This window comes from Pseudomonas sp. 09C 129 (assembly GCF_002843625.1).
Classification (GTDB): domain Bacteria; phylum Pseudomonadota; class Gammaproteobacteria; order Pseudomonadales; family Pseudomonadaceae; genus Aquipseudomonas; species Aquipseudomonas chlororaphis.
The window spans coordinates 3015502-3127720 of sequence record NZ_CP025261.1 but is presented as its reverse complement, the minus strand read 5'-3'; the positions used below and the strand labels follow the sequence as shown (position 1 = coordinate 3127720).

The window sequence follows — 112219 nt, the reverse complement described above, 5'->3', positions numbered from 1 at the left end:
TGAAGCCACCACCTTCGCCGGACGCGGAGTGGGTTGCGGCATCGCCTCGCTGCGGGTGGACGGCAACGATTTCATCGCGGTCTACGCCGCGTCCCGCTGGGCCGCCGAACGCGCCCGGCGCAACCTCGGCCCGACCCTGATCGAATGGGTCACCTACCGCGCCGGCCCGCACTCCACCTCCGACGACCCGTCCAAGTACCGCCCGGCCGACGACTGGAGCCACTTCCCCCTCGGCGACCCGATCGCCCGCCTCAAGCAGCACCTGATCAAGATCGGCCAATGGTCCGAAGAGGAACACGCCGCGGTCAGCGCCGAACTGGAAGCCGAAGTCATCGCCGCGCAGAAACAGGCCGAGCAGTACGGCACCCTCGCCGGCGGGCAGATCCCCAGCGCCGCGACCATGTTCGAGGACGTGTACAAGGAAATGCCCGAGCACCTCAAGCGCCAACGCCAGCAACTGGGAATCTGACATGAACGACCACAACAACAATATCCAGTTGGACACCGCCATGACCACGACCACCATGACCATGATCCAGGCCCTGCGCTCGGCCATGGATGTGATGCTAGAGCGTGACGACAACGTGGTGGTGTTCGGCCAGGACGTCGGTTATTTCGGCGGCGTGTTCCGTTGCACCGAGGGCCTGCAGACCAAGTACGGCACCTCGCGAGTGTTCGACGCACCGATCTCGGAAAGCGGCATCGTCGGCGTCGCCGTCGGCATGGGCGCCTACGGCCTGCGCCCGGTGGCGGAAATCCAGTTCGCCGACTACGTCTACCCGGCCTCGGACCAGATCATCTCCGAAGCCGCGCGCCTGCGGTATCGCTCCGCCGGCCAGTTCACCGCCCCCATGACCCTGCGCATGCCCTGCGGCGGCGGCATCTACGGCGGCCAGACCCACAGCCAGAGCATCGAGGCGATGTTCACCCAGGTTTGCGGCCTGCGCACCGTGATGCCATCCAACCCCTACGACGCCAAGGGCCTGCTGATCGCCTCCATCGAAAACGATGACCCGGTGATCTTCCTCGAGCCCAAGCGCCTGTACAACGGCCCGTTCGACGGCCACCACGACCGCCCGGTAACCCCCTGGTCGAAACACCCCTCGGCCCAGGTGCCGGACGGCTACTACAAGGTGCCGCTGGACGTCGCCGCCATCGCCCGCCCGGGCAAGGACGTCACCGTGCTGACCTACGGCACCACGGTGTATGTCTCGCAAGTGGCCGCCGAGGAAACCGGGATCGACGCCGAGGTCATCGACCTGCGCAGCCTGTGGCCGCTGGACCTGGAAACCATCGTCAAGTCGGTGAAAAAGACCGGCCGCTGCGTGGTGGTCCACGAAGCCACCCGCACCTGCGGGTTCGGCGCCGAGCTGGTGTCGCTGGTGCAAGAACACTGCTTCCACCACCTGGAAGCGCCTATCGAACGCGTGACCGGTTGGGACACCCCCTACCCGCACGCGCAGGAATGGGCGTATTTCCCTGGCCCGTCCCGAGTGGGCGCGGCTTTGCAACGGGTCATGGAGGTCTGAATGGGCACGCACGTAATCAAGATGCCGGACATCGGCGAAGGCATCGCAGAAGTAGAACTGGCGCAGTGGCACGTCAAGGTCGGCGACCTGGTGGTCGAGGACCAGGTGCTGGCCGACGTCATGACCGACAAGGCCATGGTCGATATCCCCTCCCCGGTGCACGGCAAGGTCCTATCCCTGGGCGGCCAGCCCGGCGAAGTGATGGCGGTGGGCAGTGTGTTGATCAGCATCGAGGTCGAAGGCGCCGGCAACCTCAAGGCATCCGATCAGCTGGTCAAGGAACCCGCGGCTATTAAAGAAGCAGCACCCGCGGTAGCAGCGCCCAAGGTCGAGGCCGCGCCAGTGGTCGAAAGCAAACCCGCCGCCGCTTGCCGCCCCGCGCCACAGGCGCCCCAAATGCCGGTAGCCCGCGACGCCGACGAGCGCCCGCTGGCCTCCCCGGCCGTGCGCAAGCATGCGCTGGACCTGGGCATCCAGCTGCGCCTGGTGCAGGGCAGCGGTCCGGCCGGCCGCATCCTCCACGAAGATCTGGACGCCTACCTGGCCCAGGGCAATCAGCGCGCCCAGAGCGGCTCGGCGCCGTCCGGCTATGCCCAGCGTCATGACGAGGAACAGATCCCGGTGATCGGCATGCGCCGCAAGATCGCCCAGCGCATGCAGGAAGCCACCCAGCGCGCCGCCCACTTCAGTTATGTCGAGGAAATCGACGTCACCGCCGTGGAAGAACTGCGCGCGCACCTCAATGAAAAACACGGCGCCACCCGCGGCAAGCTGACCCTGTTGCCATTCCTGGTGCGGGCCCTGGTCGTGGCCCTGCGCGACTTCCCACAGATCAACGCGCGTTACGACGACGAAGCCCAGGTCATCACCCGCCACGGCGCGGTGCATGTCGGGGTGGCCACGCAAAGCGACGTCGGCCTGATGGTGCCGGTGGTGCGCCACGCCGAAGCCCGCAGCCTGTGGGACAGCGCCGCGGAGATCGCGCGCCTGGCTACAGCCGCGCGCAGCGGCAAGGCGGCCCGCGACGAACTGTCCGGCTCGACCATCACCCTCACCAGCCTCGGCGCCCTGGGCGGCATCGTCAGCACGCCGGTGCTGAACCTGCCGGAAGTGGCGATCGTCGGGGTGAACAAGATCGTCGAACGGCCAATGGTGATCAAAGGCCAGATCGTGGTCCGCAAGATGATGAACCTCTCCAGCTCCTTCGATCACCGGGTGGTCGACGGCATGGACGCGGCGCTCTTCATCCAGGCCATTCGCGGCCTGCTCGAACAACCCGCCAGCCTGTTTCTGGAGTAACTCATGCAACAGACTCTGAACACTACCTTGCTGATCATCGGCGGTGGCCCTGGCGGCTATGTGGCGGCGATCCGCGCCGGCCAGCTGGGCATCTCGACCATCCTGGTGGAAGGCCAGGCGCTGGGTGGCACCTGCCTGAACATCGGCTGCATCCCGTCCAAGGCGCTGATCCATGTCGCCGAGCAGTTCCAGCAGACCCGCCATCACAGCCAGGGCTCGGCCCTGGGCATCAACGTCTCGGCGCCGACCCTGGACATCGGCAAGAGCGTGGAATGGAAGGACGGCATCGTCGACCGCCTGACCACCGGCGTCGCCGCACTGCTGAAAAAGCACAAGGTCCAGGTGATCCATGGCTGGGCCAAGGTCGTCGATGGCAAGACCGTGGACATCGAAGGCGCCGACACCCGCATCCAGTGCGAGCACCTGCTGCTGGCCACCGGTTCGAAAAGCGTCAACCTGCCGATGCTGCCGCTTGGCGGGCCGATCATCTCCTCCACCGAAGCCCTGGCGCCCAGGGCCCTGCCCAAGCGCTTGATCGTGGTCGGCGGCGGCTATATCGGCCTGGAGCTGGGCATCGCCTACCGCAAGCTCGGCGCCGAGGTCAGCGTGGTCGAGGCCCAGGAACGCATCCTGCCGGCCTATGACAGCGAACTGACCCAGCCGGTGCTCGAATCGGTGAAGCAACTGGGGATCAAGCTCTACCTCAAGCACAGCGTCGAAGGCTTCGATGCCGGGACCCACACCTTGCAGGTGCGCGACCCCAACGGCGACAGCCTGCAGCTGGAAACCGACCAGGTGCTGGTGGCGGTCGGGCGCAAGCCGAACACCCAGGGCTGGAACCTCGAAGCGCTGAACCTGGAGATGAACGGCTCGGCCCTGCGCATCGACAAGCGCTGCCAGACCAGCATGCGCAATGTCTGGGCGATCGGCGACCTCGCCGGCGAACCGATGCTCGCGCACCGGGCCATGGCCCAGGGCGAGATGGTCGCCGAGCTGATCGCCGGCCAGCATCGGGAATTCAACCCGACGGCCATTGCCGCGGTGTGCTTCACCGACCCGGAACTGGTGGTGGTCGGCAAGACCCCGGACGAGGCCAAGGCCGCCGGCCTGGACTGCATCGTGTCGAGCTTCCCGTTCGCCGCCAACGGCCGCGCCATGACCCTGGAATCGAAAAGCGGTTTCGTGCGGGTGGTGGCACGCCGTGACAATCACCTGATTGTCGGCTGGCAGGCGGTGGGCGTCGGCGTGTCCGAGCTGTCCACGGCCTTCGGCCAGTCCCTGGAAATGGGCGCGCGCCTGGAAGATATCGCCGGCACCATCCACGCCCACCCGACCCTGGGCGAGGCGGTGCAGGAAGCGGCATTGCGGGCCCTGGGCCACGCCTTGCATCTGTAAACGCCACACCGGGAGGCAACACCCTGTAGCCGCTGCCGCAGGCTGCGATAAGGCCCGCAGGGCCTTCAAGGATCTCAAGAGCACGTCCTCTTCGAGGCCGATCGCAGCCTTCGGCAGCGGCTACAGGGCGCTCCACAGGACGACAGGAGGGTTCATGAGCAGCTGGTTTTTTTGCTGCCCCTCCCATCGCCCGGGATGCGGTTCCCCCCCGGAATGCAGTATTGTTGTGCCCATCCAAAAAACGTCAGAAGCCTTGAGCCGTTGCGACGGTTGTTAAGCGATAGAGGGTGTCATGGGTAACGAAAGCATCAATTGGGACAAGCTGGGTTTTGACTACATCAAGACAGACAAGCGCTATCTGTCGCACTGGCGGAACGGCGAGTGGGACACAGGCACCCTGACCGAAGATAACGTGCTGCACATCAGCGAAGGCTCCACCGCCCTTCACTATGGCCAGCAGTGCTTCGAAGGCCTGAAGGCCTACCGCTGCAAGGACGGTTCGATCAACCTGTTCCGCCCGGACCAGAACGCCGCCCGCATGCAGCGCAGCTGCGCGCGCCTGCTGATGCCACAGGTGTCCACCGAGCAGTTTGTCGAAGCGTGCAAGCAAGTGGTACGCGCCAACGAACGCTTCATCCCGCCTTACGGCACCGGCGGCGCGCTGTACCTGCGCCCGTTCGTGATCGGCGTGGGTGACAACATCGGCGTGCGCACCGCCCCCGAGTTCATCTTCTCGATCTTCGCCATTCCGGTCGGCGCCTACTTCAAGGGCGGCCTGACCCCGCACAACTTCCTGATCTCCACCTACGATCGCGCGGCGCCACAGGGCACCGGCGCGGCCAAGGTCGGTGGCAACTACGCCGCCAGCCTGATGCCAGGTTCGGAAGCCAAGAAGAAGCACTTCGCCGACTGCATCTACCTGGACCCGCTGACGCACTCGAAGATCGAGGAAGTCGGTTCGGCCAACTTCTTCGGCATCACCTTTGATAACAAATTCGTCACGCCGAAGTCGCCGTCGGTACTGCCGGGCATCACTCGCCTGTCGCTGATCGAACTGGCCAAGACCCGCCTGGGCCTGGAAGTGATCGAAGGCGACGTGCTGATCGACAAGCTGTCGGACTTCAAGGAAGCCGGCGCCTGCGGTACCGCCGCGGTGATCACGCCGATCGGCGGCATCGAGTACCAGGACAAGCTGCACGTGTTCTACAGCGAAAAAGAAGTCGGTCCGATCACCCAGAAGCTCTACAAAGAGCTGACCGGGGTACAGACCGGCGACGTCGAAGCGCCAGCCGGCTGGATCGTCAAGGTCTGACCTGACGCCCCCGGCAGCAAAAAGCCCGCCTTTCACTTGCGTGATCGGCGGGCTTTTTCATGGTGGCCACACGGTTCTGAAAACCTGTGCCCCTAGCCGAGAGCCGCCACTTCCGGCGGCAGCAGAATGGCGCTCGCCTTGTCCTTGCCGTGATATTTGTCGATCAGGGAAAACAAGATGGCCGCTGTGCGGATATCCACGATCCCGCTGACATTCTCCTGGTTGAAGCGCATCTGGAAGGCTTCCACCACCCTTTCCGGTTGTTGGTCCAGATAGCCATAACCATAGGTTTGCAGCGCCTTCGTGACTTGGACCATGCTCGGCGGCGACACGCTGAAGCGAGTCAGGTAGTCGTCGAGGGTGCGCTCGTCGGGCCAGGCGCCAATGCCGGCTTCGGCAAGCCGTTTCCAGGGAAAGAACGGCCCCGGATCGATCTTGCGCCCGGGGGCGATATCCGAGTGCCCGACGATGTCCGTCGGCTGTATGTCGTACTTCCTGACCAGGTCCCGGGTCAGGCTGATCAGCAGTTCTATCTGGCGCTCGTTGTAGGGCTCGCCCAGCAACTGACCGGTGTCCTGGTCCCAGCCCGCGTTGACGATCTCGATCCCGAGCGAGGTGTCATTCAGGTTGCTGCGGTTCTTCCACTGGCTCACTCCCGCATGCCAGGACCGGTCGTGGTCATCGACCAACTGGTCGGCCACCGGCAGGCCCTTGTAGGTCTTCGGCCGGTCGGGAATCAGGTAGTTGGCGCTGACGTGTTCCGATCGCGTCAGCGTTTCGAAGGACTGCGCCTGATCGAGCGCGGTGTAGTGCAGGACCAGGAAACGGATCCGATGGTTCTTCGCCACCGCCCTTTCGCCTTTCGAAAGGACGTAACCGTCTTTCTCCGTGAGCCTGGCCTCGGAGGTGTCTTGGTGGCTGCTGGTACAACCGGTCATCGCCAGCAAGAGGCTTAAGACCGTGGTGTATTTCTTCATGACTTGCCCTTGAACGTTGCTTTCCTTTCCCCGCCTGGCTTGCTGCGTTGCAGGCCTGCGGAGCGGCGCATGCTAGGGACCGAGAGGAAAGACTGTCTTTAGGAAAAGTCCGAAAGTCGCTGAGAAAGTCCGACGACAGAGAGCACAGATGATGGGCCGCGCAGGGCTACTGCGCCCCAAGGGGTGGGCATGCCGGGGCCGGCATGCCCGATAGTGCGGGAAAGGTCGCGGCTACTGGTGCTGGACCTGGAACATCGAGTTCACCTGGACCCGCGCCAGCATGTGTTCGGCGCCACCGCCGCGACGCATGCCGCGCACCGGGCAGGCGTCGAGGTAGTCGAGGCCGACCGCCAGCTTCAGGTGCCGTTCCGGCCGCGCCAGGCGGTTGGTCACGTCGAAGCTGTACCAGCCGCCGTCGATCCAGGCCTCCGCCCAGGCGTGGCTGGCCAGGTGGCTTTCGTCTTCGGTGCACAGGTAACCGGAGACATAACGCGCGGGAATCCCCAGGCCGCGGGCGCAGGCCAGGAACGCATGGGTGTGGTCCTGGCAGACCCCGACCCGGCCGGCGAAAGCCTCGGCCGCGGTGGTGTCCACCGTGGTCGCGCCCGGGCTGTAGACCATGTGCGCAGCCAGGGCATGCATCAGCTCGATCAGCGCCGCGCGGTCGCGCCGGGTGCCGCAGTGCTGCGCGGCAAAGGCGCCGAGGGCCGCGTCGGCCTTGGTCAACGGGCTGCTGCGCAGGAACGGCAGCGGCGACTGGCTGTCGTGTTCCACCTCCCGGGCCTGGTCGATTTCCACCTGGCCATAGGCGCTCAGGACCAGGGCGCCATGGGGTTCGTCCATGGTCAGCACATGCAGGATATTGCCGTAGGGATCGAGCTGGCTGCGCACCAGGCGCGGCAGTTCCAGGTGCCACTCGAGGATGTGCTGGCGCTCGCTGTTCTGCGGGGTCAGGCGCAGGAACTGGATGCTGGTGCAGACTTCGTCGGCGTAGCTGTAGGTGGTGTCGTGGCGTATGGAAAGTTTCATACAACCTCCAGATAGGATTCGTGGACGGTCTGCCCCAGGTGACGGATCTGCGCGATGAAATCGCTCAGCCACAGGTGCAGGCCCGACGCGAGGATCTCGTCGATCCCGGTGTAACGCAGGCGCGCATTCAGCTCGGCGGCCAGGCGCTGAGCCGGACGGCCGTTGTTGCCCGGCAGGCTGGCGAGGATCTGGTCCAGTTCCTCGACGCAGGCATGCAGCGAGCGTGGTACGTCGGCGCGCAACAGCAGCATCTCGGACACCTGCTCGGCCCCCGGCGCGTTGCGGTAGATCTCGTTGAACGCCTCGAACGAGGACAAGGCGCGAAGCAAGGCGCTCCACTGGTAGTAGCCGCGGGCCGAGTTGTCGCTGACCTCCTCCGACTCCTCGCCGAACATTTCGTAGCGCGCATCCAGCAGGCGCAGGGTGTTGTCGGCCCGCTCGATAAAGGTGCCCAGGCGAATGAAGCAATAGGCGTCGTTGCGCATGATGGTGCCCGAGGTCGCGCCACGGAACAGGTGCGAACGCTCCTTGACCCACTCGCAGAAATGGCTGATGCCGTAGCGCCCCAGGCCGCTCTTGGCGATGTTGCGCATCTCCAGCCAGGTGGCGTTGATGTTTTCCCACATGTCGGCGGTGATGCGCCCGCGCACCGCGTGGGCGTTGGTCCGCGCCGCCCGCAGGCAGCAATAGATACTGCCGGGATTGGTCTCGTCGAGGGCGAAGAAATGCAGCATGCGTTCGGTGTTCAGCTCGCCGTAACGCTGGTTGTAGTCGTCCAGGGTGCCGGCGGCCAGCAGCGACATCGCCAGCTCGGCATGGCCGTCGCTACGCCCCGCCTGGGGCATCAGCGACAGCGAGTAACTGACTTCGAGCATGCGCGCCAGGTTCTCGGCGCGCTCCAGGTAACGGGACATCCAGTAGAGGTCTGCAGCGGTTCTTGAAAGCATCGGTCAATCCTCCACGACCCAGGTGTCTTTGGTGCCGCCGCCCTGCGACGAGTTCACCACCAGCGAGCCTTCGCGCAAGGCCACGCGGGTCAGGCCGCCCGGCACCAGGCGGGTTTCGCTGCCCGACAGGACGAACGGACGCAGGTCGATATGCCGCGGGGCGATGCCGTTCTCGACAAAGGTCGGGCACGTCGACAGGCACAGGGTGGGTTGGGCGATATAGGCCTCGGGGCGGGCCTTGAGCCGGGCGCGGAAGTCTTCGATCTCCGCCGCGGTGGCCGCCGGCCCCACCAGCATGCCGTAGCCGCCGGAGCCCTGGGTTTCCTTGACCACCAGGTCCGGCAGGTTGGCCAGTACGTGGGACAGTTCCTCGGGTTTGCGACATTGCCAGGTCGGCACGTTCTTCAGGATCGGTTCCTCGCTCAGGTAGAAGCGGATCATCTCGTCGACATAGGGGTAGATCGACTTGTCGTCCGCCACCCCGGTGCCCACCGCGTTGGCCAGCACCACGTTGCCGGAACGGTAGGCGGCGATCAGCCCGGGCACGCCGAGCATGGAATCGGGGTTGAACGACAAGGGGTCGAGGAAGGCGTCGTCGAGGCGCCGGTAGATCACGTCCACCGCCTGGGCACCGGAGGTGGTGCGCATGAATACGCGGTCGTCGCGCACGAACAGGTCGGCGCCTTCCACCAGTTCCACGCCCATCTCCCGGGCCAGGAACGCATGCTCGAAATAGGCGCTGTTGAACCGTCCCGGGGTCAGCACCACCACCGTCGGGTTGTCCAGCGGGCTGGAGCTTTTCAGGGTATCGAGCAGCAGGTTCGGGTAGTGGTCGATGGGCGCCACGCGCTGCGCGGCGAAGAGTTCGGGGAACAGGCGCATCATCATCTTGCGGTCTTCGAGCATGTAGCTCACGCCGCTGGGGGTGCGCAGGTTGTCTTCCAGCACGTAGTAGCTGCCGTCGCCGTCGCGCACCAGGTCGACGCCGGAGATGTGCGAATAGATATTGCGGTGCAAATCCAGGCCGCGCATCGCCACCTGGTAACCCTCGTTGGCCAGCACCTGCTCGGCCGGGATGATGCCCTCCTTGAGAATGCGTTGCCCGTGGTAGATATCGGCCAGGAACAGGTTCAGGGCCTGGACCCGCTGGATGCAGCCGCGCTCGACGTTCCGCCATTCGCTGGCCTTGATGCTGCGCGGGATGATGTCGAAGGGAATCAGCCGTTCAGTGCCTTGCTCGTCACCGTACAACGTGAAGGTGATGCCAGCGCGGTGGAACAGCAGGTCGGCTTCGCGCCGACGCTGGTCCAGCAGCTCCACGGGGGTGTCCGCCAGCCAGCGGGCGAACTCCTGGTAATGTGGGCGGCAGCCACCACTCGCATCATACATTTCGTTAAAAAAAGCACGGGACATACCCCAACTCCTCGCCGTGGTTTAAACGGCTTTTTTATTTAAACTCTCTGTTTCAATAAATCGGGCCTTACGCTGTGCGATAGAAACTGTTCTGTTGAGCACCTCATTGTGCGGCTTGAATATTCCGCTCGATGCTGGCGGAAATACCCCCACTTATTGACGCCAGTTGTCTGGCGAAACTTCCCGTATGGATTTTCGGCAATGGAGCGCCCGCGATGACGTCCATTGGTTGTGGAACTCGTCACCTCCTTTTTCGTTTTAATGTGAACTTTCAATCTGAAAGTTTTCCGAAACTTCGACAGCACCCTTCACTGGAATCCGAAGGCTGTTTATCTGCTGTAGCAATCGCTGTGCCCAAACCCCGCCTCCTTGCGAATAAAGTCCCCAAGGGTGAAAAAACACCCGCTTGACGGCATTTTTCACTCAACCACGGGGCCCCACCCCCGGTTGACGCTGAAACGTTTTATCCGGAAAGCCGCCTGAACGGCTTTGCACAACACTGGCGCGAACGAAAAAAGTGCAGAAACTGTCGAGGAAGGTTTTTTTGCCCTGACACGGGGATTTTTGGCAAAGCAGCTGTTATCACTTTGCACAAAGCAAGAGTTGACGCGGCCTGCCGAGAGAAAGAACAGCGCACCATTAGCGGTCCGGAAAACGCACCAACGGCGAACGAAACACCCAATAGCGCCAACTATTGGCGCAATTTCAGCTTTTCGCCAGCGCTAGTTTGTAAAAGTGTCGGACAGGATTGAACCGGTCATTTCCGACTGTGCACGGTTCGCGCCCGAAGGAATAACGTTCGCCGACGTTATCCGCCAAAGTCTTCATTCCACTTTTTATTGATTCAGTACAATCAGCCAGGATTTATCGCCGCCCTACCCCCACCACCGAACCTGTAGGAGCGCAGCTTGCTCGCGATGCAGGCACCACGGTGAATCAGGCACGCCGCCATCGCGAGCAAGCTCGCTCCTACAGGGATTCGCGGATAAATAGCTACTCGCACACAGCGTAAAATGTGTAGGAGCCAGCTTGCTGGCGATCCAGGCGCCGCGGTGGGTCAGGTACTACAAGGTTTCCAGGTGTTCGACGATGATCCGCACCGCCTCCGCCGGCGACGACAGCGAACTGTCCAGCATCAAGCGCTCGCCGCTCCAGGCCTGGTAATCGTGATCGAGCACCGACTGCCAGCTGGGTGAGCGCAACCCGGGCACATCCGCCTCACGGTTTTCCACCCGCCGCCGATGCTCGGCGATATCGGTGCAGACCACCTCGATGTTGAGCAGCGGGCTCTGCTCGGCCTTGGCGATGCCCTGCCAGGCCTGGCGGCTCTCGGCGACCGGATTGACGCAATCGGCCACCACCCGGTTGCCCAGGGCCAGGTTGCTGCGGGCCAGGGCATTGGCGATGTCGTACCCGGCCTTGCCGACTTCCGCCAGCCCGCCGTTGCGCAGTGCCTGCTCGATGTTGTCGATGCGCAGGTAGGTGGCCCGCAGATGGCTGGCCAGGGCCCGGGCGATGGTGGTCTTGCCGCTGCCGGGCAGGCCACTGAAGACGATGAGCATAGGCAGAACTCCAGGCAAAGCGATGCATTCGGAGGCTGACGACAACGCCAGCCATGGGTTTGTGGACCGGCCTATGAAGCCTGGGTAACGGCCGGCCGCCCCGGTTTGGCAGTGTTCCCGACACGCCGGGCCGGGCTGTCCGGTTCTTCGAGCTGGACGTCGAACCGACTGGCGATCTCCTTGCGCCCCAGGGCGGTCAAGCCCAGCGCCCGGCTGTCCAGGTCCTGGGTCAGCCATTTGCGCCGGATCGCCTCCTGCAACAACGCCGCCCCCAGCGCCCCGCCCAGGTGCGGGCGGCGCATGCTCCAGTCCAGGCACGGGCAGGCAAAGCGCCGGCGCAGGCTGGCCAGAGCTTGCACATCGATGCCCAGCCCAACAAAAAACCCTTCGCCGGCCGGGCTCAGAACGTACTCCTGGGCGCCCTCCTGCGGCGCCTGCAACCAGCCGGCCTCGAGCAGGCGGTCATGCAGCTGCACCGCCAGGGTGCCGGCCATATGGTCGTAGCAGGTGCGGGCGAACTGCAGGCGGTCCGGAGTGCGTGGGCTGAACGCGGGTGTGGCGTTGCGGCCGATCACCATCAGCGCTTCCAGGGCCTGGGCCACGCGCTTGTCGGCGAGGCTGTAGTAACGATGGCGGCCCTGCACATGCAGGCGCACCAGGGCCAGTTCCTTGAGCTTGCCCAGGTGCGCGCTGGCGGTGGAGGCGCTGACATCGGCGATCGCCGCCAGCTCGGTGCTGGTGCGCGCGTGGCCGTCCATCAGCGCGCAGAGCATTTTCGTCCGCGCCGGCTCGGCAATGGCCGCGGCGACCTGGGATACGGCGTTGTCGTGCTGCTGTGCATTCATATTTCGCTCCCGAACGAATCGTGCCCCTCGCAGGTTGCCGATAGTAGCAACACTTCTCCCCCGCGAATAAGGCCGCCCATCATGGACCCGATCACCGCCGTCACCCACGTCGATCCCTACCCTTACTACGCCAGCCTGCGGGCCCGGGGCGGGCTGGCCTTCGACCCCGGACTGGGGATGTGGCTGGCCAGCAGCGCCGCAGCGGTGGCCGCGGTGCTGGCCCATCCCGAGTGTCGGGTACGTCCTGCGCACGAGCCAGTGCCGCGGGCGATAGTCGACGGCGCCGCCGGTCAAGTATTCGGCCACCTGATGCGGATGAACGACGGTGAGCGCCAGCGTTGCCCCCGGGCCGCCATCGAGCCGGGCCTGCAACAGGTGCATGCCGAGGAAGTCAGCCAGCGGGTCGCCGCCCTGCTGCTGGGCCTGCCAAGCGATACCGCGGCCAGGCTGCATGACTGCCAGTTCCACCTGCCGGTGGCGGTGGTCGCCGGGCTGCTGGGCTTTGCCGCGCATCAGTTGCCTGCAATTGCCGGGCTGACCCGGGACTTTGTCGCCTGCCTGTCGCCAGCCAGCGACCGGGCACAACGGGATACCGCCCACCGGGCAGCCGGACAGCTGACTCGACGCTTTGAGGTTCTGCTCGATCAGCCGCCCGTCAGCCCGCTATTGCAACGGATCGTCGCAGGCTTCGACGCTCAAGATCGCGACAGCCTGATCGCCAACCTGATCGGCCTGTTGTCCCAGACCTTCGAAGCCAGCGCCGGGCTGATCGGCAATACCCTCTGCGCCCTGCTGGGCGATCGCCGGTTGCTCGCGGACCTGCGGGCGGCCCCTGAGCGGGTCGCCGACCTGTTGGCCGAAGTGCAGCGCCACGATCCGCCGGTGCAGAACACCCGGCGCTTCGTCGCCGCCCCTTGCAGCGTCGCCGGGGTGACGCTGGAGCCCGGCGCAGTGGTGCTGTTGCTGCTGGCCTCGGCCAATCGCGACCCGCAGTTGAACCCGCAGCCGGATCGCCTGCTGCTCGAACGCGAGGCGCGGCGCAGTTTCAGCTTTGGCAGCGGTCGCCACCAATGCCCCGGCCAAGAGTTGGCCCTGGCCATCGCCAGCGCGGTGGTCGGTGCGCTGCTGCGGCAATCGACCCTCGACCAGCCCATAACCTGGACTTACAAACCCTCGCTCAACGGGCGCATCCCCTTGTTCACTAGCCTGCCGGAGTCGCACTGATGATCGCCGTGATATTCGAAGCCCTGCCCCGCCCGGAACATCGCCAGCGTTACCTGGACATCGCCGCCGCGCTAAAACCGCTGCTGCTGGAGATCGACGGCTTCATTTCCATCGAACGTTTCCAGAGCCTGAGCGAGCCGGACAAGCTGCTGTCCCTGTCGTTCTGGCGCGACGAGCAAGCGGTGGAAGCCTGGCGCACCCTGGAACGCCATCGCACGGCCCAGGCCCTGGGGCGGACCGAGGTGTTCGCCGACTACCGGCTGCGGGTCGCCGAGGTGGCGCGCGACTACGGGCTGACCCGGCGCGAGCAGGCGCCGGCGGACAGCCGCCGGGCCCATGCCGGGTAACACTGCTGGGCGCCTATTCGAACAATGAATGGTGCTCAGAGGGTCATCGGGCTTCTGCTAGGGTCTGTACGAAAAGTCGGCGAGCGAAGGTCAGGCAAGGCAAAAACAGGCGAGGAAGCGGAGTGTAGGGGCCTACATGAGCATTCCGAGCCTGTTTTTAACGCAGCATGGCCGAGCGCAGCCACTTTTCGTACAGAGCCCAGGGTCAGGCCTGGACCTCGGAGGACAAGCTCATGAGCCAGATCACCCAACATGCCCTGAAGCTCAATGGCATCGAATTGCACCTGCATGCCGCCGGCCCGCTGGACGGCCCGCCGGTGTGGCTGCTGCATGGGTTTCCCGAGTGCTGGTATTCGTGGCGCCGGCAGGTCGCGCCGCTGACGGCCGCCGGCTACCGGGTGCTGATCCCGCAGATGCGCGGCTACGGCGACAGCAGCGCCCCCGAGGAGGTGGCGGCCTATGACGTGCTGACCCTGTGCGCCGATATCCAGCAGGCGATGGATGCCCTGGGCCAGGAGCAGGCCTGCATCGTCGGTCACGACTGGGGCGCGGTGGTGGCCTGGCACCTGGCGCTGCTGGAGCCGCAGCGGGTCAAGGCCCTGGTGACCCTGTCGGTGCCGTTCGCCGGCCGCCCGAAACGCCCGGCCGTGGAGATCATGCGCGAGCTGTTCGCCGAGCGTTTCAACTACATCCTGTACTTCCAGGAACCCGGCATCGCCGAGCGGGAACTGGACGCCGACATCGACCGCAGCCTGCTGCATTTCATGCACGACTGCGAACACCTGCTGGATGAAAAAAGCCCGTCGGCCCAGCTGTTCGAGGGCATGCCTGCGCGTCACGCACCGCCCGCCTGGTGCACGCCGGAGGATTTTGCGGTGTACCGGCGCACCTTTGCAGGGCGAGGTTTTCGCGGCGCCTTGAACTGGTACCGCAACTTCGAGCGCAACTGGCAACGGACCGAACACCTGGGCGAATGCCAGGTGAGCCAACCCACCCTGTTCATGATCGGCGACCGCGACCCGGTGGGCCAGCTGGAAGCCCGCACGATGGAGCGCATGCCCGGCAAGGTGCCGCGCCTGGAACAGCATCGACTGGCGGATTGCGGGCACTGGATCCAGAGTGAAAAGGCCGCAGAGGTCAATCTGCGGCTGCTGGACTTTCTTGGGAGAAACTACCCCTGCCCGCCTACGGTGCAGACAGGGGCCTAGCGTTACAGGCTGCGATATTCGAGGGTGAGGTGCGACAGTTCGTGGACCGGCGCCAGGCGCTGGCGGATGGTTTCGGCGCTGACACCAGCGGCCGCCACCACACTGACAATCGCCGCCCGCGCCTGCGGGCCGACCTGCCACACATGCAGGTCGGTGATACGCGCATCGCCGGCGGCTTCCACCGACTGGCGAATCTCGCCGGCCAGTTGTTCGTCCGTGGTGTCGAGCAGCACCGCCGCGCTGGACTTCATCAGGCTATACGCCCAACGGGCGATCACCACCGCGCCAACGATGCCCATCACCGGGTCGAGCCAGACCCACCCCAGGTAACGCCCCGCCAGCAACGCGGCGATGGCCAGGACCGAGGTCAGGGCATCGGCCAGCACATGGACGTAGGCCGAGCGCAGGTTGTTGTCGTGGTGATGGCCGTGCCCGTGTGAATGCTCGTGCGGATGCTCATGAGCCTGCTGATGAACGTGGCCGTGATGGGCGTGACCGCCGGAAAGCAGCAAGGCACTGACGATGTTCACCAGCAGCCCGGCCACGGCGATCACGGTCGCCTCGGTGAAGGCCACCTGGGTCGGCTGCAACAGCCGCAGCAACGACTCGCCGGCAATGCCGATGGCCACCAGGCCGAGGATCAGCGCCGAGGCGAACCCCGCCAGGTCGCCGACCTTGCCGGTGCCGAAGCTGAAACGCGCATTGTCGGCATTGCGCCGGGCAAAACCGTAGGCCGCCGCCGCGATGCCCAGGGCCCCGGCGTGGGTCGCCATATGGAAACCATCGGCGAGCAAGGCCATGGAACCGGTGAGATAACCGGCGGCGATTTCGCCAATCATCATGACGAAGGCCAGCGCCACCACCCACAGCGTGCGACGGGCGTTTTCATCGTGGGCGGCACCGAGGAAGTGGTGGTCGTGGGTCAAGCCTGCCGCGGGCAAGGTCGGGCGCATGGTGTGGCCTCCGGTCAGGAATAACGGCGAATGGCTGCGAGCAGTTCGTTCACGCCCTTGGCCCGTTCGGCATCGCTGAGTTCAGGATGGGCCACATGCTCCAGGGCATGGGCCTCGATGATTTCCCCCATCAGGCCGTTGATCGCGCCCCGGGTGGCCGCCACCAGGTGCAGGGTCTTGGCGCACTCCGCGCCGGACTCCAGGGCCCGCTCCACGGCCTGCATCTGGCCCTGGATGCGCCGGACCCGTTTGAGCAGATCGTCTTTCTGTGCGTGCGTGTGCGACATACCCATACCCCCTATACCTATATGACGCTTATCCTGGCCAATGCCACGGGCCCACGCAAGGGCTTGATGACACCGGTCGTCCGCCACTGCATGTCGATCACCCACGGCCCAGCCCCGCCAGGCGAAGCACGGAGACACGATTTCAAGGAGGGATTTACCGAAGAGGACCGTGAAGGCAGCCAGATCAGACAGCGCCTCGACCTGGCCAGTACGCGGGATCAATCGTCGCGGGTCAGGACTTCCAGCAGCTCGATCTCGAACACCAGATTGGCGTTCGGCGGGATCTTGCCCATCGACCGCTCGCCATAACCCAGGTGCGCCGGCACCAGCAGCTTGCGCTTGCCGCCGACCTGCATGCCCATCAGGCCCTGGTCCCAGCCACCATTTTTCAGATTGTCCCTACAGACCTCCATAACCGAATCCACTAGCGTCCCTAAGCCAACTGCAAATGCTCTTCGCTCCCCTCTGACGGGGGCTTTCTTTATGGACAATGTGGACGCGAACACGGATGAGTGGCTACGTACCGAACGCCCCGAAGGGCTATCGCAACAAGGGTGTGGAACCCGTCGATCTTGGCGCCCAACGCTGGGCGCAATACCCGGACCTGCCACCGAAGACACAAGACAAGCCTGCCACCATGGGTTGTGTCTTTGCCAAAAGTTGCAACCTGCCTGACGGTGTGATCGATCACAAGAACCCGGCCGGATTTGTGCCTGTTGAGAAGCTGGCTGATTACGGGCTATGGGCTGTATTAGCTACCGGGACTGCAATCACAGCGCAAGGCGCCTCTCTTCAATTGGTGGGCGGGTCTGCCGCTGGCAGCGCCATTGCCAAACGTCTTGGCGGATCACTTTTACTCACACTGCTAGAAAGTGCCGGAACCGTCGCGGCTGGCGCTGTTGGGGGCACAATTGCCCTGTTGATACCAAACACCAACATTTCACCTGACAGTGCTTTCTATAAGAAGGAGCAATACGCCACGCTTGATGCTGGCCGCACTCGTGTGCGAGTCAATGTAAAGACCTTGCCGGACGGCTCCGTTAGCGCTTATGGGTTCTACACAGGCGGTAAAACGGACTGGGAAAATGTTCCAGTCATCGAAGCTAAGAAGGACGGCGAAAACTACGTCGCAGACATCGGTAACGGGATTGGACTCACTTGGACGCCAGCGGCGAGCCCTGACAGTGCCCTAGGTATTCCTGCTCTGGAAGGTGCCCCGCAACTACCACCTGTGTGGGTTTACCCTCCCAATGAGCAGGCCGATAAGATACTGCTCAACCCAGTGCATCCGCCCGACTACCAAGACGCGATTATCTGGTTTCCCAGCACCGATGTTCAGCCGATTTATATTTCGCTGAGCGTTCCGGGAGACCATAGCTATTATCCACCACCTAAAAACCTGACAGCTTTTCCTGACGCGGTAAGAGCGGATTCTAAAACCAGGGTTCAGGGCGGGGGGGCAATGCGTAAACGCTGGAAGGATCGTAAAGGCCGTATTTATGAGTGGGACAGCCAGCATGGCGCGGTCGAAATATACGATAAACAAGGGAAGCATCTTGGCGAATTCGCCCCTGAAACGGGTGAGCAGACCAAGCCTGCCAAACCCGGTCGAACAGTAGAAAGATAGAGGTACTTATGTACTTGTGTATTACCGGCTTTTTGCTCAACAGCACAGAAGATGACTCGCTCAAATATGAGCTTGATGTAGACAGCATCTATAACAAGCAAATTGTAGAAACTCTCGGCCATACCAGCCTTAACGCCATGGCGGAAGGCGAATGGCTGCTAACCAATGAGCAAATAACAGCACTATCAGAAATCATAGGGCAAACACTCCCAACTGATTTGAAACTGTACATTGGCGTTGAAACATAGGGACATATTTTCTAGCCCCACCCGCGCGCCAGAGAATCGATACACGTTTACAAGAGCGTGAGTTTTCAGACCAGAAAGCGTAACGCGCCCAGGTCAGGCAGAGCCCCGGCCTGGGCGATGGGCGAAATCAGTCGTCGCGGGTCAGGACTTCCAGCAGCTCGATCTCGAACACCAGATTGGAGCTCGGCGGGATCTTGCCCATCGACCGCTCGCCATAACCCAGGTGCGCCGGCACCAAGAGCTTGCGCTTACCGCCGACCTGCATGCCCATCAGGCCCTGGTCCCAGCCTTTAATTACCCGTCCGGTGCCAATCACGCACTGGAACGGCTTGCCGCGCTCCCAGGACGAATCGAAGGGCGTGCCGTCTTCCAGGAAACCGCGGTACTGGGTGGTGATCAAAGCGCCCTTGACCACCGCCTTGCCCTCGCCCACTTCGATATCGATCACCTGCAACGAATCGCTCATCCACTCACTCTCTATTGACGGCAGCCGGCAGTGGCTACCGAAGGTGCGGAAAATAGCAAATTTTCGCCCTCGCGACCTGTAAGGCATGCTCCTGGAGGGGGCTGAGGCAGAGCACATTATCGATGCCTCCTGGCCCAGCCACCATCTTTCAGATTGTCCCTACAGACCCTCCATAGCCAAATCCAATAGCGTCCCTAAGCCAACTGCGAATGCTCTTCGCTCCCCCTCCGACGGGGGCTTCTTTATGGACAATGTGGACGCAAACGCGGATGGGTGGCTACGCACCGAACGCCCCGAAGGGCTATCGCAACAAGGGGGTAGAGCCCGTCGATCTGGGCGCCCAACGCTGGGCGCAATACCCGGACCTGCCACCGAAGGCAGAAGCCAAGCCCCAGACAGCTGGGTGCACTTTTACCAAACCCTGCAAGCTCCCTGATGGGGTCATCAACTACGCCAGCTCCGCCATTCCCACCGATGCCATCAGCGAATACGGGCAGCTCGTTTTGCTGGGCGGACGCGAAGCGGATGCAACAGGGAAAATCCCTCTCCAGCAAATCAGTGGTCACGCGTTACCTGCTGCACTTGGAACACTTCTATTAGGTGGAGTGGCTGCTACTGCTGGTACTGCTACAGGGGTTGGCACTGGAGCCGGTGCTGGAATCAGCACGGGTACTGCGGCAACAGGCGCGAGTGCGGGTACCACGTTTTTTACCACGGGTGTTATTGCAGGTGGATTGGCGGGCATAGCCGCATTGCTCTGGCCATCGAGCTTGGGCGACAGCAGCCTGTACACACCCGAACAGCTCAAAGCGCTCAAGGAAGGCCGCACACGTGTCCGGTTGCACATAGAACAGCAGGCTGACGGCACGCTGAAAGGCTATGGATACAACACTGAGAAGCGCAGCGACTGGGAAATGATCCCTGTTGCCCGGTTCGAGGCTGGCGAAATCTCATGTGTTGAATGCAAATCTTCTGAAATCGCACCATTGACCAAAAACCAGAAAAAGGCTTTCCCGGAAATTGAGAAAACCGGTGCGACCGTTGTAGGCAAAGGTAAACCCGGCTTCCCCGGAGGCACCACTATTCCACCCACCAGAGTCGAAATCATCCGACCTGACCCGGCCCTCTGAGGGAACAGACATGTCCATCGTAGACACGAAAGTCGTAGATATTATTGCAGTGCCAGAGTGGGAACCCGATAACGTGATTCTGGTTATCACGGACCACCTTGAATGGGGTGATAAAACCCAACAAGGTGAACACCTATTATTGCTGCAAGAGAAGATCAACACTTACATCGCGTTCATCGAAAGCGGTGAAATCCTAGAGAGCTATCCACCATCCAAAGACAAAGCCCCCATCATTCGTATCAACGGTCTGTACGAACTACCAGAACAAGGCGAACTCTTCATTGACCGCGTTACCGAGGTGCTGAAAGACGTTGGTATCGGGCTAGAGTTCATCCTTAAAGCGGATGAAAAAATACGCAACATGTGAACAAGGGCCACGCCCAAATGAAAGACAGCGGCACCAATGTCGATCGGTTGAAAGAGTGCCAATGGGATCTGGCAAAGCCCTGATCCCCCACTCCCCCCTCAAGACCGCTTGAACAAACTCCAGACAAACGCCACCACCCCACCCACAGTCGCCACTACCGCCAGCCAGCCCACCACCGACAACCCCTGCCAGGCCGGGCCGGCCGCGGCGATCTGCGGGCCGAAGGCGATCAGCAGCGCGCTGATCAGCAGGGCCAGGGACAAGCGGGTGGAGGCCAGGCGCAGGGATTTTTCCAGGCGCTCGATGCCCGGCATGTCGAGGCGCAGGTCGACCACGCCATGTTTCAGGCGGTTGATCAGCAGGCGGGTCAGTTGCGGCAGTTCGACGGCGACGCCGCGGCCCAGTTCCAGGCCGTCGAGGCCCAGGCGGCGGGCGAGTTTCCAGCTGAACTGCTGCTTGAGCATCTTGCTGATGGCCGGGCGCGCGGTGGCTATCAGGTCCAGTTGCGGGTCGAGCCGGGTGAGTACGCCATCGGCGGTGATCAGCGCCTTGAACAGCACCAGCAGGTCGGCCGGCAACAACAGTTGGTATTCGCGCATCAGGCCGAGGAAGTCCTCGATCATCGCACTCATGTTCAGCGCCTTGCCGCCGTGTCGGCCCATGAACTCCCGGGCGGCCTGTTCGATGGCGGACAGGTCGCGCACCTGCTCGCCGCTCCAGTCGATCAGCACCGCCACCAGCGCTTCGGTACTGCCTTCGGTCATGGCCCGCATAAAGCTCATGACCTCCAGGCGCCGGCGTTCGTCGAGGCGCCCGACCATGCCGAAGTCGATGAAGCCGACCCGATTGTCATCCATGGCCCGCAGGTTGCCGGGGTGCGGGTCGCCGTGGAACAGGCCGTCCTCCAGCAGCATCTTGATGAACGCCTGGGCCCCGCGCTGCGCCAGCAGGCTCGGGTCCAGGCCCTGCTCGATCAGGGCCTGGCGTTCCAGCGGCGTGTGACTGGGTAAAAATTCCTGGACCAGCAGACGCTCGCTGCTGTGCAGCCAGTGGATACGCGCAATGGCGATCTGCGGATGCTCGGCGAAATTCGCCGCCACTGCGTCGCAGTGCTGCCCCTCCTGGGTGAAGTCCAGTTCTTCGAGCATCGCCCGGGCCAGTTGCCGGACCATCTGCCGTGGCTGGTAATGGGCCAGGGCGGTGTTCTCTTCCACCAGCATCGCCACGCCTTCCAGCAATTGCAGGTCGGCGCTCATCTTGCGCCGCAGGCCGGGGCGCTGGACCTTGACCACCACCGCCTCGCCACTGAGCAGGCGCGCGCGATAAACCTGGGCGATGGAGGCCGCGGCCAGGGGCTCGCTGTCGAACTCGGCGAACACCTGGTCCAGCTCGCAGCCCAGGTCGTCGCGCACCTGATCTTCCAGCTCGCTCCAGGGCAAGGTCGCGGCACTGCTGTGCAACGCCTCCAGCTCGCTGATCCAGTGCGGCGGCAGGATGTCGCTGCGGCTGGCGAGGATCTGCCCGAGCTTGATAAAGGTCGGCCCGAGCTTTTCCAGGGCCAGGCGCACCCGCTGCGGCGTCGAGTCCTGCGGCAGCGCTTCACCAGCGGCTGGCGACTCGCCCAGCAGGCGCCCCAGGCCCAGGCGCAGCAAAACGTCCTGGGCACCGAAGGCCGCCAGCACGGCGACAATCTGATGCACCCGCTTATGGTGTTTGAGTGCCGTCCAGGTGGGTTCGAGCATGGTCGGGATGATCCTTCACAAGGTGACGCCCGCGGCGTGGCTGGCGGGCCCAGGGTTGGGTGGCGCGCCTGCCGCGGACTCCGGGATCGACGACACGCCATGCAAGGTCCGACCACAGCAGCCGGCAATCATTCACAACGCGCTGGCGCCGATTGCGCCTGCGCGTGCGAGGCGCTGCCGAAGAGCGCAGGCCGACAGTTCCCCATGGCTGCGCCCGCCATGAATTCGGTTACCATGGCGCCCCCCTGAAATCCGCACGCCGATAAGGACATCCGTATGGCTGTTTCAACTATTGTGATTCTGCTCGTTCTGGCCCTGCTGGTGATCTACGTCATCACCGTCTACAACGGCCTGGTGGCCCGCCGGAACCGCTTCAAGAACGCCTTCGCGCAGATCGAAGTCCAGCTCAAGCGCCGTTACGACCTGATCCCCAACCTGGTGGAAACCGCCAAGGCCTACCTCAAGCACGAGCGCGACACCCTCGAAGCCGTGACCGCGGCGCGCAATGCCGCGCTGGCGGGTCTCAAGGCCGTCGCGGCCGAGCCCGGCAACCCGCAGCACATGGCGCAACTGGGCCAGGCCGAAGGCGTACTGTCCAGCGCCATGGGCCGGCTGAACCTGAGCATGGAGGCCTACCCGGACCTCAAGGCGTCGCAGAACATGCAACAGCTGAGCGAAGAGCTGACCAGCACCGAAAACAAAGTGTCCTTTGCCCGCCAGGCCTTCAACGACACGGTGATGGATTACAACAGCTACAAGCAGAGTTTCCCACCGGTGATCCTGGCCGGTCTGTTCGGCCATGGCGCCGATGCCAGCCTGCTGCAATTCGCCGACAGCGCCCTGATCCAGGAAGCCCCCAAGGTCGCGTTCTAACCTTCTGTCACCCTGGATGGTCCGATGAATTTTTTTGAACACCAGGCCCGGGCCAAACGGCGTACCGGCACCCTGGTGCTGCTGATGATCCTGGCCGTGCTGTGTCTGGTGGCCGTCACCAGCCTGGCGCTGAATCTGCTCTGGCTGCAATTTCTCAAGGAGATGAAGCAGTCGCCGAGCTTCGACTGGCACCTGAGCGCGATGATCGCCGCGGTGGTGTTCCTGGTGGTGATCGGCAGCAGCATGGGCAAGCACGCCGAACTCAAGGCCGGCGGCAAGGTGGTCGCCAAGCGCCTGGGTGGTCGACTGATCAACCTGCACCCGGACGGCCTGGAAGAACAACGGCTGCTCAATGTGGTCGAGGAAATGGCCCTGGCCTCGGGCACGCCGGTGCCACAGGTGTACGTGCTGCCCGATGCCGGGATCAATGCGTTCGCCGCCGGCTTCACGCCACAGGAGGCGGTGATCGGAGTCACCCGCGGCGCCATCATGGTGCTCAACCGCGAGGAGCTGCAGGCGGTGATCGCCCATGAGTTCAGCCACATCTACAACGGCGACATGCGCCTCAACACCCGGCTGGTGGCGATTGTCCACGGCATCCTGGTCATCGGCCTGACCGGCGAGGCGATGGCCGAAGGGGTCAACCAGGCTGGCCGGCTGGCGCAAAACCGGGTCGGCGGGCTGGCGATGTGGAGTGGCCTGGCGCTGATCCTGCTGGGCTCGGTCGGGACTTTTTTCGGCAACCTGATCAAGGGCGCCATCAGCCGCGAGCGCGAGTTCCTCGCCGATGCCTCGGCGGTGCAGTTCACCCGCAACCCGGCCGGCCTGGTCGGCGCGCTGAAAAAGATCGGCGGTTACGCCGCCAGCTCGAAACTCGACAGCGCCTTCAGCGCTGAATACAGCCACCTGTATTTCAGTGAAGGGGCCACCCTCTCCGTCTACGGCCAGTCTGCGACCCATCCGCCCCTCTCGGCGCGGATCCGGCGCCTGGAACCCGGCTGGGACGGCCGCTTGCCCACCATCGAAGCCATCGAACTGCCGGCCGAACCCGCTCGCTCCGGCCTGGACAGCTCCGGGGTGTTCAGCCGCCAGTCGCAAGCGACCAGCGCCCTGGTGTTCGACCTGAATGCGATCAAGCAGTCGATTGCCAGCATCGGCAGCCCGAACGCGCAACATCTGCTGGCGGCCCAGGCAACGCTGGTCAGCCTCGACCCGGCGCTCCAGCGCAGCGCCCACAGCACCACCGGTGCCCAGGCGCTGGTCTATGGCCTGCTGCTGTCCGCCAACGACTCGATGCGCCGCCGGCAACTCGCGCAGCTGGACACCAACAGCCCCGCCGAGGTCTTCGGTTGCCTGCAAGCCCTGCAAAAACAACTGGCGGCCCTCGACCCGAACCTGCGCCTGCCGCTGCTGGACCTGTCGATACCGGCCCTGCAGCAGCTGGACAAGCAAGCCTGCAAGTCATTCATGGACAACCTGCGGCAACTGATCGACGCCGACGATCAGGTCGAGCTGCTGGAGTGGACGCTGCTGCGCATCGTGCAACGCAATGTCGAGGGCCTGCCGGCGCCCGAGTACAAATGGGGGCTGTTCCAGCGCAGCGAAGAACTGGCGGTCCTGCTCGGCGCCCTGGCCAGTGCCGGGCAAAAGACCGCGCAGCAGGCCCAACTGGCCCTGGCCCATGCCTGGAGCGGCCTGCCCTTCGCCCAGCCGCAACCGGCGGAGGTCGACCTCGAACACCTGGATGCCGCCCTGGTGCGGTTGCGCCAGTTGATGCCCGAGGAACGGCCGACGCTGCTGCAGGCCATGGCCCGCTGCGTCTGCTACGACGGCCAGGTCACCGTGGCCGAAGCCGAGCTGATACGCGCCGTGGCCGATGTGCTGGATTGCCCGATGCCGCCGCTGCTGCCCCCGGCAGTCGCCGAGCCCGCGCCTTCCCAGGCATCGGCCAGCGCCCCCCAGGCCGCCACGCTCTGAGCCACGACCCCTGCCCAGCGGCTGACGCCAGCCCGGGCAGGTGTCGCCATCCTTACCAGAGCGCGACCTCGTAGGTGAAATAGAGGCGATTGCTGTCGCGCCCCCGGGCGAAGTCGGAGCGGTACACATAGTTGCGCAGCTTCACCCCCAGCCCCTTGAAGTGGCCTTGCTGCACCACATAGGCCAGTTCGGCATCGCGTTCCCATTCCTTGATCGCCGAGTTTGACCGGCCATCGCTGCCGCTCAGGTAGCGGGTGGAAAACGCCAGCCCCGGCACCCCGAGGGCGGCGAAGTTATAGCCGTAGCCGAGCATCCAGGTTTTCTCGTCCTCCTCGATGAACTTGCCAATGCCCACGTTGCTGAACGAGTACACCGTGGCGCCGCTGATATAAGGCAAGCCGGCATCCCCATTGAGCACCTGATAGCCGCCACTCAGGGTATGGCCGGCCACGGCATAGGACAGCAGGCCGCTGAGCATATCGTTGTCGATGTTGCCGCCGTAGGCCGAACCGCTGTCGCTGCTGTGGAAGTAACGCAGGTCACTGGTCAGCACGCCGGCGCCCAGTTTCAGGTCGTGCTGGAGACCGGCGAAGTGCTGCCGGTAGAAGTGCTCGAGCTCGCCGTAGAAGTAACTCAGGCGCAGGTTCTTGCCGAGCTTGTAGTCGGCCCCGGCATAGGTGAAGTCCCCGGACTTGTCGCCGGCATAACCGTCCGCAACGATCGGCACACTGTCGCTGGAATCGCGCAGCTTGAAGCGATCCAGCCGGCCGGCGGTGAGCGTCAGGTTGTCGATGTCGCTGCTGGTGAGCTGCGTGCCCTGGTAGGTCTGCGGCAACAGTCGTGCGTCGTTGTAGATCAGCACCGGGTTCCTCGGCAGCAAGGTGCCATGCTTGAGCGTGGTCCCGGCCAGCCTGGCCTTGGCCGTGACACCGGCACTGGCGAACGCGTCGGCGGCACGACCGTCGTCATGCACCGGCAGCAGGCCAGTACCGCTGCGGCCCCGCCCCGAGTCGAGTTTGACCCCGACCAGGGCCAGCCCGTCGATACCCAGGCCGAGGGTGCCGGGGGTGAAACCCGACTGGAAATCCAGCAGCAGGCCCTGGGCCCACTCCGTGCGCTCGCTCTTGGCCGTGCGTGCCGCCCGGGCGCTCAGGCCATGCTCGTCACGGAAGTTCTCGTTGAAATAGACATTGCGCAGTTGCAGCTTGAGCGTGCTGTCGTCGCTGAAGCCTGCCGCGCCGACAGTCGTCAGCGGCAACAGGGCGACCAGAGGAAACCACGCCCCAGGGATGATCGAACGGGTCATATCGGACTACTCATTGTTGTTATTCGAGTTGTTGTTTTTTTAAGGTGCCGTTATTCAAGGTGCAGGTGTCGCGCGCCATGAACCCGGCGCGCCAGGGAACACCCGATGGTTCAGGGGGATGACTCAGGAGAACAGGCTCAGGAAAACAGGGTCAGCGCGCCGGTCAGCAGGGCCAGGGCGGTAATTACCAGGGAGGTCAGGACCGCCCATTTGACGGTGGCTTTCTGGAAGTCGCCGATGTCGCGGTCGACCATCCCCACCAACAGCAGGGTCGAGGCCACCAGCGGGCTCATCAGGTGCACCGGCTGGCCGAGGATCGAGGCCCGGGCGATCTCCAGCGGATCGATGCCATAGGCTGCCGCGGCATTGGCGAGGATCGGCACCACTCCGAAGTAGTAGGCATCGTTGGACAGCACGAAGGTCAGCGGCATGCTGGTGATGGCCACCACCAGCGGGAACAAATGCCCCCACGACGGCGGAATCCAGTCCACCAGGGTCTGCGCCAGGGCATCGACCATCTTGGTACCGGAGAAGATCCCGGCAAAAATGCCGGCGGCGAACACCAGCAGCACCACCGTCATGGCATTGCCCGAATGGGCGAGGATCCGCTCTTTCTGCATCTCCAGTTGCGGGTAGTTGATCATCAGCGCCAGCACGAAGCCGATCAGGAACAGGATCGCCGAATGCATCAGGCCCATCACCAGCGCCACCATCACCGCCACCACCAGCAACAGGTTGACGTAGGCCAGCTTCGGTCGCTTGCAGGGCGTGTCTTCGACAATGGCCTTGATGTAGCAGTTGCCGCCGCCGCTCTGCAGCTGGGTGTTACCGATGCGCTTGCGCTCGGCGCGGCCCAGCAGGAAAGCGCTGAACACCACCCAGGCCGCACCGCCGATCATGGTCGGCAGCAACGGCACGAAGTACTCGCCGGCATCCAGCCCCAGGGCGGCGATGGCCCGGGTGGCCGGACCGCCCCAGGGGGTCATGCCGCTCATGATGCTCAGGGACAGCATGGCGATGGTGGCGAGGATCATCGGGTTCATGCCGATGCGCTTGTACAGCGGCAGCATCGCCGCGCAGGTGATCATGTAGGTGGTGGTGCCGTCGCCGTCCAGGGCCACCAGCAGCGACAGCAACGCGGTGCCGACGGCGATCTTCACCGGGTCGCCGTTGACCCGCTTGAGGATCTTGCGGATCAACGGGTCGAACAGGCCCGCGTCGATCATCAGGCCGAAGAACAGAATCGCGAACAGCAGCAGCGCCGCGGAGGGGGCGACCATTTTCAGGCCGTCGAGCATCATTTTTCCGGTGCTGCCGGCAAACCCGCCGATCACCGCGAAGACAATCGGCACCAGGGTCAGGGCAACGATCGGGGACAAGCGTTTGGTCATGATCAGGAAGGTGAACACGACCACCATGGCCAGGCCGAGTAATGCAAGCATGAGGGATTCTCTTGTTGTTATGGACAAGCATGGCCGACGCCCAGGCGCACGGCCCCCTACCCGCCAGGCGGGGCCTGGCGAGGGTTGCAACCGGGGTCAGAAACGGAAGGTGGAGGGAGCCGCAAGCGGCTAGAGGTGTTTGCCGGCCTGCACCGGCTCCCAGGCTGGGTCACTGGCCTGGGCGTTGGGCGTCGCCTTGCCATCCAGGGTCTGTAGCAGCACCTGGCGATCGCAGGCGTTTTCCGACAGCGAGATCACGACTGTGGCCACGGCATTGCTGGCCAGGCTGGTGAGCGCCCGGGCCTCGGACATGAAGCGGTCGATGCCGATCAACAGCGCCAGGCCCGCCAAGGGGATGTCGTGGATCACCGTCAGGGTCGAGGCCAGGGCGACGAAGCCGCTGCCAGTCACCCCCGCCGCGCCCTTGGACGACAGCAGCATGATCGCCAGCATCGTCATCACCTGCCCCAGGCTCAAGTCGATGTTGCAGGCCTGGGCAATGAAAATCGCCGCCAGCGACAGGTAGATGGCCGTGCCATCGAGGTTGAACGAATAGCCGGTGGGCAGCACCAGGCCCACCACGCCTTTCTTGCAACCCAGGGCCTGGAGCTTTTCCAGCATGCGCGGCAGCACCGGCTCGGTGGATGAGGTGCCCAGCACCACCAGGAACTCTTCACGCAGGTAGCGCAACAGCTTCCACAGGCTGAACCCATGGGCGCGACAAATACCCCCCAGCACCACGAAGACGAAGAATCCGCAGGCGATGTACAGGGTCATGATCAGCTTGGCCAGGGCGCCCAGGGAGGTGATGCCGTACTGGCCGACCGTGAAGGCCAGCGCGCCGAACGCCCCGATCGGGGCAAAGCGCATCAGGTAGGAAAAGATCTTGAACACCATGTGCGAGGCGGCTTCCAGCACATCCAGCACGGGCTTGCCGCGCTCGCCCAGGGACGACAGGGCAAAACCGCAGAGCACCGCGATGAACAGCACCGGCAGCACTTCGCCCTTGTTGAAGGCGCCGATAAAGGTCTCGGGAATGATGTGCATGAAGAACTCCACCACCCCCAGCTTCGCCGCCGATTCGGTGTACTGCGACAAGCCCTGGGTACTCAGGTGAGTGGGGTCGATGTTCATGCCCGCGCCGGGCTTGAACAGGTAGACCGCCACCAGGCCGATGATCAGGCTGACCACCGTCAGCGCCAGGAACAACAGCAGGGTCTTGCTCAGGAGGCGACCCAGGGAACGCTTGTCGTTCATCCCGGCGATCCCGGTGACGATGGTGCAGAACACCACCGGCGCGATCATCATCTTGACCAGCTTGATGAAGGCATCGCCCAGGGGCTTGAGGGCAATGGCCTGCTGGGCCCAGAAGTGCCCGACCACCACGCCCAGCAGCACGGCACAGATGATCTGGAAGTAGAGCGATTTAACGACTTTCATGGCATCACCCATTTTTAGAATTGTTCTGATGCGAACGACTGTCACTGCAGTGCAGGACTATCCGGCCAGGCGTTGTGACGCCGGGGCGTAGACGAAACCGGAGAACAGCCTTCGCGCGGTGCGTACCACCGAGGCGCGAATGGTCTCTCCCTGGTTGCCGGTGTAGGACAATACGACATCGATCGCGCCACTGGGATGTTCCAGGCGCACTTGCTGCAAACGCGCGGGCCCCATGTCGCCCAGCAGTTGCGCGGCGACACTGCCCGCGCTGACACAGGCGGTGGCCAGGCCGATGGACCCGGTGATAGCCAGCGCGCGATGGCAGCTGTGGGGCATGAAATAGCGCACCTGCAAGGTTCCGCCCGCCTTGGCCGGGGAAATTAACACCGGCTTGGGAATCACCTTGTCGCTGACATCGCCCAGTCCCATGGCCAGGCCGGCCTGCAAGCGCAAGGCCTCCAGCCGCCGCAGGAAGTCCTTGTCGGCGTCCAGCTCGGCCGGGGTTTCATCCCCGCGCTTGCCCAATTGACCGGCCTCGACGATCAGCAGCGGCATGGCCATGTCGATGCAGGTCACCGGTACGCCATCGATCAGGTCCAGGGTGTTCCCGGTGGGAAAGAGTTTGCCGGTCTTGCTGCCCGCGGCGTCGAGGAACGTCAGTTGCACGGGGGCGGCGGTGCCGGGCACGCCATCGATGGCGGTATCGCCTTCGTAGCTGACCTTGCCCGCCGGCGTCTGCACCAGGGAATGGATGAAGGTGCCGGTATTGAGATTGCGGATCCGCACCCGGGTCTGCTCGCCCGTGGCCTTGACCAGGCCTTGCTCGACGGCGAAGGGGCCGACCGCGCACAGCATGTTGCCGCAGTTGGGCGCCGTATCGACCCGGCGCTGGGACACCATCACCTGCACGAACAGGTAGTCGACATCGGCCTCGGGATGCAGCGACGGGCTGACGATCGCGACCTTGCTGGTCTGCGGGCTGCCACCGCCAATGCCGTCGATCTCCAGTTCATGTCCCGAGCCCATCAGGTCGAGCAGCAGCTCATCGCGCTGTTCGATGGACACCGGCAGATCCCAGGCGAGAAACACCGGCCCCTTGGAGGTACCGCCGCGCATGAGCACACAAGGAATTCGTTGCATGGACACAGACTCTTGTTAATCAATCGGGTTAATTGATGTTCTGGGCACAAGAGTGTCAGGGAATAAATCATGTTTCCAATGCAAAGATCGTAGCGATTATTGCGTTTCACACATGAAAAATTTAAGGTGGACAGCGCCTGCCTTCCCGCCCTCGCTCGAGACGAAAAACATGGAATATGAGCTCCAGGACATAAGATCCTTCGTGAAAATCGCCGAACTCGGGAGTTTCCACGAGGCGGCCGATGCCCTGCACTTGTCCCAGCCGGCCCTGAGCCGCCGGATCAAGAAGCTGGAGGAAGGCCTGGGCACCGCCCTGCTCGACCGCACCACGCGCAAGGTCAGCCTGACCAGCGTCGGCCGGGACTTCCTGCCCAAGGCCCGGCGCCTGCTGGATGACTTCGACGACTCGATCCTCAATATCCGCGAACTGGCGGAACGGCAGATCGGCCAGGTGACCCTGGCCTGCATTCCCACCGCGGCCTTCTACTTCCTGCCGTCGGTGATCCGTCTCTACAACGAGCGCTATCCGAAAATCCGCATCCGCCTGCTCGACCTCAGCGCCAATGAAGGGCTGGAAGCCGTGCTGCGCGGCGAAGCGGACTTCGGCATCAACATGATGAGCGGGCAGCACCCGGACATCGAGTTCGTGCCCCTGGTCAACGAACCTTTCGTACTGGCGTGCCGGCGTGACCATGAACTGGCGAAAAAGGCCTCGGTCACCTGGTCGGAACTCAGCGATTACCGACTGATCGGCGTCGGCCGCCTGAGCGGCAACCGGATGCTGCTGGACCACGCCCTGTCCGGCCTGAGCTGGCGTCCCCAGTGGTTCTACGAGGTGCAGCACCTGTCCACCTCACTGGGCATGGTCGAGGCCGGGCTCGGGGTGTCGGCCATGCCCAGCCTGGCCATGCCCGCGGCCGACCATCCGACCCTGGTGAGCATTCCGCTGAGCGAACCGGTGGTCAACCGCACCCTGGGCCTGGTCTACCGCCGCGGCGCGTCGCTGTCGCCGGCGGCGGAAAAGTTCGTGTCGATCCTGCTCGAGCAATGGCCGCATTGACGGTCGATGGTGCAGGCACGCCAGTCTCGAAGAGCACGAATGCCTGCAACCTGCGCCTGACAACCTGCGGCGTATCGGCCATTAACGGCTGACTGCGCCGGCCCCAGACTTTATGCTGCACAGCCATCCCCCCATGGAACCTGCGGGCCAAACGGTTGCCTGAGGCGCAGCCGTTGTTTTCCGCGCACCACCCAATACCCGTTTTCCCAGGAGTAAGCCCATGCCCCATGAAGGCAACCTGTTGCAAGCCGCTGTCGTGTTCCTGTTCGCGGCGGTGCTGACCGTTCCCCTGGCCAAGCGCCTGCAACTGGGGGCCGTGCTTGGCTACCTGCTGGCCGGGGTGATCATCGGCCCAGCGGTGCTGGGGCTGGTGGGCAACCCGCAGAGCATCAGCCATGTGTCGGAGCTGGGCGTGGTGTTGCTGCTGTTCATCATCGGCCTGGAGCTATCGCCCCGGCGCTTGTGGGTGATGCGCAAAGCGGTGTTCGGCGTCGGTTTGGCCCAGGTGCTGCTGACCGGGGTGGTAATCGGCTGCGTCGCCCTGTTCCTGTTTGGCCAGCCGCTCAACAGCGCGATCGTGCTGGGCCTGGGCCTGGCGTTGTCGTCCACCGCCTTCGGCCTGCAAAGCCTGGCCGAACGCAAGGAGCTGACCAGCCCCCACGGGCGCCTGGCCTTCGCCATCCTGCTGTTCCAGGACATCGCGGCGATTCCGTTGATCGCCATGGTTCCGGTATTGGCCGGGGTCGACCACAACACCAGCAGCGCCGAAGACCTGCGCCATGGCCTGCAAGTGCTGGGCAGCATCGCCGTGGTGGTGATCGGCGGCCGCTACCTGTTGCGTCCGGTGTTCCGGGTGGTGGCGCGCACCGGCCTGCCGGAAGTGTCCACCGCCACCGCCTTGCTGGTGGTGATCGGCACCGCCTGGCTGATGGACATGGTTGGCGTGTCCATGGCCCTCGGCGCCTTTCTCGCCGGCCTGCTGCTGGCGGACTCGGAATATCGCCACGAACTGGAAGCGCAGATCGAACCCTTCAAGGGCCTGCTGCTGGGGCTGTTTTTCATCAGCGTCGGCATGGGCGCCAATATCGGCCTGCTGTTCAGCGCGCCGATCGCGGTGCTGGGCCTGACCCTGCTGCTGATCGCCATCAAGCTGCCGCTGTTGTTCGTGGTCGGGCGCCTGGCCGGTGGCCTGGGGCGCTTGAGCGCGGTGCGCCTGGGCGTGGTGCTGGCGGCCGGCGGCGAATTCGCCTTCGTGGTGTTCAAGATCGGCCGCGACCAGGGCCTGTTCGAGGCGCGCCTGTATGACCTGCTGGTGCTGACCATCACCCTGTCCATGGCCGTGACCCCGCTGCTGCTCCTGGCCTGCGCGCGCTTCTTGCAGCCCAAGGCCAAGCCCGTGGAGATGCCCGCCGAATACCGTGAGATCGAAACCGACGCGCCACGGGTGGTGATCGCCGGCATGGGCCGGATGGGCCAGATCGTCGCGCGGATCCTGCGGGCGCAGAACATCCCCTTCGTGGCCCTCGACACCTCGGTCGACACCATCGAGCTGACCCGCAGCTTCGGTGGCATGCCAGTGTTCTACGGCGACCCGATGCGCGCGGAAATCCTCAAGGCGGCCAAGGTCGGCGAGGCGGAGTACTTCGTGATCGCCACCGACGACCCGCAGACCAACATCAACACCGCGGCGGTGGTGCGCAAGCTCTACCCGCACATCAAGATCATCGCCCGCGCCCGTAACCGCCAGCACGTGCACAAGCTGGTGGACCTGGGGGCCGAGGCGGTGCGGGAAACCTACTACTCCAGCCTGGAAATGAGCCGCAAGGCGCTGATCGGCCTGGGCCTGACCCACGCCCAGGCCGACTCGCGGATCAAGCGCTTCACCGCCCACGACGAACAGGTGCTCGAAGCCCAGCACGCGATCTACGACGACCACGCGAAGATCCTGCAGTCGGCCCAGGAAGCCCGGGCCGAGCTGGCGCGGCTGTTCGAGGCGGACGCCGAGGACGAGCAGGCCGAAGGCGTGTTGCCGGCGCCACGCTGAACCTCGAGCCGCGCGCTGCAGCCTTTCGCGGGCAAGCCTCGCTCCTACAGAAGCGGGGCTTGCCGGGGCGCCCCTGACACAATCTGTCAGCCCACTGCGCTACAGTGCCCGGCGCCCCGTCCCGAATGGATACGCCGATGACCGCCACCAACAACACCCCCGCCCTCAAGGAAATCTTCAACGCCGAACGCCTGGAACACATCGCCGAAGAAATGCTCGCGGTGTACCCGGCGTTCGACCACCGCGGCTTTCTCGCCCACGCGAACAAGGGCCTCGCCGAGTTGTCGGTGATGCAGCGCCTGGCGCGGGTCAGCGAGAGCCTGCACGCGGTGCTGCCGGCGGACTACGACGCCAACCTCGCACGGCTGTACGATCTCGCGCCGCGCCTGGACAGCCGCTTCGTCTGCATGTTCCTGCCGCACTACGTGGCCAGTTACGGCGGCCATGCCTTCGAGCGCTCGATGGCGGCGCTCAAGTATTTCACCGCCTTCGGCTCCTCGGAATTCGCCATCCGCCCGTTTCTCGCCAGCGACCTGTCGCGCACCCTGGCGGTGCTGCAGGGCTGGGCCCGGGACGACAACGCGCATGTGCGCCGCCTGGCCAGCGAAGGCAGCCGCCCGCGCCTGCCCTGGTCGTTCCGCCTGGAACGGATCCAGGCCGACCCGACCCTGGCGGCGCCGATCCTCGAATGCCTCAAGGCCGACCCCAGCCTGTACGTGCGCAAGTCGGTGGCCAACCACCTCAACGACATCAGCAAGGATCATCCCGACTGGCTGCTGGGGTTGCTCGAAGGCTGGCCGCTGGACCACCCGCACACCGCCTGGATCGCCCGCCACGCCCTGCGCAGCCTGATCAAGCTGGGCCATCGCCGGGCGCTGGCGATTGTCGGCGCCGGGCATGCGCCGCAGGTGACGCTGCATGGCCTGCGGGTCGAGCCGGCGGTGATTCGCCTGGGCGAACGGATCAACCTGTCCTTTGCCCTGGAGTCCACCGCCGACGCCAGCCAGCGCCTGGTGGTGGATTACGCCATCGACTACGTCAAGGCCTCGGGCGGCACCCGCGCCAAGGTGTTCAAGCTCAAGGCTTTCACCCTGCCGGCCAAGGCCCGGGAGCAACTTGGCCGCGCCCAGCACATCCGCGAACTGAGCACCCGCCGTCACTATCCCGGGCGCCATGAGCTGCATATCCTGGTCAACGGCGAACGCCTGGGCAGCACGGCGTTCGATATCCACAACTGAAACCGCAAGGAGCGAACATGCCGGCCCATCCGCTGAAAACCCTGATCGAAGCCGCCGACCGTGCCATCACCGCCGAAGACTTCGACAGCCTGATGGATTTCTACGCCGAGGACGCCACGCTGGTGGTCAAGCCGGGCCTGGAAGCCCGGGGCAAGGAACAGATCCGCCGGGCCTTCGTGGCCATCGCCGAGCACTTCAACCACAGCATGGTGGTCCGGCAGGGCGAGATGCAGGTCATCGAAGGCGCCGGCACCGCGCTGGTGATCATGCACACCCTGCTCGACACCCTGGATCGGGACGGCATCGCCAGCACCCTCGAGCGACGCGCCACTTATGTTTTTCGCCATGAGCCGGCGGATGGCTGGCGCTGTGTGATCGACAATTCCTACGGCACCGACCTGCTCGACGGCTGAGCCAGCGGGCGCCGATCTCGTAACAAATTGTTTCGAAAAGTCAGCCAAGCCACTTCTTGCAGAAACAACGGAAAACCGCCTGGAACTGTTCAGCCCGCAGATATGGCTTTGCGCCATATCTGCGGGGGCAAAAACGGTATTTCGAGGAAAAATTCCAGCATTGCAGACACCCTTCCCAGCCGCCCAACAATCTCGACCGGCTCAAATAAACCGCTCTATCTCGGGCCTTTCAGCCAAGACAAATTGTCAGACAATGCTGTAAATCCGTATTGCGATAAATTATCATTTGGCGCCTCCCCCGCCAGCCACGCCTCTGGCACAGGTGATTCGACCGGTGCGACGTGGCTGATTTCAATGATTCACCCGAGGCGCTCATGTACCGTTTTCCGCTTTACCGTCCCCTGATCTGCGCCGGTCTCGGACTGCTCTCCTGGCAAGCCTTTGCTGCCTATCAACCGCAATCGGAAGCCGCCCTGGCCGCCGACTCCGAAATGGAATGCCAGTTCAACGCCGACCACAGCAGCGACTGCACCACCACCCAGCACTACACCATCCTCACCCCGGCGGGCCGGGACATGCTTTCGCGCATCGACTTCAGCTATGCCGAAACCGATGGCTTCGAACTGCGCAAGGCCGAATTCACCCAGCCGGGCGGCAAGCCCGTGGCGCTGGCGCCGGCGCAGATCGATACGCGCACCGCACCGAATCCGGAACAGGGTTTCCTGCGCGAGAAACAGACGTCCCTGGCCTTCCCCAACCTGCGGGTCGGCACCCGGCTCAGCTACACCGTGCAGCAGCACTACGCGGCCAAACCGCTGCTGGGGCAGTTCCACTCGGTGCTGCAGTTCGGTCCCAAGCCGGTGCGCCAGGACAGCTTCAAGATCACCTACCGCGCCACGCGCCCGATCGTCTGGCGCAGCGAGCAGATGGACGACTACCGTTTTACCGCCACCAGCGACCGCAAAAAGCTGACCATCGAGCAGAAGGCGCCGGTCTTCCTCAACTACATCAATGAACCCTCGATCGGCTTTATCCAGCGGGTGCCGCGGGTCGAGCTGGGCAGCAGCACCGAGGTGCAGGACTATTTCGGCCCCCTGGCCCAGCACTACCAGCAGATCCTCGCCGCGCCCCTGCCGCCAGCCAGCTCCAAGGCCGTGGCCGGCCTGCGCGACCTGCCGCCAGCGCAGAAAGTGGCCGGGCTGATGCAGCACCTCAACGACAACTACCGCTACCTGGGCGACTGGCGCGCCACCGAGCGCGGTTACCTGCCCTTCGAGCTGAAGCAGATCGAGCAGCGCGGCTATGGCGACTGCAAGGACCTGGCAGTGCTCCTGGCCGCCATGCTCAAGGCCAGCGGAATCAAGGCCGAGACGGCCTGGGTCAGCCGCGAGAACGTCGTCGCGCCGCTGTTGATCCCCGGCACCCATGCGCCGAACCACGCCATCGTGCGGGCCGAAGTCGATGGCAAAGTGTGGTGGCTGGACCCGACCAACCCGGTGTTCGACCCGGGCCGCAGCATGCCCGACATCCAGGAGCGCTGGGCCTTTGTCAGCGACGCCAAGGGCCAGGTGCGCGAGGACTACATCCCCCTGGGAACCCCGGACACCAGCCTCGTGCTGGACAAGCAGGAGCACTTCGACAGCAACGGCCAGGCCCGGGTCAACGCGCGTATCGAGTTCAGCCATATGGAGCTGATGCGGCTGATGGTCTCCGACAACCAGAACGGTATCGCCAGCAACGACCAGGGCCTGTGCGAGCGTTTCACCCGGGAACTGCGCGACTGCCAGATCAGCCGCGAGCCGACCGCCTTCGTCGCACCCGCGACCTACCGGATCAAGGCCTCCCTGACCGACCTCAAGCCCCTGGAAAACATCTCCGGCAACTACTTCTACAAGGCTCCGGCCCTGGAGGGCGACTGGGACTTCCTGGTCAACTACCGCCGCAACGGCCAGTTGGCGGACCTGTACATCGGCGACGCCAACACCCTGCGCTACACCTTCACCCTCTCCGGTGCCCGGCTGGACAAGGACATCAAGGCCTGCAACGTGCGCTCGCCCTGGTTCGACATGGACCTGAGCAGCGAACGGGTCAAGGGCGAGTACCGCTATCACTACCGCCTGAGCCAGAAAAAACGCTGGCTGAGCCATGACGAAATCGTCAGCGCGCCGTTCGACGCCATGGTCAGCCAGGCCAAGGCGTGCGCCGAGCAAACGCGGCAACTGGTCCAGCTCAAGGGCACAGCGAAAAAAACCTGAATCAGGCCAGGGAGTTCGGTTCGGCGAGCAGCAAGCCCTGCTCGGCCGCGCACAGCTCGACCACGTAATCCCACACCACCCGCAGGCGCACGGACTTGTGCAGCTCGCGGCGGGTGCTGATCCAATAGGCGCGCTGGATGCTCTCGCTGGGCAGCAAGGGCACCAGCTGCGGATCGCCGGCGGCCATGTAGCACGGCAGCACGGCGATCCCCAGGCCGGAGCGCGCGGCCTGTTGCTGGGCGATCACGCTGGTGCTGTGGAACACCACCTGAGGGTTGCGGCAGAAGCTGGTGAGGAAGATCAGCTCCTGGCTGAACAGCAGGTCGTCGACATAGCCGATCCAGGCATGCCGCCCCAGGTCCTCGCGGCTGCGCAAGGGCGGTGCGCGGTCCAGGTAATCCTGGCTGGCGTACAGGGCCAGGCGGTAGTCGGTGAGCTTGCGGGTCACCAGCATGTCGGCGTTGGGCCGCTCCAGGTGGATGCTGATTTCCGCCTCGCGGTTGAGGATGCTGACAAAACGCGGCACCGCCACCAGCTCCACCTCCAGCCCCGGATAACGCTCGAACAGGCCACGCATGCGGCTGGCGAGAAACATGATGCCCAGGCCCTCGGTGACGCCCACGCGGATCTTGCCCAGGGGCGCCGTGGACTGGGTGATTTCCTCCTGGGCCAGCAAGGCCACGTTCTCCATGGCTTCGGCGTGCTTGAGCAAGGCCTCCCCGGCCGGCGTCAGTTCATAGCCCTGGGCATGCTGGACGAACAGCGCGGTGCCCAGGCTTTTCTCGATCGCCTCGATATGCCGGGCCACCGTGGCATGGGTGGTCTTCAACCGCTGGGCCGCGGTCAGCAGGCGGCCGCTGCGTTGCAGCTCGAGAAAAAACCGCAGGTCGTTCCAGTCGAACATGACTCTTCCTTGCAGATGCCGGGGGGAAGCCGCTGTTTAAAAACGCACAGCGGCTGAGCAAAAACTAACATTCTTTTAACGAAAGCTAACAACTAGGATGAGCCGCAACAAGAACGATAAAACGAGGTCATGGATGCTGCCTGCCTTTGATCCCTACGACTACATAGTGGTCGGCGCCGGCCCCGCCGGTTGCCTGTTGGCCAATCGGCTGTCCGCCAACCCGGCCCACCGCGTCCTGCTGCTGGAAGCCGGTGGCCGCGACAACTATCCCTGGATCCACATCCCCGTCGGCTACCTGTTCTGCATCGGCAACCCGCGCACCGACTGGTGCTTCAAGACCGAAGCCGAACCCGGCCTGCAAGGCCGCAGCCTGAGCTACCCGCGCGGCAAGGTGCTGGGCGGCTGCTCGTCGATCAACGGCATGATCTACATGCGCGGCCAGGCCGGCGACTATCAGCGCTGGGCCGCCGATGGCAACCCTGGCTGGAACTGGCAGGACGTGCTGCCGCTGTTTCGCAAAAGCGAAAACCACTTTGCCGGCGACTCGCAATTCCATGGCGCCGCCGGCGAATGGCGGGTCGAACGCCAGCGCCTGTCGTGGCCGATCCTCGATGCCTTCCGCAGCGCCGCCGAACAGAGCGGCATCGCCAGCGTCGACGACTTCAACGGCGGCGACAACGAAGGCTGCGGTTACTTCCAGGTCAACCAGAAAGCCGGGGTGCGCTGGAATGCCGCCAAGGCCTTCCTCAAACCGATCCGCCAGCGGCCCAATCTCACGGTGCTGACCGGGGTCGAGGTCGATCGGGTGCTCCTGGAAAACGGCCGCGCGGCGGCGCTCAGCGCCCGTTACCAGGGCCAGCCGCAGACCTTCAAGGCGCGTCGCGAAATCATCCTCAGCGCCGGTTCCATCGGCTCGCCGAGCATCCTGCAGCGTTCGGGAATCGGCCCCGCCGCCCTGCTGCAACGCTTGGGCATCGGCGTCGCCCACGAACTGCCGGGGGTCGGCGGCAACCTGCAGGACCACCTGCAACTGCGGCTGATCTACAAACTGGAAAACGCCCGCACCCTGAACCAGATCGCCGGCAGTCTGTGGGGCAAGCTGGGCATGGGCCTGCGCTACCTGTACGACCGCAGCGGCCCGCTGTCCATGGCGCCGAGCCAGCTGGGGGCGTTTGCCCGCTCCGGGCCGGAACAGACTTCGGCCAACCTCGAATACCACGTCCAGCCGCTGTCGCTGGAGCGTTTCGGCGAACCGCTGCATGCGTTCCCGGCCTTTACCGCGTCGGTCTGCGACCTGCGCCCGCAAAGCCGCGGCCGGGTGCAAATCCGCTCCGCCGACCCGCAGGCGGCGCCGCTGATCCAGCCCAACTACCTGAGCCACCCGGAGGACCTGCGGGTCGCCGCCGACGCCATTCGCCTGACCCGGCGCATCGTCGCCGCCCCAGCCCTGCAAGCCTTCAAGCCGATCGAATACCTGCCGGGGGCCGAGTTGCGCAGCGAAGAACAACTGCACGAAGCCGCCGCGCGCATCGGCACCACCATCTTCCACCCGGTGGGCACCTGCCGCATGGGCCACGGGCCGGAGGCGGTGGTCGATGCCGAGCTGCGGGTGCATGGCATCCCCGGCCTGCGCATCGCCGATGCCTCGATCATGCCGTACATCACCTCCGGCAATACCTGTTCGCCGACGCTGATGATCGCCGAGAAGGCCGCCGAGCTGATTCTCGCCACCTCGACCAGGAGCCCTGCCGCCGAAAAACCAAGCGTTACCCCGGCCTGAATGAGGTAGGAGCAAGGGGGACGCCCAGTTCTTGCTCGCGAGAGCCCCTTGAGCCTTGCAGCGCTCTATAGGCCGCCATCGCGAGCAAGCTTCGCTCCTACGACACAAAGGCGCGGTGCAGAAGACAGCGACAAGATGCAGATAGCGACGCCACGTTGGCGCCGACAGTGGAACAACAAAAACAATCACTGTGAGGGATATCGATATGTCGGAACATGCTCAATCGATGGACGCGGCGGTCGCCGCACCCACCAGCCAGGAAAGCCAGAAAGTCATCTTCGCCTCGTCCCTGGGGACGGTGTTCGAGTGGTACGACTTTTTCCTCTACGGCGCCCTCGCGGCGGTCATCAGCAAGCAGTTCTTCGCCGGGGTCAACGACACCACCGCCTTTATCTTCGCCCTGATGGCATTCGCCGCCGGCTTCGTGGTGCGGCCCTTCGGCGCGCTGGTGTTCGGGCGCCTGGGGGACATGATCGGGCGCAAGTACACCTTCCTCGCCACCATCATTCTCATGGGCCTGGCGACCTTCGCCGTGGGCCTGCTGCCGACCTACTCGAGCATCGGCATCGCCGCGCCGATCATCCTGGTCGCCCTGCGCATGCTCCAGGGCCTGGCCCTGGGCGGTGAATACGGCGGCGCCGCGACCTACGTCGCCGAGCACGCCCCCCAGGGCAAGCGCGGTTTCCATACCAGCTGGATCCAGTCCACCGCGACCCTCGGCCTGCTGCTGTCGCTGCTGGTGGTGCTGGGCTGCCGCTACTTCACCGGCGATCAGTTCGAAGTCTGGGGCTGGCGCCTGCCGTTCCTGCTGTCGATCGTGCTGCTGGGCATTTCCACCTGGATTCGCCTGAGCCTGCATGAGTCGCCGGCCTTCCTGAAGATGAAAGAAGAAGGCCGCGCCAGCAAGGCGCCGATCCGCGAGTCCTTCGGCAAATGGGAAAACCTCAAGGTGGTGCTGATCGCCCTGTTCAGCATCAACGCCGGGCAGGCGGTGACCTTCTACGCCGCGCAGTTCTACGTGCTGTTTTTCCTCACCCAGTTCCTCAAGATGGACCCGGCCCTGGCCAATATGCTGCTGATCATCAGCGTGGTGATCGGCGCGCCGTTCTTCATCTTCTTCGGCTGGCTGTCGGACAAGATCGGCCGCAAGCCGGTGCTGATGGTCGGCCTGCTCCTGGCCACCGCGCTGTACTTCCCGATCTTCAAGTCCCTGGCCCACTATGCCAACCCGGCCATCGACCAGGCCAGCCGCCAGGCGCCGATCAGCGTGCTGGCCGACCCCGCCACCTGCACCTTCCAGTTCGACCCGGTGGGCAAGGCGCGTTTCGACAGCCCGTGCGACAAGGTCAAGACCTTCCTGGTCAAGCAGGGCCTGCCCTACACCAGCGTCGCCGCGCCCGCCGGCAGCCCGGTGCAGGTCAGCGTCGGCGACGTGCAGATCGACGGTTTCGACGAGGCGGCCCTGCGCGGCGCCGTGACCCTGGCCGGCTACCCGCAACAGGCCGACACCCAGAACGTCAACAAAACCATGGTGGTGGTGCTGATCGTCGCCCTGATCCTGATCGCCGCCATGTGCTACGGCCCGCTGGCGGCGCTGATGGTCGAGCTGTTCCCGACCCGTATCCGCTACACCTCCATGTCCCTGCCCTACCACATCGGCAACGGCTGGTTCGGCGGCTTCCTGCCCACCGTGTCCTTCGCCCTGGTGGTGTACACCGGCGATATCTTCTACGGCCTGTGGTACCCGGTGGTGATCACCGGGGTCAGCCTGCTCGTCGGCCTGATCTGCCTGCGCGAGACCCGCAACGTCGATATCGACAAGAACTGAAAAGCCCGGCTGACGGTAGCGCCCCAAGCAGGGTTGCAGGCCTTGGGGCGCTCAGCGTCAGCCAAGGGCATCTGGCAAAAAAAACGGCGCGCCATGGCGCGCCGCTTCCGTTGCTGTCGATCAGGCCACGATATCGGTGGTCGCCGCCTGGCCAACGGTGCCCACGGCGAAGTCCACCGCGCCCAGACCGGTGAGGTCGACCAGCAGGCTGGTCTGGTCGGTCTCGGCGTAGTAGGTCAGGATCGCGTCGCCGGCATGGCCGGTGAAGCCGCTGACGAAGTTCAGGGTCGCCTGCCCCGAGGCGAACGGCGCCAGGCCGCTGAGGTCGATCTTGTCCTGGCCGCTGGTGAAATCCATGATCCAGTCGGGCTCGTCGAAGGTCGAATCGGATGCCGCGCCGAACACGAAAGTGTCCGCTCCCTCCCCGCCCCACAGCGTGTCGCGACCGCCGCCACCGTAGAGGATGTCGTTGCCGGCACCGCCTTCGAGAATGTTGGCCGCGGCGTTGCCGATCAGCAGGTCGTTGCCCGAGCCGCCGATGGCATTTTCCAGGGTCACGCCATGGGCCACGGACACGTTGCCCACCAGGCCGCCGACGTCGGAGAACGAGCCCTCGTTGAGGTTGATCTTCTGGTTCTGGGTGAAGCCGGAGAAGTCCAGGGTGTCGTTGCCACCGCCGTCCCACACCGAGAACACCAGCTTGGAGGCAGATGAGCTGGCGCTGTAGAAATCACGCCCGGTGTTGGAGTTGAAGCCGTACACGGTGTCGTCGGCGCGGGTCTCGTGGTTGGCGCCGTAGAGTTTCTGCACCGCGACGATATCGTCCATCAGCGGCGCCGAGGCGTAGGCGCCACCGCCGTCCTTACTGAAGTCCTGCCCGGTGTTGCTCTCGCTCCAGTAGCTCATCAGGCTGTAGCCGCGCGTGTCCTGGGCGTAGGTGGCATCGTTGTAGGTCGGATTGCCGTTGCCGGCGTTGTAGGTGCCCGGATGGGACAGGCCCAGGCTGTGGCCGATTTCGTGGGTCAGGGTCTGGCGACCGTAGTTGCCGTTGCCCGGGGTTTCGTTGACCCGGTACTGATCGTTGATCAGGTACCAGGACTGGCCGTCATAGCTGCCGCCCGAAGGCAGGTAGGCGAAGGCCGCGCCACCGGTGCTGACGCTGTAGTTGCCGAAACTCAGGTGCCCGTCGCCGCCGCTCGCGGCTTCGTTGAAGCACACATTGGCCACGTCCGACCAGGATTGCAGGGCCAGGAACGCCTGGGCTTTCTGCAAGGCGCTGAACTCGCTGAAGCTGCCCAGGTTCGGGTTGTAGTTGGCTGGCTTGCTGGTGAGGAAGCTGTAGCTGAGCTCGACCTTGCCGTCGCCGTTCTGGTCGTGCCAGGACAGGCCCTTGCGCAGGATCTGCTCGGCGGCCTGGTCCGCGGTGTACGACGGCTTGCCATTCACCAGCTCCGCGCCACCACGGTCATAGGCATGGCTGAAGGCAGTGATCAGTTGGTAGGCATCGCTGCCGGGAGCTGCCGAAAAACCGGCATTTTCTTTGGCTTTTGACATCATTTACATCCTTGTTCAACGCTGAAAATTTCCGATAGACCACGGCGACCTGTTAGCGAGATCGTCCTATCACTCGCCCTATTCAAGGCGGGGAAAAACTGACACAGACCCTGGCGTGGCGTCCACGATTTTTATTGTCGGACAATATGCCCGGGCGACTTTGCGCCTCATTAAAATCGCTACCCACCCCTGCCCCGGCGTGCCATACGCTAAGCTTCAGCGCTAATGGAACCACTGCCACACTCGTGCTTCTGCCTGTTTCCCGAAGGAGTCCACAATGAAAAAAATCCTCCTGAGCTGCGCCCTGTCGATCGTTGCCAGTGCCGCCCACGCCGAAGGCATCCCGCTGTTCAACGTCGACTGCCCGGGCAATATTCCGGTCAGCGCGGAGGAAGGGGGACCGGTGTTCATCAACGGCAAAGAGGCCCAGACCAAGACCGTCAACGAGCGTTATTTCGAGGCCAAGGGCTCGGGCATCACGGTGGACATCAGCGTGGAGGACGACGACTCGGTGGTCGTGACCTACAGCGGCAAACAGGGTGCCAGCGGCATTTGCACCTCGGTCGACGACTGAGCCAACTCACTCACGTGTAGCCGCTGCCGAGCCTGCGAGGCTGCGATCGGCAGCGCAGCGGCCGCAGCAGGGGCATCGCGGTTACCCTGACTCAATGCATTCTCAGGTTTTGCGCCTGCTGCGTCGGAATGCCGCCCAAGTCGTTCGCAGCCTCGCAGGCTCGGCAGCGGCTACGACGAGACGCCTCCTAGAACAACCCCATCTGCCCACCCACCAGGGTGCTGAAGTCGTCCTGCACGAACGGCAGGATGGCGTCCGCCACCGGCTGCAATTGGCGGGTCACGTAGTGATCGTAATCGATGGCCGCGGTGCGGTTTTCCAGGGGTTCGGGACCGGCCAGGGTGATCACGTAGCTGATCCAGCCACCGTTCTGATAACGCTGGGGCCGGCCCTGCCGCTGGTTGTATTCGTCGGCCAGGCGCGCGGCGCGCACATGGGGCGGCACGTTGCGTTCGTAATCGTCCAGTTGGCGACGCAGGCGCTTGCGGTACACCAGTTGCTCGTCCAGTTCGCCGGCCAGGGTGCGCCGCACGTAGTCGCGCACATAGTCCTGGTACGGCTGGCGGTGGAAGATCCGCTGGTACAGCTCCTGCTGGAACTGCTGGGCCAGCGGCGACCAGTCGGTGCGCACCGCTTCCAGGCCCTTGTAGACCATCTCCTGGGTGCCGTCGGCTCGAGTCACCAGGCCGGCGTAGCGCTTCTTGCTGCCCTCCTCCGCGCCACGAATGGTCGGCATCAGGAAGCGGCAGAAGTGGGTTTCGAATTGCAGCTCCAGGGCGCTTTCCAGGCCGTACTCATCGTGCAGGTGATCGCGCCACCACTGGTTGACGTGCGCCACCAGCGCGCGGCCGATGCGCGTGGCGTCCGCCTCGGCGTGGGCGCTGCCGAGCCAGACGAAGGTCGAGTCGGTGTCGCCGTAGATCACCTTGTGCCCCTGCGCCTCGATCAGTTGGCGGGTGCGGCGCATGATTTCGTGGCCGCGCATAGTGATCGACGACGCCAGGCGCGGATCGAAGAAGCGGCAGCCGCTGGAACCGAGCACACCGTAGAAGGCGTTCATGATGATCTTCAGCGCCTGGGACAGCGGCGCGTTGTGTTCGCGTTTCGCCACTTCGCGGCTCTCGGCGACCCGGGCGACGATCGAGGGCAGGCAATGCCGGGTGCGGGAAAACCGCGCGCCGCGAAAGCCCGGCACCGATTGCTCGTCCGTTGGGTGGCGCAAGCCTTCCACCAGCCCCACAGGATCGATCAGGAAGCTGCGGATGATCGACGGGTACAGGCTCTTGTAGTCCAGCACCAGCACCGACTCGTACAGACCGGGCCGCGAGTCCATGACAAAGCCGCCGGGGCTGGCTTGCGGCGGCTTCTCGCCCAGGTTCGGCGCGACGAAACCCTGGCGGTGCATCAGCGGCATGTACAGGTGGGTGAAGGCCGCCACCGAGCCGCCGTTGCGGTCGGCCGGCAGGCCGGTGACGGTGGCCCGTTCGAGGAGAAAGGTGAGCAGCTCGGTCTTGGCGAAAATCCGCGTCACCAGCTCGCAATCCTTGAGGTTGTAGCGCGCCAGGGCGGGCTTGTCCTCGGCGAACATGCGGTTGATTTCGTCCATGCGCTGGTAAGGGTTGTCGATCGACTTGCCTTCGCCGAGCAGGGTCTGGGCGACGTTTTCCAGGCTGAACGACGGGAAGCTCCAGGTCGCCGAGCGCAGGGCCTCGATGCCGTCGATGATCAGGCGCCCGGCGGCCGCAGCGAAATAATGGGTACGGCTGCCGTGTTCGCGCCACTGCATCTCTTCGCCGCCGCGCCCCAGGCGCAAGGGCACCGCCAGGCGACGTGCGTGTTCGTGCAGCACCCGCAGATCGAACTGCACCAGGTTCCAGCCGATGATCGCATCCGGATCGTGCCGCGCCAGCCACTGGTTGAGCCGTTCGAGCAACTGCTCGCGGCTGGCGCAGAACTCCAGGTCGAAATCCACCGCGCTGTCGTCCTCGCGAGCGCGGCCGAGCATGTACACCTGGCGCTGGCCGCAGCCTTCCAGGGCGATGGAATACAGCTCGCCGGTCTCGCTGGTCTCGATATCCAGCGACACCAGCTTCAACGCCGGCCGGTAGTCCGGTGCCGGTTTCATCTGCGCCTCCAGCAGTATCCCGCCCTCGCCCGGGGTGCCGCCGAACCACACCGGCGCGGTGATGAAACGCTCCATCAGGTAGCGCTCGGGCGGCCGCACATCGGCCTCGAGCACCTCGACCCCGGCGCGGCGCAGGGTCTTGTCGAGGCGGATCAATTGATTGTGCTGCGGGCAGTACAGGCCGAGCACCGGGCGGTGCTGGAAGTCGCACAGGCCCAGGGGCCGCAATTGCACATCGCGGTCGTCGGCCAGCAGGCGCCGGGCCTGTTCCTGCTGTTCGGCGGGAATGAAGGCCACGGAGGTCTGCACCGGCAAGCGGATCTGGCGCGGCCCGGCATCGGTCGCCAACCAGAACTCGACTTCCGTGCCTGCCGGCGTGTCACGCCAATGCCGGGTCAGGACGAAGCCCTGCTGTAAATCCACCACTGCAACCTCAAGCACCTGTTTCAAGGCCTCGATTCTACCTGTCCTCGGTCGCGATAGCCCGTTCCGCTCATGTGCCGAAAGGTTTTGTCGGACAATATGTAGTGCTTGAAAATTTTCACTACAAAACCGTTGACGAGGCGAATTTGCCCTTGCATGATGCAGGCGTCTCCCCGATCGGGAGACTTGGCAAAGGTGTTATGAGCAAGCTCGTCTGACCGCCGAGCTGTTAACCCGGATGTGTACTGCCCACAAGGCAGATTGATGAAACTGACCTGGCATGAACGTCCAGTACAAAGGGCGGGAAGCTGGCGAAAACTCCTCAAGATGCTTGTGGCCGAAACTGAAAACTTCGGCAGCTTGATCCAGGTTTACGCTGCTTCTCTTCGTTGTGACGCTATTGCGTAGCAGTTAATCAAGACGACTACACGCATCAGGCTCTGGGCCTTATCTGTATCCGACAGACACCCTCTGTCGCCCTGTTTCCGGTATCAGGGTTCAACTTACCGATGTAGCGATATCAATTAGCGACTCAACTAGATAGATCGAAATGGTCAAGGGGCTTACAAATGAATCTGAACAATCAACCTACTATTGATGAACTGTCTCATCTGTTCGCGGCACAGAAAGACAGCCATGACAGCCATATCCTGTGGATTGCCAAGTCTGGCCAGGTCCATATCGACTGCCTGTCGCCCCACGCCCATGAAGAAGAGTTCGACAAGAACAACCAGGACCTGCTGGCCCGCCTGAAAATGTACCGCCGTGGCCAGGGCTACGTCGGCAAGAAGGCCGCCGCCGACAGGGACTTCATCGGACGGGTATTCGATACCCTGAAGAATGAATGGCAATCGCTGCAGAACAAGTCGGAAGTTCGGGTGATTGACCGGTTCTGCTAAGTACAACTTGTCGTTGTCGCTGATCAACCGTTGATCCATTAAATAAAAAGGGACGCTCCAATAAGAGCGTCCCTTTTTTATTGCAACTTGCCAGTTAGTTGGATGACGCGGTGTTTCTGCTAAACCGCGTTACCCTTGGCGGCAGACTTACTTGACCTGCCGCTGCGGCGCCTTGTGCACCATGGTGTAGGCGTAATCCACACCCATGCCGTAGGCGCCGCTGTGCTCGCGCACCAGGTCCATCACCGCGTCGTAGGTGTCCTTGTGCGCCCAGTCGCGCTGGAACTCGAGCAGCACTTGCTGCCAGGTCACCGGCACCGCGCCGGCCTGGATCATGCGCTGCACCGACATGTCGTGAGCTTCCTGGGTGGTGCCGCCGGAAGCGTCGGTGACGATGTACACCTCGTAGCCTTCGGCCAGGGCTTCCAGAGCCGGGAAGTTCAGGCAGACCTCGGTCCACAGCGCGGCCATGATCAGTTTCTTGCGCCCGGTGGCCTTCACCGCGTCCACCAGTTTCTTGTCTTCCCAGGAGTTCATCGAGGTGCGCTCGATCGGCTGATAGTCGGGGAACACGCTGAGCAGTTCCGGCCAGATGTAGCCGCTGAAGCTCTCGGTTTCCACCGAAGTGAAAATGGTCGGCACATTGAAGATCTTCGCCGCCTTGGCCAGGCCCACGGTGTTGTTCTTCAGGGTCTGGCGGTCGATCGACTGCACGCCGAAGGACATCTGCGGCTGGTGGTCGATCAGGATCAGGGCGGAGTTGTTTGGGTTGAGCAGTTCACGGATAGACATGGCGCGTTCCTTTTGCTGTCGAGTGGGTTCAAGCGTTGAGTTGCACAATTCGGGAGCTCGGCGCGGGTTCCGCTGGGGAGGCTTTGCTGCCGGCTTGGTGGCTAATTTAGGGGTTGATATAAAAAGCAACAATTCCCTAAAATCGAGAATCATTGATTCCAAAACAGGGACAATTATGGATCGCATCGAATGCATGCGCGCGTTTGTCGTCACGGTCGATGCCAACGGCTTCGCCGCCGCGGCCCGGGCCATGGACGTGCCGCGCTCGAAAGTCAGCAAACAGATCCAGGCGCTGGAGGAAGCCATCGGCGTGCAGTTGCTGCACCGCACCACCCGCAGCCTGCATCTGACCGAAGCCGGCGCCGAGTACTACGAGTCGGCGCGGGAAGTCCTGGCCGCCGTGGACGAGGCCGAACAACGGGCGCGGGACGGCATCGGCGAATTGCGCGGGGTGCTGCGGGTCAACGCGCCGATGTCCTTCGGCCTGCGTCGTCTCGGACCGCTGGTGCCGCTGTTTCATGAGCAGCACCCGAACATCGAATTGCAGCTGGTGCTCAGCGACCAGCAAGTGGACCCGGTGCGCGGCGGTTTCGATGTGACCATTCGCATCGCCAGCCTGGCCGACTCGTCGATGGTCGCCAAGCTGCTGGCCCCGGCCCCGCGGATCATGGTGGCCTCGCCGGATTACCTGAAGCGCGCCGGCACCCCGCAGACGCCCCGCGACCTGACCGCCCACCAGTGCCTGAACTACGGCTACCTGCAAAGCGGGGTCAGCCTGCAGTTGAGCAACGGCAAGGACACCCAGCGCGTCCATGTCACCGGCCCGCTGCACGCCAACAACGGCGACCTGCTGGCCCAGGCCGCCGAGGCCGGCATGGGCATCGCCCTGCTGCCCGACTTCATCGTCGCCGACGCCCTGGCCGCCGGCCGCCTGGTGCCGGTGCTGTGCGAGTGGCAGGCGCCGCCGATCAGCATCCACGCGGTGTACCCGTCCGCCCGGCGCGTGCCGCAGAAGACCCGGGCCTTTATCGAGTTCCTGGTCGCCCAACTGGCCGACAAAGCGCCCGTGCTGCCGTAGGCACACGATGCAAACGACGCAGTGCATCAGCCACAGTGCCTCGCGGGCAAGCCTCGCTCCTACAGAGGCCGGGTGTCGCGGGATGTGGCGGCGATGGACCTACACTGAAGGCATACACCTCGGCATTCGTGAGGGGCCATCATGCGTAACTCTCCCCAACTCGCGGCGCTCAGCCTGATCGCTACCCTCGCCTACCTCGGCCTGGCCATCCTCGGCATGGGCGGACCGGTGGCGTTTTTCTCCCACCCGGCGCTGTGGGTCATCACCCTGTCCCTGCTGGCCATGGCCGGTGTGGCCCAGTTCAGCGAAGGCAACCTGAGCCCCGGCAAACAGGAAGACCGGGAAAACCGCTGGGTCCTCGTCGCCTTCGGCATCCTCGGGCTGTTGCTGGCCTTTCTTCCCGCCTATACCGACCGCCTGGACTTCTGGACCTTTGGTAGCACCGACGTGCGCTGGTTCGGCGTGGTGTTCTTTATCGGCGGCGGCATATTGCGACTGTGGCCGGTGTTCGTGCTGGGCAAGCGCTTCAGTGGCCTGGTGGCGATCCAGCCCGGCCATCAGCTGGTGACCACCGGCATCTACGGCACCCTGCGCAATCCGAGTTACCTGGGGTTGCTGATCAATTGCGTGGGCTGGGCCCTGGCCTTCCGCTCCGGGGTCGGCCTGCTGCTGACCGCCTTGATGCTGATCCCGCTGATTGCCCGCATCCACGCCGAAGAAGCCTTGCTGCACAAAGAATTCGGCAAGCAATACGACACCTACTGCGCCTACACCTGGCGCCTGGTGCCGTGGGTTTACTGAGGACTTTTTCCGCCGTGCTGCCGGGGGCGGTGTTAAATATTTTGTGACGCGCCCCTTGGCAGCGAGGAGCAGTCCCGGTAAAACGGTGAACCTCACTTGCACGAAATGTCCGTGAATTCTTGACGAGATCCGCCGGCCGATGAACGCCTTGTGTTGCCGCCCGCCCTGCCAGCCCCGCGCTGCTGCCCCGTGCAGCCGCCTCGGCATCGGCATTGGAACGGCAACAACGCAACGCCCCCACGGCGATCTCCACGGCAACCCCGGGGCCCGGCGATGAAACTGCTGGTCAACCTGCCCATGGCCCTGTGCCGCTCCCGCCTGCGTCATTCCTCGCGCCCTCCGGACCTCTCGCTTTCGCTCTGAACGCGCCCCTCTGCGCGTCGAGCCTTGCCGCCTTGCTATCTGCCATTGCAACCGGGCCCTGCCGGCGCCGCTGCATGAACCGAACCTGCGCGCCGCCATGGCGCAAGCGAGAGAACCATGAAATTTGCAGCCCTTGACGAGGCCCGTAGCTTCCTGGCCGCCAACCCCGATATCGACATGATCGAGCTGTTCATCCTCGACGCCAACGGCGTGCCGCGCGGCAAGCTGTTGCACCGCGAGGAACTGCTGGCGGTCTATGAAAGCGGCCGGCCGCTGCCCAGCACCATCCTCGGCCTGACGCTGCAGGGCGACGACGTGGAAAACTCCGGGCTGGTCTGGGACGTCGGCGATATCGACTGCCGCGCCTATCCCCTGGCCGGCAGCCTGGTGCGCCTGCCGTGGCGGCAGATCCCCACCGCCGCGGTGCAGGTCAGCATGCACCCGCAGGAAGGCCTGCCGGCCAGCATCGCCGACCCGCGCCACCTGCTGATCAAGGTCGTCGACCAACTCAAGGCCGAGGGTTATCACCCGGTGATGGCCTGCGAGCTGGAGTTCTACCTGCTGGACGCCAAGCGCGACGGCAACGGCCGCCCACAACCGGCGCTGGACGCCGACGGCGGCCGGCCACGGCACACCCAGGTCTATGGCCTGCGCGAGCTGGAGCAGATCGAACCCTTCCTCGCCGACCTCTACGCCGCCTGCAAACTGCAAGGCATCCCGGCGCGCACGGCGATCTCCGAATACGCACCGGGCCAGGTGGAAATCACCCTGGAACACGGCGACGCCCTGGAGGCCATGGACCAGGCCGTACGCTACAAGCGCCTGGTCAAGGCGGTGGCCCACCGGCACGGAATGCAGGCGACCTTCATGGCCAAGCCCTTCGATGACCTGGCGGGCACCGGTATGCACATGCACGTGAGCATCGCCGACGCCGAGGGCCACAACCTGTTCGCCGCCGAAGACCCCGCCGGCACCCCGCTGCTGCGCCAGGCGGTGGGCGGCATGCTCGCGTCGCTGCTCGACTCGCTGCTGCTGTTCTGCCCCAACGCCAACTCCTACCGCCGCTTCCAGGCCAACAGCTACGCGCCGCTGGCGCCGACCTGGGGCGTCGACAACCGCACCGTGAGCCTGCGGGTACCGGGCGGTCCGGCCAACAGCCGGCATATCGAGCACCGCATCTGCGGCGCCGACGCCAACCCCTACCTGGCCGCCGCGGCGATTCTCGCCGGGGTCCATCGCGGCCTGCGCGAACAGCTCGATCCGGGCGATCCGGTGCAAGGCAACGGCTATGCCCAGGCCAGCGAACTGCTGCCCACCGACTGGCTGACCTCGCTGACCGCCCTGGAGAATTCCACCTGGGCCCGCGACGCCCTGGGCAGCGAATTCCTCGGGGTCTACCTGGCGGTCAAGCGCGCCGAATACCGCCAGTTCATGGCCGAAGTCGGCGAGCAGGACTGGCGCTGGTACCTGACCCAGGCGTGACGCGCTGGCCGGCGTCACGGCGCCGGCCCGGCCCCAACAAAAATTCGAGAACAGCCCATGACAGTCGCATTCAACCCGGTCACACCGGCAGCCGAACGCTGCCCTTCGTATTACAGCGCCACCCTCAACAGCGAAACCGCCTACCCGCCCCTGCAAGGCCAAGTGAGCGTCGACGTGGTGATCATCGGCGGCGGTTTCACCGGCGTCGCCAGCGCCGTGGAACTGGCGGAAAAAGGCCTGAAAGTGGCCATAGTCGAGAGCCACAAGATCGGCTGGGGCGCCACCGGGCGCAACGGCGGCCAGGTCACCGGCAGCCTGTCCGGCGACGAGGCCATGCGCAAGCAGATGCGCCGCACCCTGGGCGACGAAGTCGACGATTTCATCTGGCAACTGCGCTGGCGCGGGCATCAAATCATTCGCCAGCGCGTGGACAAATACGCCATCGCCTGCGACCTCAAGCACGGCCACCTGCACGCCGCCTACAAGCCCAGCCACCTCGCCGGCCTGCGCGCCGACTACGAAGAAGCGGTGCGCCGCGGCATGGGCGACGAGGTCAGCCTGCTGGACCGGCAACAGGTGCGCGAGGTGCTGGAAAGCCAGCTGTACCACGGCGCGATCAAGAACACCCGCAACCTGCACCTGCATCCGCTGAACCTGTGCATCGGCGAAGCCCGCGCCGCCGAGAGCCTCGGCGCGCTGATCTTCGAACACAGCGAAGTGCTGCGGATCGTCCACGGCGAGCGCCCGGCGGTGATCACTGCACACGGCCGCATCGACGCCAAGCAGGTGCTGCTGGCCGGCGACGTGTACCACAAGCTGGAGCCCAAACAGCTCAAGGGCAAGATCTTCCCGGCCATGGGCGGCATCGTCACCACCGCGCCCCTGGGCGACCTGGCCAAGCGCCTCAACCCCCAGGACCTGGCGGTCTACGACTGCCGCTTCGTGCTCGACTATTACCGCATGACCGCCGACGGCCGCCTGCTGTTCGGCGGCGGCGCCAACTACAGCGGCAAGGATTCGCGGGATATCGCCGGCGAACTGCGCCCCTGCATCGAACGCACCTTTCCGGCGCTCAAGGGCGTGGCCATCGACTTCCAGTGGAGCTGCGCCATGGGCATCGTGATCAACCGCATCCCGCAGTTGGGCAAGCTCTCGGACAACGTCTGGTATTGCCAGGGCTACTCCGGACACGGCATCGCCACCAGCCACATCATGGGCGAGATCATGGCCCAGGCCATCACCGGGCACCTCGAGCACTACGACACCTTCGCCGACTGCCGGCACATCCGCGTGCCCTTCGGCGACCAGCTGGGCAACCCGATGCTGGCGGCGGGCATGTGGTACTACCAGATGCTCGAACGGTTGCGCTGAGGCCCCAGCCTTCCTCGTATCCGTAGGAGCGAAGCTTGCTCGCGATAGCGCCCTTGAGACCGCCATCGCCGGCAAGCCTGGCTCCTACAGAAGCAATCCACGATCCTCCCGCAGGAACGAAGCGTGCTCGCGATGGCATCCTTGAGATCGCCATCGCCGGCAAGCCATAGAGGGTCAGGCAGGGGTGCGCGGCAAGGCGCGTTTGTGGGCGGTGCGGTGGTAGGCGGTTTCGATCAGCTGGCGCACGGCATCGGACACCGGTTCGCCCATCAGGTAGGCGTCGATCTCGGCGTAGCTGCAGCCATAAGCCGTTTCGTCCAGTTTGCCCGGCGCCAGTTCTTCAAGGTCCGCCGTGGGGGCCTTGTGCACCAGGTGCCCGGGAGCGCCAAGCGCCTCGGCCAGCGCGCGCACCTGGGTCTTGGTCAGGCCCGACAGCGGAGCCAGGTCGCAGGCACCGTCGCCGTACTTGGTGAAAAACCCCATCAGGGCCTCGGCACCGTGGTCGGTCCCCACCACCAGGCCGTTGCTGAAGTTGGCGACCGCATACTGCGCCAGCATCCGCGCCCGCGCCTTGACGTTGCTCTTGGCGAAATCGGTCAGTTCGGCCGACGGCTGCAAGCCTTCGATTCGCACCTGGCTCATCAGACCGTCGACACTCTCGGCAATGTTGCAGGTGCTGACCGAGTCCGGGCGGATAAAGTCCAGGGAGGCCTGGGCATCGCTTTCGTCAGCCTGGCTTTTATAGGGCAGGCGCATGGCGATAAACCGGGTGTCGTGCCCTGCCCCACGCATCTGCTCCACAGCCAGCTGGCACAGGCGCCCGGCAGTCAGGGAATCGACGCCACCGCTGATGCCCAGCACCAGGGCCTGGCCGCCGGACTCGCGCAACACCTGCTGGATGAAATCCACGCGCCGGACGATTTCCGCGGCTTCGTCTCCGCGCGCCAGTTGCCGATCGATGCCCAGCTCCCGGGCAATTCGTTCTTGGGTTTGGCTGCTCATATCAGGCCTCCAGGGGCGAGTTACTGAGGTTGACGTTGAACACCTGCGCCGCGTACCTGAGGAACGACGGGTCTTCGCAGACGTTCTTGATCGGGTCATCGGAGAACTTCACCACCGGTTCGCCATGCACTCGCACCAGCTTCATAACGATGCTCAGCGGCTCGACGCCTTCGACATCGCAGGCCAGGCTGGTGCCCATGCCGAAACCGAACCGGGCCTGGCCACGCACGTGACGCAGGATCGGCAGGCATTTCTCGAAGTTCAGACCGTCGGAGAACATCAGGTCCTTGGTCCGTGGATCGATGCCCAGTTCCCGGTAGCGGGCCAGGACCTTGTCGGCCCAGGCAATCGGGTCCCCGGAATCCTGGCGCAGGCCGTCGTAGAGCTTGGCGAAGTACAGGTCGAAGTCCTTGAGGAAGAAGTCCGTGCTGATGCAGTCGGTCAGGGCAATGCCCAGGCGGCCGCGGTATTCGCGCACCCAGTTTTCCAGCGCCGTGTTCTGGCTCTCCCGCAGCCGTCCCAGTTGCTGGTGCACCATCAGCCACTGGTGGGCCATGGTGCCGATCAGCGGCAGGTCGAACTCGTAGGCCAGGTGGGCGTTGCTGGTGCCGACGAAGACCCCGGGGAAGTCGCTGCGCATGATCTTCACCACCTCGCGCTGGGCCTTGAACGACAGGCGCCGACGCGTAGAGAAGTCCGAGACCCGCAGCTCGGCGAGTTCTTCGCGGCTGGCGTTGTTCTCCAGCCATTCGAATTTCCGATAGAGCCGGCGGGTGACGTCAGCAAGCTCCACCTCCGGATACCTGTCGCGGTTGCGCAACTCACTGACCATGGCCAGCACCGGCTGTTCGAACATGATGCAGTGCAACATCGGGCCGCGGACGCGAATGCTCAGTTGGCCATCGACCGCCGCCACGTGGATGTAGCGCAGGTTGAAACGGAACAGGCCGAGAAACTGCTCGAAGTCCGGGGTCAGGTACTCGCGAAAACGCTTGTTGAACAGAAAGCGCTGTTCGCCTTCGCGCATCTGCAGGCTGGCGAGCTTTTCCAGTTCCTGGCGGATCTCCGGGATCAGATGCACCAGGGACTCTCTGGAGCGGACGATGAACTGGTATTCCACATCGACATTGGGGTGCTGGTGCAGCACCGCCTGCATCATGGTGAAGGTGTAGTAGTCGGTGTCCAGCAGGCCCTGGATCACGCCATTGTTACGGTCAAATGCACTTTCCATGGTGACTCCTCAGGCACTGGCCAATCTGGCGGTTTCTTCGCGGGTCGCGGCCACCGCGATACCCGCTTGTTGCATCTCGTCGATCGCCTGGGTGGCGCCCTCTGCGCTGATGGCGCGGCATGCCGGCAGATGGATGATCACCTTGAAGCCGGCGGCGGCCAGTTGCAGGGCGGTGGTCTTGACACAGAAATCCAGGGCCAGGCCGCCGACGATGACCCGTTGCACACCCTGGCTGTCGAGGTACTCGATGACCCCGGTGGACAGCTTGCCGTGCAGGTCGTGGTAGCAGGCGCCATAGGGGTGCAGGTCCGGCTCCACGCCCTTCCACACGAAGTAGTCGTAGTCATAGGGCGTCGGCAATTCGTCCAGCAGGGTGAACCCTTCGGTGCCCGGTACGCAGTGGCTGACCCAGGTCAGGTCGGCATGCTCCAGGCCGGTGGGCTGGAGCATCTGCCCGGGCTCGTTCACCACCCAGGGGGCCTGGGGGCTGTGGGCGTCCTTGCTGCCGATGCGCAGGCTGGCCAGGGTCGCCATGAAGTTCAGCTCGCCACCGATGCGGTCGCCCTCGGCCACGGGCAGTTCGTCCGGGCACAGCGGGGTAAAGCTCTTTTGTGCATCGACATCGAAGGAAGCGGTCTTCATCGTTTGGCTGTTCATGCTGGTTCTCTCCTTTGCATGGAACATAAAGTACACGTCATGTACTTTCATAGCAACCCCCTTTGACTCCGCTTTTTATTTCATCGATCCAGATCAAACAATATAAATAGTGCATGACATGCCAATTCCCTGCACGCACAAGCAATGATAAGGTACACGTCATGTACCAATGCAGGAGATGCAGATGTTTGAACTGGCCCTCTATGGCGGCGCCTTCAACCCGCCCCACGCCGGTCACGTCCGGGTCATGCTTGAAGCCGCCCGCCACGCCCGGCGCGTGCTGGTAGTCCCCAGCTTTCGCCATCCGGACGGCAAGCGCATGGCCGACTTCGAGCAACGGGTGAACTGGTTGCAGGCCATCACCCGGCACCTGCAACCCGAGTGCCCCGCCGAACTGGCAGTGAGCCGCCTGGAGCAGCAACTGGGCCTGGCCGATCCCGCCCCGGTCTACAGCTACACCCTGCTGCAACGGCTGGCGGACGACCTGGCTCTGGATGGCAAGCGCATTGCCTTGGTGGTGGGTGAAGACGTGGCGCGCCAGTTGCCCGGGTTCCATCGCGGCGAGGAGTTGCTGCAGCGCTTTTCCATCCTGCGGATAGAAGAACAACCGGGGGTGCGCAGCAGCGTGTTGCGTCAATGCCTGGCCCGCGGCGAAACACCGCCAAGCCAATGGCTGGCACCGGGCATGAATCCGCTAAACTACGGCCTCTACGCCGTCCACGGAAGTTGATATGCCCGACCGCCCCCTCTCCCCCAGCGCCTACCTGCACACCATCGACCTGTGCCTGCTGCGCTATAACCGCGAACGCTCCGAGCTGGAAATCCTCCTCCATCAACGCGACAGCGAGCCCTTCGCCGGGCACTGGGCCCTGCCGGGCATCGTGGTCAACGGCGATGTCGAGGACCGCAGCCTGAATGATGCGGTGCAGCGGCTGCGGCGCTCCAGCAAGGTGGACATGCCCCTGGCCTGGCTGGAGCAGGTGGGCACGGTCGGCGACGCCTTTCGCGACCCGCGCTGCTGGTCGTCCTCGACCTTCTACCTGGGGATCGTCAGCGAGCCGGTGGAGCCCGGTCCGCAGCAGGGTTTCTTTACCCTCGGCGACGTGGCCAGCGGCAGCTTCAAGCTGCCCTTCGACCACAACAGCCTGGTGGCCCAGGTGCACGAGCGGCTGTTTTCCAAATCCCTGTACAGCAGCCTGCCGTTGATGTTTCTCGGCAGCGAGTTCAGCGCCCCCGAAGCGGTGATCATCTTCTCCCTGGTGCTGCAACGGCCCGTGCTCAAGACCAGCATCCGCCAGCGCCTGTTGAAGATGAGCGAAGCCGGTTACCTGCGCGAAACCGGACGCAAGAAAAGCGGCGACGGCGGCCGGCCGCAAGCCACAGTGGAAAATCTCAAGCCCGCCGAGCTGTACCTGTTCGATCGCTGTTTTCTGGAGTGATACCCCCCATGAGTTCCATCGCCGACAACCAGTGCCTGCTGGAAACCCCGTATTTCAAGGTGGTCCGTGAGCAGGGCTACTTCATCATCAAGGAGCCCCGGGCGGTGAACGGCGTGGTGGCCGTGCCGACCCTGGCCGATGGCCAGCTGATGCTGGTCAACCTCAAGCGGCGGGCCATCGGCGGCCAGTCCATCGAGTTTCCCCGCGGCGCCATCGATGCCGGGGAAAGTGCCGTTGACGCCGCGGCCCGCGAATTGCTGGAGGAAACCGGCTGGCAGGCGTCGCACGTTCGCGAACTGGGCCTGCTGCACAGCAACACGTCGCTGATCGCCAGCGCGGTGGCGGTGTGTCAGGTGCAGATTGCCGAACAACAGGCCGCCGCCACCGATGGTGAAGTGGACCATCTGCTGTGGGTCAGTCGCCAGGAATTGATGACGATGATCGCCACCGGCCGGATCACCGACGGCCACACCCTGTCGGCGGCGATGATGCTGCTGGCCAGCGAGTCGGTCTGACGCCAGCCAGCCCTGCTGCCGGTCCTCCGGCACCAGGGCATCGGGCATCAAATCCTCCTCTCTCACGCTCTTGCACTACTGTCCCGCGCGGGCACAAACCCCGCCCGCCCCTATGCACCCCGAAATCTGTTCTAGGCTTGGACCTCTGGCGACTATTGATTTAGAGCCATCGAGCAAGTGAAAACACATGGAAATGACTTTCAAGGAGAAACCCCATGTCTGCGATTCCTTCCAGAACCAACCGCTCTCCCCTGCGCATGAACAAGGACGTCACCGCGCTGATTCCGGACTTCCCCTTTCACTACGCCGACTTCCTACAGAAAGCACAGGGCAGCCCCCTGGGCCATGTCGCCCCGGAGAACTACGGGAAACAGGTGCTGATCGTCGGTGCCGGCGTCGCCGGCCTGGTCGCCGCCTATGAGGCCATGCGCATGGGCCTGCACCCGGTGGTGGTCGAAGCCTCCGAGCGCATCGGCGGGCGGCTCTACTCCAAGGTCCAGGGCGACCCCGAAAACCCAGACAACCAGGTGCTCTGTGAACTGGGCGCGATGCGCTTTCCGGTGTCCGGCAAGGCGCTGTTCCACTACTTCCGAAAGGTCGGCATGACCGACAACTCGGCGGACTTTCCCAACCCGGGCACCGCCGCGGCGATCAGCACCGTGGTCGATTACCGCGGGGAAAAAGTCTATTACGAAGTGGACGGCAACCCGGACTTTCCAAAACCACCGGAATACACCGAACTGGAAGACCAGTTCTTCGATGACTTCCTGGCAACCTACGATTTCGCTGCCATGGAAGCGGCCATGACCGAAGGCTCCATCGATCAACAGAAGATCAAGAAGCTGTGGAACGCCATCGTCAAACCTCAGTCGGGAACCAGCGGCGACGATGTCAGCTTCTACGCCGCGCTCCTGGAAAACTCCGGCTGGGACAAGGCCGATATCGACCTGTTCGGCCAGATCGGCTTCGGCACCGGCGGCTGGAACACCGACTACCCCAACAGCATCCTCGAACTGCTGCGCGTGCTGTACACCGGCCTGGACGCCGACCACCAACTGATGTTCGACGGTTCCTCCAGCCTGCCGCAACGGCTCTGGTCGAAGACCCCGAAAGAGCTGGGCGACATGATGAAGCATTGGTCCGCGGAAACCACGGTCGAAGCCCTGTCGCGCGAGGTATTCCCGGACCCGTTCCACCAGGAAGTGCGACACATCGAACGCCAGCCGGACGGCTCCTTCCGCGTCTCCATCACCGATACCCGCACCCAACTGACCCGGCAACACAACTTCCCCAGCGTCATCTATACCCCGCATGTGCGGATCCTCGACAAACTGCGCTACTCGGGGAACCCACAAAGCCTTCCCGCCATGGACAGCCTGCTGCCCATCGATACCTGGGAAGCCATCATGTACACCCACTACATGCAGTCGGCGAAGATTTTCGCCGCCACCCAGCGCCCGTTCTGGAACGACCCGGTGGCAGAGGGCGAGCAACGCAAGATGAGCATCACCCTTTCCGACCGGCTGACCCGCGGCACTTACCTGGTGGACTACTCGGCCAGCAAGGGCGACTACAAAGGCAGCGGGATCTTCCTGTCCTACACCTGGAACGACGATGCCCTGAAGTTCCTCGGCGACCGCCCCGCGCCGCTGCCGCAGCATGTCGACCTGTGCACCAACCTGCTGGACAACCTCTACCCGGATATCAAGCTCAACGAGCAATACAGCACGGTCGATGCGTTCGTGGAGCACAACTGGGAGGACCAGCCGCTGTACCTGGGCGCCTTCAAGATGAACTTGCCGGGGCAGTACGAGTATCAGCGGCGGATCTTTTCCCAGTTCATGAGCGGCATCGATACGGAGCAACCCTATCGCTTCATCCTGGCGGGCGATGACGTGTCCTGGACCGCTGGCTGGGCCGAAGGTGCGGTCACCACCGCGATCAACGCGGTGAACAAGCTGGCGGTGTGTTTTGGCAGCGGCAGCCTGCCGGGCAACCCGGGGCCGGTGGAATCCTGGGACAAACTGAAGCCTGTCGAACGGGCTTGACCGAACCTGCGTGAACCCGACCCCGTCGCTGCCAGACCGGCACGACGGGGTCTTTGCTTGATGGCCCGACATCGATCAGCGTCCCCACTTCTCCAAGGCAAATTCGACGAAGCTGCGCAGCTTGGGCAGGCGGTAACGGTCCTGGGCGTACAGCAGGTGCATCGCTCGCAAGGGCAATTGATAGTCCTGCAACACAGGCACCAGCCGCCCCTGTTGCAGGTCCTCCTCCACCAGGGCATCGGGCATCATCACCACCCCCAGGCCACCCCGCGCCGCGCGGTGCAGGCCGGACGAAGTGTTGGTCAGCAGCGAACCGGACACCGGGATCAGCACGTCCCCCTCGGGCCCGCGCAACGGCCACTGGGTGGCGGTGGAGCTCCACTCGTCACCGGCCGGATAAGCGAACGCCAGGCAGTTGTGGTGCTGCAGGTCCTCCGGGACTTGCGGCGTGCCGCAGCGTTCCAGGTAGTCCGGCGCGGCGCAGATGGTCAGGGTGTAGTCCTCCAGGGGCCGGGCGATCAGCGACGTGGTGTCCAGGTTGCCCAGGCGAAAAGCCACGTCGAAGGCGCCGTCGATCAAATCGAAGCGCTGGTTGGCCAGGGTCAGTTCCACCTTGACCTGCGGGCAGCGCTGCTGGAACTCGCTCAGCGCCGGTGCCAGGCGCTCGGTGCCGAAGGTCAGCGGCGCGGTGATGCGCAGGGTGCCGGACGGCTCACCCTGGACCTGTTCCGCCATGCGCTCGGAGTCCGCCACCAGCCCCAGCACCGCCAGGCAACGCTGGTAATACTCGGCGCCGAACTCGGTCAGGCGCTGGCGCCTTGTGGTGCGGCTGAGCAGGCTGACCCCGAGGCGCTGCTCCAGGGCCCGCAGGTGATTGCCGACCATGGTGGTGGACAGGCCGCACTCGCGGGCGGCGGCGGTCATGTTCCCCGCCTCCACCACCTTCACGTACACCGTCATCGCCTGGAACAGATCCATTATCAACCCTGACTTGAAGATGATTAAAGAATTGACGAGTTTATCTAGCCAGGGTGGCTAACGATACTGCCAGCACACCCCACTCGATGGAGCGACCCGTCATGACCGCCACCTGCCTGATGAGCACCTATCAACCGCTGCCCCTGAGTTTCACCCACGGCCTGGGCACCCGCCTCTGGGACCAGGCCGGCCGCGAATACCTGGACGCGGTGGCCGGCGTGGCGGTGACCGGCATCGGCCATTCCCATCCCAAACTGGTCAGCGTCATCCGCGAACAGGCCGGCCTGCTGCTGCACACCTCCAACCTGTACAGCATCGACTGGCAACAGCGGCTGGCGCAGCGGCTGACCCGCCTGGCCGGCATGGACCGGGCATTCTTCAACAACTCTGGCGCCGAAGCCAACGAGACCGCGCTGAAGCTGGCACGGTTGCACGGCTGGCACAAAGGCATCGAGCGGCCGCTGGTGATTGTCATGGAGAACGCCTTCCACGGCCGTACCCTGGGCACCCTGGCGGCCAGCGACGGGCCGGCGGTGCGCCTGGGCCTGAACGCACTGCCCGGGGATTTCCTCAAGCTGCCCTTCGGCGACCTGGCCGCCCTGGAGCAAGCCGCGCAGGCCCACGGCCCGCGTATCGCCGCGGTGCTGATGGAGCCGATCCAGGGCGAAAGCGGTATCCGCCTGGCCCCGCCCGGCTACCTGAAGGCCGTGCGCGAACTGTGCAGCCGGCGCAACTGGCTGCTGATGCTCGACGAGATCCAGACCGGCATCGGCCGCACCGGCCAGTGGTTCGCCTGCCAGCACGAGGGTGTGGTCCCGGATGTGATGACCCTGGCCAAGGGCCTGGGCAACGGCATCCCCATCGGCGCCTGCCTGGCCCGGGGCAAGGCCGCGCAGCTGTTCACCCCCGGCAGCCACGGCAGCACCTTCGGCGGCAACCCGCTGGCCTGCCGGGTGGCCTGCACCGTACTGGAGATCATCGAGGAACAAGACCTGCTGGCCAACGCCAGGCGCCAGGGCGAGCATCTGTTGCAACGCTTGCGGGTGGAGCTGGCCGATCACCCGCAGGTCCTGCAGGTGCGCGGCCTGGGCTTGATGATCGGCATCGAGCTCAAAGCCCCGCAGCGCGAGCTGGCGCTGCGGGCGGCGCAGGATCACGGACTGCTGATCAACGTGGCCCGGGGCACCACCATCCGCCTGCTGCCAGCGCTGATCATCGATGAACGGGAAGTCGAGATGATCGTGCGCGGGGTCAGCCGGACGCTGCAAAACGCTGAAGGTGATGGCGGTGCAGCAAAAGAGGCAGAAATGCTGGCAGTGTCGTGACCGATGCCTGATGGTCAGCGAGGTCAGGCGAGGTGAGTTAGAACGCTATCGCGAGCAAGCTCGCTCCTACAGGAGCCTGTATGTTTCTGCAGGAGCGAGCTTGCTCGCGATGCGCTATCAGGAAACGGTGATGGCCAGACTCAGTCGTCCAGCGGCTTGGGTGGTGCCGCAGGCTTGCCCGATTTGGCGGCCTTGCCGGCGTGGGCCGCCTTGACTTCCGAGACCGGCGCCAATGCCGGCGCGGTGGCTTCCTTTTCCGCGGCCGGCAGTTGGTCGATGGTGCTGAAGACTTCCTTGAGTTCGATGGCCCCGGAATGCTCGAGCTTCTTCTCACCGTCCTTGCCCACCAGGATCACCTTGGTCTGCGCCCCGGCGCCGAGCTTCAGGCTGCGGATCAGCGCCATGGTCGATTGCGGGTCCAGGTCCTTGCCGTCGCGTTGGCCGATGGTGTTGATCACCGTGTAGAGCACCATGTTGCGTTCGCTGAAGGCCTGGCGGTTGGCCGGCTCGTCGAGGGACTTCTTCAGCGCCACCAGGGTCGGGTCCACGGTGCTGGGAGCGATGACGATCAGTGGGCGCGCCTTGCCCTGATCCTGGGCCAGAGGGCCTTCGTTGTCGGCCGCCATTGCGGGGCCGACGACAGCGAGCAGCGTTGCGAGGGTCAATGACCGAATGAACATGCGTCTCTCCTTTGGGTATCCACGTCCTAATGATTGCGCATCAGGGGAAAAGGTCCAGACCCGGACTCAAATTCTGACATTTTATTGAGCCGTCCCCCTGGTTCGTGGCGTTGCAACGAGCGCTGCGTACTCTCGTCCTCGCCGCTACAGATCGACGCGCCCATAAACGCCAGTGATAACCGAACCCTCTTGTTCGGCATGATCGACCCGCCTTGGCGCCCATGACAACCGGCATGACCTATGCCGTTCTGGCATGGGCCCATACGAATTCGTCATCATTTTCGCCGCGGCGGCGTGATAGCCTTCATCCCGGCCATAACAAGAGCGCCCGCCTGGCTTTTTCCATCCAGTGCGGCGTCACCCGCCGTTTCATACCTGCTTGCTTCGTCTTCATCTGCCCAGGTTTTCGCAGCGAACCTTTGACACAGGCGCGCTGGACGACCGATTGCATTTTTGACTCGACGCTATCGTCGGCATCTCTTTTACCTCCTTCCGGGAGTTCGTATGTCCAGGCTGTCTCATCAAGATTTACGCCGTAGTTTTCGCGAGTTGATCGCTTCAGACTCCTGCTTTCACACCGCCTCCGTATTCGACCCGATGTCGGCGCGGATCGCCGCCGACCTGGGGTTCGAAGTGGGCATTCTCGGCGGCTCCGTCGCCTCGCTGCAGGTGCTGGCCGCGCCTGACTTCGCCCTGATCACCCTGAGCGAATTCGCCGAGCAGGCCACCCGCATCGGCCGCGTCGCCCAGCTGCCGGTGATCGCCGACGCCGACCACGGCTACGGCAACGCCCTCAACGTGATGCGCACCGTGGTCGAACTGGAGCGCGCCGGCGTCGCCGCCCTGACCATCGAAGACACCCTGCTGCCGGCCCAGTTCGGGCGCAAGTCCACCGACCTGATCTCGGTCGCCGAAGGCGTGGGCAAGATCCGCGCGGCCCTGGAAGCACGGGTCGACCCGGAGCTGGCGATCATCGCCCGGACCAACGCGGCGATCCTGCCGATCCAGGAAATCATCAGCCGCACCCAGCAATACGAGCGCGCCGGCGCCGACGGCATCTGCATGGTCGGGATCAAGGATTTCGAGCAGCTGGAGCAGATCTCCGAGCACCTGTCGGTGCCCTTGATGCTGGTGACCTACGGCAACCCGGCGCTACGCGACGATGCTCGCCTGGCGCAACTGGGCGCGAAGATCATCGTCGACGGCCACGCGGCGTACTTCGCGGCGATCAAGGCCACCTACGACTGCCTGCGCGAACAGCGGCAGATCTTCACCCAGGCCTCGGACCTCAGCGCCACCGAGCTGGCCCACACCTACACCCAGCCCGAGGAGTACATCGTCTGGGCCAAAGAGTTCATGAGCGTCAAAGAGTGAGCCGCTAGCTCACCCTCCCTTGCGATCACCGAGGACCCAAGGTCCTGGGTGGTCGAAAGCCGCTTCACTCCTCATCTCGCCAGCGCCCCGCCCAACTACCTATTCCCCGCCTTGTTCAACGCCTCGTCGACACTGTCGAGGATCTGCCCGATGGTCCAGGGTTTGCGGATGAACGACACCGGATAGCGGATGCCGGAACTCTGCGGCGTCTCATAACCGGACATCACCAGCACCGGCATTTCCGGCCAGCACTCGCGCACCCGATTGGCCAGGCCCGCGCCGTTCAAGGTGCCCGGCATATTGATATCGGTCAGCAGCAGACGCACCTGGTCCGGGTGGCTTTCCAGGAACTGCAGCGCCTCATCCGCGCGGAGCATGGCCTGGGTGGCGAAGCCCTCGTCCTGCAGGATCTCGCAGAGGAACTCCAGGATCATCGGCTCGTCCTCGACCACTAACAGCAGGCGACAAGGCTGGCCTGGATTGACAGATGAAACTGGGCTCATGTGGATGCCGCTCCCTGACTACGTACACAACCCTGACGCGATTACGCCATTTAGAGTTATGAGCAGCGCCTGACCGATAAATTCACTCGGCCTGCCGAGGTGCTGGGCAAGACCGCGTACGCACCGCCGGTTGCGCCGGCGGCAGCGGGATCACCGCCAGAGGCGCCGGCAAGACCACCGGGACACCACGGGCGACGTGGCAGGCAACAGTGTCCAGGAAGGGTTGGAGCTTGAGCCCGGGAAGCGGCTGTGGCCGGTACGGATCGTTACCGAAGAAGTTTTCCCAGTGGCCGATCAGGACCATCCGAGGTTGGGTGACCGTGAGCAGGTGCCAGGGATAATCCCGCACCTGGGTCCAGGACGCAGCGCTGAGGATTTCCACGTCGATCCCCTTGCCATCAGCCAGCGCCGGAGGAAAACCGAAAGGCGGCGGCGCACCGGAATCCTGATAGTGCAGGCGGTACACCGGGTTCTTGCCCGACTCGTCGAGCAGGTCGATCAGCCAGGCCATCGGCTGCCCCGGTTTCCACTGCCAGATGTAATCCGGTGTGTCCTTGAGGTCGAGGACATAATGCCCGGGAATCAGGTTGATCCCGGCGACATGCCCGGCATGCTGGCTCTGGATCGGCATGGCCCGTATGCGCCCACCGGTGGAATACAGCCAGGTACCAGGCCTCGGCGGCAGCCAGGTGCCATCGCGTTCCTCAAGACGGGCCATGGCCCACTGCGCGTTGACCACCCGCTTCGGGTCGACCATGGTCCGCAGCATGTGCGCCACCGAGGACGAACCATAGACCAGGGCCTTGGGACTATGTTTTTTCATCACCCAGGGGACGTCCAGCAGATGGTCATAATGCCCATGCCCTACCAGCAGCATGCTCACGTCATCGGCGCGCGGCATGTAGAGGTCGATACGCTTGTGGTCGGCCACCACCCGCGCCGGCGGCAGGAAGCCTGAGTTCACGGCCGCCGGATTGCTGAACGACGGCGCCAACAGCACGCCCTCCCCGCGCCAGTGCAGCAGCCAACCGCCCACCCCGAGAAACTGGATCTTCGGTTCGCCGATCACCGTCCGTTCCCGATAGAGCCCCGGCATCCCGCCTTCCGGGTCGTGGGCGCAGCCGCCGAGCAGCAACAGGACAAGCATCAACGCAGCCGGCATCTCCCTTGCGCCCAGCGCTGTGTCAGCCACCCTGGGTGACATCGAGCACCCGGACGTCCATCTTCCCCGAGTTGTTCCCGTAGAAGCCCAGCACGTCGTTGGCGCAGAACTGCAGGCGCCCCGGCGGCAGGTCCGACCAGACGCCGTCGCCGCGCCCGAGCAGGCGCCAGGGCGACTTGCCCGCCGGGCCCCTGGTCCGCACCAGCAGCGCCATCCAGGCCGCCTCGGGCAAGCGCTTGGCCCAACCCAGGCATTCGCGGATGCCACCGGGGTGCGCCACGCCCTCGGGCTTGGTCGGCTTATCGCTGGCATCGGCCCACAGGCCTTCCACCAGGAAGCGGTAGCGATGCCCGGCTTCGATTTCGAACTCACTGGTGACACAGGACTGGTTGGCCGGTACTTCGATGGGGCGGATCTGCGAAGGAATGCTCATGGTTGCCTCCGGCCAATGCTGCTGGCCAGGTCCAGCTGGCGCCGCCGTTGCGCCCGCTCGGCGATGGGTTGCGACAACACCAGGGCTTGCCGCGCTCCGCCTTGCCCGAGGATCCGCGCCAGGGTCGCGCGAACCGTGGTTTCGTCGTTGTCGAAATCGCCGTGGTGACGGGCCCCGGAGGCATTCTGACTGCCCATCGGCAAGTCGTTGGGCGCGCGTACCCAGTCGGCGTTCGGAGCATTGGAGAACAGCTGCGCCAGATCGCTTTCGCCGGTGACGAACCGCTCCATGCCGAGGATCGGCTCACCGTCGGGTCGAATCAGCGGTATGCGTACCTTGTCCTCGAAGGCATCGGAGACCAGGTACAGCAAGGACTTGTTGTAGATATGCGCGCAATGGTCGTCACGTTCGGCCTGGTCGGTCAGGGTGAATAGGCCGAACTTCTGGATGCGCTTGTCGCGAATCGGCGCCAAATAAGTCTCGCGAAACAGCTTGACGGTGCAGGCCGGCGCCCACAGGTGGCAACTGGCGATCTTCACCTCCAGCCCCTTCAACTGGCTGCGCGCCATCGGCCCGCCGTTCATCTCACCCTTGGATACCAGGTACTGCACCATCGGCGCCAGCAGGATGCTGCCCGCGCTGTGCCCGACGATATGGATCTCCACCCCCTGGGCAGCCAGGCGCGCCAGGGCCCTGGCCACCACCCGCGCCCCGCCGTTGGCATTGACCATGGCACGCAGGCCGTTTTCCTTCATTTCGTCCCACTCGGCCTTGCCGGTCAGCAGCCGGGCAATGGGCTCCAGCGCATCGTCCAGGCGGTCGAGCATAAAGTCCTTGGTCGCGTCCAGCACCCCTTCGGAGCGCCGGCGCCGGGCAGCATCGGCCAGCATGTTGCCCAGGGTGCTCCAGTAATCGGTCTTCCAGATGAACGCCAGCGGATAACACTCGGCCTGCAACATGGCCGCGCGGTAGCCGGCCACGGTTTCGATGGCCCCGGCCTGCGCCACCAGGCCGCCGTGGGCATACACCACGATGCGTTTTTTCGCCCAGCCGGCGGTGATGCGCGGGAAGTCCACGGCGAATATTTCCTCGACGCTGGCCGCGGTGGTCGCCAGGTCGCCACGCGGGTCGAAGGCGCCGTCGTTGCCCAGGCTGATGACATGCGGACGAATCTCCCGCAGGGTCTCGCTGGACGAAGCCGCCGCCACCGCCTTGGCCTGCGATGCCGCCTGCAGCGACACGCGCAGGGTGATCGGCGCGCCGAGCCGAGCGACCCAGGCATCCGCGCCGTTGGCCAGCCAGTCGTCGTAGCGCAGGTGGGCAAACCCCTCGTACCCCCACGTCTCGCCCCAGGAATTCTGAATCCAGAAACCGTCCTGGTCATAGGCAACGATCGCGAAGGCATGGCCGCCGAGAATGTTCGCCGAGGGCTGGATATGGCCATCCCCACCGACCGCATGCCAGCCCTCGTGCACGCTGGCGCTGGCGTACAGCACACCGACTTCGGCAATCGCCGCGTGCATGGCGACGATGTCGGTATGGTTGACCCGGAAGTACGCCCCCAGCGGGCGCAGCGCCGACTCCTCGGCCAGCACCTGGGTCAGGGTCGTGGCCTGGTTGTTGGCCTGCCACCGCGGTGCCGGGCACACCCCGTGCTTGTACCAGCCCTTCATCGCCCCGCGACAACTGGAACCTTCGTCCACCTCGCCGGCCCATTCGTCATAACGACGGGCCAGGTCGTACAACATGTGCGGGCTGACGAGCGTGGCGTCGGACTGATAGCGACGGGTGCGCAGCAGGTAATGCGCCACCGTCGCCAGGCCATAACCGGTGCAGGCGTTTTCCTGGCCCTGGTCGAGTACCGGCACCCTGGTCTTGCGGTAGTCGCTGAGTTCGCGGCGTACCGGGACTTCCACCAGGGTCGGGATATACATGGTGTCGCGAAAATCCAGGCCGTCCGGTCGCACGTTCAGGACCCGGGCAGGGGCCGTGGCGGCCTTGCGGCGGGCGATCTTCTTGCCAGTCCTGGCGACCGTTGCGGCAGTTTTTTTCGTGGTTTTTTTCTCGGCTTTTTTGGCTGTAGCCGCAGCCTTGCCCTTTTTGACCGCGGACCGGTCGGATGCAGATGCCATGCTCACGCGCTCCCGATGTCGTGACGAGACTGGCACTGCCGGCGCCTGGTTGCGCTCCCCAGCCCTATGGGTGACTGGGCTGAGCATAGCCAAGGGCGATGCACGCCGCTTTCGCTTCGGACCACCAGCTGTGAGAAAGTAGCGTGGCGGACGCGCCGCACGTTCCGGTGGCCCCGTTTGCCTTCGCGTGGTGAAGCCCGGGAGAATGTTTTTCCCGGCGTCCCGCCCGCCGCTCACTATTCTTAAGCCATGGGCCCGCATGGGCCGGTGGTCTCGCTTTCAAGGAATCCAGAATGCATTCAAGACACGTCATCAACGCTTCGGTCAGCCCCAAAGGCAGCCTGGAGACTTTGTCCCAACGTGAAGTGCAACAACTCAGCGAAGCCGGTTCCGGCAGCATCTATGCCCTGTTCCGCCAGTGCGCCCTGGCCATCCTCAACACCGGCGCCCATGTCGATAACGCCAAGACCATTCTCGACGCCTACAAGGATTTCGAAGTCCGCATCCACCAGCAGGACCGCGGCGTGCGCCTGGAACTGCTGAACGCCCCGGCCGATGCCTTCGTCGATGGCGAGATGATCGCCAGCACCCGGGAAATGCTGTTCAGCGCCCTGCGCGACATCGTCTACACCGAAAGCGAACTGGCCAGCCAGCGCATCGACCTGGAAAGCTCCCAGGGCATCACCGACTACGTCTTCCACCTGCTGCGCAACGCCCGCACCCTGCGTCCGGGCGTGGAACCGAAGATGGTGGTGTGCTGGGGCGGCCACTCGATCAGCACCGAGGAATACCAGTACACCAAGAAGGTCGGCCATGAGCTGGGCCTGCGCAAACTGGATGTCTGCACCGGCTGCGGCCCGGGCGTGATGAAAGGCCCGATGAAGGGCGCGACCATCGCCCATGCCAAGCAGCGCATGAGCGGCAGCCGTTACCTGGGGCTCACCGAGCCGGGCATCATCGCCGCCGAGGCGCCGAACCCGATCGTCAACGAGCTGGTGATCCTGCCGGACATCGAGAAGCGCCTGGAAGCCTTCGTCCGCGTCGGCCACGGCATCATCATTTTCCCGGGCGGCGCCGGCACCGCCGAGGAGTTCCTGTACCTGCTGGGCATCCTCATGCACCCGGACAACCGCGACCTGCCGTTCCCGGTGATCCTCACCGGGCCGAAAAGCGCCGCGCCCTACCTGGAGCAACTGCACGCCTTCGTCGGCGCAACCCTGGGCGATGCAGCCCACAGCTTGTATCAGATCATCATTGACGACCCGGCCGAGGTCGCCCGGCAGATGACCGAGGGGCTCAAGGAGGTCAAGCAGTTCCGCCGCGAACGCAACGACGCCTTCCACTTCAACTGGCTGCTGAAAATCGACGAAGGCTTCCAGCGCCCGTTCGACCCGACCCACGCCAACATGGCCGGCCTGCAACTGGACCGCGCACTGCCGTCCCACGAACTGGCGGCCAACCTGCGCCGCGCGTTCTCCGGCATCGTCGCCGGCAACGTCAAGGACAAGGGCATCCGTCTGATCGAGAAGCACGGCCCGTACGAAATCCACGGCGACACGGCGATCATGCAGCCGCTGGATCACCTGCTCAAATCCTTCGTCCAGCAGCACCGGATGAAACTGCCGGGCGGCGCGGCCTATGTGCCGTGCTACCGGGTCGTCAGCTGACAGCCCAGTGATAGCTGCCCCCGGTGCAATGCCGGGGGCTGCTGGCTGCCCCACAGAAAACGCCCGGCCAGCGGCCACCGCGAGCGCCCGGGGAACTCCCGGGCAGTGCCGCGCATCCTAGATTGTGTAGTACTTCCTTTTCGCTTCACGCTGTCGGAGGACGCCCCCATGCGCCGCCTATTACTCGTTTCTTCGTTGTTGCTCTGTCTGCCCGCAGGTTCAGCCATGGCCCGTGTCGATGCGGGTGATGTCGCCACCTCCGCAGGGGTTTCCGCCTCGCTGTACTCGACCTTCAAGGACGACAAGATGGTGATTCCCGCCCGTGACGACGCCTCCAGCTTCGTCGCCAGCGGTGGCGCCATCCGTGGCGTCTACCTGGAGTCGGTGCTGCAGAAAATCCGCCAGGAAAACCCAGGCCTCAACGCCAGCGATGAAGAACTGGCCAGGGCGATCCTCACTCAACAGGCGCAGCCCGCCGGGCACTGACGGCCGAAGCCGTCCTGCGCTCCGCGACCGGGACGTCGCGGAGCCTTATCCCCTCATCCCGCCTGGACCGCCGCGGCGGCGTTGGCGCGACTGAACAGATTGCGACCGATGGCCCGGGCCGTGCACAGATGCAGCGCCGGATCCTGGCTTTCCGATTCCAGCAGCAACTCCGAGGTCAGCACCCGCGCCCCGCAGTAGTCGAAGATCCCGTGGTCGATCTGGGTCTTCATCGCCGTCTCGTAGCCGTGGCGCCCGTAAGTGCCGGCATCGGCCCCACCGACGCCGAGCAGATGCACCCGCAGGTGTCCGAGTTTCTTCTCAAACCTATTGGCTTCGAGGTTGAAATCGAACGCCCAGCCGTTGGCGAACACCCGGTCGATCCAGCCCTTGAGCAGCGCCGGCATCGACCACCAGTACACCGGATAGACCAGCACCAGTGCATCGGCGCGGTCGATGCGCGCCTGCTCGGCCAGCACGTCGGCCGGTGGCTGCTCCTGCCGGCGGTGGACCGCGTGGTCGGCGACGTTGAAGCGTGGGTCGAACGCCTCGGCGAACAGGTCGGCGATCTCGAACGAGTGGGACGGCCCAATCCCCTCGGCGACCTGGGCCGCCAGGCTGTGGCTGAGGGAGCGGGGATCATGGTGGGCGACAACGATAAGCGCATGCATGGCGAAGACTCCTGCCGATGGAGGCAAATTGGATTGAGGGCGGCAACCAGGCCCTATATACTTTTGGTAAGTTACGAACAGTAAGTTACTTTTGGTATATAAGCATGTCAAGCACCCCCTCCGAGGCTTCACCCCCCCGTCGCCGCCTGTCCCGCGAAGAGCGCCTGCAACAGTTGCTGGAAGTGGCCTGGCAATTGATCGGCGCGGAAGGCACCGAAGCCCTGACCCTGGGCCGCCTCGCCGAACAGGCTGGGGTGACCAAGCCGGTGGTCTATGACCATTTCGTCACCCGCGCAGGATTGCTGGCGGCGCTGTACCAGGACTTCGATGCACGCCAGACATTGCTGATGGACGCCGCCCTGGACCGCAGCGAAGCGACCCTGGCCAGCCGCGCGGCGGTCATCGCCGGCTCTTACGTCGATTGTGTGCTGACCCAAGGCCGCGAGATCCCCGGGGTGATCGCCGCGCTGGCCAGTTCGCCGGAACTGGCGCGGATCAAGGAGGAGTACGAGCTGATCTTCCTGGAAAAATGCCGCGCCGCCCTCGCCCCCTTCGCGGCGCCCGGGACCATAGCCACGGCTGGCCTGCGGGCGATGCTCGGGGCGGCCGAGGCCCTGTCCCACGCCGCGGCCACTGGAGAGATCAGCCGCGAGCAAGCCCGCGATGAGCTGTTCGACACCATTGTCGCCATGGTCGAGCGCAGTGCGCGGCGTGGCGCCGGCCCGGTCTAACCGGCTTCGCCTGCCACTGCCACGGCAGGTTTCATCGAGCCGAACCACCAGGTGACCAGAGCGCACAAGGCCATGACGCCGCAGGTGCCGACAAACACCGTGCGCATGCCGAAGTGCCCACCGAGAAAGCCCCCGGCCAGGGGGCCGAGCACCTGCCCGACGTACTGGCTGGAGGTCGAGTAGCCGAGCATCCGCCCGGCGATGTTTTCCGGCACCGAATGGCGAATGATGCTGGAGATGCAGGGCAACAGGCCGCCCAGGGCCAGGCCCATGAGAAAGCGCAGCAGCACCAGTTGCCAGGGCGCGCTGACCAGCGCCTGGGGAATCAGCAGCAGGGCCGCGGCGGCCAGGCACACAGTCAGCACCCGCCAGTGGCCGATACGGTCGGCCAGTTTGCCCAACTGCGACGCGGAAATAATGCTGCCCAGGGCCGCGGCGGACATCACCAGCCCCGCCATCAGGGTGACGTTTTCCGCCCGCAGTTCCTGCAGGTACACGGTGATGATCGGCTCGATGGACATGGTCGCGAACATCAGCAGGCAGGCCACAGCGAACATGCTCAGCACCGGCCTTTTGTCCTGCACCGATGCCCAGGAGTTGTCCGGCGCCTGGCCCTTTTGCGTGGCCGGGCGCGGCTCGCGCGGCGCCTCCTTCAGCAGAAAGGTGGTGGCCAGGAAGGTCACGAAGATCACCGCGCCGGCGATGAAGAAGGTATTGCGGATGCCGATCAGCGGCGGCAGCAGACCACCCACCAATGGCCCGGCCAGGCTGCCGGCCATGATCCCCGAAGACAGCACGCCCAGGGCCCAGCCGGAGCGCGCCTTGGGGGTTTGCGTGGCGACCAGGATGGTCGCCCCCGAGGCATAGCCGCCGAGCAAGCCCGCCAGCAGGCGCAACAGCACCAGTTGCCAGACGTTCTCCGCCAGGCCGATCAGCGACATGGCCACGGCCATGCCGAGGCTGGCGCGGATCAGCATCAGCTTGCGCCCATAGCGGTCACCCAGGCGGCCCCACAAGGGCGCGGTGATCGCCGCCGACAGGAAGGTCGCACCAAACGCCACGCCGGACCACTGGACGATGGCCGCCGGGTCGCTGACCCCCAGTTGCTCGACGTACAACGGCAGGAACGGCAGCAGCAGGGTCATCGCGACAATGGTGGTGAACGCCCCCAGGGCGCACACCGCGAGGTTGCGCTGCCAGTAGCGTTCGGCGGGAGACAGCGGCTGCGGGGTGGACATCGGGGCGCTCCATCGGTCAGGGACGGGGCCACGCTACAGGCTCGATTTCGATAAATAAAATTCATGTTTTTTATAGAGTGGATTCCTTTAAGGAATCCGCGCAACACCTGCGGTGATGCCGCGAGCCTGATGGATTCAGTCGCGCTTCCAGCGCTTGCGCGCATGCAGGTACGCCGCGAGGTCACCGTAACCCAGCTGGGCCGCCATCTGGGCACGGCTCTCGCCGAGAAACTCCAGCTGTTGCTCCAGCTCGGCGCGGACCTGATCGAGCAACTGGCGAAAGGTCATGCCCTGCTCCTCCAGGCGCCGACGCAAGGTGCGCGGGCTCTGGTACAGCGCCTCGGCCTGGTTCTCCAGGCTCGGCACCACGCCACGGGCCAGGCTGTCGCGCATGCTGGCCGCGACCTTGCCGGTCCAGCCGGCCAGTTGCAGGCGCTGGGCCAGGCGGCGGTCCAGCTCGCTGCGCAACAACGCCTGCATGCCGGCGTGACGCGTCAGCAGCGGCAGGCGCTGGGTGGCCTGGTCGTAGTACAGGCAGTTGTGCAGGCAGTCGAATTCGAGGTTGTCGCCGAACCACTGGCGGTATTGCGCGTGGTACGCCGGGCGCGGATGGCTGAAGCAGGCGCGTACCGGTTGCACGGGTTGCCCGGTGCTTTGCCGCATCTGGGTCAGGGCCATGACGCAGTAATGCTCCACCACGTAGCGGGTCAGCCCGGCGGGCGCGTCGATGCACAGTTCGACGCCGAGCAGCTCGCCGTCGCTGACCAGCTTCAGGCTGTCCATGTCCGAGGCCAGCGCGGCGTAGTCGGCCCAGCATTGCATGGCGCCGCGCACGTCCGGGCAGTACAGGCAGATGTAGGCCAGTACGTGCAGGTCCTGGGGGGTGAATTCGCCGAACAGGTGCAGGCCGATGGCCGGGTCGCGCTCCGCCGCCAGGCGCCACAACTGTTCCAGTTCCAGCAGGTTGTAATCCTGGCGGTCGCCGCGGGTCTGGCGCTGCAGGACCCGCTCCAGCACCCGGCCGAGCTGGCCCCGGTGAAAACGGCGGACCGGTTGATTGGCCTCTTCGCCAGTGTTTTTGTCCAGTTCGCGCATAGGGTCCGGGCGGCTCTTGGTTTCTTATTGTTCGGGCAATGCCCATGTCGGGCCTGACTCGAGATTGCCATGAATACAACAATGCTCGCCAACAATCCAATCCTGGTCGTGGCCGGGATTTTCCTCGGTTTCATCCTCCTGGAAATCGCCTGTACCTGCTTTCGCCAGCCCAAGGGCCAGCGCCGCGATGTGCTGATCGAGATCATCGGTTCCTCGCTGTTGCTGGGCCTCACCTTCCCCTTGGTGATGTTCCTCAGCACCCTGCTGCTCGACACCTTCGCGCCGTCCCTGAAGAACAGCCTGGGCGACCTGCACTGGGTGGCGGGCGCGGCCCTGTTCCTGTTGCTCGATGACATGACCCAGTACTGGTGGCATCGCCTGACCCACCGCCTGCCGTTCCTCTACGCGCTGCACCGCGCGCACCATTCGGCGCCGTACATGAGCATCCGCATCGTCTACCGCAACAACAGCTTCTATTACCTGCTGATGCCGGGCATCTGGCTCTCCGGCCTGCTCATCTACCTGGGCCTGGCGCCGGTCTACTACGGCTACCTGATCGTCAAGATGACGGTGATCTTCGCCGCCCACAGCAGCGTCGCCTGGGACGACAGGCTCTATCGCATCCCGGCCCTGCGCCCGCTGATGTGGCTGCTGGAGCGGACCATCTCGACCCCTTCCACCCACTCCGCCCACCACGGCCTGAACGCCAAGGACGGGGTGACCCATTACAAAGGCAATTTCGGCAATCTGCTGTTCTTCTGGGACGTGCTGTTCGGCACCGCGAAAATCACTCGCCGCCGGCCCATCGCCTATGGCATCGAAGACTTGCGCCCCATCAGCTGGCAGCAGGAACTGTTCTGGCCGCTGGTGCGTTCGCCCAAACCCGCAGCGCGTCCCGAAGCCAAGCAGGAGGTGGTGCAATGAGCCTGCATATCGCGCTGCTCGCCGGCTCCAGCCAAGTCGGCAGCCAGTCGGCCAAGGTCGCCCATTACCTGGGCCAACGCCTGCAACAGCTGAAACTCTGCGAGCAGGTCACGTTGCTTGACCTCGGGCGCTCGCCCTTGCCGCTCTGGCCAAGCCCGGACTCGAACAGCGCCTGGAGCCAGTACTCGGCCAGCTTGCTGCAGGCCGACGCGCTGGTGGTGGTGACGCCGGAGTGGAACGGCATGGCCTGCCCGGCCATCAAGAATTTCTTCGTGTATGCCGGCCACACCGAGCTGGGGCACAAGCCGGCGTTGCTGGTCGGGGTCTCGGCCGGCGTGGGCGGCACCTACCCGCTCGCCGAGCTGCGCGTCTCCAGCTACAAGAACTGCCGGATCTGCTACCTGCCGGAACAGCTGATCGTTCGCCAGGTGGAAGGCGTATTCAATGCGCATTCCGCGCCCACGCCTGAAGAACGCCACCTGCGTGCCCGCGCCGACTGGAGCCTGGAAGTCCTGGCCGAATACGCCGGCGCGCTGAAGCACCTGCGCTCGCGCATCGATATCCGCGCCGTGCCCTTCGCCAACGGAATGTAGCCACGCAATACAGGGAGTGAACGCTCCGGGGGGGCACCCTGCCTCCCCGGCGCCGTGAAGGAATTCGCTTTCGCCAAGGCTCGTCCCGGCCAACTGTGGCTACAGTCTTATAAGTCGCCACGGGCTTGGCATCCTGCTGCACGCGGGCAAGTCCATGAGCGGCCTGACAAAGACACGGGCAAGGGTGAACCTTATCGCCGCCTGCCCGGTCGATAGATGCAATCTGGCCAGGTTTGGCGATAAGCCCCCGTTTCTTCCAATGGGGCGTCGCACGGCTGGTTTCATTTCCTGGAGAACGCCCGTGATAACGACCCGACACATCGCCAGTCTCAAAGCCTGGGGCGCCCATGGTTTCACCGCGACCGGCGTGGTCACGGCCTTTCTCGCCACCCTGGCGCTGTTCGACAACCAGCCCAAGGCCTGCCTGCTGTGGCTGGGCGTGGCGCTGATCGTCGATGGGGTCGACGGCTCGCTGGCGCGCAAGGTCAATGTGCAGTCGGTGCTGCCGCATTTCGACGGCTCGGTGCTGGACCTGGTGATCGACTACCTGACCTATGTGTTCATCCCGGCGCTGTTCATCTATCGCTACATCCCGCTGCCGGACTACAGCGCGCTGCTGGCGACCTCGGTGATCCTGGTGTCGTCGCTGTTCTGCTTCTGCAACGTCAACATGAAGAGCAAGGACAACTATTTCGTCGGCTTTCCCGCGGCCTGGAACGTGGTGGCGCTGGCGCTGTACATCCTTGCCCCGACACCCTGGCTGAGCCTGTCGAGCATCGTGGTCCTGGCGCTGCTGACCCTGACCCGGATGAAATTCCTGCACCCCTTCCGCGTGCGCCGCTTCATGCCGGTGAACATCGCAGTGACCGCCATCTGGCTGCTGTGCAGCCTATCGCTGGTGATCAACCATCCCTACAATGGCCCCTGGGTGATGGGCTTGTGGCTGGCCATGTCGGCGTACTTCCTGGGCATCTGTATCTGGCGCACCGCGCTGGGCTGGTTCGACCGCGCGCGAACCTGAACCCCTGCTGTACCCCTGACCGCAACGAGACTCGACATGCTCTACCGCTTCGCCGCTGACGCCCTGGTATCGCTGCACCTGGCCTTTATCCTGTTCGTACTCTTCGGCGGCCTGCTGGTGCTCAAGTGGCCGCGCCTGGCCTGGCTGCACCTGCCCGCCGCGACCTGGGGCGTGGCGGTCGAAGTCTTCCACCTGCCCTGCCCGCTGACCGAGTGGGAAAACCGCCTGCGCCACGGTGCCGGCCAGCAGGGGTATGGCGACGGTTTCATCGAACACTACCTGATCCCGCTGATCTACCCGGCCGGGCTGACGCCGCAGATCCAGCTGGGCCTCGGCGCGCTGGTGCTGCTGATCAACGCCCTGGTCTACGGGCGCCTGCTGTGGCGGCGCCGGCAGCCTTGAAAAAATCCGCGGCATGGCTGGCGAATCCCGCGCCACAGCCTGCCCCCGTCTGTGTATATTTCCAGGCAACCCCGTGGGCAACGGCGATCCGCGATCGCTTCGAGTGGAGTCCATAGATGCCCGATTTCCAGATCCGCCAGCCTTGCCCGCCCGGTGCCTGCGATTGCGAGCGCGAACGCCTGCTGCAAACCCCTGGCACCGACCTGCGCATCCTCGGCCTGACCCGCCAGGAGGAAAAGCGCCTGCTCGAGCGGCTGGAGAACCTGCAAAGCTTGAGCGACCTCGAACACATGCAGCGGCGGATGTACGAACTGCTGGGCATCCGCGTGCAGATCGCCCCCAGCTTCAACGAAGTGCGCAGCATGCGCGGCATCGCCATCCAGCTCGACGAGCTGCCGGGCCTGTGTCGCAAGACCCGCCAGTCGATTCCCGCCGCGATCCGCCGCGGCCTGGAGAAGAACCCGGAAATCGCCTACCGCCTGCTCGACGCCCACGACCTGTTGCGCGACGCCTGAACTGGAAATCTCCTCTATGAAAACCGCCGTCACGGCCAGCCCCTTGATCGTTATCAGCAACACCATCGACAGCACCTTCGAAACCCTGCTCGGCAAGGGCCTCGCCGCCTTCAACGAGCAGATGACCGGCTACAACGATCGCCAGCCCCTGGCCGTGGAACTCAAGGACCCGCAAACCGGCCAGGTACTGGGCGGCATCAGCGGCCGCACCTCCCTGGGCCTGTTGTTCATCGACCTGTTCTACCTGCCCGACAGCCTGCGCGGCTCGGGCCTCGGCGCCCGACTGCTGCAGGCTTGCGAAGACGAAGGCCGGCGCCGCGGCTGCCGCTCGGCCGTGCTCTACACCCTGAGCTTCCAGGCGCCGTCGTTCTACGAAAAACACGGCTGGCAACGCTTCGGCGAGATCCCTTGCGAACCCGCGGGCAGCAGCCGGGTCTTCATGAGCAAGGCCTTGTAGGCGACCAGGGCTGCCTAGGCCCGAGAGGCCTTCTCCAGGCCGGGCAGCAAGGTGCCAGCCCCTTTCGCCGGCGGCGTGCTGTCAGGCGCCGGCTGCGCCTCTTGCACTTCGCCATTGAACGCCTTGTGCATCTTCGCCGTGTCCAGTGCCCCCACCCATTTGGCGATGGCCAGGGTGCCGACCCCGTTGCCGATGGTGTTGGTGATCGCCCGCGCTTCCGACATGAAGCGGTCGACGCCCAACAGCAGGACCATGCCCGCCACCGGAATGGTGCCCAGCGACGCCAGGGTCGCCGCCAGAATGATGAACCCCGAACCTGTGACCCCCGCCGAGCCCTTGGAGGTGAACATCAGCACCGCCAGCACGATCAACTGATCGGTGAGGGTCAGCGGCGTGTTGGTCGCCTGGGCGATGAAGATGGCGGCGATGGTGTAGTAGATCGCCTGCCCGTCCGGGTTGAAGGTCAGGCCCGAGGGAATGATCATCCCGGCCACCGGCTTGGACACACCGGCCTTTTCCATCTTGGAAATCATCTGCGGCAGCACCGACTCCGAGGAGCTGGTGCCGAGCACGGTGAACAGCTCCTCCTTGATGAAACGCAGGAACTTCCACAGGCTGAAACCGCTGTAGCGGCAGATCGGCCCCAGCACGAAGATCACGAACAGCACGCAGGTCAGGTAGACGCAGGCCATCAGCTTGCCAAGGGAAAACAGCGAGCCGAAACCGTATTTGCCGATGGTGAAGGCAATGGCGCCGAACGCGCCGATGGGGGCCAGGCGCATGACCATGTTGACGATGCGGAACATGCCCTGCATCAGGCTATCCAGGGCATCGACGAAGAACTTGCCCCGCGGTCCGACCTGGGCCAGGGCAATGCCCAGCAGGATGGAAAACAGCAGGATCTGCAGGACGTTGCCCTTGGCGAACGCATCGACGATGGTGTCGGGAATGATGTTGAGCACGAAGTCCATGAACGAGGCGTGCCTGGCGGCGCTGGTGTAGGTGCCCAGGCTGGACGTATCGAGGCTGGCGACATCGATGTTCATGCCGGCGCCGGGCTTGAACACATCCACCACCACCAGCCCCACCACCAGCGCCAGGGTGGAGACCACCTCGAAATAGATCAGCGCGCGAAAGCCGACCCGGCCCAGCTCCTTCATGCTTTCCATGCGGGCGATGCCGGTGACCACGGTGAGGAAGATCACCGGCGCCAGGAGCATCTTGATCAACTTGATAAAGGCGTCGCCCAGGGGTTTCAGCGCGGCACCGGTTTCCGGTAGCAGCACCCCGACCAGGGCGCCGAGCATCACGGCGATAAGGACTTGCACATAGAGTTTGCCAAGTATTCTTTTCATCACAGGGCCCTGATTCTTATTGTTGTCAGGAAATGCCAGGGGCGCGGATCGCGACCCGCCCCCTGGCGTTGTGCCGCAGTACGACTGTGAATCAGCGATTGATCAGGGCGAGCACCGCGTCGGTGACCTGCCGGGTGCTGGCCGTGCCGCCCAGGTCAGGCGTGTGCAGGCCGCTCTCGGTCACCGCCTCGATGGCCGACATCAGTTGCTTGGCCGCGGCCGCTTCACCCAGGTGTTCGAGCATCATCGCCGCCGTCCAGAAGGTCGCGATCGGGTTGGCCACGCCCTTGCCGGTGATGTCGAAGGCCGAGCCGTGGATCGGCTCGAACATCGAGGGAAAACGCCGCGCAGGGTTGAGGTTGGCGGTCGGGGCGATGCCCAGGCTGCCGGACAGCGCCGCCGCCAGGTCGGAGAGGATGTCGGCGTGCAGGTTGGTGGCGACTATCACGTCCAGGGTCGCCGGTTTCAGCACCATGCGTGTGGTCACCGCGTCCACCAGTTCCTTGTCGATCTTGACGTCCGGGAAGTCCCGGGCGACCTCATAGAAGATCTCATCCCACAGCACCATGCCATGGCGCTGGGCGTTGGACTTGGTGACCAGGGTCAGGTGCTTGCGCGGACGGCTTTGCGCCAGCTCGAAGGCAAAACGGTGAATGCGCTCGACCCCGGCCCGGGTGAACACCGAAACCTCGGTCGCCACCTCTTCAGGCAAGCCGCGGTGCACCCGGCCGCCGTTGCCGGAGTACTCGCCCTCGGAGTTTTCCCGCACCACCACCCAATCGATCTGCTCGCCGTTGTGCAACGGGCTTTTCACCCCAGGCAGCACCCGCGCCGGACGCACATTGGCGTACTGGTCGAAACCCTGGCAGATCGGCAGGCGCAGGCCCCACAGGGAAATATGGTCCGGCACGTTGAGGGCGCCGACCGCGCCGAAGAAGATCGCGTCGAAGGTCTTCAGCTCCGCCAGGCCGCCTTCGGGAATGTAGTAGCCGTTTTTCAGGTAGTTGTCGGAGTTCCAGTCGAAGTGTTTGAAGTCCAGCTGGAAGGCCGACTTCTTCGCCAGCGCCTGTAACACCTCGACGCCCGCGGCGATCACTTCCACACCGATGCCATCACCCGGGATCGCGGCAATTGTGTATGCACTCATGGTCCACCCCTTTCTCGTTGCCTTCTTGTTGTGCCTGTCGGACAAGGCTGTCCAGACAGGGTGTGGGCGGAGTATATGTAGTGAGAAAAGCCCCATGAGTTACTCAAAATCACTACATACATAACTTTGAGTTACCAATGAACCCGAGCCTCGACCTGTCGTTTTTCTACCTGCTGGCCAACAAGGGCAGCCTCGCCGCCACTGCCCGCGAGCTGGGCGTCACCCCACCGGCGGTGAGCAAGCGCCTGTCCGCGCTGGAAGCACGGCTGGGTATCCGCCTGGTCAACCGCACCACCCGCTCCATGAGCCTGACCACTGAAGGTGAGCTGTATTTCTCCCACGCGGCGCGCATCCTGACCCAGATCGACGAGGTCGAGCAGTTGCTCGGCAGCAGCCGGGCGACACCCAAGGGCCTGATCCGGGTCAATGCCTCCCTGGGGTTCGGCCGGCGTTACATCGGCCCGGCCCTGGCCGCGTTCTTCGCGCGCTACCCCGAGGTGGAAATCCAGCTGGAAATCAGCGACCACCCGCTGGACCTCGCGACCCACGGCTTCGACCTGGGCATCCGTTTCGGCAGCCTGCCGGACGCGGCTTTCCATGCGCGCAAGATCGCCTCCAACCGCCGCCTGTTATGCGCCTCACCGCTGTACCTGCAAAAGCATGGCGTGCCGCAACGCCTGGCGGACCTGCAGCAGCACAACTGCATCTTCCTGCGCCAGAACGAGACGCCCTACGGGGTGTGGAGCTTCACCAACGGCGGGCGCACGCAGAACGTCAAGGTCCGCGGCGCCCTGGGCTGCAACGACGGCGAGGTGGCCCTGAACTGGGCCCTGGAAGGTTATGGCATCCTGCTGCGGGCCGAATGGGACATCGCCCGTTACGTGCGCAGCGGCCGCCTGCGCCTGGTGCTGGAAGACCAGACGCCGACCCGCGCCGACGTCTATGCGGTCTACCCGCAACAGCTGCATTTGTCGGCGCGGGTGCGCAGCCTGATCGACTTCCTGGTGGAACGTTTCAAGCACATCGACAACCTCGACGAGCCGGGGTCGCCGCTCACCCTGCCGTAGGAGCGAGCGGGCGGCGATCCGACTGGCCCGCGCTGGCCGCGACGCGGTCTGCCGGGAACACCTACCAGTTATGGCTATTGATCCGCTTGTGGCCCAGCAACTGGTCGACCAGGGCCACGGCGGCCGCCTTCGAAGCGCAGTGCAGCAAGGGGTAGCCCCAGAACTTGCGGTAGGTTTCGGCGAAGGCTTCCACCCGGGCCTGGGTCGCGCCGTCGGGGGCGATCACGATGCTGGCCCTGATCCAGCGGCGGATCGCCTCCTTGTTGCGCTTCATCCACAAGGAGGCCTGCTTGAGGCTGGCCTGGGCGTCTTCGCCCTGCTGCGGTTGTTCGCCGGGCGCGTCGGCGGTCACCAGCACAAAGGGCTTCTGGCGTTGCAGCAGTTGGTCGAGCTGGCTGAAAGGATCGGTCTGGCCGGCCGCGCCGTGGTAGTGCATCCAGACCAGGGGAAACTGACGATGGTCGATGTTCATAAGGCTTCCTCGACAAGAGACAAACAAGAATGCCTATCATCTGCAAAGGAAGACTTGTCTGCATCAGTCAACCTGGACAAGCTATTGACCGATTCAGCCAAATGAAGATTCGGCGTCCCGGACCGGCGAATGGTCGCCCAGCAGCATCCCGCGCTCGGCGAGAAAGCGCGCCGGCGGCTGGCCCACGGCCTTCTTGAACATGCGGATAAAGGCACTGGCGCTTTCATAACCCAGGCCCAGCGCCACACTCTCCACCGACTCGCCCCGGGCCAGGCGCTTGATTCCCAGCAGGATGTGCAACTGGCGTTGCCACTGGCCGAAACTCAAGCCGGTCTCGGCCAGGATCAGCCGGCTCAGGTTGCGTTCGCTCATGCCGATCCGCTCGCCCCAGCCACCCAGGCTGCGACGCTCGGCCGGCTGCTCGATGATCGACGCGGCCATATCGCGCAACTGCGAGTGCCGGGGCATGGGCAGGTGGATCTGTTCCTGGGGCGCGGCGGCCAGTTCATCCAGGGCCACCGCCATCAGTCGCCCCTGCGGGCCGTCGAGATCATAGAGCTCGGGCACTTCCACGCAACGCTTGAGCAGTTCCTGCAACAGCGGCGAAACCGCCAGGGTGCAACAGGCCCCGGGCAGGCCGCGGACCTGCTCGGGTTCGACGAACAGACAGTAACTCTCGGTCCGCTCCAGCCCCCGCACGTTGTGCCGCATGTCCCCGGGAATCCACACCGCGCATTGCGGCGGTGCCATCCACAGACCTTCGTCGGTCTCGCAGGTGATCACCCCGGCCAGCGGGAACAGCAGCTGCGCCTTGCGATGGCTGTGCCAGGGCCGCTCCCAGCGCATGGCCTGGAGGGAGATGCGCAGCGCATACAGCGGCCGGTCGACCCGGTCCGGGTCCTGGGGATGATGTTGGTCGTGCAGTACCGGCATGGCGAAACCCGTGGAGGATGAGACTCGAGCCACTGACCGGCCCGAGCCTCTGACGCAGGGGATTGTGCTGGCCGCTGGACGTTTCGCCAAGCAGCGCCGGCGACACGCCGGGAATCAGGACGACGGCGTTGCCGCGCCATGCAGGAACATCTGCTCCATGACCAAAGCCGATCCTGCTGGAGCAGCGCGCCCCAGGCGTTCGGAATCGACGATGCCGCAGATCAGGGTCATGAACAGATCGCTCAACACCGGCGCGCTGACGTCGATGCGCAGGTAACCCTCTTGTTGCGCCCGCAGGAAGAAGGCGTCCAGGGCGTCGATACAGGGCTGCCAGCGATTGCCCTCGGCGTTGGGCGCCATGGTGTCCGGGCGGTACTGGAAGACCATGAACAGCAGCAACTCGCGCTGCGCCAGATTCAACTGGATCAGATTGCGCAGGGCCACCATCGGCGTGGCCTGGTGCAGGTCCGCGGTCTCGATGATCTGCTTCATCACCTCGCAGGTGTGGCTCATCAGCATCTCGATCAGGTTGTCCCGGGTGCCGCAGAACCGGTGCAGGGTGGCCTTGCTCACCCCCGCCGCCTCGGCCAGCTCCTTCAGTGTCCCCCACGGATGGTCGACGATGGCCACGGCCAGCGCCTTGAGGAGTTTTTCGTCGGAAGCGGGCGAAGACATAAAGGCAGACTCATTCTGGGCAGGAAGAACGCACGCATTGTGCAGAAAATCCCTACAAGCTCAAGGGAGTTGACACTTTTTAACACGAAAGAATCATTTGAGACAAATTTGCCTCATAAGATCCTTGAAGATATTATTCGCGCCTTTCCAGAACCAGCCTTCAGGTGAAACATGAATGCTTTGCGCGAATTGCGTGTATTGAGCTTGGCAGCGGTGGCCCTGATGGGCATGGCCGGCTGCGGTAATGGCGAGCAGCCCGGAGCGCAACCGAGTGCGCCCAGGCAGGTCGAGACCCTGACCGTCCACCCCGAGACCCTGGCCCTGAGCAGCGAACTGCCTGGCCGTATCGAGCCGGTGCGGGTCGCTGAAGTGCGGGCGCGGGTGGCCGGTATCGTGATCCAGCGCCACTTCGAGGAAGGCGCGGACGTGAAGGCCGGCGACCTGCTGTTCCAGATCGACCCGGCGCCGCTCAAGGTCGCGCTGTCCCGCGCCCAGGGCGAGCTGGCGCGGATCGAGGCGCAACAGAGCGAGACCCAGGCCCGACTCAAGCGTTATGAACAGCTGGCAAAAGTCGAAGCGGTCAGCCAGCAGGACCTCGACACCGCCCGCTCCGCCCTGCAGAGCAGCCAGGCCGCCCGCCAGTCGGCCCGCGCCGATGTGGAAACCGCCCGCCTCAACCTGGGTTACGCCACGGTCCGCGCGCCGATCTCCGGGCGCATCGGCCGGGCCCTGGTCACCGAGGGCGCCCTGGTAGGCCAGGGCGAAGTGACTCTGATGGCGCGCATCCAGCAACTGGACCCGATCTACGCCGACTTCACCCAGCCGGTGGCCGAGGCCCTGCGCCTGCGCGAAGCGCTCAAGCAAGGCAGCCTGACCGCCGGCGAGGAGTCGCGGCTGTCGATCCAGGTCGAGGGCACTGAGTTCCAGAGCCAGGGCGAACTGCTGTTCTCCGACGTCTCGGTGGACCGCGGCACCGGCCAGGTGTCCCTGCGCGGGCGCTTCGACAACCCCGAAAGCACCCTGCTGCCGGGCATGTACGTGCGGGTGAAGGTGCCCCAGGGCACCGACCGCCAGGCCCTGTTGGTGCCGCAACGTGCGGTGCAGCGCGGCAGCGACGGCCAGGCCCGGGTACTGGTGGTGGACGCCAGCGACAGCGTCGCCCAGCGCCCGGTGCAGACCGGCGTCATGCAGGACAAGCGCTGGCAGATCACCCAGGGCCTGGAAAGCGGCGACAAGGTCATAGTCGGCGGCATGAGCGGCCTCAATCCCGGCGACAAGGTCGCCATTCAACAGCCCGATCCGCAACCCGCGCAGCAGCAGGCAGCCCGCCAGTAAGCCCGGCCCCGCGTTCGAGGACACACCATGTCTCTGTTCTTTATCAAACGGCCCAAGTTCGCCTGGGTCGTCGCCTTATTCATTTCCCTGGCCGGCCTGCTGGTGATCCCCGCCCTGCCAGTGGCCCAATACCCCAGCGTGGCGCCGCCGCAGATCAGCATCACCGCCACCTACCCCGGCGCCTCGGCGAAAGTGCTGGTGGATTCGGTCACCAGCGTGATCGAGGAGGAGCTCAACGGCGCCAAGGGCCTGTTGTATTTCGACTCCACCAGCAACTCCAACGGCGTCGCCGAAATCGTCGTCACCTTCGAGCCGGGCGTCCAGCCGGACATGGCTCAGGTGGAGGTGCAGAACCGCCTGAAGAAGGCCGAGGCGCGCCTGCCCCAGGCCGTACTCAGCCAGGGCGTCCAGGTCGAACAGACCAGCGCCGGCTTCCTGATGATCTACGCCCTGAGCTACAAGGAAGGCGCCCGGGAGCAGGACACCACCCTGCTGGCCGACTACGCCGCGCGTAACGTCAACAACGAGATCCGCCGGGTCGAAGGCGTGGGCAAGCTGCAGTTCTTCGCCTCGGAAGCGGCCATGCGGGTCTGGATCGACCCGCAGAGCCTGGTGGGCTACGGCCTGTCCATCGAGGACATCGGCAACGCCATCCGCGCGCAGAACGTGCAGGTCCCGGCGGGCAGTTTCGGCAGCGCCCCGGGCGCGGTCGGCCAGGAGCTGACCGCCACCCTGGCGGTCAAGGGCACCCTGGACAACCCCGAGGAATTCGCGCGCATCGTGCTGCGCGCCAACCAGGACGGCTCCAAGGTCACCCTGGGCGACGTGGCGCGGATCCAGGTCGGCAGCCAGGACTACAACTTCACCACCCGCCTCAACGGCAAGCCGGCGGTGGGCGCGGCCATCCAGCTGTCGCCGGGGGCCAACGCGATCAAGACCGCCAGCGCGGTCAAGGAGCGCTTGCACGAGCTGTCGGTGAATTTTCCGGAGAACGTCCAGTACTCCGTGCCCTACGACACCTCGCGCTTCGTCGACGTGGCCATCGAAAAGGTCATCCACACCCTGATCGAAGCCATGGTCCTGGTGTTCCTGGTGATGTTCCTGTTCCTGCAGAACCTGCGCTACACCCTGATCCCCAGCATCGTGGTGCCGGTGTGCCTGGCCGGTACGCTGACGGTGATGTACCTGCTGGGCTTCTCGGTGAACATGATGACCATGTTCGGCATGGTGCTGGCCATCGGCATCCTGGTGGACGACGCCATTGTGGTGGTGGAGAACGTCGAGCGGATCATGGCCGAGGAAGGCCTGTCCCCGGCGGCGGCTACCGTCAAGGCCATGGGCCAGGTGTCGGGGGCGATCATCGGCATCACCCTGGTGCTGTCGGCGGTGTTCATGCCGCTGGCGTTCATGGCCGGCTCGGTGGGGGTCATCTACCAGCAGTTCTCGCTGTCGCTGGCGGTGTCGATCCTGTTCTCCGGGTTCCTCGCGCTGACCTTCACCCCGGCGCTGTGCGCCACCCTGCTCAAGCCGGTGGCCCCGGGGCACCATGAGAAGCGCGGCTTCTTCGGTGCCTTCAACCGCCTGTTCGGCCGCCTGACCGAGCGCTACAGCGCCTTGAACAACCACCTGGTGCGGCGCGCCGGGCGCTACATGCTGGTCTACCTGGGCGTGGTGATGCTGCTGGGCGTCGTCTACCTGCGCCTGCCCGAGTCCTTCGTGCCCGTGGAAGACCAGGGCTACATGATCGTCGACGTGCAACTGCCACCGGGCGCCTCCCGCGAGCGCGCCTCGGCCACCGGCCAGCAGCTGGAGCAGTTCCTCGCCTCCCGCGAGGCCGTGGCCAACACCTTCCTGGTGCTGGGGTTCAGCTTCTCCGGGCAAGGCGAGAACGCCGCCCTGGCCTTCCCGACCCTGACAGACTGGTCGCAACGCGGCGCCGAGCAGTCGGCCGAGGCGGAAACCGCCCAGGTCAACCAGCGCTTCGCCAGCCCCGACGACGGTACGGTGATGGCCGTCAGCCCGCCGCCAATCGATGGCATGGGCAACTCCGGCGGTTTCTCCCTGCGCCTGCAGGACCGTGGCGGCCTGGGGCGCGAAGCCCTGCTGGCAGCCCGCGACCAGTTGCTCGGCGAAACCTACGACAACCCGAAGATCCTCTACGCGATGATGGAAGGCCTGGCCGAGGCGCCACAGCTGCGCCTGGACATCGACCGGGACAAGGCCCAGGCCCAGGGGGTGGGGTTCGATGCGATCAACAACGCCCTGTCCACCGCCTTCGGCTCGGCGGTGATCAACGACTTCGCCAACGCCGGGCGCCAGCAACGAGTGGTGGTACAGGCCGACCAGAGCCAGCGCATGACCCCGGAAAGCGTGCTCAAGCTCTACATTCCCAACAACAGCGGCGCCCTGGTGCCCCTGAGTGCCTTTGTCTCCACCCATTGGGAAGAAGGCCCGGTGCAGATCGCCCGCTACAACGGCTACCCGACCATTCGCATCTCCGGCGACGCCATGCCCGGGGTCAGCACCGGCGAGGCCATGGCCGAGATCGAACGCCTGGCGGCCCATCTGCCGGCCGGCATCGGCTATGAATGGACCGGCCTGTCGTACCAGGAAAAGATCGCCAGCGGCCAGGCCCTGCAACTCTTCGCCCTGGCCTTCGTGGTGGTGTTCCTGCTGCTAGTGGCGCTGTACGAGAGCTGGACCATTCCCCTGGTGGTGATGTTGATCGTGCCGGTGGGCGCCCTCGGCTCGGTGCTGGCGGTGACCGCCGTCGGCATGCCCAACGACGTGTACTTCAAGGTCGGCCTGATCACCATCATCGGCCTGGCGGCGAAGAACGCGATCCTGATCGTCGAGTTCGCCAAGGACCTCCGGGCCGAGGGCTATAGCCTGCGGGACGCGGCCCTCAAGGCGGCGCGCCTGCGCTTCCGGCCGATCGTCATGACCTCCCTGGCGTTCATCCTCGGCGTGGTGCCGCTGGCCCTGGCCACCGGCGCCGGCGCGGCCAGCCAGCGCGCCATCGGCACCGGGGTGATCGGCGGCATGCTCAGTGCCACCCTGCTGGGGGTGATCTTCGTCCCGATCTTCTTTGTTTGGGTGCTGTCGCTGCTGCGCCGCGAACCCACGACGAGCAACGATGACCTGCAACCCGCGCGGACCGAGGAATGACCGGCATGAAATCCAACCCCCTGATCTACGCCGCCCTGCCCCTGGCCCTGCTGCTGGCCGGCTGCTCCCTGGCGCCGCGCTACGAGCGTCCGCCGGCGCCGATCGCCGCGACCTGGGAAGACCAGGCCGCGACGCCGAAGGAGCTGCCGCAGTGGCAAGCCTTTGTCCTCGATCCCGACCTGCGGGCGCTGGTGGACAGCGCCCTGGCCAACAACCGCTCGCTGCGCCAGGCGCTGCTGGATATCGAGGCGGCCCGGGCGCAATACCGCATCCAGCGCGCCGACCGCCTGCCGGGGTTGAACGCCAGCGGCTCGGGCAACCGCCAGCGCCTGCCGGCCGACCTGTCGTCCAGCCAGACGGCCGGGGTGTCCAGCACCTACCAGGTGGGGCTGAGCCTGCCGGAGTACGAGATCGACCTGTTCGGCCGTGTGCGCAACCTGTCGGACGCCGCCCTGGAGCAATACCTGGCCACCGAGGAAGCCACCCGCGCCAGCCAGCTGGCGCTGATCTCCGAGGTGATCCAGGCCTACCTGACCTGGGACGGCGCCCAACGCCAGCTGGCCCTGACCCGGGACACCCTGCGCAGCCGCGAACAGTCCCTGGAACTGATCGGCCAGCGGCGTACCATCGGCACCGCCACGGCCCTGGATTATCAGGAGGCCCAGGGCCTGGTGGAGCAATCCCGGGCCGAGCTGGAAAACACCGACCGCCAGCTGCGTCTGGCGCGCAATGCCCTGACCCTGCTGGTGGGCACCCCGGACGCGCTGCCCGCCCAACCACGTGACGAACTGTTGCTGGTGCAGGACATGCTGCCCGGGGCGCCGTCCGAGCTGCTCGCCCGACGTCCGGACGTGCTGGCCAGCGAGCATCGGCTCAAGGCTCGCCATGCCGATATCGGCGCGGCACGGGCGGCGTTCTTTCCGCGCATCACCCTGAGCGGCAGCCTGGGCACTTCCAGCAGCGAGATGTCCGGGCTGTTCGACGGCGGTTCGCGGTCCTGGTCGTTCCTGCCTTCGGTGTCGATCCCGATCTTCGCCGGCGGGCGCAACCGGGCCAGCCTGGACCTGGCCGAGGTGCGCAAGGACAGCGCCGTGGCCGCCTACGAAGGCACCCTGCAACAGGCCTTCCGCGAAGTGGCCGACGCCCTTGCCGCCAGCGACACCCTGCGCCGCGAGGAGGCGGCGCGCCAGGGTCTGGCGCGCACCAGCCAGGCCACCCTGGAACTGGCCAAGGCCCGCTACGACAGCGGCCTGGACGATCACCTGCGGTACCTCGACGCCCAGCGCAGTGCGTTCAACGATCAGTCCACGCTGATCCGCATCAGCACCCAGCGCCAGATCGCCCTGGTGGACCTGTTCCGGGCCATGGGCGGTGGCTGGGACAGGCAGCCGCTCTAGGGTTGTACCGCATCCCGGGCAGGGTAGCGGGCAGGCAGGCCCACTGCCCTGCCCGTGTTTTTTTGCGCCGGCCGGCGCTGGTCATCGGCACTCAGCCAGCCGCCTGGAACTTCTTGCGATACGCCGCCGGCAGCAGGCCGAGCCGTTGCTGGAACAGCCGGCGAAACGAGTTGCTGTCTTCGTAGCCCACTTTGTAGGTGATGCTGTCCAGGGTCATGCGCGTGGACTCCAGCAGCTCCTTGGCTTTCTCCAGGCGCAGGGTCTGCAGATAGGCCAGGGGCGTGTAGCCGGTGGCCTCCTTGAAGCGGCGCTTGAAGTTCCTCACGCCAAAGCCAAAACGGCGGGCCGTGTCGTCGATCAGCAGCGGCTGGTCGAAGTGTTCCTCCAGCCAGTCCTGCACCCGCAGGATCTCGCCATCGCCGTGGCTCTTGGGCAGCGACCACATGACATAGACCGACTGCTCGCTGCGCACCTTGTCGATCAGCAGGTACTTGCTGCACTTCTGCGCCAGCTCCAGGGAGGCGAAACGCCGCACCAAATGCAACAGCAGGTCCATGGCCGCGCTCGCGCCGCCGCTGGTGATCAGGCGATCGTCCTCGCAGAGGAGCTGCCCCTCGTCCAGCTCGACCCCGGCATAACGCCGCCGGAACAGCTCGGCGAAGGCCCAGTGGGTGGTGGCGCGAGCGCCCTTCAATAGGCCGGCTTCGGCCAGCAGGAAGGTGGCGGTGCACATCGAGGCCAGCACCGCGCCCCGGGCATGCTGTTGCCGCAACCAGGGCCCATGCCCGGCAAATGCCGGCAAGGCCTCCTTCAGGGTGAAGAGAAAACCGGGGATCAGCACCAGATCGGTCTGGGCGATCTCGGCCACCGAGCGCTGCACCCGCAGCACCTGCCCACCCCAGGCGCTGACATCGGCGCCATCCAGCGAGGCGACCACCACCTCGAACGGCGCGCTGGCGCTGTCGGCGAACAGGTTGGCGGCGCTCAGCACTTCCAGGGCCAGGGTGGCGCTGGCGGCGGAACAGTGATCGGTCAGGAGCAAGGTGACGTGCATAGTGGATTCCGTTGCGCTTTTCGCATGAAAAATGTCATTTGCGCACCTACCTTAGCCGATTCTTCTTCCCTAGAGTGCAGCCATCCTTTTCCATCATCGGTGCACTCATGAATCTCTGGTTCCGCATGCTGCTCATGCTGTTTCGTCGTCCGTGGCGCAAGCCGGTCGCAGGCCTGGCCACCACCGTGGTGCGCATGCGCGTCTGGCCGCTCGACCTCGACCTCAACCGCCACGTCACCAACGGCCGCTACTTCACCCTGGCCGACCTCGGGCGCATGGATTTTGTCCTGCGCAGCGGCGCCTACCGCGTGGCCCTGCGCCACAGGGCGGTGCCGATCGTTGGCGATGTGTGGGGCAAATTCCGCCGGGAACTGAAGTTGTTCGAAGCCTTCGAGGTCCATAGCCGGATCCTCGGCTGGGACGAGAAATGGAGCTTTATGGAACACCGCTTCGTGAGCAAAGGCCGGGTGATCGGCGTGGTGGTGATGCGCGGGCTGTTCCGCTCGGCCAAAGGCACCATCGCCCCCGGCGAGTTCGTCCACGAGCTGGGCGTGGACACCTCTCCCGAGTTGCCACAGTGGCTGCAAGACTGGTCGCAAAGCTGCGACGACATGAGTGTTCAGTTGCGCGCCGAGGAAGATCCAGCGCGTTAAGGCAGTTCGCAGAAACAACAACGCCATTGCCGACCCAGTCGACAATGGCGTTGATGCACGATAGCCAGCGCTTGAACGAGTGAGCAAGCGCGACGCCGAGGCGCCGCGCCCGCCACTCAGTGCGGAGCGCGGGGGATGGTCTTGAGCAGGTCTTCGGGGCTGATGTGGCCGACCACGCTGCCCGGTTGCGGCATGTTGAGGATGTGGCCTTTCATCTTGCCGATGATGTGCATCTCGCACGGTTTGCAGTCGAACTTCAGGGTCAGCACTTCGTCACCGTGAATCAGCTGCATCGGCGCCACCTTGGTGCGCACGCCGGTGACGCCCTTGGCCTGTTTCGGGCACAGGTTGAAGGAGAAACGCAGGCAGTGCTTGGTGATCATCACCGGCACTTCGCCGGCCTCTTCGTGGGCCTCGTAGGCCGCATCGATCAGCTTCACCCCATGGCGATGGTAGAAGTCGCGGGCCTTCTGGTTGTAGACGTTGGCCAGGAACGACAGGTGCGACTCCGGGTACACCGGTGGCGGCGTGGTCTCGGCCTTGCGGCTGCCACGCGGGTGAGCGGCAACCCGCGCGGCGGTCAAGGCTTCGATCACTTCGCGGCGCAAGGCCTTGAGCTGCGAGTTGGGGATGAAGTAAGCCTGCGGCGCATCGAGCTTGATGTCGATGGCGTGGTACTGCGTGGTGCCGAGCTGGCCGAGCAGGTCGCGCAGTTGTTCCAGCGCCTGCTCCGGCTTGTTGGCGACGCCGAACGGGCCGTCCAGGGTCACGCTGGCGCTGATCCCCTCTTCACTGGTCGCGGTCACTTCCAGCTGTTCTTCGCGCAGGCGCGCGACCCAGCTCAGGGCCACGCGACGCTCGGACGAAGTCTTCTGCAGGGCCTGCTGCCAGTTGTGATCGAGGTTGCGGTTCAGCGGGTGGTTCGGCCGCAGCTTGTACAGGCCTTCCGGCATCTCGTTGGGCTCGACGCGATAGCGATAGCGCTTTTCGCCGTCCTCTTCGAACTCGCCCTTGGGCTCGGCGATGTTGGCGCGAAAACCCACCACTTCGCGCTTGACCAGCACGTTGAGGCCGTCGCCGTTGGACAACGGCTCATGGGTCACCACGTGCAGGTCGCGCTTGGCGACTTTCTCCACCACGCCCACCGGCAGGCCGGTAAAGGTCGGCGAGTCGAAGGCGCCGATGTCGATCTTGCGATCGGTGACGAAATAATCGGTGCTGCCGCGGTGGAAAGTCTTTTCCGGGTCGGGCAGGAAGAAGTGCGCGGTGCGGCCGCTGGAAGCGCGGGCCAGGTCGATACGGTCTTCGAGCACATCGTCCAGGCGCTGGCGGTAATAGGCAGTGATGTTCTTCACATAGCCCATGTCCTTGTAGCGCCCTTCGATCTTGAACGAACGCACGCCGGCTTCCACCAGGGCGCGGATGTTGGCGCTCTGGTTGTTGTCCTTCATCGACAGCAGGTGCTTCTCGTAGGCGATCACACCGCCCTTTTCATCCTTGAGGGTGTACGGCAGGCGGCAGGCCTGGGAGCAGTCGCCACGGTTGGCGCTGCGGCCAGTCTGCGCATGGGAGATGTTGCACTGGCCGGAGAAGGCCACGCACAGCGCACCATGGATGAAGAACTCGATCGCCGCGTCGGTCTCGTCGGCGATGGCGCGGATTTCCTGCAGGTTCAGCTCGCGGGCCAGGACCAGTTGCGAGAAGCCGGCCTGGTCGAGGAACTTGGCCCGGGCCAGGGTGCGGATATCGGTCTGGGTGCTGGCGTGCAGCTCGATCGGCGGAATGTCCAGCTCCATCACGCCCAGGTCCTGGACGATCAACGCATCGACGCCCGCGTCGTACAGCTGGTGGATCAGCTTGCGCGCCGGCTCCAGCTCGTTGTCGTGGAGGATGGTGTTGATGGTGGTGAAGATCCGCGCGTGGTAACGGCGGGCGAACTCCACCAGCTCGGCGATTTCACTCACTTCGTTGCAGGCGTTGTGGCGCGCGCCGAAGCTCGGGCCGCCGATGTACACGGCGTCGGCGCCATGCAGGATGGCCTCGCGGGCGATGGCAACATCGCGGGCAGGGCTGAGCAATTCCAGGTGATGCTTGGGCAAGGACATATTTTTTTAGTCAGGCTTGTCACAGTCGAGGCGCGCATTGTAGCGGCGAAACGCCTGACCGGCACCCGTGTACTGCCCGGTGGCGCCCACTCGCCGAGCGGCACCACCGGATAACGCCGCAAACTCAGCCCTTGGCCGCCATCGCGGTGACTTCCACGCGCATGCCTTCGACCGCCAGGGACGCCACGCCAACGGCGGCGCGCACCGGCCAGGGCTTGGCGAAGAAGCGCTGGTAGACCGCATTGAACGCGGCGCGCTCGGCCATGTCGGTGAGGTAGATGGTCAGGTGCAGGACCCGGTCCATGGAACTGCCGGCCTTTTCCAGGGCCACCTTGAGCGCCTGCAGGGTGCACTCGCTCTGCGCAGTGATGTCGCCCAGTTCCAGGCTGCCGTCGGCGCGGGTGGGGATCTGGGTGGAGACCAGGATGCCGGCGAAACCGGCAACGTCGGAGGAGATGGAATCCGCGTCGGGATCGGGAATGAAATCGATATCGTGGTTGGCCATGGGGCTCTCTTGTTCGAGGGGATGAAAGGCGCCAGTTTACAGCCCCGGCGCCGGGTCGTGCGGGAATCGGCGGGAAAACCCGGCAGCCTGCCGGGCTGCCAACACCTCGCCCTGCCCACTGGACAGCCGGTCGCCCTCCAGGGCGTGGACACCGCGGCTGCCCGGCTATTATTCCTGCCAGGTATTTATTGCCACCTGTACATCAAATACGGAGGAAGAACCCCCATGAAGATCGTCATCACCAGCGTGGTCGTCGACGACCAGGCCAAGGCCCTGGCCTTCTACCGGGACGTGCTGGGTTTTCAGCTCAAGCACGACATCGCCATGGGCGAGCATCGCTGGCTGACGCTGACCTCCCCCGGCGACCCCGACGGCGTCGAATTGCTGCTGGAGCCCGACGCTCACCCGGCCGCCAAGCCATTCACCTCGGCACTGAAACGCGATGGCATCCCCTTCACTTTCTTCGGGGTCGAGGATGTACACGCCGAATATGCCCGGCTGAGCACCTTGGGCGTGCAGTTCACCCGAGCGCCGACAGTTGCCGGCCCGGTGACCCTCGCGGTCTTCGACGATACGTGCGGCAACCTGATCCAGATCGTGCAGCACAATTGAGGGGGTAACGGGCCCTCTGTCAGCGGCCCGCTTCTACCTGAGCTGGAAAACCCAACGTGCACTGCTGCACGCAAAGACCTGCTCCTGCGCTAGCTCAGGTAGAAGTCTTTCAAGGCTTCCTCGGTCACGCTTTCCCCCGCCAGCACGGAAACGATCTCGCCGACACGCAGGGCATACACGCGAGTCGCCATCTGGATGGCTTCCACTGTGTTCTGTTCGACGAGCAGGATCGGTGTTTTCCGCGAGCGAATCTCTCGAAGGGTATCGAGTACCACCTCAATCATTTTCGGTGAAAGCCCCATGGTCGGTTCATCCAAGATCAGTAGCTCCGGGCGGGACATCATCGCCCGGGCAATGGCCAGCATTTGCTGCTCGCCGCCGGACATGGTGCCCGCCTGCTGCTTGCGTCGCTCCTTCAGGATCGGGAACAGCTGGTACATGTCCTCGATGTCGTCGGCAATGGCTTTGCGATCATGGCGGGTGTAGCTGCCCAGTTTTATATTTTCCTCGATCGTCAATCCCGGGAATACGTGACGCCCCTCAGGCACATGAGCCAGCCTCATGCGCACTCGCGCATCAGGCGAAAGCGTGGTGATGTCCTTGCCCTGGAAGCTCACCTTGCCACTCTTGCACGGCAAGAGGCCGGAAATGGCCCGCAGCGTCGTGGTCTTGCCGGCACCGTTGCTGCCGATCAGGCTCACGATTTCATCCTTGTCTATCGACAGGGATATGCCCTTCACCGCTTCGATACCGCCATACGCCACGCAGAGGCTGCTGACCTCAAGAAGCTGATTCATGCTTTGGCCCTCCCCAGATAGGCAGCCTGGACTTCTGCATGACTCAGCACGTCATGGGTGGTTCCGCTGATCAATTTTTTCCCCTGGTAAAGCACGGTCGTGAAGTTGGCAAGGCTTCGGATGACGTCCATGTCGTGCTCGATCAGCAGGATCGCCACCCCGCTTTCCCGGACCTGGTCGATCAACTCGCTCAGAGCCGCCTTCTCCGACACGTTCATGCCCGCCAGCGGTTCGTCCAGGAGCAACACCTTGGGCTTGGAGATCAACGCGCGGGCGATTTCCACTCGACGTTGATGGCCATAGGGCAATGAATTGGCTGGCACCCCTTCGACATTGGGCGGCAACCCGACAAACCGGATCAACGCCCTGGCCTCTTCCACTGTGTTGCGCTCGAACTCGACCGCGGACCTTGTCCTGAACAGGGCCGCGAACAACCCGCCCTGGAAACCCGCATGACGCCCCACCAGGACGGTTTCCAGAACCGTCATCTCGCCGAACAGACGGATATTCTGGAAGGTCCGCGCCAAGCCTGCCTGGGCGATGGCGTGGGCGGTCCAGTGACCCGAGGTCTTGTCGCCGATGGTGACATTTCCTGCATCGAGAACGGCGAATCCCGATAAGGCATTGACCGCCGTGCTCTTGCCGGCGCCGTTCGGGCCTATGAGCGCATGCACCGAATGGCTGCGCACCTCGAGGTTCAAATGGCTGACCGCGCTCAGGCCACCAAAGCGCACGGTCAATTCGCTGGCTCGCAGAACAACGCTGGCTCTCATATCGGCTCGACTGACAGGTTTTTGCGCGGTCATCGGCTCGACCAGCAGGGGTGTGAAAAGCTCATGATTGTTGACTACAGGCATCATCGGATTACCCCATTACAAGACGCTGACGGGCCTTGGCGGCTAAACCACTGGGACGAAACAGCATCAATGCGATCAGCATGGCGCCCAGCAGGATGTATCGAGACTCGGGGAAGCTCTCGACAAAGGGAATATTGAGGGAGGCTTGCAGGAACACGATCCATACCGCGGCACCGACGAAGGGCCCGATCATGGTTCCCATACCGCCGAGCACCACCAGCATCAGGATCACGATGTTCTCGAACAGCGTGAAGCTGATGGGGCTGATGTACTGCTGGAAGTGCGCGTAGAACACCCCGACCAGACCACCGACAAATCCGCTGCACGCATAAGCCAGCAGTTTGTAGCGCGTGCCGTGGATGCCCATCGCCTCCGCCGCGTCGTCATCCTCGCGCAGCGCCACCCAGGCCCTGCCGACGAAGGAACGCACGACCCGGCCAATGCAGAACAGCAGCACGACGCTCAGTGCCAGGGCGAAGAAGTAAAGCGCCCGGGTCGAGCCAATCTCGTAGCCAAACAACATGGGCGACGGAATCCCGCGAATCCCCATCGGGCCATTGGTCACCGGGACCCAGTTGGTCACGACGACGCGCACGATTTCACCGAAACCCAGGGTCATGATCGCCAGGTAGTCGCCGCGGACCCGCAGCGTCGGGTAGCCCAGGAATACCCCGAACAGGGCGGCAATCAGCCCGCCAATGATCAGGTTGGCATACAGCACCCACCAGGTGGCGGCGATGTCCAGGCCATAGACGCCCTGAAGCACACTGACAAATACGATCGAGGTGTAGTACGCCCCGACGGCCCAGAACGCGACGAACCCCAGGTCCAGCAAGCCCGCGAAGCCGACCACGATGTTCAACCCGCTGGCGAGCATGCCGTAGAGCAGGACCATCACCAGAATGCCGAGCCAGTAGTCGGACTGGATACCAAAACCGACACCCACGGCTGCGGCGATGGCGACGAACTTGACCAGGTTGCTCGCCATCAGGCGTGAAGCGAACACACCATCGAGCAGGCGCAATGGCGCGGTGACCCATGAGCCTTTGTCGGTTCTGTCACTGGTCAGGCTTCCACGGGAATGGCTATTCATTTCCTTCCTGCCCAGCAGCCCCTGCGGACGGACCAGCAGTAGCAGCACCAGCAGGACAAAACTCAGGGCGTCCTGATAGATGGCGCCGCCGGGGATATAGCCGGAACACAGCGATTCGACCAGGCCGAGCAACAACCCACCGACCGCGGCCCCGGGAATATTGCCGATCCCGCCGAGCACCGCCGCCGTCAACGCCTTCAAGCCGGGCGCGAAGCCCATGGTGGGGCTGGCGAACGCGAAGGATTGCGCATAGAGAATGCCGGCAAACGCGGCGAACGCCGAACCGAGCACAAAGGCCAGGCCGATGATCCGGTTCACTGGAATACCCACCAGGTAAGCGGCCGTCGGGTCCTGAGCCGAAGCGCGCATCGCCCGTCCCAGCGAGGTGTAGTGGACGAACAGCTGCAGGGCGATCATGGCCACCAGCGCGGAAGCCATGACCAGCCATTCAACGCCGGTGACCATGATTTCACCGAGCTGGAGCGCCGGCAGACGCGTCAGGGGCGTCTCTGGAAAACTCAGCGAGCTGGGCCCCCAGACGGTCTGGGCCAGACTCTGCAAGAGTACCGAGACCGCAATCGAGGTAATCAGCGAAGCCATGCGCGGGGCATTGCGTAGCGGCCGATAGGCGATGCGGTCGATCAGGGCTCCCAGCGCCGCCACCGCCACCATCGCGACCAGGGCCGCCAGGAAGAAGTTCAGGTTCGGCATCGCCACCTGATATCCGAACAGTGAAAGCTCGGGCAACATCAGTGACAAGGTGATAAAGGCGCCCAGCATGAACAGCTCGCCAAATGCGAAATTCACCATTTTGACTACACCGTAAACCAGCGTGTAAGCCACCGCCGCCAGGGCATAAATGGCCCCGAGCATCAGGCCATTTATCAGAAGCTGCTCAAAGTAAAGCATGAGGATCTCCAGCGGTTTTGCAGGGGCGGCAAACCGCCCCCGCACACCGCGATGTCATTACTGGTCGGCGAGAACGAACTTGCCACTTTTCACAGTGAAGTAATGCAGTGAACCCGATCGGTCTCCGTCGGCCTGGAAGGAGATGTCGCCGGTCGCGCCTGGCAGGCGCTCGATGCGGCTGAGCGCATCGTTCATGGAGGCTCGATTGAGCGGGCCGCTGGCGCGCGCAGCCTTCGCCGCCGCGCCCAGGGTCAACGCCGTGTCGTAGCCCAAGGCCGCCCAGCCATTGGGCTCTTGCTGGTATTTGGCAACGTATTGCTGGACGAACGCTGCAGTTTGCGCTGACGTCTGCGAGTGGCTATCGAACATGCCATACAGCGTCATGCCCTCGGTGGCGCTGCCGCCCAACTGCACAAGCTGCGACGACAGCGCGCCATCGGTGCCGATCAGGCGGGCGTTGATGCCCAGCGATTGGGTCTGCTTGGCGATCATCGCTGCCTCGGTGTAGAAGCCGCCGATAAAAATCGCATCGGGCTTGCGCTGCTTGACACCGGCGAGGATGGTCCGGAAATCCTTGGTCCCCAGGTTGTAGCTGTTCTGCCCGGCCAGGGTGCCGCCCGCCGCCACGAAGGCATCGGCGAAAGCCTTGTTGATCCCGATGCCGTAATCGTCCTGCTGGTACAGGATGTAGAGCGATTTGACTCCCATCGTCCGAGCGACGTACTCGCCCATCATCGCGCCCTGGGCCGCGTCGGTCATGATCAGGCGCCGGAAGTACGGGTTGATGCCCGTCAGCTGCGGGCTGGTGATCGCCGAGGCCACGATTGGCATCTGGCACTTTTTCAGGATCGGTGCGGCAGCCAGGGCGACCGAACTGAAGGTGTAGCCGGCGACCGCCAGGGTGTCCTGGTCCTCGCAGAAACGCCCCGCCGCCAACACGCCATCGTTGGGCTGGCCATGATCGTCGGACACCTTGACCTGGAGGTTCACGTCGTCCTCCGACCTGACCTTCTCGACACCCAACTCAAAGCCTTTGCGCACATCCAGGCCGTAGGAAGCGAAATCGCCGGTCAAGGTGGCGGTAAAGCCGACCTGGACAGGTTCCGACGCACGCGAGACAACGGAACATAACAGCACTGCACTGCATGCCGCAGTTGATACTATTCGTTTGAACATGCTGCACCTCTTTAAATATTGTTATTGTTGAATTCAAGGCGAAACATCCCTGTCGCGACCTCCTTGACAACTAAGGAGGTCACGCTGAAACAAGTAGTAAATTTAACTGGCGGCTCTCGCCTGGTTATTAACTTACTAAAGTTACCAGTGCAGGAATCGTAGCCCTTACATGTTCCCGCACCACCGACTCTACCAACGCCTGATCGCCACTTTTGAGGGCTCGAATAATGCCCGCATGATCATCCCGCGAAGTCATCGGTTTATCCGCATGTTCAAGCCATATGCGCATGTAAGGCTCCAGTGAGGAATGCAAGCCGACGAGCTGAGCATTGAGGCGTGGCATGCCGGCCAATCCCGACAGGTACTCATGGAACTCACGATGTTTAGTGACCCATTCGGAATAATCCGAGTTGCACAGTTCCATCTGGTCAAGCAAATGTTCCAGAGTTGCAATGGATTGCGGCGTCAGCCTGGGCATGGCGAGACCGGCCGCCAGGGCTTCAAGGCTGGCGCGAATTTCGAATACTTCGCGCATTTCCTGCGCATTCAAGCCGCGCACGATTGCCCCGCGGTTCGGCCTGATATGCAGCAGTCCTTCGGCGGAAAGCCTGCGGAAGGCTTCGCGCACCGGCATTCGGCTCATGCCGATTTCAGCGGCAATATCCTCGGCGACGAGCCGCTCTCCCGCGCGATAACGGCCCTGCCGGATTCCGCTTTCGATGAAGCGATATGCCTCACCTTCAGCCGAAAGTGCGAGTCCGTTAAATTCGATTTGCTCAGCCATGACACCCTCTGTATATGCTCAGGAAAACTCGACAGTCACCCAAGTTTCGAAACAGTAATCGTCCGCTAGCGACGTGACTCCGATGGTTGCCCTTGGGGCAATTCCTATTGTCTCCCCAAAGGCGTCCACCAGTAAATCGCTCATGGCGCTCGACACCAGATGCGGCTCGGTAAAATCAATGTCGCAGGCTACAAAGTTAAGAACTCTGGCAATACCCACTACACGATCCAGATCACCAATGGCATTCTTGATCGCGGCAATGCAATTAATACCCGTCAACTTTGCCGCTTCACGCGCCTGATCGACATCAATGGAACGCCCTACGCGGCCGGGATATCTCGCCTCGCCTTGGGCATTCAACCCGGCGGTTTGCCCGGACAGAAACAACAAGTTGCCGCTGATATAGTGAGGTTTCATTTTTCCATATTTGGTGCCGTAGTAATGTTCGCCCACTTCGGCAAGCGGTAATTCAATGCCCATCTCTTTTAAACGCTGTTCAACTTTCATGCCGCCGTGCTCCTGTCTCATGTTTCAACGACTGCCCTGGACCTCGGCAGTCACTTCGGCCAGCGCCTCTTCGTAACGGTCCAACAGGTCTGCAAGTTGCTCTTGAGTAATGATCAACGGCGGGCACAACGCAATGGCATCACCGATATTGCGCGTAATGACCTTACGACGGAACAACGCAGCGGACATCATCGTCCCCAGATTTCCGGCGGCCAGGTATGGCGTCTTGTCATCCTTGTTGCCAACGAGTTCGATCGCCCCGATCAAACCCAGGGACCGCACCTCGCCTACCAGCGGATGCGCGGCAAGCCTGGCCAGGCGAGTGGCCAGGTATTCGCCCAGGGCACAGGCCTTCGCCACCAATTCACGCTCTTGGATGATCTTGATGTTCTCCAGCGCCACCGCGGCAGCCACCGGATGCCCCCCTGCCGTCAGGCCATGGCCAAAGGTGCCGCGACTCGCACTTTGCGCAGCGACGGCCGAGTAGACCTTTTCGTTGATCAGCAAAGCGGAAATCGGCAGATAGGAAGATGAAAGCTGCTTGGAGAGCACCATCATGTCCGGGGTGATGCCGAAGTGCTCGCTGCCGAACATCTTGCCGGTCCGCCCGAAGCCGCAGATCACTTCATCGGCGACCAGCAGAATGTCGTGCTTTTCAAGGACCGCCTGGATCAAGGTCCAGTAACCGGCCGGTGGCAGTATTACCCCTCCCGCGCCCATCAAGGGTTCAGCGAACATGGCGCCAATGGTCTGCGGCCCCTCGCGCATAATCAGTGCTTCCAGTTCCTGTGCCAGGCGCTGGGAAAAATCCGCTTCGGACTCACCCTGCCGGCCTTCGCGGTAATAGTGCGGCGCGGTCAGATGAAAGAAACCCGGCAACGGCGCGTTGAAACCACCCTGGACATGGGGCAGGCCGGTCAGGCTGGAGGCACCCAGCGTTACACCGTGGTAGGCACGATTGCGCGAGATGATCTTGGTCTTCTGTGGCTGGCCCAAGGCATTGGCGCGGTACCACACCAGCTTGATCGCCGTGTCGTTGGCCTCGGAACCGGAGTTGGTGAAGAAGGCCTTGCTCATGGGAACAGGCGCCAGGGCGATCAGCTTTTGCGCCAGTTCAACCAAGGGCTGGTTCGAGCGCTGGGTGAAGGTGTGGTAGAACGGCAGCTTCTTCATCTGCCGCGCAGCCGCTTCGACCAAGCGCTCCTCGCTGAAGCCGACCGCCACGCTCCAGAGGCCGGACAGTGCTTCGATGTACTTCTCACCCTGCTCGTCAAAAACGTAGATGCCCTCCCCGCGGTCCATGATCAGCGAGCCTTCCTCGCGGTTCTTCACTGCATTGCTGAACCCGTGCAAGTGATGCTGTGCATCGAGGCGGGAAAGGTTCTGTTCGGTAGGTGCGTGCATGTTTTTATTCTCTTGTAAGGGGTGGATCAGTAACCGACAGCCTGGCCGTCACGACGGGAATCGGAGGCGGCAACGTAGCTGCCGTTTGCGCCGCACTGGATCAGCTGGGCGCTGCCAAACTCCATGCTCCCGGGCTCATGGATCTGCAGGTGGTGACCGCGGTTTTTCAGCGATTCAATGACATGGGCCGGGGTATGCGCCTCCAGGTGAACGACGGGCCCCGCCTCGACGCGAAAACGCGGGGCATCGCTCATGGCCTGCGGGTTCTGATCAAAGCAGGCCAGGCGCGTCATCATTTGCAGGTGACCTTGTGCCTGCATGCTGCCGCCCATCACCCCCATGGCCATGACCGGCTCGCCTCCCCGGCTGATGAAACCCGGGATGATGCTGTGCAAGGGCTTTTTCCCCGGGCTGACCTGGTTCACATGCCCAGGCTCCAGGACAAACCCCATGCCACGGTTGTGCAGGCTGATGCCGGTGCCGGGCACGACGACCCCGGAGCCGAAGCCTTTGTAGTTGGACTGGATAAACGAAACCATCATCCCGTCGGCGTCCGCCGCGGCGAGATAGACCGTACCGCCAAGCGCTGGAGTACCGGCGACCACCGATGAAGCCTGGGGCTGAATGAGCTGTGCACGCTGGCGCAGATAGTTCTTGTCCAGCAGCGCCTCGGCCGAATGCTTCATGTGCGTGCGATCACCGACATGCGCATGCAGATCCGCAAAGGCGAGCTTCATGGCTTCGATCATCACGTGATAGGCATCAGGGCTGTCGAGGCCCATGGATTCAATATCGAACGACTCGAGCATGCCCAGCGCCATGAGGGCGGCGATGCCCTGGCCGCTGGGCGGGATCTCATGCAGGGTGTAGCCGCGAAAGTCCTGGCTGATCGGTTTGACCCATTCCACTTCCATGGCCGCCAGGTCGTCAGCGCACAAGGCGGCTCCGCACTGCCTGGCGAAGGCCAGGATCCGTTCGGCGAGCTCGCCACGATAGAAACTTTCGCCATGGCTTTGCGCGATGCTCTGAAGCGACGCCGCCTGCTCGGGAAAACGCCACCAGTCACCTGCCGCGGGCAATTTACCGTCTCGCGTGAAGGCCTCGCGAAAACCTGGCTGCTCCATCAGGTCGGGGGCCTGGGCCTGCCACTGTCGGGCGATCTGCGGACTGACAGCGAACCCCTCCTGCGCATACTCGAGCGCCGGCCCGAACAACTGCGGGAACGGCAACTTGCCAAAACGTCGCGACAGGGCTGCCCAACCCGCTACCTGCCCCGGCACCGTCACGCTGTCCCAACCTTTGGTCGGCATCTGGCGCTGGCCGGCAAAATGTTCCAGGTCCCAAGCCGCGGGGGCCCGTCCGCAGGCATCGAGACCGTGCAGCTGGCCGTTGTCCCACACCAGGGCGAACAGGTCGCCGCCGATACCGTTCATGACCGGCTCGACCACGGTCAGGGCGATTGCCGTGGCCAACGCCGCATCCACCGCATTACCGCCAGCCAGCAGCATTCGTACGCCGGCTTGCGCCGCCAGCGGCTGCGAAGTGGTGACAACGTTCTTCGCCAGCAGCGGCATCTTTTGCGATGGGTAGGGAAGATCCCAGTTGAATGTCTTGTGCATTATTTTTCACTCAGCATGGAAAGGGCTTAACTCAGACCTGAATACAAGCGAACTTGGTTTCCAGATACTCATTGATTCCTTCCCGGGCCCCTTCGCGGCCCAGTCCGGATTGTTTGACTCCGCCAAAAGGCGCGACTTCATTGGCGATCAAATGGCTGTTGACGCCGACCATGCCGTACTCCAACTGGCGCAGCACACGGAACACCCGCGCCATGTCCCGGCTGAAGAAATAGGCAGCCAGACCGTATTCGGTGGCGTTGGCCATGGCGATGGCCTCCTCCTCTGAAGAGAAGCGATACAAGGCGGCAACCGGCCCGAAGATTTCCTCACGGGCCATGCGCATTGAGGCATCCACTTCTGCCAGGACCGTCGGTTCAAAGAACGTGCCGCCCAGCGAGTGCCGGCTGCCGCCCAGCAACAGGCGCGCATTCCCGGCCACGGCATCGCCGATCAAGGCGTCGAGCTTATGCACGGCACGTCCGTCGATCAGAGGACCGACCTGCGTGCCTGGGTCCAGGCCATCGCCCACCTTCAGCGCTTTCACCGCGTCAATCAAACGCTCGAGGAATTCATCGTAAATGCCCGCATGCACCAGAACGCGGTTGGCACTGGTACACATCTGCCCGGCGTTGCGAAACTTGACCGCGACCAGGGATTTCACGGCGGCGTCCAGGTCCGCATCCTCGAAGACGATAAAAGGTGCGTTGCCTCCCAGTTCCAGCGACAGCTTCTTGATGGACGGGGCACATTGCGCGATCAGCATGCGCCCCACCTGGGTAGACCCGGTGAAGCTGATCTTTCTTACCGTGTCGCTCGCGCACAGCACGTCGCCAATCTCCTGCGGATCCCCGGTAATCACCGAGAAGACCCCTGCCGGCAAGCCAGCCTCTTCTGCCAGGGCAGCCAAGGCCAATGCCGACAACGGTGTCTGCTCCGCGGGCTTGAGGATCAGGGTGCAGCCCGCCGCCAGCGCGGGGGCGACTTTGCGAGCGATCATCGATGAAGGGAAATTCCACGGGGTGATCGCCGCACACACGCCCACCGGTTCGCGAAAAACCAGGTAGTGCTGGTCCTCCGAAGGCGACGGCAGCACCTGCCCCTCGATACGACGCGCCTCCTCGGCGAACCAGCGCAGATAGGCCACCGTGGAGCCCACTTCACCACGCGCCTCGGCCAGCGGCTTGCCCTGCTCCGCCGTCAGGATGCGGGCCAGCTCTTCAGTGTGCGACTCAACCAGCTCGGCCCATTGGAACAACAGCCTGGCCCGCTCCTTGGCGGGCTGCATCTTCCAGCTCTGCTGGGCCAGCTTGGCTCGCTCAATTGCATCCAGGGTCTGCGCAGCGCCCACACGGGGTACCGAGCCAATCGCCTGGCCGGTAGCCGGATTGGTCACGCTGAAAGTTCGTTTGTCTGGCGCCTCGATCCAGTGACCCGCGACGAAACACTGATCCTTGATGAGCTCACAGGGTAGAGATTGCATTTTTGGCTACCTGGATAATTGGATACATTAATACATGAATCCATATAAGCACCTTTATTCAAGTCCGGCAATTCCAAAAAACGACAGGACATACCCCTGAGCGACACGGTTTGATGAGCGTGGCGAGGCGTTGCAATTGATCTGAATGGGGAAAGGCCGTGGCGCCCGCTGCCTGGAGCGTTGAACCACTGCGACGGGCTAAAGCGGATGTTCGGCTCGGCCGCTCAAGGAGCGCCCTCGATGAACTCGATAAGGATGGGACTTGGCGTTGCGTCGCGCGCAATCACAGGCACAGCGATGCAATGGCTGTAGCGCCTGCGCCATCGGTAAGAATTGCCCGCCACACGAGGCACGCCCTCTCCCAGGCGGGAGAGGACGTGCGCACCTCAAGCGTGGTGAATGTCCCGGTCCTTGGTTTCCGGCAAGAAGAAAGTGCCCAGGATCGCCGTCATCACCGCGATGACGATCGGGTACCAGAGCCCGTAGTAGATGTCCCCGGTGGCCGCCACCATGGCGAACGCCACCGTCGGCAGGAAGCCGCCGAACCAGCCGTTGCCGATGTGATACGGCAGCGACATCGAGGTGTAGCGGATGCGCGCCGGGAACAGCTCCACCAGCCAGGCGGCGATCGGGCCGTAGACCATGGTCACGTAGATCACCAGCAGGGTCAGCAATGCCAGCACCGCCGGATAGTTGGTCTTGGCCGGATCAGCCTTCTCGGGGTAGCCGGCGTCCTTGAGGGCGCTGCCCAGGGTGGCGACGAAGGCATCGTTCTGCGCCTTGAAGTCGGCGGCCGGCATGCCGGTGCCTTCGAAGCTCGCCAGCACCTTGTCGCCGATCCGGATCTGCGCCACGGCGCCCGGCTCGGCCTTCTCGTTCGCATAAGGGATGGCTTTCTTCGCCAGCACGCTCTTGGCCAGATCGCAGGAACTGGTGAATTTGGCCTTGCCCACTGGGTCGAACTGGAACGAGCACTGGGCGGGATCGGCGATCACCGTGACCGGGTTGCGCGCCTGGGCACTGAACACCTCGGGGTTACCGTATTCGGTCAGCGCCTTGAAGATCGGAAAGTAGGTCAGCGCCGCGAGGACGCAGCCGGCCATGATGATGCCCTTGCGCCCGATGCGGTCCGACAGGCTGCCGAACAGGATGAAGAACGGCGTGCCGATCAGCAGCGAGCCGGCGATCAGCAGGTTGGCGGTCTGCGGGTCGATCTTGAGCGTCTGCAGCAGGAAGAACAGCGCGTAGAACTGCCCGGTGTACCAGACCACCGCCTGGCCGGCTGTGCCGCCGAGCAGCGCCATGATCACGATCTTGAGGTTGTCCCAACGGGCGAAGGACTCGGTCAGCGGCGCCTTGGACGATTTGCCTTCGGCCTTCATCTTCTGGAACACCGGCGACTCGCTCAGTTGCAGGCGGATGTACACCGAGACGATCAGCAGCAGGATCGACAGCAGGAAGGGAATCCGCCAGCCCCAGGCCTCGAAGGCTTCGGTGCCGAGGATCGTGCGGCAGGCGAGGATCACCAGCAGCGACAGGAACAGGCCCAGGGTCGCCGTGGTCTGGATCCACGACGTGAAGTAGCCGCGCTTGCCCTTGGGGGCGTGCTCGGCCACATAGGTCGCCGCGCCGCCATACTCGCCGCCCAGCGCCAGGCCCTGCAGCAGGCGCAGGCTGATCAGGATGATCGGCGCCGCCACGCCGATGGTCGTGTAGCTGGGCAGCAGGCCGACCACGGCGGTGGAGACCCCCATGATCACGATGGTGATGAGGAAGGTGTGCTTGCGCCCGATCATGTCGCCCAGGCGGCCGAACACGATCGCGCCGAACGGCCGCACGGCAAAGCCCGCGGCGAATGCCAGGAGGGCGAAGATGAAGGAGGTGGTTTCGTTGACGCCAGCAAAGAAATGCTTGGCGATGATCGCGGCGAGAGAGCCGTAAAGGTAGAAGTCGTACCACTCGAATACGGTGCCCAGGGAGGAGGCGAAAATGACCTTGCGCTCCTCCCGGGTGATCCCGCGGTTGGGCGTGCTGCCCGTGGTTGTACTGTCGATTGCCGGCATGAGGGTTCTCCGTCTTGTTCTTGTTATAGGCCGGAGTGCCTTACTACCCTTGCCGCACCCAGGCCCTGGGCTGATGTCATCGAACTGAAGCTCATTGAACAGATGTTCACCGAACTGATGTCACCGAACTGAAGCTCATCGAACTACGGATTGCACAAAGCATGGAAACAGACTGACGGCCTCGCATCGCTGCAAGGTTCCCTGAAGCATAATCAGCTTCACGCAGATATCCACTCGCCCGCTGCCTGACGGCCCCTGCCACGCCGCCGCCAATCATCACGGCCGTCGATCATTCAAATCATGAAAGCGGATTTTTCATTTTCCACCGATGCCTTCAGAATGGCGCCACCTTCAATACCGTCGGACAAGTACGTCATGAATATCAATTTTGCGGTCGCCTGCATGATCGTGGTTTCCTTTGCCATCGCCCTGTTCCACACCTGATCGGCAGCCCCGCTCGACATAGCCCCCGGCCATCGGCACGGGTGCCGGCCACTGACTTGCCGCGTTCCCCACGCGGCATTTGTGTTTAAAATGCCCGCCCTTTTATTGCCGGCCCTCCTTCGATGAACCCCGACGCCCTCTCCATCCTGCACCATCACCTGCTGACAGCCCTGGCCTGCGCTCCCGCGGAAACCCGGCGCCTGTTCCATGGCCGCGGGCGTTGCTGGCCGGGGCTGGAGCAAGTGACCGTGGACTGGCTGCAGGGCGTGGTGCTGGTGGCGCTGTTCAAGGAGCCGGAGCCGCAGCAGTTGGAGGCGCTCAAGCAGTTGCTGCTGGCACTCAGCACCTCGCCGCAGTGGCAGGCCTGTGGCGCCCACACCCTGCTGCTGCAACACCGTTATCAGCTGCAAAGCCCGGTGGACTGGCTAGTGGGCGAGCCTATCGATGAATGGACCCTGGTCGAGGAAGGCCTGCGCTATCGGGTGGACCTGGGTCAGAAGCAGAACAACGGCCTGTTTCTCGACATGCGCTACGGCCGCAACTGGGTGCGCGCCAATGCCCGGGACAAGCGCGTGCTGAACCTGTTCGCCTACACCTGCGGCTTCTCGGTGGCGGCCATCGAAGGCGGCGCGACCCATGTGGTCAACCTCGACATGTCGCGCGCGGCCCTGAGTCGTGGCCGCGACAACCACCGGCTCAACGGCCACGACCTGAGCCGGGTGAGCTTTCTCGGCCACGACCTGTTCAAGTCCTGGAGCAAGGTGAAAAGTAGCGGGCCCTACGACCTGGTGATCATCGACCCGCCTTCGTTCCAGAAAGGCAGCTTCCTGCTGACCAAGGACTACGCCCGGGTGCTGCGGCGCCTGCCGGAATTGCTCACGGCCGACGGCTGCGTGCTGGCCTGCATGAACGACCCGGCCGTTGGCTCGGACTTCCTGATCGACGGCGTCACCCGCGAAGCCCCGGGCCTGCGCTTCGAGCAACGCCTGGACAACCCGCCGGAGTTTCCCGATAGCGATATCGAGAGCGGCTTGAAGGCGCTGGTGTTCCGCCGGGTCGAATAAGCCCGGCATCCCTCGCCCGGCCCCTCAGCAGACACCACCGCCCTCGGCCTGAGCACCGGCAGCCCGGGGGTCACTCCAGCCCCAACCCACGCCGGCCGATGGCATTGAGTTCCTCGGGGCCGAACCGGCTCTGCCAGGTGCTTTCATAGTCTTCCCGGGGAAAGTCCGACGGCGATACGCCCCGCTCGAAGGCGCCATACACCGCCTTGGCGTAAGCCTGGTTTTTCGCGCACATGGGCGCCGCCGGCACGTACATCACATTGCCCCAGCCCTGCTGGTTTTCCACGGCGGCCACGCTGTGGACCAGGTCGCAATGCCACCACACCGAATCGCCGGCGCGCACCTCGGGGATCGGCCGCAAGGCCTGCATCAACAGCGGGTGCCATTGCCGGGAAACCGGTAACACCTGGCCCGGCGCCACGCCGCACAATTCATCTTCCGGCACGTCGTCGAGCAACGGGCGCAACAGCAGGTAGGCCATGGCCTTGGGAATCGGCACGCAGTGCAGCACGCCCTGGTCGGCGCGCATGTCCGACAGCGCGGTCCAGCCCTGGAAGGTCCTGAACACCGAACACGTCACCGTGTCGCGGTAAGCGTACTCGTCGACCTCGGTGCGATGCGCCGCGTCCCAGGGGTCGTAGGCCGCGAAGTCATTACGGTAAAGGCTGTCGAAGACCTTCAGGTAGGCCGGGTGCAGCCAGCGCTCCAGGGCGCCGGAATCGGTATGCGGGCCCAGCCCTCCGGAACGGGTGCCCGGCGGCCGGCGCCGGACCCGGTCGGGGTACAGCACATTCACCTGCGGGTCGAACCATTGCCGGCCCTGGGACTCGCTCTTCCACAGCCGGTTGAGAAAGACCTGCACCCGGGCCATGCGCTCGTGCTGGCGCAACTGCATCTGCGCCCGCGACCAGTAGATCGGCAAGATCTGCGGTCGCGAAGCCTCCAGGTTGCCGAAGAAGCGGTCGACCGGGCCGCGGTAGATCCGCTCGAAATCATTGCGCGCCAGATAGCCCAGCAGATCCCGGTCCCAGGCGCTGACGGTGTCCCGGGCGAAGTGCCCGCGCACCACCACGCAGCCGCGCCGGTGGATCGCCGTGCGCTGTTCGGCGCTGACCCGGCCCGCGGCGATCTGCGCATAGTCCAGCTGCGGCCAGGCCTGGCCGCCCTGGGCATCGATCGAGGCGATCTCCTGCTCGATAAAGGCGCTGACCTCGGCGAACAGCGACTGCACGTCGCCGATCCGCGCACGCAGGGCGCGCTTCATCCGCACTATGTGCTCACGGTAGTTGTCGGGCAGGGTCTGGCAGTGGAAGGCAGCGTAAGGATTCATGGTCATGGCCTGTGTCGTTCGGGTCGGGAGAAGCGCGAGCATGGCGCCGCGCTGTCGCCATGAAACCCCAGGGCCCTGGCCGCAGGCAGTGGGGTTTGGCGCGTCGAGCGATACGATTGTGGCGTTTCCAGCGCCGCTGGCAGCAGGATGCTGTCACTGGAAATGCGCGCGGTGGCGCTGGCGAAAAGCCGAAGGGGTCATGCCCTGCCGGGCCTTGAACTGGCGATTGAACAGGGCCAGCGAGCCATAGCCCACGGCCTCGGCAACCTGGGTCACCGGGGTCTGCGGCCCTTGCACCAGCAGCGCGCAGGCACGGCCGATGCGCAGGCGGGCGATGTACTCCAGGGGCGTCGCGCGGGTATGGCGGCGGAACATCCGGTGAAACGCCGAGACGCTGACACAGGCCATCCGCGCCAGCTCGGCGATGCTCAGCGCTTGGCAGTAATGCGCGTGAATATGCTCCAGCACCCGCTGCAGACGCCCGTCCTCAAGCAGCGCCGGGCCGGCGGCGGCCGGCAGGATCTTCTCGGCGCCACGGTCGCGACTCAGGCGCGTCAACAAGGCCAGCAACGACACCAGGCGCGTCGGCTCGTCCTGCGCGACCATGGCCTCGATCAGCGGGCGCGACTCCCACGCCGCCTCGCCGCTGAACTGCAAGGCACCGCGGGCCGCGGCCAGCAGGGGGCGCAGGCCGGCCATTTCCGCAAACAGCTCGACCAGGGCAGTCGCCCAGGCTTCGGAAAACCAGATCACCAGGGCGATATGGGGCTGGCGCGGGTCGATCCGCTGCTGCGAACTCCAGCTGTGGGGCACGTTCGGCCCCACCAGCACCAGGTCGCAATCGTCATAGGCACGCACATCGCCGCTGATATAGCGCTGCCCGCGACTGTTGAGGGTCAGGGTCAGTTCGTATTCGGGGTGGTGGTGCCATTCGAAGGGAATTTCCTCGGGCAGGCGCCGATCGAGCATCGACCAGGAGGCGGTGGCCGTGGTGGGGATCTGCTCGAAGCTCGGTTTCATGGCGACACGCTGTCCTGTTGGCGAGGCTCATGGCCAGAGAAAGTACCCTGAAGCGGCGCCGCCGTCACACCGGCGCCTGCACCACCTCGATGCCCAGGCGCCGGTAGTCCTCGATGCTGCCCGAGGCCAGATGCTGCTCGGTGATCAGCGTATGCAGGCGATTGCACGGCGCCACGGCGAAGGGTTCCACCGCGCCGAGCTTGTCGGCGGTGGTCACCGCGATGACCTGGGAAGCGCTGTCGAGCAAGGCCTGCTTCACCGGCACTTCGTCGAAGTGCAGCGAGGTGATGCCGACCTCCGGGTGAATCGCGCACACCCCGGTGAACAGCAGGTCGGCGCGGATGCCCTGGATCAGGCGTACCGCCTCATGGCCGCCGGAAGACAGGGTCGCCGGGTTGAGCCGGCCGCCGGCGAGAATCACCTGGCTGCGCGGGTATTCGGCCAGGGCGACGGCGATCAGCGGCGAAGCGGTGACCGCGGTGATGCCGATATCGGCAGGTAGCGACTGGGCAATCAGCAGCGTGGTCGAGCCCGAGTCGAACATCACGATCTGCCCTTCCTGCACCTGCTGCGCGCCGAGCCTGGCCAGGTGGCGCTTGACCTCGCTGCTTTCGCCCAGGCGGGTGAACACATCCTTGCCGGTGTCCTTGGGCCGTGGCAGCGCGCCGCCGTGCACCCGCTGCAGCAGCCCGGTATCGGCCAGCTCCGCCAGGTCGCGGCGGATGGTGTCCTCGGAAACCGCGAAATGCTGGCCCAGCTCGGACGCCATGACCTTGCCGTCGCGTTCGAGCAGCAACAGGATCTTCTGCCGGCGCACATGGGGCAGTTCGGCGATGGAATGCTGACTTT

The 112219-nt window shown here is 64.3% G+C and carries 101 protein-coding genes and 1 pseudogene (2 of these 102 running past the window's edge); 49 read left to right on the top strand and 53 right to left on the bottom strand.

Translation table 11 applies throughout. The features are described 5' to 3' along the window. The 5 genes from CXQ81_RS14225 to CXQ81_RS14205 all read left to right on the top strand — a co-directional run. Positions 1-469: the end of a 3-methyl-2-oxobutanoate dehydrogenase (2-methylpropanoyl-transferring) subunit alpha gene (locus tag CXQ81_RS14225; RefSeq protein WP_007923100.1), read on the top strand. Its footprint begins 767 nt before the window's first position; only the last 469 of its 1236 coding nucleotides appear in the window; its start codon lies off the left edge, out of view; it ends in the stop codon at positions 467-469. Between the two features lies 1 nt (position 470). After that, complete coding sequence (locus tag CXQ81_RS14220; protein WP_009043319.1) at positions 471-1529, top strand: alpha-ketoacid dehydrogenase subunit beta; 1059 nt, start codon at positions 471-473, stop codon at positions 1527-1529. Then, the gene (locus tag CXQ81_RS14215; protein WP_101337551.1) at positions 1530-2828 is read left to right on the top strand and encodes a dihydrolipoamide acetyltransferase family protein; all 1299 of its coding nucleotides are present in this window, start codon (positions 1530-1532) and stop codon (positions 2826-2828) included. A 3-nt stretch (positions 2829-2831) separates the two neighbouring features. Further along, the gene (gene lpdA, locus CXQ81_RS14210; RefSeq protein WP_101337550.1) at positions 2832-4223 is read left to right on the top strand and encodes a dihydrolipoyl dehydrogenase; all 1392 of its coding nucleotides are present in this window, start codon (positions 2832-2834) and stop codon (positions 4221-4223) included. A 292-nt stretch (positions 4224-4515) separates the two neighbouring features. Next, complete coding sequence (locus CXQ81_RS14205) at positions 4516-5535, top strand: branched-chain amino acid aminotransferase (protein WP_062825447.1); 1020 nt, start codon at positions 4516-4518, stop codon at positions 5533-5535. Between the two features lie 92 nt (positions 5536-5627). On the opposite strand, the gene CXQ81_RS14200 is transcribed toward CXQ81_RS14205, so the two are convergent. The 6 genes from CXQ81_RS14200 to CXQ81_RS14175 form a co-directional block, all read right to left on the bottom strand. After that, complete coding sequence (locus tag CXQ81_RS14200) at positions 5628-6512, bottom strand: N-acetylmuramoyl-L-alanine amidase (RefSeq protein ID WP_101337549.1); 885 nt, start codon at positions 6510-6512, stop codon at positions 5628-5630. A 231-nt stretch (positions 6513-6743) separates the two neighbouring features. After that, positions 6744-7541 carry a transglutaminase family protein gene (locus CXQ81_RS14195; protein WP_101337548.1) on the bottom strand — a complete coding sequence of 266 codons (798 nt, stop codon included), beginning with the start codon at positions 7539-7541 and terminating at the stop codon, positions 6744-6746. After that, positions 7538-8488 carry an alpha-E domain-containing protein gene (locus CXQ81_RS14190; protein ID WP_007925069.1) on the bottom strand — a complete coding sequence of 317 codons (951 nt, stop codon included), beginning with the start codon at positions 8486-8488 and terminating at the stop codon, positions 7538-7540. The genes CXQ81_RS14195 and CXQ81_RS14190 overlap by 4 nt, the downstream gene beginning before the upstream one ends. A gap of 3 nt (positions 8489-8491) precedes the next feature. Next, a complete protein-coding gene (locus CXQ81_RS14185) occupies positions 8492-9901 on the bottom strand; it encodes a circularly permuted type 2 ATP-grasp protein (protein WP_007925060.1) in 1410 nt (469 codons plus the stop codon). A 1064-nt stretch (positions 9902-10965) separates the two neighbouring features. After that, on the bottom strand, positions 10966-11463 hold the full coding sequence (locus CXQ81_RS14180) for an AAA family ATPase (RefSeq protein WP_101337547.1): 498 nt from the start codon (positions 11461-11463) through the stop codon (positions 10966-10968). 71 nt (positions 11464-11534) lie between these two features. Continuing rightward, entirely contained in the window at positions 11535-12308 is a 774-nt protein-coding gene (locus CXQ81_RS14175) for a helix-turn-helix transcriptional regulator (RefSeq protein ID WP_101337546.1), read from the bottom strand. Between the two features lie 81 nt (positions 12309-12389). Between CXQ81_RS14175 and CXQ81_RS14170 the strand changes: the two genes are divergently transcribed. From CXQ81_RS14170 to CXQ81_RS14160, 3 genes are all read left to right on the top strand, one after another. Beyond that, entirely contained in the window at positions 12390-13532 is a 1143-nt protein-coding gene (locus CXQ81_RS14170) for a cytochrome P450 (RefSeq protein ID WP_101337545.1), read from the top strand. Further along, on the top strand, positions 13532-13879 hold the full coding sequence (locus CXQ81_RS14165; RefSeq protein ID WP_007925052.1) for an antibiotic biosynthesis monooxygenase: 348 nt from the start codon (positions 13532-13534) through the stop codon (positions 13877-13879). Before CXQ81_RS14170 ends, CXQ81_RS14165 begins: the two co-directional genes overlap by 1 nt. A 233-nt stretch (positions 13880-14112) precedes the next feature. Then, positions 14113-15087, top strand: a complete 975-nt coding sequence (locus CXQ81_RS14160) for an alpha/beta fold hydrolase (protein WP_101339414.1) — start codon at positions 14113-14115, stop codon at positions 15085-15087. Between the two features lie 2 nt (positions 15088-15089). Here the strand turns inward: CXQ81_RS14160 and dmeF are convergent, their stop codons facing one another. The 3 genes from dmeF to CXQ81_RS14145 form a co-directional block, all read right to left on the bottom strand. Beyond that, the gene (gene dmeF / locus CXQ81_RS14155; protein ID WP_101337544.1) at positions 15090-16040 is read right to left on the bottom strand and encodes a CDF family Co(II)/Ni(II) efflux transporter DmeF; all 951 of its coding nucleotides are present in this window, start codon (positions 16038-16040) and stop codon (positions 15090-15092) included. A gap of 14 nt (positions 16041-16054) precedes the next feature. Beyond that, complete coding sequence (locus tag CXQ81_RS14150) at positions 16055-16327, bottom strand: metal/formaldehyde-sensitive transcriptional repressor (protein WP_037034484.1); 273 nt, start codon at positions 16325-16327, stop codon at positions 16055-16057. A gap of 218 nt (positions 16328-16545) precedes the next feature. Next, positions 16546-16833 (bottom strand): FKBP-type peptidyl-prolyl cis-trans isomerase, encoded by a 288-nt coding sequence (locus CXQ81_RS14145; RefSeq protein ID WP_101337543.1) that lies wholly within the window; start codon positions 16831-16833, stop codon positions 16546-16548. Between the two features lie 2 nt (positions 16834-16835). On the opposite strand from CXQ81_RS14145, the gene CXQ81_RS14140 reads away from it, so the two are divergent. Further along, positions 16836-17954, top strand: coding sequence for a colicin E3/pyocin S6 family cytotoxin (locus tag CXQ81_RS14140; protein WP_101337542.1), 1119 nt, complete (start codon positions 16836-16838; stop codon positions 17952-17954). Positions 17955-17962: 8 nt separating this feature from the next. Next, positions 17963-18202 carry a pyocin S6 family toxin immunity protein gene (locus CXQ81_RS14135; protein WP_053260664.1) on the top strand — a complete coding sequence of 80 codons (240 nt, stop codon included), beginning with the start codon at positions 17963-17965 and terminating at the stop codon, positions 18200-18202. A 127-nt stretch (positions 18203-18329) separates the two neighbouring features. Here CXQ81_RS14135 and CXQ81_RS14130 read toward each other — a convergent pair whose 3' ends face one another. Continuing rightward, on the bottom strand, positions 18330-18668 hold the full coding sequence (locus CXQ81_RS14130) for an FKBP-type peptidyl-prolyl cis-trans isomerase (protein WP_101337541.1): 339 nt from the start codon (positions 18666-18668) through the stop codon (positions 18330-18332). Between the two features lie 269 nt (positions 18669-18937). On the opposite strand from CXQ81_RS14130, the pseudogene CXQ81_RS14125 reads away from it, so the two are divergent. Both CXQ81_RS14125 and CXQ81_RS14120 read left to right on the top strand, forming a co-directional pair. Continuing rightward, positions 18938-19609 (top strand): annotated as a pseudogene (locus CXQ81_RS14125) (S-type pyocin domain-containing protein); the annotation flags it as partial. Positions 19610-19808: 199 nt separating this feature from the next. Next, a complete protein-coding gene (locus tag CXQ81_RS14120; protein ID WP_009043303.1) occupies positions 19809-20165 on the top strand; it encodes a DUF6572 domain-containing protein in 357 nt (118 codons plus the stop codon). A 98-nt stretch (positions 20166-20263) separates the two neighbouring features. On the opposite strand, the gene CXQ81_RS14115 is transcribed toward CXQ81_RS14120, so the two are convergent. Beyond that, a complete protein-coding gene (locus CXQ81_RS14115) occupies positions 20264-21907 on the bottom strand; it encodes an AarF/ABC1/UbiB kinase family protein (RefSeq protein ID WP_101337539.1) in 1644 nt (547 codons plus the stop codon). A 276-nt stretch (positions 21908-22183) separates the two neighbouring features. Here CXQ81_RS14115 and CXQ81_RS14110 point away from each other — a divergent pair, with 276 nt between their 5' ends. Together CXQ81_RS14110 and CXQ81_RS14105 are read left to right on the top strand one after the other, a co-directional pair. Then, positions 22184-22780 (top strand): LemA family protein, encoded by a 597-nt coding sequence (locus CXQ81_RS14110; RefSeq protein WP_007925037.1) that lies wholly within the window; start codon positions 22184-22186, stop codon positions 22778-22780. A gap of 24 nt (positions 22781-22804) precedes the next feature. Continuing rightward, positions 22805-24757, top strand: coding sequence for a M48 family metallopeptidase (locus CXQ81_RS14105; protein ID WP_101337538.1), 1953 nt, complete (start codon positions 22805-22807; stop codon positions 24755-24757). Positions 24758-24809: 52 nt separating this feature from the next. Here the strand turns inward: CXQ81_RS14105 and CXQ81_RS14100 are convergent, their stop codons facing one another. The 4 genes from CXQ81_RS14100 to CXQ81_RS14085 all read right to left on the bottom strand — a co-directional run bounded on the left by CXQ81_RS14100 (position 24810) and on the right by CXQ81_RS14085 (position 30085). After that, positions 24810-26063 carry an OprD family porin gene (locus tag CXQ81_RS14100; protein ID WP_101337537.1) on the bottom strand — a complete coding sequence of 418 codons (1254 nt, stop codon included), beginning with the start codon at positions 26061-26063 and terminating at the stop codon, positions 24810-24812. A gap of 137 nt (positions 26064-26200) precedes the next feature. Beyond that, on the bottom strand, positions 26201-27505 hold the full coding sequence (locus CXQ81_RS14095; protein ID WP_053260658.1) for a CitMHS family transporter: 1305 nt from the start codon (positions 27503-27505) through the stop codon (positions 26201-26203). A 129-nt stretch (positions 27506-27634) separates the two neighbouring features. Next, a complete protein-coding gene (gene dctA, locus CXQ81_RS14090; protein WP_101337536.1) occupies positions 27635-28957 on the bottom strand; it encodes a C4-dicarboxylate transporter DctA in 1323 nt (440 codons plus the stop codon). 45 nt (positions 28958-29002) lie between these two features. After that, positions 29003-30085, bottom strand: coding sequence for a 4-oxalomesaconate tautomerase (locus CXQ81_RS14085; RefSeq protein WP_101337535.1), 1083 nt, complete (start codon positions 30083-30085; stop codon positions 29003-29005). Between the two features lie 169 nt (positions 30086-30254). Between CXQ81_RS14085 and CXQ81_RS14080 the strand changes: the two genes are divergently transcribed. From CXQ81_RS14080 to CXQ81_RS14060, 5 genes are all read left to right on the top strand, one after another. Then, positions 30255-31145, top strand: coding sequence for a LysR family transcriptional regulator (locus CXQ81_RS14080; RefSeq protein ID WP_009043295.1), 891 nt, complete (start codon positions 30255-30257; stop codon positions 31143-31145). Positions 31146-31365: 220 nt separating this feature from the next. Then, the gene (locus CXQ81_RS14075; RefSeq protein WP_101337534.1) at positions 31366-33189 is read left to right on the top strand and encodes a monovalent cation:proton antiporter-2 (CPA2) family protein; all 1824 of its coding nucleotides are present in this window, start codon (positions 31366-31368) and stop codon (positions 33187-33189) included. A gap of 137 nt (positions 33190-33326) precedes the next feature. After that, positions 33327-34427, top strand: coding sequence for a DNA alkylation repair protein (locus tag CXQ81_RS14070; RefSeq protein ID WP_101337533.1), 1101 nt, complete (start codon positions 33327-33329; stop codon positions 34425-34427). Positions 34428-34444: 17 nt separating this feature from the next. Next, positions 34445-34840 (top strand): SgcJ/EcaC family oxidoreductase, encoded by a 396-nt coding sequence (locus CXQ81_RS14065; protein ID WP_053260653.1) that lies wholly within the window; start codon positions 34445-34447, stop codon positions 34838-34840. A 374-nt stretch (positions 34841-35214) separates the two neighbouring features. Continuing rightward, complete coding sequence (locus CXQ81_RS14060) at positions 35215-37095, top strand: DUF3857 domain-containing transglutaminase family protein (RefSeq protein ID WP_101337532.1); 1881 nt, start codon at positions 35215-35217, stop codon at positions 37093-37095. 1 nt (position 37096) lies between these two features. Here CXQ81_RS14060 and CXQ81_RS14055 read toward each other — a convergent pair whose 3' ends face one another. Continuing rightward, a complete protein-coding gene (locus CXQ81_RS14055) occupies positions 37097-37999 on the bottom strand; it encodes a LysR family transcriptional regulator (RefSeq protein ID WP_053260651.1) in 903 nt (300 codons plus the stop codon). Between the two features lie 133 nt (positions 38000-38132). On the opposite strand from CXQ81_RS14055, the gene CXQ81_RS14050 reads away from it, so the two are divergent. Next, on the top strand, positions 38133-39779 hold the full coding sequence (locus CXQ81_RS14050; RefSeq protein ID WP_101337531.1) for a GMC family oxidoreductase: 1647 nt from the start codon (positions 38133-38135) through the stop codon (positions 39777-39779). 205 nt (positions 39780-39984) lie between these two features. Continuing rightward, entirely contained in the window at positions 39985-41607 is a 1623-nt protein-coding gene (locus CXQ81_RS14045; protein WP_053260649.1) for an MFS transporter, read from the top strand. A 120-nt stretch (positions 41608-41727) separates the two neighbouring features. Here the strand turns inward: CXQ81_RS14045 and CXQ81_RS14040 are convergent, their stop codons facing one another. Then, complete coding sequence (locus tag CXQ81_RS14040) at positions 41728-43161, bottom strand: serralysin family metalloprotease (RefSeq protein ID WP_101337530.1); 1434 nt, start codon at positions 43159-43161, stop codon at positions 41728-41730. Between the two features lie 277 nt (positions 43162-43438). Between CXQ81_RS14040 and CXQ81_RS14035 the strand changes: the two genes are divergently transcribed. Then, positions 43439-43735, top strand: coding sequence for a hypothetical protein (locus tag CXQ81_RS14035; protein ID WP_007925020.1), 297 nt, complete (start codon positions 43439-43441; stop codon positions 43733-43735). Positions 43736-43922: 187 nt separating this feature from the next. Here CXQ81_RS14035 and CXQ81_RS14030 read toward each other — a convergent pair whose 3' ends face one another. After that, positions 43923-46283: a DNA polymerase II gene (locus CXQ81_RS14030; protein WP_178081101.1), complete on the bottom strand. Its 2361-nt coding sequence runs from the start codon at positions 46281-46283 to the stop codon at positions 43923-43925. Positions 46284-46852: 569 nt separating this feature from the next. Here CXQ81_RS14030 and CXQ81_RS14025 point away from each other — a divergent pair. After that, positions 46853-47182 (top strand): hypothetical protein, encoded by a 330-nt coding sequence (locus tag CXQ81_RS14025; RefSeq protein ID WP_009043285.1) that lies wholly within the window; start codon positions 46853-46855, stop codon positions 47180-47182. 147 nt (positions 47183-47329) lie between these two features. On the opposite strand, the gene CXQ81_RS14020 is transcribed toward CXQ81_RS14025, so the two are convergent. Continuing rightward, positions 47330-47974: a hydrolase gene (locus CXQ81_RS14020; protein WP_101337528.1), complete on the bottom strand. Its 645-nt coding sequence runs from the start codon at positions 47972-47974 to the stop codon at positions 47330-47332. 175 nt (positions 47975-48149) lie between these two features. On the opposite strand from CXQ81_RS14020, the gene CXQ81_RS14015 reads away from it, so the two are divergent. The 4 genes from CXQ81_RS14015 to CXQ81_RS14000 all read left to right on the top strand — a co-directional run bounded on the left by CXQ81_RS14015 (position 48150) and on the right by CXQ81_RS14000 (position 53069). After that, the gene (locus CXQ81_RS14015) at positions 48150-49052 is read left to right on the top strand and encodes a LysR family transcriptional regulator (protein WP_053260645.1); all 903 of its coding nucleotides are present in this window, start codon (positions 48150-48152) and stop codon (positions 49050-49052) included. Positions 49053-49193: 141 nt separating this feature from the next. Next, positions 49194-49853: an isoprenylcysteine carboxylmethyltransferase family protein gene (locus tag CXQ81_RS14010; RefSeq protein WP_101337527.1), complete on the top strand. Its 660-nt coding sequence runs from the start codon at positions 49194-49196 to the stop codon at positions 49851-49853. Between the two features lie 480 nt (positions 49854-50333). After that, a complete protein-coding gene (locus CXQ81_RS14005) occupies positions 50334-51698 on the top strand; it encodes a glutamine synthetase family protein (protein WP_007925006.1) in 1365 nt (454 codons plus the stop codon). 57 nt (positions 51699-51755) lie between these two features. Continuing rightward, positions 51756-53069 carry an FAD-binding oxidoreductase gene (locus CXQ81_RS14000; RefSeq protein ID WP_101337526.1) on the top strand — a complete coding sequence of 438 codons (1314 nt, stop codon included), beginning with the start codon at positions 51756-51758 and terminating at the stop codon, positions 53067-53069. 174 nt (positions 53070-53243) lie between these two features. Here the strand turns inward: CXQ81_RS14000 and nadE are convergent, their stop codons facing one another. From nadE to CXQ81_RS13985, 3 genes are read right to left on the bottom strand one after another with little or no spacing between them, the layout of a single operon-like run. Next, the gene (gene nadE / locus CXQ81_RS13995; RefSeq protein WP_101337525.1) at positions 53244-54071 is read right to left on the bottom strand and encodes an ammonia-dependent NAD(+) synthetase; all 828 of its coding nucleotides are present in this window, start codon (positions 54069-54071) and stop codon (positions 53244-53246) included. Position 54072: 1 nt separating this feature from the next. Continuing rightward, positions 54073-55302 carry a nicotinate phosphoribosyltransferase gene (gene pncB / locus CXQ81_RS13990; protein WP_101337524.1) on the bottom strand — a complete coding sequence of 410 codons (1230 nt, stop codon included), beginning with the start codon at positions 55300-55302 and terminating at the stop codon, positions 54073-54075. A 9-nt stretch (positions 55303-55311) separates the two neighbouring features. Then, the gene (locus CXQ81_RS13985; RefSeq protein WP_101337523.1) at positions 55312-55959 is read right to left on the bottom strand and encodes a nicotinamidase; all 648 of its coding nucleotides are present in this window, start codon (positions 55957-55959) and stop codon (positions 55312-55314) included. A 184-nt stretch (positions 55960-56143) separates the two neighbouring features. Between CXQ81_RS13985 and CXQ81_RS13980 the strand changes: the two genes are divergently transcribed. From CXQ81_RS13980 to CXQ81_RS13965, 4 genes are all read left to right on the top strand, one after another. Beyond that, positions 56144-56689 (top strand): adenylyltransferase/cytidyltransferase family protein, encoded by a 546-nt coding sequence (locus CXQ81_RS13980; RefSeq protein ID WP_101339413.1) that lies wholly within the window; start codon positions 56144-56146, stop codon positions 56687-56689. 1 nt (position 56690) lies between these two features. Further along, positions 56691-57398 carry an NUDIX hydrolase gene (locus CXQ81_RS13975; RefSeq protein ID WP_101337522.1) on the top strand — a complete coding sequence of 236 codons (708 nt, stop codon included), beginning with the start codon at positions 56691-56693 and terminating at the stop codon, positions 57396-57398. A gap of 8 nt (positions 57399-57406) precedes the next feature. Beyond that, positions 57407-57913 (top strand): NUDIX hydrolase, encoded by a 507-nt coding sequence (locus CXQ81_RS13970; protein ID WP_101337521.1) that lies wholly within the window; start codon positions 57407-57409, stop codon positions 57911-57913. Positions 57914-58128: 215 nt separating this feature from the next. Further along, on the top strand, positions 58129-59961 hold the full coding sequence (locus tag CXQ81_RS13965) for an NAD(P)/FAD-dependent oxidoreductase (protein WP_101337520.1): 1833 nt from the start codon (positions 58129-58131) through the stop codon (positions 59959-59961). Positions 59962-60036: 75 nt separating this feature from the next. Here the strand turns inward: CXQ81_RS13965 and CXQ81_RS13960 are convergent, their stop codons facing one another. Beyond that, positions 60037-60939: a LysR family transcriptional regulator gene (locus CXQ81_RS13960; protein WP_092418441.1), complete on the bottom strand. Its 903-nt coding sequence runs from the start codon at positions 60937-60939 to the stop codon at positions 60037-60039. A 101-nt stretch (positions 60940-61040) separates the two neighbouring features. Here CXQ81_RS13960 and CXQ81_RS13955 point away from each other — a divergent pair, with 101 nt between their 5' ends. Next, the gene (locus tag CXQ81_RS13955) at positions 61041-62264 is read left to right on the top strand and encodes an aspartate aminotransferase family protein (protein WP_101337519.1); all 1224 of its coding nucleotides are present in this window, start codon (positions 61041-61043) and stop codon (positions 62262-62264) included. A gap of 140 nt (positions 62265-62404) precedes the next feature. Here the strand turns inward: CXQ81_RS13955 and CXQ81_RS13950 are convergent, their stop codons facing one another. Further along, a complete protein-coding gene (locus CXQ81_RS13950; RefSeq protein ID WP_007924989.1) occupies positions 62405-62944 on the bottom strand; it encodes a DUF4174 domain-containing protein in 540 nt (179 codons plus the stop codon). A 504-nt stretch (positions 62945-63448) separates the two neighbouring features. On the opposite strand from CXQ81_RS13950, the gene CXQ81_RS13945 reads away from it, so the two are divergent. Beyond that, the gene (locus CXQ81_RS13945; protein ID WP_009043268.1) at positions 63449-64318 is read left to right on the top strand and encodes an oxaloacetate decarboxylase; all 870 of its coding nucleotides are present in this window, start codon (positions 63449-63451) and stop codon (positions 64316-64318) included. Between the two features lie 95 nt (positions 64319-64413). On the opposite strand, the gene CXQ81_RS13940 is transcribed toward CXQ81_RS13945, so the two are convergent. The 4 genes from CXQ81_RS13940 to CXQ81_RS13925 all read right to left on the bottom strand — a co-directional run bounded on the left by CXQ81_RS13940 (position 64414) and on the right by CXQ81_RS13925 (position 68548). Then, entirely contained in the window at positions 64414-64821 is a 408-nt protein-coding gene (locus CXQ81_RS13940) for a response regulator (RefSeq protein ID WP_007924986.1), read from the bottom strand. An 82-nt stretch (positions 64822-64903) separates the two neighbouring features. Further along, complete coding sequence (locus CXQ81_RS13935) at positions 64904-65968, bottom strand: hypothetical protein (protein ID WP_256593473.1); 1065 nt, start codon at positions 65966-65968, stop codon at positions 64904-64906. Positions 65969-66005: 37 nt separating this feature from the next. After that, positions 66006-66416, bottom strand: coding sequence for a hypothetical protein (locus tag CXQ81_RS13930; protein ID WP_101337518.1), 411 nt, complete (start codon positions 66414-66416; stop codon positions 66006-66008). Further along, on the bottom strand, positions 66413-68548 hold the full coding sequence (locus CXQ81_RS13925; RefSeq protein WP_101337517.1) for a C1 family peptidase: 2136 nt from the start codon (positions 68546-68548) through the stop codon (positions 66413-66415). Before CXQ81_RS13925 ends, CXQ81_RS13930 begins: the two co-directional genes overlap by 4 nt. A gap of 293 nt (positions 68549-68841) precedes the next feature. Between CXQ81_RS13925 and ppnN the strand changes: the two genes are divergently transcribed. After that, a complete protein-coding gene (gene ppnN / locus CXQ81_RS13920; RefSeq protein ID WP_101337516.1) occupies positions 68842-70215 on the top strand; it encodes a nucleotide 5'-monophosphate nucleosidase PpnN in 1374 nt (457 codons plus the stop codon). A gap of 168 nt (positions 70216-70383) precedes the next feature. Next, the gene (locus tag CXQ81_RS13915) at positions 70384-70701 is read left to right on the top strand and encodes a DUF2388 domain-containing protein (RefSeq protein ID WP_007924983.1); all 318 of its coding nucleotides are present in this window, start codon (positions 70384-70386) and stop codon (positions 70699-70701) included. A 53-nt stretch (positions 70702-70754) separates the two neighbouring features. Here CXQ81_RS13915 and CXQ81_RS13910 read toward each other — a convergent pair whose 3' ends face one another. Beyond that, entirely contained in the window at positions 70755-71369 is a 615-nt protein-coding gene (locus CXQ81_RS13910) for an NAD(P)H-dependent oxidoreductase (protein WP_101337515.1), read from the bottom strand. Between the two features lie 104 nt (positions 71370-71473). Between CXQ81_RS13910 and CXQ81_RS13905 the strand changes: the two genes are divergently transcribed. Continuing rightward, positions 71474-72100, top strand: coding sequence for a TetR/AcrR family transcriptional regulator (locus CXQ81_RS13905; RefSeq protein WP_101337514.1), 627 nt, complete (start codon positions 71474-71476; stop codon positions 72098-72100). Here the strand turns inward: CXQ81_RS13905 and CXQ81_RS13900 are convergent. Both CXQ81_RS13900 and CXQ81_RS13895 read right to left on the bottom strand, forming a co-directional pair. Beyond that, on the bottom strand, positions 72097-73338 hold the full coding sequence (locus CXQ81_RS13900) for an MFS transporter (protein WP_101337513.1): 1242 nt from the start codon (positions 73336-73338) through the stop codon (positions 72097-72099). The genes CXQ81_RS13905 and CXQ81_RS13900 overlap by 4 nt on opposite strands. A gap of 135 nt (positions 73339-73473) precedes the next feature. Then, positions 73474-74433 (bottom strand): AraC family transcriptional regulator ligand-binding domain-containing protein, encoded by a 960-nt coding sequence (locus CXQ81_RS13895; protein WP_101337512.1) that lies wholly within the window; start codon positions 74431-74433, stop codon positions 73474-73476. Positions 74434-74502: 69 nt separating this feature from the next. Here CXQ81_RS13895 and CXQ81_RS13890 point away from each other — a divergent pair, with 69 nt between their 5' ends. The 6 genes from CXQ81_RS13890 to CXQ81_RS13865 all read left to right on the top strand — a co-directional run bounded on the left by CXQ81_RS13890 (position 74503) and on the right by CXQ81_RS13865 (position 78345). Then, positions 74503-75357, top strand: coding sequence for a sterol desaturase family protein (locus CXQ81_RS13890; RefSeq protein WP_101337511.1), 855 nt, complete (start codon positions 74503-74505; stop codon positions 75355-75357). After that, positions 75354-75950, top strand: coding sequence for an NADPH-dependent FMN reductase (locus tag CXQ81_RS13885; protein ID WP_101337510.1), 597 nt, complete (start codon positions 75354-75356; stop codon positions 75948-75950). The genes CXQ81_RS13890 and CXQ81_RS13885 overlap by 4 nt, the downstream gene beginning before the upstream one ends. A gap of 301 nt (positions 75951-76251) precedes the next feature. After that, on the top strand, positions 76252-76971 hold the full coding sequence (gene pcsA, locus CXQ81_RS13880; protein ID WP_007924962.1) for a phosphatidylcholine synthase: 720 nt from the start codon (positions 76252-76254) through the stop codon (positions 76969-76971). A gap of 36 nt (positions 76972-77007) precedes the next feature. Beyond that, the gene (locus CXQ81_RS13875) at positions 77008-77373 is read left to right on the top strand and encodes a DUF2784 domain-containing protein (protein WP_009043256.1); all 366 of its coding nucleotides are present in this window, start codon (positions 77008-77010) and stop codon (positions 77371-77373) included. Positions 77374-77489: 116 nt separating this feature from the next. Further along, positions 77490-77888 carry a hypothetical protein gene (locus CXQ81_RS13870; RefSeq protein ID WP_007924960.1) on the top strand — a complete coding sequence of 133 codons (399 nt, stop codon included), beginning with the start codon at positions 77490-77492 and terminating at the stop codon, positions 77886-77888. A 16-nt stretch (positions 77889-77904) separates the two neighbouring features. Beyond that, positions 77905-78345 carry a GNAT family N-acetyltransferase gene (locus CXQ81_RS13865; protein ID WP_101337509.1) on the top strand — a complete coding sequence of 147 codons (441 nt, stop codon included), beginning with the start codon at positions 77905-77907 and terminating at the stop codon, positions 78343-78345. A gap of 14 nt (positions 78346-78359) precedes the next feature. Here CXQ81_RS13865 and CXQ81_RS13860 read toward each other — a convergent pair whose 3' ends face one another. Then, positions 78360-79700 (bottom strand): dicarboxylate/amino acid:cation symporter, encoded by a 1341-nt coding sequence (locus CXQ81_RS13860; RefSeq protein WP_101337508.1) that lies wholly within the window; start codon positions 79698-79700, stop codon positions 78360-78362. A gap of 91 nt (positions 79701-79791) precedes the next feature. Further along, complete coding sequence (locus tag CXQ81_RS13855) at positions 79792-80847, bottom strand: tartrate dehydrogenase (protein ID WP_101337507.1); 1056 nt, start codon at positions 80845-80847, stop codon at positions 79792-79794. Between the two features lie 137 nt (positions 80848-80984). Here CXQ81_RS13855 and CXQ81_RS13850 point away from each other — a divergent pair, with 137 nt between their 5' ends. Next, entirely contained in the window at positions 80985-81914 is a 930-nt protein-coding gene (locus tag CXQ81_RS13850) for a LysR family transcriptional regulator (protein ID WP_101337506.1), read from the top strand. 61 nt (positions 81915-81975) lie between these two features. On the opposite strand, the gene CXQ81_RS13845 is transcribed toward CXQ81_RS13850, so the two are convergent. The 3 genes from CXQ81_RS13845 to CXQ81_RS13835 form a co-directional block, all read right to left on the bottom strand. Next, the gene (locus CXQ81_RS13845) at positions 81976-82386 is read right to left on the bottom strand and encodes a hypothetical protein (protein WP_101337505.1); all 411 of its coding nucleotides are present in this window, start codon (positions 82384-82386) and stop codon (positions 81976-81978) included. 93 nt (positions 82387-82479) lie between these two features. Then, the gene (locus CXQ81_RS13840; RefSeq protein WP_101337504.1) at positions 82480-83319 is read right to left on the bottom strand and encodes a helix-turn-helix domain-containing protein; all 840 of its coding nucleotides are present in this window, start codon (positions 83317-83319) and stop codon (positions 82480-82482) included. A 114-nt stretch (positions 83320-83433) separates the two neighbouring features. Then, on the bottom strand, positions 83434-83994 hold the full coding sequence (locus tag CXQ81_RS13835) for a TetR/AcrR family transcriptional regulator (RefSeq protein ID WP_101337503.1): 561 nt from the start codon (positions 83992-83994) through the stop codon (positions 83434-83436). A 171-nt stretch (positions 83995-84165) separates the two neighbouring features. On the opposite strand from CXQ81_RS13835, the gene CXQ81_RS13830 reads away from it, so the two are divergent. Genes CXQ81_RS13830 through CXQ81_RS13820 form a run of 3 tightly spaced genes read left to right on the top strand, consistent with a single transcriptional unit; the run spans position 84166 to position 89894 of the window. Then, positions 84166-85329, top strand: a complete 1164-nt coding sequence (locus CXQ81_RS13830) for a MexC family multidrug efflux RND transporter periplasmic adaptor subunit (RefSeq protein WP_101337502.1) — start codon at positions 84166-84168, stop codon at positions 85327-85329. Between the two features lie 27 nt (positions 85330-85356). Next, on the top strand, positions 85357-88497 hold the full coding sequence (locus tag CXQ81_RS13825; protein ID WP_101337501.1) for an efflux RND transporter permease subunit: 3141 nt from the start codon (positions 85357-85359) through the stop codon (positions 88495-88497). Between the two features lie 5 nt (positions 88498-88502). Further along, on the top strand, positions 88503-89894 hold the full coding sequence (locus CXQ81_RS13820) for an efflux transporter outer membrane subunit (RefSeq protein ID WP_101337500.1): 1392 nt from the start codon (positions 88503-88505) through the stop codon (positions 89892-89894). Positions 89895-89985: 91 nt separating this feature from the next. On the opposite strand, the gene CXQ81_RS13815 is transcribed toward CXQ81_RS13820, so the two are convergent. Continuing rightward, the gene (locus CXQ81_RS13815) at positions 89986-90948 is read right to left on the bottom strand and encodes a GlxA family transcriptional regulator (RefSeq protein ID WP_101337499.1); all 963 of its coding nucleotides are present in this window, start codon (positions 90946-90948) and stop codon (positions 89986-89988) included. 107 nt (positions 90949-91055) lie between these two features. Here CXQ81_RS13815 and CXQ81_RS13810 point away from each other — a divergent pair, with 107 nt between their 5' ends. Continuing rightward, the gene (locus tag CXQ81_RS13810) at positions 91056-91601 is read left to right on the top strand and encodes a thioesterase family protein (protein ID WP_007924949.1); all 546 of its coding nucleotides are present in this window, start codon (positions 91056-91058) and stop codon (positions 91599-91601) included. A gap of 116 nt (positions 91602-91717) precedes the next feature. Here the strand turns inward: CXQ81_RS13810 and CXQ81_RS13805 are convergent, their stop codons facing one another. Together CXQ81_RS13805 and CXQ81_RS13800 are read right to left on the bottom strand one after the other, a co-directional pair. Next, positions 91718-93706, bottom strand: a complete 1989-nt coding sequence (locus CXQ81_RS13805) for a U32 family peptidase (RefSeq protein ID WP_101337498.1) — start codon at positions 93704-93706, stop codon at positions 91718-91720. 124 nt (positions 93707-93830) lie between these two features. Beyond that, positions 93831-94211 carry a RidA family protein gene (locus tag CXQ81_RS13800; RefSeq protein ID WP_053260587.1) on the bottom strand — a complete coding sequence of 127 codons (381 nt, stop codon included), beginning with the start codon at positions 94209-94211 and terminating at the stop codon, positions 93831-93833. Between the two features lie 225 nt (positions 94212-94436). Here CXQ81_RS13800 and CXQ81_RS13795 point away from each other — a divergent pair, with 225 nt between their 5' ends. Continuing rightward, a complete protein-coding gene (locus tag CXQ81_RS13795; RefSeq protein ID WP_007924943.1) occupies positions 94437-94823 on the top strand; it encodes a VOC family protein in 387 nt (128 codons plus the stop codon). A gap of 89 nt (positions 94824-94912) precedes the next feature. Here CXQ81_RS13795 and CXQ81_RS13790 read toward each other — a convergent pair whose 3' ends face one another. From CXQ81_RS13790 to CXQ81_RS31450, 11 genes are all read right to left on the bottom strand, one after another. Beyond that, a complete protein-coding gene (locus CXQ81_RS13790) occupies positions 94913-95620 on the bottom strand; it encodes an ABC transporter ATP-binding protein (RefSeq protein WP_087088157.1) in 708 nt (235 codons plus the stop codon). Continuing rightward, positions 95617-96480: an ABC transporter ATP-binding protein gene (locus CXQ81_RS13785; protein ID WP_256584104.1), complete on the bottom strand. Its 864-nt coding sequence runs from the start codon at positions 96478-96480 to the stop codon at positions 95617-95619. Before CXQ81_RS13785 ends, CXQ81_RS13790 begins: the two co-directional genes overlap by 4 nt. A gap of 4 nt (positions 96481-96484) precedes the next feature. Beyond that, positions 96485-98479 carry an ABC transporter permease gene (locus tag CXQ81_RS13780; protein WP_101337497.1) on the bottom strand — a complete coding sequence of 665 codons (1995 nt, stop codon included), beginning with the start codon at positions 98477-98479 and terminating at the stop codon, positions 96485-96487. A gap of 57 nt (positions 98480-98536) precedes the next feature. Further along, positions 98537-99655 carry an ABC transporter substrate-binding protein gene (locus CXQ81_RS13775; RefSeq protein ID WP_007924935.1) on the bottom strand — a complete coding sequence of 373 codons (1119 nt, stop codon included), beginning with the start codon at positions 99653-99655 and terminating at the stop codon, positions 98537-98539. Positions 99656-99782: 127 nt separating this feature from the next. Then, positions 99783-100439 (bottom strand): GntR family transcriptional regulator, encoded by a 657-nt coding sequence (locus CXQ81_RS13770; RefSeq protein WP_007924929.1) that lies wholly within the window; start codon positions 100437-100439, stop codon positions 99783-99785. A gap of 18 nt (positions 100440-100457) precedes the next feature. Next, positions 100458-100946 (bottom strand): RidA family protein, encoded by a 489-nt coding sequence (locus CXQ81_RS13765; RefSeq protein WP_007924927.1) that lies wholly within the window; start codon positions 100944-100946, stop codon positions 100458-100460. Between the two features lie 24 nt (positions 100947-100970). Further along, positions 100971-102350, bottom strand: coding sequence for an aminotransferase (locus CXQ81_RS13760; RefSeq protein ID WP_101337496.1), 1380 nt, complete (start codon positions 102348-102350; stop codon positions 100971-100973). A gap of 26 nt (positions 102351-102376) precedes the next feature. Next, positions 102377-103969, bottom strand: coding sequence for a gamma-glutamyltransferase family protein (locus CXQ81_RS13755; RefSeq protein ID WP_087088164.1), 1593 nt, complete (start codon positions 103967-103969; stop codon positions 102377-102379). Positions 103970-104000: 31 nt separating this feature from the next. Continuing rightward, positions 104001-105449 (bottom strand): NAD-dependent succinate-semialdehyde dehydrogenase, encoded by a 1449-nt coding sequence (locus CXQ81_RS13750; protein ID WP_101337495.1) that lies wholly within the window; start codon positions 105447-105449, stop codon positions 104001-104003. A 386-nt stretch (positions 105450-105835) separates the two neighbouring features. Then, complete coding sequence (locus tag CXQ81_RS13745; RefSeq protein WP_101337494.1) at positions 105836-107512, bottom strand: MFS transporter; 1677 nt, start codon at positions 107510-107512, stop codon at positions 105836-105838. Positions 107513-107805: 293 nt separating this feature from the next. Beyond that, a complete protein-coding gene (locus tag CXQ81_RS31450; protein ID WP_256583235.1) occupies positions 107806-107937 on the bottom strand; it encodes a hypothetical protein in 132 nt (43 codons plus the stop codon). A gap of 141 nt (positions 107938-108078) precedes the next feature. Here CXQ81_RS31450 and CXQ81_RS13740 point away from each other — a divergent pair, with 141 nt between their 5' ends. After that, entirely contained in the window at positions 108079-109020 is a 942-nt protein-coding gene (locus CXQ81_RS13740; RefSeq protein ID WP_101337493.1) for a class I SAM-dependent methyltransferase, read from the top strand. A gap of 70 nt (positions 109021-109090) precedes the next feature. On the opposite strand, the gene CXQ81_RS13735 is transcribed toward CXQ81_RS13740, so the two are convergent. From CXQ81_RS13735 to CXQ81_RS13725, 3 genes are all read right to left on the bottom strand, one after another. After that, on the bottom strand, positions 109091-110350 hold the full coding sequence (locus CXQ81_RS13735) for a DUF1479 domain-containing protein (protein ID WP_101339411.1): 1260 nt from the start codon (positions 110348-110350) through the stop codon (positions 109091-109093). Between the two features lie 153 nt (positions 110351-110503). Next, positions 110504-111370, bottom strand: a complete 867-nt coding sequence (locus CXQ81_RS13730) for an AraC family transcriptional regulator (RefSeq protein ID WP_101337492.1) — start codon at positions 111368-111370, stop codon at positions 110504-110506. Between the two features lie 64 nt (positions 111371-111434). Further along, on the bottom strand, positions 111435-112219 hold the 3' portion of the coding sequence (locus CXQ81_RS13725) for a DeoR/GlpR family DNA-binding transcription regulator (RefSeq protein ID WP_101337491.1). It continues 4 nt past the right edge of the window; 785 of the gene's 789 nt are visible here — the last part of the coding sequence; its start codon lies off the right edge, out of view; the stop codon is at positions 111435-111437.

What these genes read in the sequence shown, in the direction of transcription:
- CXQ81_RS14220 (WP_009043319.1), top strand. Translation starts at nt 471, where the DNA reads ATGAACGACCACAACAACAATATCCAGTTGGACACCGCCATGACCACG.
- CXQ81_RS14215 (WP_101337551.1), top strand. Translation starts at nt 1,530, where the DNA reads ATGGGCACGCACGTAATCAAGATGCCGGACATCGGCGAAGGCATCGCA.
- lpdA (WP_101337550.1), top strand. Translation starts at nt 2,832, where the DNA reads ATGCAACAGACTCTGAACACTACCTTGCTGATCATCGGCGGTGGCCCT.
- CXQ81_RS14205 (WP_062825447.1), top strand. Translation starts at nt 4,516, where the DNA reads ATGGGTAACGAAAGCATCAATTGGGACAAGCTGGGTTTTGACTACATC.
- CXQ81_RS14200 (WP_101337549.1), bottom strand. Translation starts at nt 6,512, where the DNA reads ATGAAGAAATACACCACGGTCTTAAGCCTCTTGCTGGCGATGACCGGT.
- CXQ81_RS14195 (WP_101337548.1), bottom strand. Translation starts at nt 7,541, where the DNA reads ATGAAACTTTCCATACGCCACGACACCACCTACAGCTACGCCGACGAA.
- CXQ81_RS14190 (WP_007925069.1), bottom strand. Translation starts at nt 8,488, where the DNA reads ATGCTTTCAAGAACCGCTGCAGACCTCTACTGGATGTCCCGTTACCTG.
- CXQ81_RS14185 (WP_007925060.1), bottom strand. Translation starts at nt 9,901, where the DNA reads ATGTCCCGTGCTTTTTTTAACGAAATGTATGATGCGAGTGGTGGCTGC.
- CXQ81_RS14180 (WP_101337547.1), bottom strand. Translation starts at nt 11,463, where the DNA reads ATGCTCATCGTCTTCAGTGGCCTGCCCGGCAGCGGCAAGACCACCATC.
- CXQ81_RS14175 (WP_101337546.1), bottom strand. Translation starts at nt 12,308, where the DNA reads ATGAATGCACAGCAGCACGACAACGCCGTATCCCAGGTCGCCGCGGCC.
- CXQ81_RS14170 (WP_101337545.1), top strand. Translation starts at nt 12,390, where the DNA reads ATGGACCCGATCACCGCCGTCACCCACGTCGATCCCTACCCTTACTAC.
- CXQ81_RS14165 (WP_007925052.1), top strand. Translation starts at nt 13,532, where the DNA reads ATGATCGCCGTGATATTCGAAGCCCTGCCCCGCCCGGAACATCGCCAG.
- CXQ81_RS14160 (WP_101339414.1), top strand. Translation starts at nt 14,113, where the DNA reads ATGAGCCAGATCACCCAACATGCCCTGAAGCTCAATGGCATCGAATTG.
- dmeF (WP_101337544.1), bottom strand. Translation starts at nt 16,040, where the DNA reads ATGCGCCCGACCTTGCCCGCGGCAGGCTTGACCCACGACCACCACTTC.
- CXQ81_RS14150 (WP_037034484.1), bottom strand. Translation starts at nt 16,327, where the DNA reads ATGTCGCACACGCACGCACAGAAAGACGATCTGCTCAAACGGGTCCGG.
- CXQ81_RS14140 (WP_101337542.1), top strand. Translation starts at nt 16,836, where the DNA reads ATGAGTGGCTACGTACCGAACGCCCCGAAGGGCTATCGCAACAAGGGT.
- CXQ81_RS14135 (WP_053260664.1), top strand. Translation starts at nt 17,963, where the DNA reads ATGTACTTGTGTATTACCGGCTTTTTGCTCAACAGCACAGAAGATGAC.
- CXQ81_RS14130 (WP_101337541.1), bottom strand. Translation starts at nt 18,668, where the DNA reads ATGAGCGATTCGTTGCAGGTGATCGATATCGAAGTGGGCGAGGGCAAG.
- CXQ81_RS14120 (WP_009043303.1), top strand. Translation starts at nt 19,809, where the DNA reads ATGTCCATCGTAGACACGAAAGTCGTAGATATTATTGCAGTGCCAGAG.
- CXQ81_RS14115 (WP_101337539.1), bottom strand. Translation starts at nt 21,907, where the DNA reads ATGCTCGAACCCACCTGGACGGCACTCAAACACCATAAGCGGGTGCAT.
- CXQ81_RS14110 (WP_007925037.1), top strand. Translation starts at nt 22,184, where the DNA reads ATGGCTGTTTCAACTATTGTGATTCTGCTCGTTCTGGCCCTGCTGGTG.
- CXQ81_RS14105 (WP_101337538.1), top strand. Translation starts at nt 22,805, where the DNA reads ATGAATTTTTTTGAACACCAGGCCCGGGCCAAACGGCGTACCGGCACC.
- CXQ81_RS14100 (WP_101337537.1), bottom strand. Translation starts at nt 26,063, where the DNA reads ATGACCCGTTCGATCATCCCTGGGGCGTGGTTTCCTCTGGTCGCCCTG.
- CXQ81_RS14095 (WP_053260658.1), bottom strand. Translation starts at nt 27,505, where the DNA reads ATGCTTGCATTACTCGGCCTGGCCATGGTGGTCGTGTTCACCTTCCTG.
- dctA (WP_101337536.1), bottom strand. Translation starts at nt 28,957, where the DNA reads ATGGGTGATGCCATGAAAGTCGTTAAATCGCTCTACTTCCAGATCATC.
- CXQ81_RS14085 (WP_101337535.1), bottom strand. Translation starts at nt 30,085, where the DNA reads ATGCAACGAATTCCTTGTGTGCTCATGCGCGGCGGTACCTCCAAGGGG.
- CXQ81_RS14080 (WP_009043295.1), top strand. Translation starts at nt 30,255, where the DNA reads ATGGAATATGAGCTCCAGGACATAAGATCCTTCGTGAAAATCGCCGAA.
- CXQ81_RS14075 (WP_101337534.1), top strand. Translation starts at nt 31,366, where the DNA reads ATGCCCCATGAAGGCAACCTGTTGCAAGCCGCTGTCGTGTTCCTGTTC.
- CXQ81_RS14070 (WP_101337533.1), top strand. Translation starts at nt 33,327, where the DNA reads ATGACCGCCACCAACAACACCCCCGCCCTCAAGGAAATCTTCAACGCC.
- CXQ81_RS14065 (WP_053260653.1), top strand. Translation starts at nt 34,445, where the DNA reads ATGCCGGCCCATCCGCTGAAAACCCTGATCGAAGCCGCCGACCGTGCC.
- CXQ81_RS14060 (WP_101337532.1), top strand. Translation starts at nt 35,215, where the DNA reads ATGTACCGTTTTCCGCTTTACCGTCCCCTGATCTGCGCCGGTCTCGGA.
- CXQ81_RS14055 (WP_053260651.1), bottom strand. Translation starts at nt 37,999, where the DNA reads ATGTTCGACTGGAACGACCTGCGGTTTTTTCTCGAGCTGCAACGCAGC.
- CXQ81_RS14050 (WP_101337531.1), top strand. Translation starts at nt 38,133, where the DNA reads ATGCTGCCTGCCTTTGATCCCTACGACTACATAGTGGTCGGCGCCGGC.
- CXQ81_RS14045 (WP_053260649.1), top strand. Translation starts at nt 39,985, where the DNA reads ATGTCGGAACATGCTCAATCGATGGACGCGGCGGTCGCCGCACCCACC.
- CXQ81_RS14040 (WP_101337530.1), bottom strand. Translation starts at nt 43,161, where the DNA reads ATGTCAAAAGCCAAAGAAAATGCCGGTTTTTCGGCAGCTCCCGGCAGC.
- CXQ81_RS14035 (WP_007925020.1), top strand. Translation starts at nt 43,439, where the DNA reads ATGAAAAAAATCCTCCTGAGCTGCGCCCTGTCGATCGTTGCCAGTGCC.
- CXQ81_RS14025 (WP_009043285.1), top strand. Translation starts at nt 46,853, where the DNA reads ATGAATCTGAACAATCAACCTACTATTGATGAACTGTCTCATCTGTTC.
- CXQ81_RS14020 (WP_101337528.1), bottom strand. Translation starts at nt 47,974, where the DNA reads ATGTCTATCCGTGAACTGCTCAACCCAAACAACTCCGCCCTGATCCTG.
- CXQ81_RS14015 (WP_053260645.1), top strand. Translation starts at nt 48,150, where the DNA reads ATGGATCGCATCGAATGCATGCGCGCGTTTGTCGTCACGGTCGATGCC.
- CXQ81_RS14010 (WP_101337527.1), top strand. Translation starts at nt 49,194, where the DNA reads ATGCGTAACTCTCCCCAACTCGCGGCGCTCAGCCTGATCGCTACCCTC.
- CXQ81_RS14005 (WP_007925006.1), top strand. Translation starts at nt 50,334, where the DNA reads ATGAAATTTGCAGCCCTTGACGAGGCCCGTAGCTTCCTGGCCGCCAAC.
- CXQ81_RS14000 (WP_101337526.1), top strand. Translation starts at nt 51,756, where the DNA reads ATGACAGTCGCATTCAACCCGGTCACACCGGCAGCCGAACGCTGCCCT.
- nadE (WP_101337525.1), bottom strand. Translation starts at nt 54,071, where the DNA reads ATGAGCAGCCAAACCCAAGAACGAATTGCCCGGGAGCTGGGCATCGAT.
- pncB (WP_101337524.1), bottom strand. Translation starts at nt 55,302, where the DNA reads ATGGAAAGTGCATTTGACCGTAACAATGGCGTGATCCAGGGCCTGCTG.
- CXQ81_RS13985 (WP_101337523.1), bottom strand. Translation starts at nt 55,959, where the DNA reads ATGAACAGCCAAACGATGAAGACCGCTTCCTTCGATGTCGATGCACAA.
- CXQ81_RS13980 (WP_101339413.1), top strand. Translation starts at nt 56,144, where the DNA reads ATGTTTGAACTGGCCCTCTATGGCGGCGCCTTCAACCCGCCCCACGCC.
- CXQ81_RS13975 (WP_101337522.1), top strand. Translation starts at nt 56,691, where the DNA reads ATGCCCGACCGCCCCCTCTCCCCCAGCGCCTACCTGCACACCATCGAC.
- CXQ81_RS13970 (WP_101337521.1), top strand. Translation starts at nt 57,407, where the DNA reads ATGAGTTCCATCGCCGACAACCAGTGCCTGCTGGAAACCCCGTATTTC.
- CXQ81_RS13965 (WP_101337520.1), top strand. Translation starts at nt 58,129, where the DNA reads ATGTCTGCGATTCCTTCCAGAACCAACCGCTCTCCCCTGCGCATGAAC.
- CXQ81_RS13960 (WP_092418441.1), bottom strand. Translation starts at nt 60,939, where the DNA reads ATGGATCTGTTCCAGGCGATGACGGTGTACGTGAAGGTGGTGGAGGCG.
- CXQ81_RS13955 (WP_101337519.1), top strand. Translation starts at nt 61,041, where the DNA reads ATGACCGCCACCTGCCTGATGAGCACCTATCAACCGCTGCCCCTGAGT.
- CXQ81_RS13950 (WP_007924989.1), bottom strand. Translation starts at nt 62,944, where the DNA reads ATGTTCATTCGGTCATTGACCCTCGCAACGCTGCTCGCTGTCGTCGGC.
- CXQ81_RS13945 (WP_009043268.1), top strand. Translation starts at nt 63,449, where the DNA reads ATGTCCAGGCTGTCTCATCAAGATTTACGCCGTAGTTTTCGCGAGTTG.
- CXQ81_RS13940 (WP_007924986.1), bottom strand. Translation starts at nt 64,821, where the DNA reads ATGAGCCCAGTTTCATCTGTCAATCCAGGCCAGCCTTGTCGCCTGCTG.
- CXQ81_RS13935 (WP_256593473.1), bottom strand. Translation starts at nt 65,968, where the DNA reads ATGCTTGTCCTGTTGCTGCTCGGCGGCTGCGCCCACGACCCGGAAGGC.
- CXQ81_RS13930 (WP_101337518.1), bottom strand. Translation starts at nt 66,416, where the DNA reads ATGAGCATTCCTTCGCAGATCCGCCCCATCGAAGTACCGGCCAACCAG.
- CXQ81_RS13925 (WP_101337517.1), bottom strand. Translation starts at nt 68,548, where the DNA reads ATGGCATCTGCATCCGACCGGTCCGCGGTCAAAAAGGGCAAGGCTGCG.
- ppnN (WP_101337516.1), top strand. Translation starts at nt 68,842, where the DNA reads ATGCATTCAAGACACGTCATCAACGCTTCGGTCAGCCCCAAAGGCAGC.
- CXQ81_RS13915 (WP_007924983.1), top strand. Translation starts at nt 70,384, where the DNA reads ATGCGCCGCCTATTACTCGTTTCTTCGTTGTTGCTCTGTCTGCCCGCA.
- CXQ81_RS13910 (WP_101337515.1), bottom strand. Translation starts at nt 71,369, where the DNA reads ATGCATGCGCTTATCGTTGTCGCCCACCATGATCCCCGCTCCCTCAGC.
- CXQ81_RS13905 (WP_101337514.1), top strand. Translation starts at nt 71,474, where the DNA reads ATGTCAAGCACCCCCTCCGAGGCTTCACCCCCCCGTCGCCGCCTGTCC.
- CXQ81_RS13900 (WP_101337513.1), bottom strand. Translation starts at nt 73,338, where the DNA reads ATGTCCACCCCGCAGCCGCTGTCTCCCGCCGAACGCTACTGGCAGCGC.
- CXQ81_RS13895 (WP_101337512.1), bottom strand. Translation starts at nt 74,433, where the DNA reads ATGCGCGAACTGGACAAAAACACTGGCGAAGAGGCCAATCAACCGGTC.
- CXQ81_RS13890 (WP_101337511.1), top strand. Translation starts at nt 74,503, where the DNA reads ATGAATACAACAATGCTCGCCAACAATCCAATCCTGGTCGTGGCCGGG.
- CXQ81_RS13885 (WP_101337510.1), top strand. Translation starts at nt 75,354, where the DNA reads ATGAGCCTGCATATCGCGCTGCTCGCCGGCTCCAGCCAAGTCGGCAGC.
- CXQ81_RS13875 (WP_009043256.1), top strand. Translation starts at nt 77,008, where the DNA reads ATGCTCTACCGCTTCGCCGCTGACGCCCTGGTATCGCTGCACCTGGCC.
- CXQ81_RS13870 (WP_007924960.1), top strand. Translation starts at nt 77,490, where the DNA reads ATGCCCGATTTCCAGATCCGCCAGCCTTGCCCGCCCGGTGCCTGCGAT.
- CXQ81_RS13865 (WP_101337509.1), top strand. Translation starts at nt 77,905, where the DNA reads ATGAAAACCGCCGTCACGGCCAGCCCCTTGATCGTTATCAGCAACACC.
- CXQ81_RS13860 (WP_101337508.1), bottom strand. Translation starts at nt 79,700, where the DNA reads ATGAAAAGAATACTTGGCAAACTCTATGTGCAAGTCCTTATCGCCGTG.
- CXQ81_RS13855 (WP_101337507.1), bottom strand. Translation starts at nt 80,847, where the DNA reads ATGAGTGCATACACAATTGCCGCGATCCCGGGTGATGGCATCGGTGTG.
- CXQ81_RS13850 (WP_101337506.1), top strand. Translation starts at nt 80,985, where the DNA reads ATGAACCCGAGCCTCGACCTGTCGTTTTTCTACCTGCTGGCCAACAAG.
- CXQ81_RS13845 (WP_101337505.1), bottom strand. Translation starts at nt 82,386, where the DNA reads ATGAACATCGACCATCGTCAGTTTCCCCTGGTCTGGATGCACTACCAC.
- CXQ81_RS13840 (WP_101337504.1), bottom strand. Translation starts at nt 83,319, where the DNA reads ATGCCGGTACTGCACGACCAACATCATCCCCAGGACCCGGACCGGGTC.
- CXQ81_RS13835 (WP_101337503.1), bottom strand. Translation starts at nt 83,994, where the DNA reads ATGTCTTCGCCCGCTTCCGACGAAAAACTCCTCAAGGCGCTGGCCGTG.
- CXQ81_RS13830 (WP_101337502.1), top strand. Translation starts at nt 84,166, where the DNA reads ATGAATGCTTTGCGCGAATTGCGTGTATTGAGCTTGGCAGCGGTGGCC.
- CXQ81_RS13825 (WP_101337501.1), top strand. Translation starts at nt 85,357, where the DNA reads ATGTCTCTGTTCTTTATCAAACGGCCCAAGTTCGCCTGGGTCGTCGCC.
- CXQ81_RS13820 (WP_101337500.1), top strand. Translation starts at nt 88,503, where the DNA reads ATGAAATCCAACCCCCTGATCTACGCCGCCCTGCCCCTGGCCCTGCTG.
- CXQ81_RS13815 (WP_101337499.1), bottom strand. Translation starts at nt 90,948, where the DNA reads ATGCACGTCACCTTGCTCCTGACCGATCACTGTTCCGCCGCCAGCGCC.
- CXQ81_RS13810 (WP_007924949.1), top strand. Translation starts at nt 91,056, where the DNA reads ATGAATCTCTGGTTCCGCATGCTGCTCATGCTGTTTCGTCGTCCGTGG.
- CXQ81_RS13805 (WP_101337498.1), bottom strand. Translation starts at nt 93,706, where the DNA reads ATGTCCTTGCCCAAGCATCACCTGGAATTGCTCAGCCCTGCCCGCGAT.
- CXQ81_RS13800 (WP_053260587.1), bottom strand. Translation starts at nt 94,211, where the DNA reads ATGGCCAACCACGATATCGATTTCATTCCCGATCCCGACGCGGATTCC.
- CXQ81_RS13795 (WP_007924943.1), top strand. Translation starts at nt 94,437, where the DNA reads ATGAAGATCGTCATCACCAGCGTGGTCGTCGACGACCAGGCCAAGGCC.
- CXQ81_RS13790 (WP_087088157.1), bottom strand. Translation starts at nt 95,620, where the DNA reads ATGAATCAGCTTCTTGAGGTCAGCAGCCTCTGCGTGGCGTATGGCGGT.
- CXQ81_RS13785 (WP_256584104.1), bottom strand. Translation starts at nt 96,480, where the DNA reads ATGATGCCTGTAGTCAACAATCATGAGCTTTTCACACCCCTGCTGGTC.
- CXQ81_RS13780 (WP_101337497.1), bottom strand. Translation starts at nt 98,479, where the DNA reads ATGCTTTACTTTGAGCAGCTTCTGATAAATGGCCTGATGCTCGGGGCC.
- CXQ81_RS13775 (WP_007924935.1), bottom strand. Translation starts at nt 99,655, where the DNA reads ATGTTCAAACGAATAGTATCAACTGCGGCATGCAGTGCAGTGCTGTTA.
- CXQ81_RS13770 (WP_007924929.1), bottom strand. Translation starts at nt 100,439, where the DNA reads ATGGCTGAGCAAATCGAATTTAACGGACTCGCACTTTCGGCTGAAGGT.
- CXQ81_RS13765 (WP_007924927.1), bottom strand. Translation starts at nt 100,946, where the DNA reads ATGAAAGTTGAACAGCGTTTAAAAGAGATGGGCATTGAATTACCGCTT.
- CXQ81_RS13760 (WP_101337496.1), bottom strand. Translation starts at nt 102,350, where the DNA reads ATGCACGCACCTACCGAACAGAACCTTTCCCGCCTCGATGCACAGCAT.
- CXQ81_RS13755 (WP_087088164.1), bottom strand. Translation starts at nt 103,969, where the DNA reads ATGCACAAGACATTCAACTGGGATCTTCCCTACCCATCGCAAAAGATG.
- CXQ81_RS13750 (WP_101337495.1), bottom strand. Translation starts at nt 105,449, where the DNA reads ATGCAATCTCTACCCTGTGAGCTCATCAAGGATCAGTGTTTCGTCGCG.
- CXQ81_RS13745 (WP_101337494.1), bottom strand. Translation starts at nt 107,512, where the DNA reads ATGCCGGCAATCGACAGTACAACCACGGGCAGCACGCCCAACCGCGGG.
- CXQ81_RS31450 (WP_256583235.1), bottom strand. Translation starts at nt 107,937, where the DNA reads ATGGCAAAGGAAACCACGATCATGCAGGCGACCGCAAAATTGATATTC.
- CXQ81_RS13740 (WP_101337493.1), top strand. Translation starts at nt 108,079, where the DNA reads ATGAACCCCGACGCCCTCTCCATCCTGCACCATCACCTGCTGACAGCC.
- CXQ81_RS13735 (WP_101339411.1), bottom strand. Translation starts at nt 110,350, where the DNA reads ATGAATCCTTACGCTGCCTTCCACTGCCAGACCCTGCCCGACAACTAC.
- CXQ81_RS13730 (WP_101337492.1), bottom strand. Translation starts at nt 111,370, where the DNA reads ATGAAACCGAGCTTCGAGCAGATCCCCACCACGGCCACCGCCTCCTGG.